Source organism: Micromonospora sp. NPDC002717 (assembly GCF_040295705.1).
GTDB lineage: Bacteria > Actinomycetota > Actinomycetes > Mycobacteriales > Micromonosporaceae > Micromonospora.
Genome location: NZ_JBEOVW010000007.1, coordinates 169,907 through 285,249, shown reverse-complemented (window position 1 = coordinate 285,249; position 115,343 = coordinate 169,907). Strand labels below are relative to the sequence as shown.

Genomic DNA, 115,343 nt, shown 5'->3' with positions numbered 1-115,343 from the left:
CGCCTCGCTCTCGCGAGTGGATCGGGTCTACGTCTTCGAGCAGGGCGAGATCGTCGAACACGGACACCACGACCAGCTGATGCGAGCGAACGAGCGGTACGCGGACATGTATCGCATGCAGGCGGCACAGTTCGCCCGCCGTCCCGACCGGGACCGTTCCTTCGCCGGCACCAGCCGCGGCTAGCGGAGCTCCCGACCGACTGCTGACGAGGCCCGGCCCCAGACGCGTGATGTCGTGCACGACGTCCGGGGTCGGGCCCCGCTGACCACGCGCTACCGCGGCACGCTACGACGTGGCAGGTTGTTGGGCAGACTGGCCCAGTCCATCGACTCGTCCATCAGCCGGACCAGCGCCGCGCCCACGGAGTTGACTTCATAGAGCACATGGCGGCCCACTCGACGCCGGCTCACCAGTCCCGCTTCCGTCAAGGTGGCCAGGTGCTCGGACACCGTGCTGGGAGCGAGGCTGAGTTCGTCCGCGAGCCCCGCCGTCGTGTTCGGAGAATCCACCGCTTTCAGCACCATCGACCGGCCTCGCCCGATGAGTACGCCGAGCTTGCTCGTCGTACTGGCCTCGGCGGGGCGGGCCGCGGTGCCGCCGGTGTCGCCGACCGCCTCGGCGAGGGTCGCCACTCCCCCGGCCCGGTAGACGATCACGACGTTGCCCGCGTCGTCCGTCAACGTAGCGGGATCGTCCGTGTAGAAGATCAGCGGCATGACGTACGTGTGGCCACGCCGGTCAGATCCGGTGTCACCGCGACGACGAAACTGAGCTCCGCGGCGCGCCGACACCTGGGACAGCAGCACAGCGGGTCCCTCGGTCGCCAGCGTCTTCGCCCGGTGCAGCAGCTCGTCGTCGAGCAGGACGCCCATCCGGTTCCAGAGCGGCGCCAGCGCCAGCTCCCAGTACGCGGCGAAACCGTCGGCCAGCCAGTTCACCGCTTCGGTGGGATCGTCACCCGTCCCCGGCAGCGCTTCTCGCGGGACGTGTTTCGCCGCCCATTCGGCGAGCACCGCGTCGGCGCCGGACCGCAAGGCGGCCAGTTCCTTGCGCAACCCGAGCCCGGTGGGGACCGCCAACGGCCGCACGAATTCCGGCCAGGGAGCCGGTTGCTGTTCCTGCCACCACCGCACGGATGTGAGCTTCGGACTGTGCTGGAGATGCCGGTAGGCCCATTCCGACCAGCGCGTGTAGGGCCAGGGAGCCCGGTCGCCGTAGCGTCGAAGAATCGACAGGCTGGAAAGCGTATCCCACAGTTGGCTGGTGGTTATCCGCACTTCCGCACTGTCGACCCGAAATGACTCATCGGACATGTGCGGTGCCCGGCAAAGGCGCGGCACATGCATTTCGGTGAAGGGTGCCGCATTTGCCCGCTGACGGACCGCGATGCCGACAAATCGCATGGGACGAGGTCAGGGGAACGCCGCGGATGAAATCCCGACCGCCGGCCGAAACCCGTTCGCCGGCCGAATGGACCACCGTTCCCAGTGTTCGCCGGGAGCCAGTCATGACTCTGCTGCCTGCCACAGGAAACCCCCGTATCGCGTGGCGTTAGCTCAACTTTCCCACAAAGCCCAGACATCGGCGGCGGTCGCCGGCTGCCTCCAGCCCGTAGATAGAGTGCCGTGCATGTGCTTCGAGCGACCGTAGCATGGCGGCTACAGAACCGTGAACCCGCGATAATCCGCCCCGCCGACCCTCAGCCACATCGGCGCTGGTCACGGCGAATGTGCCGGATACGAAAGAACTTCCCGGCAACGCGACGCATCTCGGCTACGACTTCCGTCGAAATTGCGCGGCAGGGCGACGCCCGCTCCTTACCGAACATATAGACGACGCGCGAGTGCCCGCTTGCCGGCCTCGGCGAACAGGAGGGCCGCCGCCTCGCCGGTCCCCCACGGTCTGCCGTGGTGCGGCGACCTGCCACCAGCCGGCCGGTGGCTCCCGGTCGGCCGGCCAGGTCGAGTACTGCCCCAGGTCGTTCACGACCACCTCGTACCGTGGCATCCCACAGCGCTCCGCGGTGTTCGAGCGGACCGTGACGCACGCGTGCGCCCGCAGGGCGGGCGCACGACGAGCCGCCGCCATCGAGCAGCGGACCTTCGACTAGTGCGGTGTCCACTAACGTTCACCGGGTTCCGGTGGGGGTGTTGTGGATCCTCGCCGAATTGGCGAGCGACTCCCCACTGGTTGGTGGGGCGGGCCACAGCCGGCCAATTTGACCCTCGCGCCGCCCGGGTGGGCGGCGGGGGTCACGTCGGGACCGGCCGGTGCCGGGGAGGTGCCGGCCGGCTCGACGGTGCGTGACCACCCCGGGCAGCACAGGCAGGGCTGTGGGGGTGGTGGGTCCGCCGCCCGGGGTGCGGGTGGCGATGCTGGCCGCCGCGACGAGATCACGGTGGCCTGAGAACTGGCAGTGCGGGCAGGTCAGGGTCCGGCCCCGCGGCTTCGGCACGCGTCGCCGGCATGTCGGGCAGGTGGACGAGGTCCCGCGTTCGTTGACGAGGTGGACGGTGATGCCGGCGAGGGTGGCCTTGTCGGTCAGGATGTGCAGGAGTCGGCCGATCTGCCACTGCCGTAGCCGCAGGTTGTGCCGCCGCCCCGCCGACAGGTCCAGGACGCCGCGGGGGTCGCCGACGTGCAACACCCCCACCCGCTGGCCGACGGCCCAGTCGACGACGGTGCGGGCGGCTTCGTGTTGGGCCTGCCGCACCCGCCGCCGATGACGGCCCTCCACCTGGCGGGCGCGGGCCCGGTACTGGCGCCACCGGCGTGACCCTCGCTGGCCGGGTTTTGGCGCGCGGCGGGCGACGGCACGTTGGCGGGCTTTGGTGTCGGCCAGGTGCATGCGGTGCTCGGCGCGGATCGCCCGCCCCGACACCAACAGCCCCTCCCCGCCGGGGCCGGCGACGGCGTAGGGGTGGATGATTCCCACGTCCACGCCCGCCACCCGGCCGGGGTCCGGCCCCTCACCCGCCGGGTAGACCGTGATCGGGACTTCGGCGGTGACGTCGAGGAACAGCCGGCCACCCTCACACAGCAGGGTGATCGAGCGAACCTGCTCGACCGGATACGGCACCTGGCGCGCCAGGCGCACCCACAACGGCGCGGTGCCCCTCGCCGTGGGGATGCGCACCCGGCGGCCGTCGAGGGTGAACGTGCCGTGATACCAACGCACCGGCACCAACCCCCGCCGCCGCCTGGGGAACCGTGCCGACAGGTCACCGGCTGTGCGGCGTTTCGCCGCCGCGAACCACGCATCGGAAAACCGCCGCAACACCGACCGTGCACCCACCGAGTTCAGCTCGGCGAAGGTGCCCGGACCCGAGGCCGACAACTCCCGGCACAACTCCTGGTAGCCCGCCAGTGGTGGGTCATGGCGGCGACGCCGCCACGCGTTGACCTCCAGCACGCACGCCCACACATCGCCGGCCGAGCGCAATAGACCGAAACACCGCCGCCGCTGCCCGGGCGTCGCCCGCACCGCGACACGAGCGGTGCGATGCACCACCGGTGGCGCGGCGGGATCCCGACGACGAGGCACGAACCGAAGCCAACCCCACGGGTACGACAATTTCACGGTCGACGAACCCGGCAAAGGTTTGTGGACACCGCACTAGCCCCCGGCTGTCGCACGCTCCGTCAACCGACCCGTCTGCCGCCGCGCCAGCTCGGCGTACCGGCCGCCCAATGTCATCAGTTCCTCGTGGGTACCGCGCTCGACGATCTCGCCCTGATGCAGCACGACGATCTGGTCGGCGTCGCTGACCGTGCTGATCCGGTGTGCGATCACGATCCGGGTGCAGCCGAGCGCCGACAGTTCGGCGGCGATCGCCGCCTCGGTCAGGGTGTCCAGGTGGCTGGTCGCCTCGTCGAGCAGGAGCACGTTCGTCCTGGCCAGCAACGCCCGGGCGATCGCCAGCCGCTGCCGCTGGCCACCGGAGAGCGCGCCGCCGCCCTCACCGACGCCGGTGCTCAGGCCCATCGGCATGCGCTCCAGATCCGGCAGGAACTGCACCTTGCGCAACGCCTCGCGCAGCTCGTCGTCGGTGACGTCGAGCCGGCCGAGAGTCAGGTTGTCGCGGATGGAACCGCCGAAGATGTACGGGAACTGGGTGACCACGCCGAAGCGCTGGCGTAGCGGCTCCAGGTCGTACTCGTCGAGGGGCCGCCCGTCCACCAGGACGCTCCCGGCGCTCGCCCGCAGCAGCCCGGTGAGCAGCCGTACCAGGGTGGTCTTGCCGGAGCCGGTCGACCCGACCACCGCCACCTTCGACCCGGCCGCGACCCGCAGGTCGATGTTCTTGAGCACCAGCGGTGTGCCGAGGTCGTACCGGAAGTCGACCCCGCGCAGCTCGATCTCCCCGCGCAGCTCGACCGGCTGGTGGGCCTGGGGGCGCGCCGGCTCCGGTTCCTCGTCCAGCACGTCGTAGATGCGCTCCAGGTGGGACCCGATCGTCTGGAGGTAACGCAGCGCACCCATCACCTGCCCGACGGGCGCCAGCAGCAGCCCGGCGACGACGTTCAGGCCGAGCATCGTGCCGAGCGACATCCGGCCGGCCACCACCTGGACGACGCCGAACAGGAGGAGCACCAGCGGCGCGGCGACCTGGAACATCCCCATCGCCGACTCGTTGACGAGGTCCAGCCGCCGCCGCTCGAACCCGGCCCGCACCGACACGGTGAACCGGTCGGCCCACCGGCGCAACGCCCAGTTGGACAGCCCGGAACTCTTCAGGAACTCCGCCCCGGCCAGCGCGTCGATCGCGCTGCTCTGCGCCTTCGCGTCGGCGGCCAACTCGCGCTGGGCACGCTCGTGGACCAGCCGGATGGTGCTCAGCACGATGCCGAACTGGGCGACCGCCAGGACTGCGACCACCGCGGCGTACGCCGGGCTCAGCGCCACCAGCAGGGCGGTGTAGATGAAGACGAAGACGGTGTCGAGCAGGAGCGTGGCAAGCTGCGAGGTCAGCATGTCCCGCACCGCCATGTTGCTGCTCAACCGGCCCATCAGGTCGCCGGCGCCGCGGGTCTGGAAGTACGCGTACGGCAGCCGCATCAGGTGGCTCATGAAACGCTCACCCAGGGTGCCGTCGAGCCGACGTTGGAGCACCAGCAGCGCCAGCCCCCGGGAGAGGGTGGCGAGGGTGTGCGTCACGATGTACGCGCCCACGCCGAGGGCGAAGAGGGACAGGGTGTCCGCCCGCTGCCCGATGAGGACGTCCACGCCGTACTTCGTCGCCCATGCGGAGGCGAGCCCGAGCACCTGCACCACGGCCGAGAGCGCCACGGCCAACACCATGAGCAGCGGCGCCAGCCGGACCAGGTCGCGGAGGAACCGCAGGGCGAGGTGGTCGCGGATCGGGCGGCGCCGGCGCCGCATCGACTCTTCCGGCGTGAACTCCAGCACGGTGCCCGAGAACTCCGCGAAGAACTCCTCGTGCGTCAGCCGCCGCCGGCCGTGTCCGGGATCCACCATCCGGATCCGGCGCGGCCCGACCTTCTCCAGCACCGTGAAGTGGTCCTCGCCCCAGTGTGCGATGGCAGGCAGGCGGACGCTGGCCAGCCCGGCCTGGTTCACCCGCAGTCCCCGTGCGGCCAGCCCGTACTCGCGGGCCACCTCGAGGATGCGGCGGGCGCTGGTGCCGTCGCGTCCCACCCCGAAGTGGGCGCGCAGCTCCCGGACCTCGGTGGCGCGTCCCAGCCCGCCGAGCACCATGGCCAGGCAGCTCGGCCCGCACTCGGTGCTGCTCATCTGCACGATCACCGGTACGCGGGTCACGCTTCCTCCTCGGCGACGGCACGGGCGGCGGCGGTGGCCGGGCCAGGTGGTTGGCGGTCGCGGGGTGCCGCGCCGACCGGCGGAGCCAGCAGCAGGACGTTCGGCGTGAGGTCGGGCCGAGCGGCCCGCAGCAGTCCGTAGCCGATGCCGGCGGTGCCCATCAGCAGTCCCGGCACGTGCATCCCCTGCGGTACGCCGCAGAGCTCCTCGCCGGCGAGCACCGTCTCGGCGACCGCGCGCGTCGCCCTGCGCGCCGTCGCGACGAGCGTTCCGTCGCCGGTGGCCAGGCCGGCGGTGAGCAGGGCTTCCGCCAGGCCGAGGTCGCCGTGGCACAGGCAGTCGTTGCCGGTGCCGGTGAGCAGCTCACCCGAGGTGAGGCTGCGCCGCACCGAGGCGACCGCCGCGTCGAGGTCGGCGCGCACCTCGGGGATGCGCACGGTGCCGAGCAGGGCCGCGCGGGCCAGCGCGACGCCGGCCGCACCGTGACACCACGCGTTCATGAACGTGCCCGGCGGGGTGACGTCGCGGTGGTCGGGCCAGTTGGCTGCGGCGGCGTCGTACTGGAGGTGCTCGTACTGCACGGCACGCTCGGCCGCGTCGAGGTAGCGCTGCTCGCCCGTCACCCGGGCGATCTCGGCGAGTGCGTAGGCGATGCCGGACACCCCGTGCGAGAAGCCGAGCAGCGGCGATCGCGCGGGGATCGCGGACGGCCACGCCAACCCGGGGTCGTGGGCGGAGGCGGTGGCGAGCAGGTGGTCGCCCGCCGCCCGCAGCGCCACCGATGTCCGCTCGTCCGGCTCGACCGAGTGCAGGGCGCGCAGCGCGAGCGCCGCGCCGGCGGTGCCCGCGACCACGTCGAGGTCGCGGTCGCCGTCGAACCGCCGGAGCAGTTCCGGGACGAGCCGTCGTGCCTGGTCCAGCAGCGGTCGCGCTCGCCACAGCGCGCCGAGCTGGGTCAGCGCGTGGACGTAGCCGCCCAGTTCGCTGAAGCCCCCGATGCCGAGCAGGTCACGGTCGGTCTCCGGCCAGTCGAGCAGGGCGTCGACGTGTCCGCTGAGCATCGCGGCGATCGCCTCGGCCGCGGACCGGAACCGCGCCAGACCGGTCTGCTCGCCGAGTTGGCCGAGGAACACCGCGATCCCGGACAGCCCGCTGTAGCTCTCGAACGCCGTGGGTACGACGCTCCAGTGCCGGTCGGTGACGAGCGCGAGGGTCAGCCACACCGGCCGGGCCGGGTCGCCGAGCGCGGTCTCGAGGAGTCGGTCGCCGAGGCGGACGGCGGCACGCTCGGCGAGCGCCTGGTCGATCTCCTCGGCCGGCGCCACGCGCGTGCGGGGTGCGACGGCCTCCTGGCCGTCGCCGAGTTGCAGCGCGGCCAGCGACGCCGACACGGCCCAGCTCTGTTGGCGCAGGTCGGCGGCGGACAGCCCGGCGATCCGGTCCCGGACGAGGTCCAGTCCGCGGTGGGGGAAGAAGTCGCGTACGACGAGGCCGCGGTCGTCGTACAGGTCCCGGGAGTCGGGTCGGGTCCGGAAGAACGGGATGTCCCGCCGGGCGAGCTGCCGGATCTCACTGGCGGCGACGGCTCGGTCAGCCACCAGCTCGGGATGGCGGGTGGCGAGGACCTCGAACAGGCACTCCCGGTCCAGGGCGTCGCCCAGCACCACCGGGTGCCAGGACTCGCCGAGGATACGGCCGTACACCATGGTGGGCAGCACGATGAACCGGATCTCGTCCGCGGCGAACGCGGCAACCGGCCCGTCGGGTGCGGCCAGCTCGTCACGGTGCGCGAGCAGCAGCCGGTAGCAGGCTTCGAAACCGGAGACCAGGTCGGCCCTGTACCGGGCGGGGTCCACCGCGGTGCCGGCGACCGTCGGCAGGTTGTGCCCGCCGGGCATCTCCATGCGGGCCCGGGTCCGCCGCATCCGGTCGGTGCCGGTGTCCTGCCACCGCGGCACCTTCATCGGGCTCAGTTCCCCCCGCCCGCCGGCCATCCCGGACAGCTCGGTGGTCACCACCGCGTCGCCGTCCTGCTGGATCAGGCGCTGCGGCAGCAGGCCGATCGACAGCACGGACTCCTCGATGCGGTGCATCGCCTCGGCGGGCAGCACCAGCGGCCGGGTGTCGGTGGTCGGCCGAGCCTGCTGGAAGATCGCTTCCAGGTCGACGATCACCGGGTGCTCGCCGGCGGCGATGACGTTCTCCAGGTGGATGTCCGAGGCGCGCAGCAGGTACAGCAGGCTCAGGTAGGCGCCCTGGCGCCAGTAGAAGCGGCGCAGCCCCTCCTCGTCGGCGCAGCTCTCGGGGTGGACGAACTCGACCCAGCCGTACCCCGCCCGCTCCACGATGGTCAGCCGACGCAGTGGGCAGGCCATTCCCTTGGCGTTGAGCCAGTCGACCAGGGCGTAGAAGTGCGACTCGACGGCGAGCGGGCGCGGCTTGTAGACCACCTTGCCGCCGCCGGCGAAGGTGAGGATCGCGACGCTCCGCCCGCCGCGGTGCGTGTCGCCGGCACCGGTCTGCACCTCCACCAGATCGTCGAGCGAGGTAGCGGTCAGTCCGAACTCCGCGCGCAGCGCCGGCAGGTCGGCCAGCACGCGTCGGGCCAGCTCGCTCCGTACCGCCAGCCACGTCTCCATCTCGTCGACGAGCTCCCGGGTGAGCGTCGGATACTCGGCGAGGATCCGCAGGGCGTACGCGGGCTGGCGAAGCTGCCGGACGAAGTCGCCGAAGCGTGCTGCCGGCGTGTCACCGGAGAGTGTCCCTGCGCTGCGCGCGCGTTGCAGGTGGACCGCGAGCACCGGACTGATCATCGCCAGGTGGACCTCGTGGTTCGGCCGCAGCAACGGGTGGTGCGGCGGAATCCCGCCCCGGTGGCCGAGGTCGCGGGCGAGTCGGCGCACCTCCTCGTGCAACCGCTGCTGATAGCGGAGCGACAACGGGTGCACCAGCGCGAGCAGGTCGGCGGTCGGTCCCAGGTCGGCCGTCGGGCCGGCGTCGAACGCGGGCAGGTCGGCGGGATCGGTGGACCACGCCTGGGCCACGCTCGTCAGCCAGGACGGTGGCTGCGGCACCCGGTCGCGCAGGCTGTCGGAGGACTCCCCGAGGAGCAGCCCCAACTCCTCCTCGCTGAGGCCCGCCTCGTGCCACCGGGCGAGGTTCGGCTCCAGTCCGCCGGTGGCGGCCCGGACGGTCCGCCAGGCGTCGAGCCGGCGCGCGCCCCGGCTGCGGGCGGCCTCGGTGTCGGGCACCGGCACACGCCGCCGTTCCTCCAGGGACAGGGCAGCCCACCAGGCTGGTCGGTCGAACACGTCGCTGCCGAGGTCGGCGCGATCGCTCGTTGCGGTGTTGCGTGGGGCCATCACGTCTCTCCGTTGCGGCTCGTCACGATGGAACGGGTTCCGGGTGGGCGGGGACGGCGGACGCCTCCGCCCACCCGGTGACGCGACCGGAGTGCCGATCGCCATCGCGGGATCAGCAGCAGCCGACGCTGAAGATGCCGCAGGTGCCACAGATGCTGTGCTTGAAGGTGGAGATCGTGACCGTGATGGTGAAGCACACCGCGCTGCTACCACCGTTGATCTCCTGGTCGAGGTCGGTCAGGTCCAGCTGACCGATCGGGTCCTCGACGAGTTCCGGTCGTTCCGTCATTTCTGTCACCTCCCCTCGTCGGATCGCGAACCGTCGCTGTTCTGGCCGAGCGGGACGAGCGTTTCAGACGCTGGTTGTTTTCCGGTCGACGCTCGGTTCGCTGCCGATTCAGTCGCGGTAGAACCGGTGCCCGTCGGTCTTGACCGGTGAGCCGGCGGCGTCCAGTGTGGTTTCTGCCGTCATCGGGCGGCACCGGTTCCTGGCCGAGCCGAGTTTCCGATTCCGTCGCCTGTTCTGACCGCGGGCTCATCGCCGCCCGCCGCAATTGCCGCCCCCGTCGTCCGGGGTGGATCGGCAGGCGTGGCGACACTTCTTCTATCGATCGGAGAAATCATGGAAACTGCTGCGAGGGCGTGGAAGGACCCGGTCTTCCGGGCCACTCTCGACGACAGCGAACTCGCCATGCTGCCGGCCCACCCGGTCGGCCGGGTCGAGTTGGGTGAGATGGTCACGGACGGGACCCGGGGCGCCGGCACCGAGTCCACCGCGACGATGGGCTGCTGCAACGGGGAGCCCTACACCTTCCGCACCTGCCTCACCTGCTACCCGCTGTGGACCTGCCGCACCTGCTGGGGATGCTGATGAACAACACGGTTGTGCGCGCATGGAAGGACCCCGCCTTCCGCACCACGCTCGACGACGCCGACATCGCCCTCCTGCCGGAGAGCCCGGTCGGCGCCGTCGGTGGCCTGGACTCGGATCTGGCGGACATCTTCGGCGGTGACCGGGCGTTCACCTTCTACACCTGCTTCACCTGCCAGTGGGGCAGCCTCGGCTGCACCAACACCTGCTGGATCATGACGGCCGGATGCACGTCGGGAAGCTGCTGACGGCGGTCGGCGAACCGCATTCCGGTACCGACGACTGACCGATTTCCACGCAGGCCGGGGTGGGCATCGTGGTGACGGTGTCCACCCCGGGCCGGAGGGCCGGGCCACGACAGCCGCGGCCGCCCCGGACGCGGATAAATGAGGGCGGAGAAATGTTCGACGAGATTCTTCAGGCGCCGAACTGGTGGCGTGGCCTGACCCGGTCCGAACGGGTCGGAGGCACGCCGTCAATCACGGAGGAGCAACACGACTACGGCCGCCGCCGGCGGGACGCCTGGCGTGGCGGCCACATCCTGCGCGGCACCGACATTTCGCTCGACCGGTGGGAACGACTCGGGCTGGCCGAGGACGGGATCGTCGAGCTGCTGGCCGAACCGGCCGAGTCGCTCGCCGCCAGGATCCCCGACCGGCCGGCCTGGCTGGGCGTGATCGCCGAGGCGTGGCGGCGGTTCGGGTCGACGCGCCTCGACGACCTCGCCGGCGGCGGCCCGGCGACCGGATGCGATCACGACGACCACGACCACGGGCACGACCAAGCCGGGAACGTGGTGTTCCTGAACCTGATCGCGCCGTTGCTGGCGTGGGGCCAGGAGGAGTTGGGCAACCGGGTGGCCCGGCTGGCGGCCCGGCACGGCCACGACGGCCGCCTGCCGGCGGACCACTCGCTGCTGCAACCGCCGCTCGATCGACTCCTGCAAATGATCATCTCCGTCATGATCCTCGAGGTGAACGTGGCCCGGGTGGAGGGCCGGCTGGCCGGGGTGACACCGGCCGAGCGGATGTCGTCGTTCATCGCGCAGATCCGTACGCCCGAGACGGCGCTCGGCATCCTGGCCGAGTACCCGGTGCTCGCCCGGGAACTGGTCACCTGCCTGCGCACCACCGTCGACGTCCGGGCCCGGTTCGCCGAACGGCTCCTCGCCGACCTGCCCGAGCTGCGGCAGACCTTCGGTGGGGACTGGCACGGACTGGCCGACCTGGCCCGGGTGAGCTTCGGCGCCGGTGACACCCACCGCGGCGGCCAGACCGTCGCGATCCTCACCTTCACCGACGGCCGCAAGCTGGTGTACAAGCCACGCAGCCTCAGCGTGGAGGTCCACTTCAACCAGGTCCTCGACTGGCTCAACGGCCACGGGCTCCGCCACCCGCTGCGGCCGCTGCTCGTCCTCGACCGGGGCGGGTACGGCTGGGTGGAGCACGTCGACGTCGCGTCGTGCGAGCACGAGGAGCAGGTGGACCGCTTCTTCTGGCGGCAGGGCGCGTTCCTGGCGCTGTTCCACGCCCTCTGCGGCTCGGACCTGCACCTGGAGAACGTCATCGCGGCCGGGGAGCACCCCGTCCCCGTGGATCTGGAGGCGATCTTCCAGGTGCTGCCCCGGGTCACCGGGGCGCAGCTGGCGCCGCTCACCTTCGGCGAGGCGCCCCGCGTGGTGCGGGACTCGGTGCTCCGGGTCGGCCTCCTGCCCGAGCGCATCATCACCGCCGACGACGAGGGCATCTACGACGCGGAGGTGAGCGGCCTGGCCGGCTCCGGCGGCCAACTCTCACCCGCCCGCCTGCCCACCTTCGTCGCCGGCGGCACCGACGAGATGCGGGTCGTGCGGGACCGCCGGGAGATGCCGGAGACGCAGAACCGCGTACGGCTGGACGGCCGGCCCGTCAACGCGCTGGCCCACACCGACGCCCTCGCCGCCGGCTTCACCGACTGCTACCGGATCATCGCCGCCCACCGCGACGACCTGCTCGCCGCCGGCGGACCGATCGCCCGGTTCCGCGACGACGAGGTGCGGTTCATCCCCCGCCCCACGATGACGTACGGCCGGGTCCAGTCGGAGTCCTGGCACCCGGACCTGCTGCGCGACTCGCTCGACCGGGAGATCTTCCACGAGGTGCTCTCCTCCGCGTTCGTCGACCTGCCGGACCGCGACGTGCTGTTCGGCAGCGAACATCGACAGCTCGCCGACCAGGACATCCCGGCGTTCCACACCACTCCCGGCTCGACGGACCTCTACGACGCGCAGGGGGTGGTGGCCCACGACTTCCTGGAAACCAGCGGACTGGCGGCCGTGCGGGCGCGGATCGGCGCGATGTCCGAGGAGGACCTGCGGCGACAGCTCTGGTGCATCCGCGCCTCCATGTCCGGGCTCACGGTGGGTACGCCCCGCGCCGAGCGGGTCGAGTCCAGGCCGCTGCCGGAGGCGCCGATCGACGCCGATCTCGCCGTGCGGGCCGCCCGGTCGATCGCGGACCTGCTGCTCGACGCCGCGCTGGCCGCCGACGGCGAGGCGCCGTCGTGGCTGTCGGTGAACTTCATCGGCGACCGGTACTGGAAGGTCGGTCACGCCGGCATCGACCTGTACAGCGGGGTCGCCGGAGTCGCCCTGTTCCTCGGCCAGCTCGGCGCGGTCACCGGCGACGCCCGGTTCCGCCGGCCCGCCGAACAGCTCGCCGCCCAGCTCGCCGAGGTGACCCGCCAACTCGCCGCCAGCCCGGACCGGGGGGCCGGGCTGCCGATCGGCGGCTTCAGCGAGCTGGGCGGCCTCGTCTACGTGCTGGGCCAGCTCGCCGAGGTGTTGCGGGCGCCCGCGCTCGTCGACGCGGCCCGGCAGGCCGCGGTGCTGTGCCAGGAACGGTTCGCCGAGGACAAGGTGCTCGACGTGATCAGCGGCACCGCCGGGGCGGCGCTGGCGATCCTCGCCCTGCACGACGCCCATCCCGACGAGCAGACCCTCGACGCCCTCAAGGCGGCCGGCAGGACGATCGCCGACCGCGCGATCGACGTGCCCGGCGGGACAGGATGGCAGGTCGAGTACGAGAACGCGCCGGCGCTGCTCGGGTTCTCCCACGGCGCCAGCGGCATCGGGTACGCACTGGCCCGGATCGCCCAGCTCACCGGCGACGACCAGCTCGCCGAGGTGTGCGGGCGGGCGTTGCGCTTCGAGCGGCACCACCTGTCGCCGGAACGCCGGAACTGGCCCGACCTGCGGGTGATCAGTGGTCCGGGCGCCTTCATGAACGCCTGGTGCCACGGCGCCGCCGGGATCGGACTGGCACGCGCGGCGATGCTGCGACTGCCCGTGCTGGCTCCCTGGCACGACCTGATCCGCGAGGACCTGCACATCGCGACCGGCAAGGTCCGCGGCGACCTGGTCGCCGACGGGCGGTACACGGGCATCGGCAACGACTCCATCTGCCACGGCGACCTCGGGTTGGTCGAGACCCTGCTGGCGGCCAGTTCGGCACTCGGCGAGCCGGACGGCGCGGCGCTGGGTCTGCGGTGCGCGCGGGCGATCGCCGAGCAGGTCCTCGCCGGCGCGCCCCGGGCCGGGGTCCCGGAGCAGGTCAGCACGCCCGGGCTGCTGATGGGGCTCGCCGGCATCGGCTACGGCCTGCTCCGGGTGGCGATGCCGCACCGGGTGGCGAACGTCCTGCTGCTGGACGCCCCGGGGCACGGCGGCGATCCGGGCCGGCCGGCCGAGCGAGGGCACCAGGTGGTGGCCGCCTGAGCGTCGCGCCCCCGTCGGGACGGGGCGATCCGGGTGTCGGGAGGCGGCACCCGGATCGCCCCGTCGTGATCTGCCGGTCAGGAATCGGTGGGCACGGCGAGCGGGCGCAGCAGCGACAGGTCCACGTCCTCCCCGAGCAGGATCGTCCGTTCCAGCCGCTGGATCTGGGCCCCCGGGTCGATGCCCAGCTCCTCCCTGAGCAGGCAGCGCAGGTGCCGGGCGACGCTGAGGGCGTCCGCCCGCCGGCCGGTCTCGTAGAGCGCGGTCATCAGCAGCTCCCGGAAGCGTTCCCGCAGCGGGTGCGCGACGACCAGGCATTCCAGCTCCGGTATCAGGACGTCGTGCCGGCCGCAGGCCAGACCCGCGCGCAACCACAGCTCGGTCGCGGCGAGCCGGCGCTCGGTCATCCGGATCCGCTCGGCCGCGACCACGGGGGCGTTCCCGACGTCCGCCATGGCCGTTCCGCGCCACAGCGCCATCGCCTGGCCGAAGTGCGCCATCGCCTCCTCGTACGCCGCCGTCGCGAGCGCCCGTCGGCCGTCCGCGCAGAGCGCGTCGAACCGGTCCACGTCCAGCTCGCCCGGGGACACCCGCAACTCGTACCCGGCGGGCCGCGTCCGCAGGACTTCGCCGTCAGGGTCGTCCAGGCTCCGGCGGAGTCGGTGGACGTACTGTTGCACCAGCTTGCGTTGGCTGCCCGGCGCCTCCTCCGGCCACAGCTGCCGCACCAACTCGCCGCAGGGCACGACGTGGTTCGACCGGACCAGCAGGACCGCGAGCAGCGTGCGCCACTTGTCCTGCCGAAAGTCCTGCCAGGTGCCGTCGGCCGACTTCGTCTGTACGGGACCGAGTATCCGGTATCGGATCGATTCGGGCAGGGCCACGCTTCCGCCTCCCACATCAGTGCGACATCCGTCTCGTTCACCGGGTCACCGCCTCCCGCCGTGCCTGAGCGGCGACGGACGCACGAGCCGTACCCGGACCGGCCGGACCGGGAGCGGTCTGCCGGGTCCTCCGCCGCCGCGCGCTCCTGCCGCGACGGCGAGGCCCCTTCAGCCTCGGGAGGACCGGTGTGTCCGGCAAGGACAGACGCCTGTCCCGGTCACGGCCGCCATGTCCGGCCTGGTCAGCGCGGTACCTCGGACCTGTCCGGACAGCTCACCGCCCGAACCCGGCCCCCGCCGATCGAGTTGTGGCGATAGCCTGTGGGCCATGTCGGCCGGAGCCACGGGGGACGAACGACCGGATGAGGCTGCCACCGTCGCTGAACTCGTCGCGCTCATGGCACGGCTCAAGCAGCGGTCCGGGTGTACGTACCGGCAGCTCGAACAACGGGCCGTCGCGGGCGGCGAAGCGCTGCCGCGCAGCACCATCGCCGACGTCCTGCGCCGGCCGGCGCTACCGCGCGCCGAGCTCCTCGCCGCGTTCGTCCGCGCCTGCGGGGGCGACCAGGAGGACGTGGAGGTCTGGCTGCGGGCACGGGATCGACTGGGCGCCGCGACCGAGCCCGCGGCACCGCCCCCGGACGCACCCGATCCGGGTGACGCCCCACCGGTCCGACGCAGGTGGCCGATGCTGCGCCCTGCCGTCGCCCTGCTGGCTGCCGCCGGCCTGGCGATCCCGCTTGCGGTGTGGGCGACGGACCAGCGAGAGCATCGTGACCAGCCAGACCGTCAGCCGGAGCGGCCCGTCGTCTCCGGCAGCCTGGACCTGCCAGAAGAGGGGGCGTGGGCGCAGATCCATCCGGTCGGCTCACCCGCCTTGTGCCTTTCGGAAGGGCGCGAGCACACCGGCCGGTACCAGGGCTCGGTCGCGACCCTGCAGTCATGCGACAAACCCGACCTGCCCCGCACCCGCCTCGAACCCGTCCGCGACAACCTCGTCCACATCCAGTGGGATCATCCTCAGTTCGGCCTCGGCTGCCTCACCGTCCTGAAGTCACCACCGGCCCAGGACATGCTCGAACCCTGGACGGACTGCAGCGCCAGCAGGAGGGAACAACTTTTCGCCGCCGAGAAGGTCGACATCCCGGTCCCGGGCGGCTACCGGCTGCGGCCGGCGGCCAGCGGGCTGTGCATCGGCATCCGGGACGACGCCCGCACGCCCATCGGCGCGGAGGCGATGCAGGGGCCGTGCACCGGCGAGGCCCACCAGGAGTTCCTCATCGAGCTGACCCCGGCGTCCTGACGAGGGTCGGGCGTCGCACGTCCAGCGGTCCTTGGCCCGCCTCCTTGGTCCGGAGGCCACGACCCGGAGCGATGGCCGCCACCCCGCGGAAGGCCGCACGGGTCCGGATCGCAGCCGACGGGAAACGGGCCTGATTCCTGTCGGTGGGGTCCTCTACTGTCCGCGGACGTGAACGCAGTGCAGACGTACCGGTATCTGGGGTCCTCCGCGTTGGGACAGGATGGACTCGCCCTGCAGACGAGTGGCGGGCCCGCGCCGAACCCGCGGTTCTTCACCGGCTTCCTCACCACCCCGCACGCGGCGGCCGTCGGCCTGCTGGCGGTCGCGGAGGTGGCCCGGACCCGGTACCACCGGCCGGTCAGCCCGGCGAGCCTCGACCCCGTGGTGACCGGCAGTCGGGACCGGCTCCGGTTCGAGTCCTTCTCCGGCTGCTGCGGGGTCTACGCCCGCCTCGACGCCCTGCCCGACGGCCTGGACGGCGACGTGGTGGAGCACGGCACCACCAACGTCGACGTCAACAACCCGCTGCGGGAGGCCCTGGCCCGGGTCGGCGGCCTCGACCCGCTGCACCTGTCGGTCGGCCCGGAGGACCTGACCGTCTCCACCATGGACGGCGCTGTGGTGGAGAAGAAGGTCCCGCTGCCGGTGCGTTGGCTGCGCGGCTTCGCCGAGGTGCAGGTGCTGGCCGCGAGGTTCGAGCCCCGGGCGGAGGTCCCGGCGGCCGAGGCGGCGGCGTTCCTGCGCCGGCTGCCCACGACCGCCGACCGGTCGGTGCTCTGGGTGGTGCCGGCCGGGCGGTCGCTGCGGCTGACCTCCCGGCCCGTGCCCGGCGCGGTCTGCCTGGCCGGGGCGAGCCGGCTGGCCGCCCTGCGCCCGATGCTGCGGTTCGCCCGGACCCTGCGGGTATACGGGCCGACCGTCGCGGCCGGGTCGGCACCCGTACCGAGCACCTGGGAGCTGGACACGGGTGCGCTGCGCCTCTCCCTGACCCTCTCCCCCGAGCCGTACCGCGGGTTCTCCGGCGAAGGCGCGGCGCTCACCGCGCTGGCCGGGGACGAGGTCGTCGACGACGCCGACCTGGTCGCCGCCCTGCTCTCCTGGGACCCGGCCATCGACGTGGACCGGCTGGCGGCGGAGGCCGGGATCGACGCGGCACGGGTCCGGGGCGCGCTGGCGCAGCTCGGCACCGCCGGGCGGGTCGGATACGACGTCTCCGAGGCCGCGTACTTCCACCGGGTGATGCCGTACGACGCGGGCCGGGCGGAGCGGGACAATCCGCGTCTGGTCGGCGCGCGGGCGCTGCTCGACGCCGGGGCGGTCGAGTGGGACGGGACGTCCGCCACGATCCGCAGCGGCGACCAGGTGTACCGGGTCCGCCGCCTGCCGGACGGCGGGTTCACCTGCACCTGCCCGTGGTGGGCGAAGCACCGGGGGCAGCGGGGACCGTGCCGGCACGCGCTGGCCACCCGGATGCTGACCACCGGCCAGGTCGAGGAGCGGGTGTGAGCCGGGCCCAGCAGAGGCTGCTGATGAAGAGCACCGTACGGCGGCGTCGGGAGCTGGCCGCCGGCGGGACCAGCGATCTGTTCGACCTGGTCCAGAACGGCTCCGCCACGCTGGTCGCGGACGCCCTGGCCGGCCTGCCCGAGCAGCGCCGCAGGGAGATCGGCGTCGAGCTGACCGCCTGGTTCAAGGAGCGGAACCGGTCGACCTGGTGGACGGTCGGGTCGGCCACCGCACTGGCGGTCGCCGTGGTGGGCTGCCTGCCCAGCGCAGCACAGGCGGCGGCGATCCTCGCCCGCAACTCGGTCAACCCGAACGGCGAGCGGGCCGCCGCCCTGCTGTCCGGCGTCGCCGAGGAGCGCGGCATCACCTGGCTGGGCGACCTGGCGCACCGGCTGGCCGGGAAGGCCAACCAGCAGACGTGGGTCGAGCGGTGGCGGTTCGTCGCCGCGCTCCTGCGTGCGGAGGGGGTCGCCCCGCCGACCGACGACCGGTTCGTGGAGCTGTGGCTGGGCGCGGTGGAGCTGCCGGACCGGCGCCGTTCCGGGCCGCCGGCCCCCGTGGTGGACCGGTTGCGCAGCGACCCGTTCCTGGCCGCCATGCTGCCCCGCCTGTTCGAGGTGGACGGTCTCGGTTCGCGGATGATGTTCGACGAGGTCGCCACGACCTGGGAGGAACGGGAGCGGCACGTCCTGCCGACCGCGCTGGCGCGGCTCGCCGCCGAGGGGGTCGTCGACCGGACGATGCTCATCGACGGCTCACTCGGCCGGCTGCTGCGCGGCGACCGGGCGGCGGCGCTGCGCGCCTTCACCACCCTGCTCCACGAGCTGGCCCCGACCACCGCCGAGGTCGCCGCCCGCGCCACCGACTACCTCCGCCTGCTCACCGACGCGCCGGCTCCGGTCGCCACGATGGCGCAGAAGGCGTTGCGGGATCTGCCCGACCTGGAGGTCGAGGCGGTGCTCGACGCCTCGCGTGAGGTGCTGCTGCGGCCGGACAAGACGCTCGTACGGGCGCAACTGGCCTGGCTGGACCGGTTGGCCCGCCAACACCGGGACCGGGCGGTGGAGGTCGCCGAGGTGATCGGGGTGGCGCTCGGGCATCCCGCCGTCGAGCTACGCGACCGGGCGAGCACGCTGGCCGCCCGGCACGGCCACGACCCGGCGACGGTCGGGACCGGCCCGGCGGTCACCCGGCCGCGCGGGGACGACCTTCCCCCGCCCGCGCCGCCCGCGCCGGTGCCCGACCCGATCACCGACGTGGACGAACTGGCCGAGGAGGTCGCCGCCCTACTCGGCACACCGTCGCACGGCGCACCGCTGGACCGGATCCTCGACGGGCTGGTCCGGCTCACCACGGCCGAGGGCCCACGGGTGCACGCCGCCCTCGCCCCCGTCGTCGACCGCCGTCACTGGTCGTGGGGCAACGAGCACCGCTACGACCCGCTCTGCCTCTGCGAGGTGCTGGTCGACCTGTTCCACACCGCCGGCTCCACCGAGCAGCAGCCCCGGCGCCGCAGCCGGTGGGCGGCGCTGCTGGCCGCCGTACGCCGGACCGACCGGACGCCGTCGGCGCCGGAGCTGGCCACCACCGATCCCCGGGTGCCCCCGCCGCACCGGCTGCTGCGGGCCCGGCTCGCCGAGATCGGCGCGCACGTCGACGAGCCGGGGCAGCCCGGTCTGCTGGCCGCCCCCACCTCCGCCAACGGCCTGCTCGACCCGCTGGCGCTGGTGGAGCGGCTCGCGGCGTGGGGCGACCGGACGCCCTGGTACTGGGACCTGACCCAGGCTCTGCTGCGCCTGCCCGCCGACGCCGACGACGCGGTGGCGAACAAGGCGGCGGCGCTGGGCACGCCGGCCGGGGAGCGGCTCGCCGCCTGGCTGCGCGGCGGCGGGCTGCCGCAGCCGGTCATGCGGGCCACCACCGTCACCCGGCGGCCCCGCAAGGCCGGCTACGACTGGGAGTTCGACCAGCTTGTGCCGGAGCGGATCCTGGTCGAGCTGCGCCCGCCCGACGGGTACGACGACCGGTACGGCCTGCTGACCGCCGACCCGGCGCCGATCGGGGTCGGGTACTCCGGCTGGGTGAGAATGTGGCCGTCGATCCTGCCGGGGCACCGGGGGGTGGTCGCCGCGTACACCCTCCCGTTGGTCGCCGGCGCGGCGGACATGGACGAGCGCGACGGCGCCGTGGTGCTGCCGCTACTCGCCGAGAGTAGCGGCGTCGGCGGGGTGGCTCTCGACCTCGCCCTGGCCTACGGTCTCGGGGCCCGGCACGGCGCGGACCGGGTCGCCGCCCTGGACGCCCTGCTCGGGCTCGCCGGGGCGGGGCAGTTCGACGCCGCCGGGGCGGGTGAGCAGCTCGGCCGGCTGGTCGCCAGGCAGTTGGTGAAGCTGACCCGGGTGGTGGAGCCGCTGCGGGACGCCGCCCTGGCCGGGGCGCCGCTGACCGTGTGGCGGCTGGTCGCCGCCGCGTTGCCGGCGGTACTCGCCGCGCCCAGGCCGCCGCGCGGCCTGCCCGACCTGCTGACCCTGGCGACGGAGACGGCCACCGCGACCGGTGTCCGGATCGAGGTGCCCGGCCTGGGCGAGGTCGCCGGCCAGGGCGGCTCGTCCCGTCTGGTCACCGAGGCCCGGCGCCTGCACAAGGCGCTCACCACGGCCTGAGACCTGTGGATGCTCCGGCGGGTCTCCCGATCCGCCGGAGCATCCCCGGCGTCGCCCCGGGGCGACGGGCCGCCGATCCGACGCGCCCCCGCCCCGCCCGGCGGTGTCCCGCCGAGGGCCGCTCGGCCCGGTTGATCCGGTCTGGCGAACTACCGCAGGGAGAGATACGTCGCGTCGCCCGCGATACGGTAGCGTCCGGTTACTACTACGACTTGTCGTGACCGCCGTGGGGTGTCCGCCTCCCGGTGGGCTGACGGGAGGTGCCGGATGGCCGACGACGCGGAGATCACCGCGTGGGCGCTGGCCGCCGGCCGCGGTGACCGGGACGCCGCCGCCCGGTTCGTCCGGGCGACGCAGCAGCAGGTCCGACGCTTTCTCGCCGCGCTGGTCTCCCCCGCGGAGGCGGACGACCTCGCGCAGGAGACCTTCCTGCGAGCCGTGCGGTCGTTGCGATCGTTCGCCGGCCGGTCGTCGGCGCGGACGTGGCTGCTCGCGATCGCCCGCAGGGTCGCCGTCGACCACATCCGGACCGCCACGTCCCGTCCGCGGACCGTGCCACTGACCGACGGGCATGACACCGCTGACGCGTCGCGGAGCGCGTTCGACCGGCAGGTGGTGCTGGAGCAGCTGATCACGGCGCTGCCGGCGGACCGGCGCGAGGCGTTCGTGGCCACCCAGGTGCTCGGCCTGTCCTACGCCGAGGCGGCGGAGGTCTGCGGTTGCCCCGTCGGCACGATCCGCTCCCGGGTGGCCCGGGCCCGAGAGGACCTCGTGGCCGCCGTGGGCGGCGGCGGCCGGGCGGCGGCCTCGCGGCCGGGCGAGAACGCGGCCGGCTGAGCGGGCCGCACCCCGGTTGAGCAGGGCCGCAGCGGCGGCCGGCGAAAATCGTCGGGAACCGGCGGCGGCATCGGAGCGACTACCTGTGCATGGGGTGTGAGCAGTGGCGTGAGGTGCTGTCGGCGCAGCTGGACGGGGAGGAGTCCCCTGCCGAGCGGACGGCGGCTGAGGCGCACCTGGCCGGGTGCGGCGGCTGCCGGACGTGGTTCGACCAGGCCGCGGCGGTGACCCGGCGGGCGCGGCTGTCGGTCATGGTCGCCGGTGACGACTTCACGGACGTCGTCCTCGACACGCTGCCCGAGGTGCCACCGCGCCGGCGGCGGGGGCGGGCCGTGCTCAGTTTGCGGGGGCGGGCCGTGGTCAGCCTGCGGGCGGTGCTGGGGCTGATCGGGGCGCTGCAGCTGGTTTTGGGCCTGGCGCAGATCGGGCGGGGCGTCGCCGGCCCACACGTGCATCTGGCAGCCGACGGGCTGGCGGCGGGGCATCTGTGGCACGAGTCGGCGGCCTGGAACGTCGCGGTCGGTGCCGGGTTCCTCTTCGTCGCGGCCCGGCGCACTCCCCCGACGGGGCTGGTGCCGATGTTGAGCGCGTTCGTCGGCACGCTGGTGCTGCTTTCGGTCAACGACCTGGCGACGGGGCGGGTGGACACCACCCGGCTGGTCAGCCACGGTTTCCTGCTCGTGGGTTACGCGCTCGTCGTCGTGCTGTCCCGTCCTGGTCTGCGCCCCGACGGTCCGGTGCGGCGCAACCGCACCGACGAGCCTCGTTGGCACCTGCCCGTCGAGGAGCAGCCCGAATCGCCGGGGCTACGGCTGCTGCCGCCCCACCCCGGTTCCGCGCGTATCCCCGACCGGCGGGCCGCCTGATCAATTTCGGACACAGATCGGTTTTGGGCCGGAACTTTCCCGGCCACCCGACCGACCAACCGGACGTCGCGTCACCGATCGAAGGGACCTGCCCGATGCCCCGCACCATGCTCGCCGGCTCGCGTCGCCGCCCGGCCGCACTCCTCGCCTGCGTCGCCCTCCTGCTCGGCGGGACGGTCGGCTGCGGCTCGTCCGACGGCTCGTCGGCCGCCGCGCCCAGCCCGTCACCGTCGGCCACGGCGAGCGCGGCGGGTGTGCTCGGCGTCCGCGACCCGTGGGTCAAGGCAGCCGACACGGGAATGACCGCGGCGTTCGGCAGCCTGGTCAACGACGGCGACACCGACGTCACGATCACCGGCGCCGCCACCGACGTGTCGCCGATGGAACTGCACGAGATGGCCATGCGGGACGGCCAGATGGTCATGCGGGCCAAGCAGGGCGGCATCGTGGTCAAGGCCGGGACCACGCACGTGCTGGAGCCCGGTGGCGACCACCTGATGCTGATGGACCTCAAACGGCCGGTGCGGGCCGGCGACCAGGTGAGCTTCACGCTGACCTTCGCCGACGGCCGGACCCAGACGTTCACCGCCGTGGCCAAGCCGTTCACCGGTGCGCAGGAGAGCTATGCCCCCGGCCACGGCGAACCCGCGCCGGGCACGAGCGGCAAGCCCGCGACGACCGCCGGCCCGGCGTCGTGACCGGAGTGCCCACCGCCCGCCCGGTGAGCAGGCGCGGCCTGCTCACCGGCGGCGCCCTGGCCGCCGGGGGCACCCTGGCCGGCGCCGCCGCCGTCGCCGCCACCCGTTCCGACCCGGCGAAACGGCCCGTCGAGGCGCTGCCCGTGGCCGAGGTCGGTGCGGCGGTCGAGCCGTTCCACGGGCCCCGGCAGGCCGGGGTAGCCACCGAGCCGCAGGCACACGCGTCGTTCGTGGCGTTCACCCTGAGGCCCGGCACCGACCGGGCAGCGCTGGGCCGGATGCTGCGGCTGCTCACCGACGACGCGGCCCGCCTCACCCAGGGGCGGCCCGCGCTGGCCGACACCGAGCCGGAACTCGGGCTGCTGCCCGCCCGGCTGACCGTCACCTTCGGCTTCGGCCCCGGCCTCTACGCCGCCGCCGGCCTGGCGGACCGGCGGCCGGCGTCGGTGGCCGCCCTGCCCTCGTTCCGCGTCGACCGGCTCCAGCCCCGCTGGTCGGGCGGGGACCTGCTGCTGCAGATCTGCGCCGACGACCCGGTCACCGTCGCCCACGCCCAACGGGTCCTGGTCAAGGACAGCCGGCCGTTCGCCGCCGTCCGATGGGTGCAGCAGGGCTTCCGACGCGGCGCCGGCGTCGAACCCGGCGGGCGTACCCAGCGCAACCTCTTCGGCCAACTCGACGGCACCGCCAACCCGGGGCCGGGTGGGCCGCTGGAGACCGCAGTGTGGGTGCCCGACGGGCCGGCGTGGCTACGCGACAGCAGCACCCTGGTCGTCCGCCGGATCAGCATGAACCTGGAGACCTGGGACCTGCTCGGCCGCGCCGACCGGGAACTCGCCGTCGGCCGCCGCCTCGACACCGGCGCCCCGTTGACCGGCGCCGCCGAACACGACGTGCCCGACTTCGCCGCCACCGGCCCCGACGGGCTCGCCGTCATCCCCGACTTCTCCCACCTGACCCGCGCCCACGTCGGCGAGGACCGGCTGAAGATCCTCCGTCGCCCCTACAACTACGACGGGGTACCCGCCGCCGACGGCACCGCCGACAGCGGATTGATCTTCGCCTCCTACCAGGCCGACATCGCCCGCCAGTTCCTCCCCATCCAACGGCGCCTCGCCGAACGGGACCTGCTCAACGAGTGGACCACCCCGATCGGCTCCGCCGTCTTCGCCGTCCCGCCCGGCTGCCCCGACGGCGGCTGGATCGGCCAACAACTGCTCGGCTGACCACCACCCCACCAGGAGAAGCACCAGATGCCCACCCGATTCCGCCGCCCGACCGCAGCCGGTCTCGTCACCGCCGCGCTGGCCGCCGCCGCGCTGCTGCTCGTGCCGGCCGCCCCCGCCGCCGCGCACAACACGCTGCAGTCCGCCAGCCCCGCCAAGGAGGCCCGGCTGACCACGGCGCCGACCCAGGTCAGGCTGACGTTCATGCAGAAGCTCGATCCGGCCTTCACCACCATCGCGCTGACCGACGCCGCCCAGGCGAAGGTCGCCACCGGCGAGCCCGTCGTCAGCGGAACGACGGGGACGGTGACGATCGACCGACCGCTGGCCAACGGCACCTACACCGTCGCCTACCGGGTCGTCTCCGCCGACGGGCACCCCGTGCAGGGCTCGTACCGGTTCACCGTCGCGGACCCCTCCGCGACCGCCAGCCCGCAGGCGACCGCAGCGAGCAGCGCCCCGCCGGCCGCCGGCCCGTCCACCCCGTCGGCCGGCCCCGCCGCCTCCGCGAGCGACTCCGGCGAGGGGCCGGGCACCGCGATGCTGGTGGTGGCCGCCGGGGTCCTGGCCGCCGTCATCGGCGGCGCCGCCATGGTGTGGCGTCGTCGCCGCGCCGGCGCCTGACGCACGCCCAGCCGACCGGAAGGTCGACGCCCATCGGCGGCCCCACCGGGCAGCCCCACCGGGCGACCACCGCCCTCACCACCAGCAAGGGAACCGACGTGTCAGACACCATCTCCCACCCGGCCCACCCGGCCCCCGTCCCGGACGCCGGGCGCGCGGCGGCGGCTGCCGGCCCCACCCCGGGGGCGACCGCCCGCGGGGTACGGCCGGCGGCCAGCGGTCGCGGCGGGTGGCTCGTGCCGGTGGCGGCCGTGGCGTCGGCGGTGGCCGTACTCCTGCTCGGCCTGCGTGCCGGCGGTGCGCTCACCGCCGCGATCCCCGGTCTGCCCGATCCCGGGCCGGTCACGGCGTGGGCGCTGCCCGTGGTCCGGCTGCTCGCCGACGGCCTCGCCACCCTGACGGTGGGGATGGTGGTGACGGCCGCGTTCCTGCTGCCCGGCGACGGTCCGAGCGTGTCCCCGCACGGCTGGCTGCTGCTGCGCCGCGCCGGCGCGGCGGCCGCGGGCTGGGCCGTGGCCGCGTGCACACTGATCGTGCTGACGGTCTCGGACCTGCTCGGCGTCCCCGTGGACGGGCTCAGCCTCGCCACCGTGGTCAGCTTCGCCTCCTCGATCTCCCAGGGCCAGGCGTTGCTGCTGCAGGCGGGGCTCGCCCTGACGGCGGCGGTGCTGGCCCGGGCGGGGGTGTCGCGCGGGCTCGCCGCCGCGGTGGCGCTGGTCGCCCTGGTCGCGGTGCTGCCGCCGGCGTTCACCGGACACGCCGCCGGGGCGGGCAACCACCAGGTCGCGGTGACCAGCCTCGCACTGCACGTGCTGGCCGCCGCGCTGTGGGTCGGCGGGCTGGCGGCGCTGCTGATGATCCGTCGCAGCCGGCAGCTCGCCGACACCGCCGGCCGGTACAGCCGCCTCGCCCTGGGCTGCTTCGCGGCCGTCGCGGTGAGCGGGGTGGCCAACGCCGCCGTGCGCCTCGGCTCCGTGGCGGAGCTGTGGCAGTCCCGCTACGGCTGGTTGGTCCTCGGCAAGCTCGCCGCGCTGGCGATCCTGGGTGTGCTCGGCGCCCTGCACCGGTCACGGGCCCTGCCGGCCCTGCGCGCGGGCCGCCCGGGCGCGTTCGGTCGGCTGGCCGCCGGCGAACTGGTCGTGTTCGCTGCCACCGTCGGGCTGTCGGTGGCGTTGTCCCGCAGCCCCGCACCGGTGTCCGGGGACCCGCTCGACGCCGATCCGATCACCGAACTGCTCGGCTTTCCGATGCCCGCCGCGCCGACCCCGGCACTCCTGGTGGGCCAGCCGCTGCCGGACATGTTCTTCCTGACCCTCACCGTCGCCGGGGTCGGCGGCTACCTGGCCGGCGTGTGGCGGCTGCACCGGGCCGGGCACCGCTGGCCGGTCACCCGCACCGTGAGCTGGTTGGCCGGCATGCTGCTGCTGGCCGCGATCACCGACCTGGGCGTGGCCCGCTACGCGTACGTGCTGTTCAGCGCCCACATGGTGCAGCACATGGTGCTGTCGATGCTGGTGCCGATCCTGCTCGTCGGCGGCGCCCCGGTCACCCTCGCCCTCCGCGCCCTGCGCCGGCCCACGGACCCGCAGGTCCGCGGCGCCCGGGAGTGGCTGCTGATGGCGCTGCACAGCCGGCCGGCGAAGCTGCTCACCCATCCCGTGGTCGCGTTGGGCATCTACGCCGGCAGCCTCTTCGGCCTGTACTTCAGCGACCTGCTGGGCATGCTGATGCGGTCCCACGTCGGCCACCTGGCCATGCTCATCCACTACGTGGCCGCCGGGTACCTGCTGTTCTGGGTGCTCATCGGGATCGACCCCGGCCGGCCGAGGCTCGCCCCTCCCCTGCTGGTGATCCTCCACCTGGCCGCGATGATGGCCCACGGCTTCTTCGGCCTCGTTCTGATGCAGAGCACCACCCTCATCGCTCCGGACTGGTACTCCGCCGTCCACCCCGCGTGGGCGTCCTCCCTGCTCGACGACCAGAAGCTGGGCGCGGGGATCGCCTGGGCCTTCGGGGAGATACCGGCCGCGTTCGTCATGATCGTGCTGGTGCGTCAGTGGATCCGCGCCGACCGGCGCGAGCAGGGCCGCCTCGACCGGGCGGCCGACCGGGCCGAGGCCACCGGCGAGGAGGACGACCTCGCCCGGTACAACGCCTTCCTCGCCGCCGCCCGGCACGCCGACGCCGGCCCGCAGGACGGCCGCGACCCCGCGCGGCCATAGCCGGGCAGGCGGCCGGGAGGCGCGGCGGCTGACCCCGGCGGCACCGCCACCCGCCTGGCGGGGCGGCCCGGAGGCCCGTTCGAGCCCTGGCACGGCCGTCCTGCCCGCCCACGCATGCCAGGCGGGGCAGTGTCATTGCGATACCGGAATTGTCCGTCAAGCAATTCAGGACACCGCCAATGTGCGGGCGACGCGACACGGGCCTGCGCCGAAATACCGTCGGCCCGTGACCGTAATTGGCACACGTGTGTTTCAGCAGGGTGTCGGCTGAGGCGGACAACGACCACGCCGCATACGGGAGGTCGGCTGCCGCGACGCCCGAGCCGTCCGCGCGCGTCCCGCAACGACCGGTGGGCTCGCCACGGCAGCCCGTACGCAGGTGTCGCGGGCGCCCTCACCCGGTCGCCGGCCGGAGCGCCCATGTCCGAAAGATCGGTCAACGCACCACGAAAGGTCTCGCTGCTTCCGTTCGCGCCGTGAAATCACCCATTTATTGATGCCAAAACGTAACCACCTTTGACCGAAGCGGGATGACACCCTGCCAGGGTCACTAACCGATTGATTGGCGTCGTATAGTAAATGTCCCGGAACGGGTGGGGAGCCGGAAGGGGTGGGGCATGAGGGGGATCCCGGCCGTGTCCTTGGTCATCGGAATCGCTTCCTCGCCGGCCGAACGCCGGCAGCTCGCGCGACTGCTCGGTGGGACGGAGGCGTTTCTGATCGTCTCGAGCGTCGACCAGGCACGGGAGTTCCTCGACGTGGTGGAGACCCCGCCGTCCGGGGCAGGGTTCCCAGCCGTCCGGACCGTGGTCACCGCGACCACCGGCGGCACCACTGCGCCACCACCCGACCTCAGCGTCGATTCCGACCGACGGGTGCTGCGCTGGCGGGACCGCGAGATCGAGCTGACCCGCCTGGAGCACGATCTCCTGCTGTGCCTGGTGGGCGCGCCCGGGCAGGTCTGGACGTACGAGCGGCTGCACCTCGAGGTCTGGGGCAACGAGCACCTCGGCCGCGGCTCCGACATGCATTCGGTCGTGCGGAGGGTGCGGCGCAAGCTGGCCGGGCTGAACGCCTCGGCGACGATCCACGCCGTCCGCGGGGTCGGCTTCCGCCTCGCCCCGGCCTGACCACGATCCGCCGCCGCCGAGCGAGCCCAAGGCGCTGCCGGGCGGCGCCACACATCGGTCGCAGGCCTCGGACGCGCGCTCCTGGGTCTTCGGACGCGCACCGCTCGCCGCCCTCGAAACTGATCCGGCCCGCCTGGTCGATGACCAGGCGGGCCGGACTGTCAGCTAGCGGTCAGCTGTCAACAACGGGTGGGGGACAGTGCGAAGTCCTCCACCGTCGGGGTGACGGCGTTGATCGTCGTCTGACGGGTCTGGGGCTTCCAGCCGTCCTTGGCGACGATCAACGTCAGCGGGTTGTTCCGACGGTCCATCCAGTAGGCGTACTTGCCCTGGGCGTCGGTGGCGAAGGTCCACGACTGCGCCCACGAGTCGACCTGGACGACGGCACCGGCAAGCGGCGAGCTGGCACCCTGGCAGCTCGTCCCGGTGACCGTACCCATCAGCTTGCCCCAGGTCTTCGGCTGCTGCGCGTTCATGGTCACCGCCACCGGGTCGACCGTGTACGGGGTGTTCTCCTTGATGGCGACCGAACCCGAGTAGGTGCCCGGCTGGTCGACGTTCGCCGTCATCCCGACGGTGACCGTGACCTGCTCGCCCGGCGCCAGCGTGACCGCCGTCTTGTCGATCGTCATCCAGCTGACGTCGGCGCCGCCCTCGGCGCACTCCTCGAAGCCGGGCAGCGCCTCGCTGTCGGGCGTGGCGTTGAAGCTGCCGGAGGAGCCGCCAACCTTGTAGAAGCCGCATGCCGCGGCACCGCGGTACCGCGGCGTGTTGGCGTTCGGCAGGGTGGACCACGAGTCGGTGGCCGGGTCGTAGGCGAAGCCGGCGTTCGTGATCGCCCCGCCCTGCACACCGCCGACGACCAGGAGCTTGCCGCTGGCGACAGCGAACGAGCTGGCCCAGCTGTCGACCGGCGCGTCGGCGATCGCGGTCCAGGTGTTGGCCCCCGGATCGAAGGCGTAGCTGGACTTCAGCACGGCGGAGCCGTCGTTTCCACCGGTGCAGTAGACGACGCCGTCGATCCCGCCGCAGGAGGCGAAGGCCACCGACTTCGGGTAGTCGGGCAGCGTCTCCCAGCTGTCGCTGCCCGGGTCGTACCGGACCACGTCGTTCGACATCGGGGTGCAGGCCGAGCTGGTGCAGCCACCGACGGCGTACAGCTTGCCGCCGACGACCGCCTGCCCGGCTGCGGAGCGTGGCGCGGGGTTGTCGGCCTTCTCCGTCCAGGTGTTGGCCGCCGGGTCGTACGACCAGGTGGTGCCGTCCGGGCCGGACGCCGCCCAACCGCCGGTCGCGATGATCTTCCCGTCCACGACGCCCACGGTCATGGCGTTACGGGCGCCGGGAAGGTCGGCGATCGGCGTCCAGGTCTGCGCGATCGGGTCGTAGACGAAGTTCTTCGTCGTGGACGCCGACCCGTTGGTGCCGGCAATCGAGTACACCTTGCCGTCCAGGTTCACCACCCGGTTGTCCATCACGTTCGCCGGGTAGTCGGCGATGTCGGTCCAGGGCGCGGCCTGCGGGCCGACCGCGGCGGACGCCGCCGTCGCCGACTTGCCGGTCGCCGCCGCGGCGAACGACGTCGGGGTGGTGAGCCGCTGCTCCGGCGCGCCGGTGGAGCCGAGCACCTGCTGCTTGCTCACCCGGGAGCCGTCGGCGCGCAGGAGGGTGAACCCGCCGTCACGCTCGCTGAACTCCACGTCGACCGGGGCCCCGCCGGTGTTGGTCACCGTGAACGGCTTGCTGACCTTGCCGGTGGGCATTCGGATCGTTCCGCTCACCGCAGCCGGCTGGACCGACAGGCGGCCGGCCGCCAGCTGGAAGTCCGCCGCAGTCGCCGCGTCCGCCTGGACGTCGACCTGCTTGCTCTGGCTGACGTAGTTGCCGGCCTTCGCGGTGAACTTGTGGTTGCCCGTCAGCGAGGAGAACAGCCAGTAGAAGCCGTCGGCCAGCCCGGCGTCGTCCGGGGTCGCCACGGTGGTGGCCTTCTCCGCCGGCCGGTCGTCGCTGGTGACGGTGGCACCGTTGACGTAGCCGTCGGTGTTCTTGTCACGGACGTGGCCGAGCACCAGGCCACCGTTGGTCGGCTGGCAGACGACCTGGCTGCCGATCAGGACGTTGTCGACCTCCCACCACCACTCGTACGAGGCGTCGTAGTAGTGGAACCGGACCCGGGTCTGCGCCTGGCCGGCGGCCTGCGGGATCGGGATCTCGGTCACCCGCGGCCCACGGACGTCCGCCGCCTGCCGGAGCACGTTCGTCCACGTGGTGCCACCGTCGATGCTGAGGTCGACGTCGGCGCGGTCGCTGCCCAGCCAGTTGTAGTCCTGGTTGAACCGGATCACCGGGGCCGCGACGTCGGTCAGATTGACGACCGGGCTGACGAGGGACGTGTCCTGCCGCCCACCGGAGCCGTACTCGTCGCTGTCGACGATCGCGAAGTTGCCGGTGCCGCCGGTCAGGTTGCGACGGCCGCCCTCGTCGGTGAACTTCCAGACCTGACCGGTGTTCGCGTGGTCCACCACGGACCAGCCGGCCGGCACGCCGGTGCCGTCGAACGTCTCGTACACGCCGTCGGAGCCGAACCGGTAGCCGGGCGCCGTGGTGCAGGTGTTGGTGTTCACCGGAACCGCGATGTTGGCGGTGACGTTGCCGCCGCCGACCACGACCTCCTTGGTGACGGTCTGGTAGCCCGGGTACTGCGCCTCGACCTTCAGCCGGTAGGTGGCCGAGGCCGGAAGCTGGATGCTGTAGTGGCCGTTGACGGGCGTGGTGTAGTCGGACACACCCGACGGACCCTCGACGGTCACCTTGGCGTAGAGCGGCCAGCCGTGCCCGGAGCCGTCGGTGACCGAGCCGCTGACGGTGACGCTGGGAACCGCCGTCAACGCGACGTTGATCGTCGTGGTCGCGTCCTTGTTGACCGTCGCCGGCGTCGTCTTGCCCTCGTAGCCGAACGCCGTCACGGCGACCTGGTAGTCACCGGCCGGGAGCAGCGACGAGTACGTCCCGTTGGCAGCGGTGGTCAGCTCGCGGTCCGCCGCGCCCGTCAGGGTCACCGTGGCGCCCGCGATCGGGGCGCCGGTGGTCGCGTCCGTGACCGTGCCGGCCAGGGTGCCGGTGTCGCCGATCGGGGCCGCGTTGAGCAGCGCGAGCGCGTCCAGCCGGCCCTCGCCGTACACGTTGTTGTCGTCGGTGGTGCCACCGCACTGGGTGTCGGCCTTGTCGACCGCCGCGTTGTCCAGCAGCGCGCGGGTCGGGTTGACCTCGCCGACCAACGCCGGTGCCGCGGACCACAACAGCGCGATCGCGCCCGCGAGGTGCGGGGCGGCCATCGAGGTGCCGTTGAAGCTGGCGTAGCTGCTGCCCGGAACGCTCGACCGGACGTTCACGCCGGGCGCCGCGATGTTGGGCTTGATCTCGCCGTTCTGGCCGACGCCACGCGACGAGAAACCGGCGATGTTGTTGTTGATGTCGTAGGCGCCGGCCGAGTAGTTGCTGACCAGGCTGCCCGGGGAGCCGCTGGTCTGGCACGCCGAGCCGTTGTTGCCGTTGGACCAGACACCGAAGATGCCCGACGCGGTCCAGGCCAGCGTCACGTCCTCCATGAACGGTTCGTTGGAGGGGCTCGTGGTCCCCCACGAGTTGTTGATGATGTTCGGCCGCTTGCTGACGTCCGGGTTCTGGCCGTTGAGGTCGGTCGGCTCGAGCATCCACTGGCCGGAGTTGACCAGCGCGGCGTCGCTGGGGCAGCAGCCGTTCGCGGCGATCCACTTGACCTCGGGTGCCACACCGATCTGGTTCGCGCCCGCGGAGCCGGCCATCGTGCCCATGGTGTGGGTCCCGTGGCCGTTGCTGTCGCAGGGCGCCGCGGCGCAGGTCCCGGCGGCGTTGTACCAGTTGTAGTTGTGGTTGAACGTGCCGTCGCCGTTGTTGCCGCGGTAGGAGTTCACCAGCGCCGGGTGGTCGAACTGGACCCCCGTGTCGATGTTCGCCACCGTGATGCCGGCGCCCTTGACGCCGTACTGGGACCAGACGTCGTCGGCGTTGATGTTGGCGATGCCCCACTCGAGGGCGTTGACGGTCTTCTCGTCGGTGCCCTTGGTGACCTCGGGCACCTGGTAGGCGACCGGGGCGTACAGGCCCTCGACCTCCGCGTGGGAGGCGATGCTCTGCGCCATCGCCAGCGAGCCGCCGCTGACCTTGATCGCGTTGGTCGCCCAGAAGGTCTCGTACTTCGCGCCCGCGCCGTCGAGCTCGGCACGGATCTTGGTCTGGCTCTCGGCGGCGGTCTTCTTCAACGCCGCCACGACCGCGGCGCCGCGCTTGTCCCAGTCCTTGATCGCTGCGGCCTGGTTCAGGTCCGCCCTGTCCTTGAAGCGGATCCAGAAATCCCCTTCGGTCTTGCCCTGGAGCTGCTTGCTGAGCTCCGGCCGGATCTTGCCGTCTGCGGAGGCTGCTCCTGTCCCGGTCAGCGCGGCCTGTGCGCCTGAACCGAATGCGGCCAGGCCTGTCGCGGCGAGGACCAAGGCCGCGCCGGCACTCACCAGGGATCTGGCTGTGCGTCTCGTGGATGGACGTCTGAACATAGGTGGCGCCTCCTCCAGAACGACCCAGAGTGGAACGAGCCACGGTGGAGGGTGCAGGGCACGCGTCTCCCCGAGTGGACGAAGCGGAACGCACCCTTCCATGGCCCCCAGGCAACCGCGCGGGTCACGCCGGCTGCCCGTCTGGACACTATGATCGACATGAAAGGACGATCAAGAACTTGCCGTAAGCAATCTGTCACTAACAGTTGGGCCAACCGTCGGGAAGTTTGCCAATTTTTGTCACGATCATGACGAAGCTGGGCAGAAACTTGCCCATCGTTTCGGGGTGGGTGCTGTGGGGGCACACGACGAAAGCACGGTGCCGGACGGGCGCGATCCGGCCGAGGAACAATTTCCGCTGGTGATCGCGGTGACACCGTCGCCGGCCGAGCGGATCCGACTCGCGGAGCGCCTCGAGGGCGTCGCGCCGCTGCTGCTGGTCTCCGATCTCGACGAGCTGCGCAGGCTGATCGCGGCCCCGCAGCGGCTCCCCCCGACGTCGTCCGGGCCGGCCCCTGCCGCCACGCCCGAGGCCGCCGACGGCACACTGCTGATCGACTCGGCCCGGTCCACCGCTCGCTGCCGGGATCGCGAGGTCGGCCTGACGCGACTTGAGCACGACCTGCTGATCAGCCTGACCACCGAGCCGATCCGGGTGTGGAGCTACGCCGAGTTGCACCGGACGGTCTGGCGTGACGAGGGGCTGCAGCGCAGGGCCGACGTACAGTCGCTGGTCAAGCGGCTGCGACGCAAGCTCGCCGGGCTCGGCACCGGCGTGACCATCGACGCGGTACGCGGCGTCGGGTTCCGGCTGACCGACCACCAGCAGCCTCGGGTCAGCGGTTCCTGATGCCTGCCTGACTTGGGCAGCCCGCATCGTGGTCCATCACCTGCCGCCCGGCGCGAGGTGAGGTAAGGCCGGGAAGGGCCCCCGGCCCCGCCCTAGCGGTCCGGACTGTCGGCGGCGGCCATGACGCGCAGCGCGTTGGGGTCCAGGCCGATCCGGATCGGGGTCTCGCCGTACGGCTCCCCGTCCACCTCCACGGGCGCCGGCCGGTCGGTCTCCAGCCAGAGTTCGCGTACGGCGAGGAACGGCTCGTCGACGAGGGTGCGGCGATGGCCGGTGGCCGCGTTGCGCGCCGTGTCCCGCAGCAGTCCGCGGCGGGTCGGGCCACCCACCGGGTACGCGACCAACAGCCGGTCGTCGGCGTCCGCGTCCGCGGTGATGGGCCGCCCCGCGTGGAAGCCGCCGTTCGCGACGTACAGCTGGTGGGTGAGGAACTCGTGCCGCCGCCCCTCGGCGCGCACGGCGGCGCGCAACGGCCGGTGCCGGGTCAGCAGCGCCAGGGCGGTCATCGGGTACGCGATCCGGCCGATGACCCGCTTGAGCCGGGGCGGCGTCCTGAGCATCACGTCGGCGGAGAGGCCGATGCCGATGTGGTTGGTGAACCGCATGCTGCCCACGAGTCCGAGGTCGACGTCGATCACCTTGCCGTCGGTGAGGACCGCGACCGCCGCGTCGAGGTCGAGCGGGATGCCCACCGTACGCGCGAAGTTGTTGGTGGTGCCCAGCGGCAGCAGGCCGAGCGCGATGTCGCGGTGGGCGAGCAGCCGCGCCGCGGTGCCGATCGTGCCGTCGCCACCGCCGGCGACCAGGAGGTCCGGCCCGAGGTCGGCGGCGGCGGCGAGGCTCTGCTCGAGCTCGGCGGGCCGGTCGACCGGGTACGTGCCGAGCAGGGTGAAGCCGGCCGCGACCAGCCGCGACCGGGTCTCCTCGTAGAGCTGGCGGCCCCGCCGGGAGTGGGCGTTGACGACGAGCGCCGCCCGCCGCTCCCGCCGGATGGCCTCGCTCAGCTCCTGCTTCGTCCGCATAGGGCCCGACCCTAGCGCCGGACGGACGGCGCACGACGCACGCCCGCCGGGTGTTCGGGTCGGCGGTGCCGTTGGCCACCCGGTTGATGGTGTGCGCCACCGACGGAGATTCGGGCCGGTGATCAGCGAGACGGGCACAGGGTGACCGGTGGGCCGAACCGGACCGGCACGCCGGGGGAATACAGAGCGCTGGCCGGCGGTCCGGTCGGCGCCGGCAGCCCGGCGGCGGTGACCAGTTCGTCGTCCAGGTGCAGCAGCTCGGCGCGGTGCAGCGGCCAGCGGGGATGCCAGTTCGGCAGGTGCCGCGTGCGACCGTACGCCCGGGTGTGCAACCCCCATCGGGCGGTGACGAAGTGCTCCAGCGGGGTCGGCTCGGCGATCGCCCCGCCCACCCGGACCACCATCCGGCTCGCCGCGCCGCGCGGGCCGGGCCAGCGACGCCGGCACCGGTAGGTGCGGCGGTCGCCTTCCCGGTCCAGCCGCATCGCCGACCACATGTACGGCAGCCGCAGGGTCGCCCGGGCAGCCAGCACCATGAGCAGCCGGGACGCGTCGAGCGAGCGGAACACCACCGCCCGCCGGCCGGTGCCGTCGACCGAGTAGAGCCGGACGTTGGTCTCCCAGAAGCTGCCGAGGTACGGCACCCCCGGCCCGCAGCCGAGGCCCAGCCCCACCATGCGGAAGCCGATCAGGCCGACATAGCTGAGCCCGTCGAGGGTGTCCGGACGCGTCCCGGTGGGCAGCAGCGGCGCGACGAGTTCCGGAGCCACGGCCCAGTGCAGGAAGGTGAGGTCCTCCCAGCGCTGCCGCAGGATCGCACGCGGGAACGCCTGCTCGGGCGCGCACTCGACCGGCTCGATGTCCACGTGCCCATCCTGCCCGGTGTCACCGGGTGACGCTCCCCTGCCGGGCGTAACGCCTCCGCTCCCGGCCGTCGCTGGGGCCCGGCACCACGTCGCGGCGACGGCGTTGCAACCGCTGCCGGGAGACCACGCGTGTACCCCACTGTGGAAGATCTTGCGAAGCTGTCCGGGCCGCCGCCGTGGGCGGGTGGCCGCCGGTGCCGCCGTGGATGTCAGCGTGGTCCGGGCCATCTGATGTGCGGGTCGTGCCAGGCCGGCCGCGGGGAGTCCGAGGGTCGGCTCGGGCCCGCGCGTCCCGCTAACGGAGCGTCGATGATCCGTGCCGTGCCATCGCGACCGACCGTCACCCGCCGCGCCCTGTTGGGCATGGTGGCGCTCTCGCCACTGGCCGGATGCGCGGACGGAGAGCCGCCCGCTGCCTCCTCCTCCGCTGCCGCGCCCTCCGGCCCCTCGTCCGCCACGCCCGCCGCCCCCACCGCCGCGGCGGAGGTCCGTCACGAACGCCTGGTCGAGCTGGAACGGAAGTTCGACGTACGCCTGGGGGTGTATGCCCTGGCCACCGGCACCGGCGTCACCGTCGCCCACCGGGCGGACGAACGGTTCGCGTTCTGCTCGACGTTCAAGGGACTGGCGGCAGCAGCGGTGTTGGCGCACAACCCGCTGTCGCATCTCGACACGGTCGTCAGGTACACCGAAGGCGACCTCATGAAGAGCGCCGTCATCACCAGGAAGCACGTCGCCACCGGGATGACGATCCGGCAACTCTGTGACGCCGCCGTCCGCTACAGCGACGGCACGGCCGGCAACCTCCTGCTCCGCGACCTCGGCGGGCCGGCTCGACTGACGGCGTACGCGCGTGGCCTCGGCGACACGGTCACGCGGATGGACCGGTTCGAGCCCAAGATCGTGTCGGCCGTCCCGGGAGACCCGCGCGACACCACGTCTCCCCGGGCGATCGGCACCGACTACCAGCGGATCGTCCTGGGTGACGCGCTGGCGGCCGACAAGCGCGCCTTTCTCCGGGACCTGCTGGAACGCAACGCCACCGGCGCCGGCGCCCGACGCGTCCGGGCTGGCGTACCGAAGGGTTGGACCGTGGCCGACAAGACCGGGACCGGCGACTACGGCACGGTCAACGACATCGCCGTCGTGTGGCCCCCGGGCGCCGCGCCACTGGTCGTTTCGATCATGTCCAGCAAGGCCACCCGGGACGCCGGGTACGACCAGGCCGTCATCGCCGAGGCGGCCGCGTACGCGGTGGCCACCCTCACCTGAGCGGTGCGTCGCCGCCGGCTGACGCCGATCGTGACCACCACGGTGGCACCAACGTCAGCGCCGCGCGCCCGCGCCCGCCGCCACCTTGTGACCAAGGTTTGAATGATGGTTCAATTCTTGCGTGGTCTACCGGAGCACCGACCGTGTGAAAGCTCGGCTGAGCGCGTCCCGGGACCGGATCATCGTCGCCGCCCTGGAGATCATGGCCGGGCACGGGTACGCCGGCTGTTCGGTCGCCGCCGTCGCCGAGCGGGCCGGCATGGCGACCGGCAGCGTCTACCGCCACTTCCCCACCAAGGCCGACCTCTTCGCCGAGGTGTTCCGCACCGCCTCCCAGCGGGAGGTGGACGCGGTCGCGCGCGCGGCAGCACTGGAGTCCACGGTCGCCGCGCAGGTCTCCGCCGTCATCGAGACGTTCTCCGGCCGCGCGCTGCAGTCCCCGCGGCTGGCGTACGCCCTGCTCGTCGAGCCGGTCGACCCGGCGGTCGACGCCGAACGGCTCGTCTTCCGCCGGGCGTACGCCGAACTGATCGCCGGCTACGTCGCGGCCGGCGTGGCCAGCGGTGAGCTGCCCCCGCAGGACCCGGAGCTGACCGCGACCGCGCTCGTCGGCGCCCTGGCCGAAGCGATGGTCGGCCCGCTGGCCGCCGGGGTCGCCGGCCCGAGCACCATCCCCAGCCTGATCACGTTCATCCACCGTGCGATTGGAGTATCGCCGTGACGACGCACGAGGTCCTCAACCAGGTCCCCCCGCTGGCCGGCTACGACGCGGCGGACGACCCGGCGCTGCTCGACGGGCTCGCCCGGGAGGGTGCCGGGTGGGCCACCGCGGAGCTGCACGATCTCGGCCGGATCGGCGGCGCCGAGCAGGCGATCGAGTACGGGCGGCTGGCGAACGAACACCCACCGGTCCTGCGCACCCACGACCGCTACGGCCACCGGATCGACGAGGTGGAGTTCCACCCGGCCTGGCACGAGCTGATGCGCACCGCGGTCACGCACGGGCTGCACGCCGCGCCGTGGGCGGACGACCGGCCCGGCGCACACGTGGCCCGGGCCGCCAAGTTCTACACCTGGCGCCCCGACGCCGGGCACGGCTGCCCCGTCTCCATGACGTACGCGGCGGTGCCGGCGTTGCGGCACGACCCGGAGCTGGCCGCACGGTACGAGCCGCTGCTCACCGCCACGACGTACGACTTCGGGCTGCGCGCGCCGCTGGGCAAGCGGGGGCTGCTGGCCGGCATGTCGATGACGGAGAAGCAGGGCGGCTCGGACGTACGCGCCAACGCCACCACCGCCCGCCCGGAGCCGGACGGCACCTACCGGCTCCTCGGGCACAAGTGGTTCACCTCGGCGCCGATGTGCGACGTCTTCCTCACCCTCGCCCAGGCGCCGGGCGGGCTCACCTGCTTCCTCGTGCCGCGCGTCCTCCCGGACGGCACGCGCAACCCGATGCGGCTGATGCGCCTGAAGGACAAGCTCGGCAACCGGTCCAACGCCTCGGCGGAGGTCGAGTACGAGCACGCGGTGGCCTGGCGCGTCGGTGACGAGGGCCGCGGCGTGCGCACCATCATCGACATGGTCAACCTGACCCGCCTCGACTGCGTCATCGGCGCGGCGGCCGGGATGCGCCAGGGCGTGCTCACCGCCGTCCACCACGCCACCCACCGGCAGGCCTTCGGCCGGTACCTCGTCGACCAGCCGCTGATGCGCAACGTCCTCGCCGACCTCGCGGTCGAGTCCGAGGCCGCCACCGTCCTGATGATGCGGCTCGCCGGGGCGACCGACCGTTCCGCGCGCGGTGACGCCGACGAGACCGCGTTCAAGCGGCTCGCCCTCGCCGTCGGCAAGTACTGGGTCTGCAAACGCTGGCCGGCGCACGTCGCCGAGGCCCTGGAATGCCTGGGCGGCAACGGCTACGTCGAGGAGTCCGGCATGCCGCGGCTGTTCCGCGAGTCGCCCCTGAACTCGATCTGGGAGGGCTCCGGCAACGTCGCCGCGCTGGACGTCCTGCGCGCCCTCGCCAAGGCACCACAGGTCATGGAGGTGTTCCAGGCCGAGGTGACCGCCGCCGCCGGCGCCGACCCGCGGCTCGACGCCGCCGTACGACAGGTGCGGGCCGACCTGGCCGACCACGGCGACCTCGAACTGCGGGCCCGCCGCGTCGTCGAACGGCTGGCACTGGTCCTACAGGGCTCGCTGTTGGTGCGGCACGGCCACCCCGCCGTCGCCGACGCCTTCTGCGCCTCGCGCCTCGGCGGGGACCACGGCCACGCGTTCGGCACCCTGCCGCCCGGGGTCGACTTCGCCACGATCATCTCCCGCGCCGTGCCGAAGGTGGGCTGAGGCCGTCGCGGCACTTCCCACGATCCGGATCCGGCGCGTCACAGCGATTCGACGACCTCCGACTCCTGAGGAATGCCCCGGTCGACCACGACCGGCGGCCCGCCGGGTCGGCGCCACGCCCGATAGTCCCGGAAGGACATGGGGATGCCACGCGCGGCGAACGGATCCGCGGAGTCCATGACCTGGATGTGCAGGTGCGGCTGCGTGGAGTTGCCCGAGTTGCCGCAGTCGGCCAACTCCCGGCCGGCCGCGACGGGCTCGCCCTCGCCCACCCGAATCGAACCGGCGCGCAGGTGGGCGAGCACGACGTACGCACGACGGCCCTCCAGCTCGAGGATCACGTGGTTGCCGGCGAGCGCGCCGGCGCCGCCCCGCGCCCGGGACGCCTGGGTCAGGGCGTAGGGCACCCGCGCGAGCGGTGACCGGCGCGCCACGTGGTCCGCCTCGCCGTCGTGGACCGACACCACCCTGCCGGCGGCGGGCGCGAGGATGGGCTGACCGAACGCGAAGAACCGCTCCACCGGCTCCGTGGCCAACAGCGAGCGCCAGTCCCGCGTGGTCGCCGTGCGCCGGCCCCGCACCGCGACGAAGTCCATGGCGTACGTCGTGGCGAACAGGTGGGTGCCGTGGCTCGGCACGCGCCGGGCCGGGCTGTTGCGCGCGAGCCACGTGCCGCGGATCGGTAGCGTGAGCACGACCTGGTCGAGAGTGGCAATCGCGAACCTCCCGTGTCACCAGCTCGTCCCCGCCACGAACTCTACCGATGGGCCGCCGTCAACGACGTGAGCCGGGCGTGCCGGCCCCGTCTCCCAGGCGGGGCAGGTCGGTCAACCAGCGGTCCAGGGCTGCCGGCGAGCGGAACAGCAGCACCGGCGGCCCGGTCGGGTCGGTGTGCCAGGCCCGCATCCGCCGCCGGGCCCGGCCGAACGCGGTGAGGTGCCACACCAGGATCGAGTCCCGGGACAGCACGCTGCCCAGCGACTCGCGGTTGCCGTTGCAGATCGCCTCCCCCGTCCGCAACCGGCGAACGGTGCGACGCAGCAGGCGCCCGAAGGAGCACCAGCGCGGGTAGTCCAGGCCGACGACCAGGTCGGCGCGGGCCAGCACCACGTCCCGCCACCCGTGGTACGCGCCGTCGAGGATCCATCGGTCACGTCGGCAGATCGCCTCGATCCGGCTGCGCTGCTGCGCGACCGGCACCTCGACCCAGCCGGGCTCCCAGAGCAGGTCGTCGACGGGGTACCACGGCAGCCCCAGGTGCCGGGCCAGCCGCGCCGCCAGGGTGGACTTGCCGGCGCCGTACACGGCGTAGATGAGGATGCGCGACGGAGCGCTCATCGCGGCAGCGTACGCCGGTGGCGCCACACCGCCCGGTCCACCGTGTCCCACCCCGCCGTCAGGCTCGCCAGCCTGACCGGGGTGGCGGGACTATCCTCGCCGGATATGAGCCAACGCGTCGGTCCGGCCCAGCCTCCCTTGTGGCGTGACCGCAACTTCGGCGCGTACTGGGCGGCGCAGTCGCTCTCCGCCGCCGGTGACTCGTTCGCCTACATCGCGGTGCCGCTGCTCGTGCTGCACGCGACCGGGTCGGTTGCCCAGATGGGCCTGCTCACGGCCGTGGCCGGCGCCGCCTCCGTCGGCGCGGGGGTCTTCGGCGGCGTCCTGGTCGACCGGTACGACCGGCGCACACTCATGATCGCCGCAGACCTGGCCCGCCTGGTGCTCTACGCCCTCGTTCCCCTGGCCTGGCTCGCCGGCCCACAGATCTGGCTGCTCTTCGTCGTCCTGCCGATCTGCGAGGCGGCCGGCATGGTGTTCCAGGTCACCGCGGTGACCGCGGTGCGCAACCTCGTCGACCGACACCGGATCACCGAAGCCAACGGGCGGCTGCAGGCGACCTACGCGACGGCGGCCGTGGGCGGGCCACTGCTCGCGGGTGTGGTGTCCGCCCGCTTCGGTCCCACGGCGGCCATCGCCATCAACGCGGCCAGTTTCGCCCTGTCAGCCGCCGGCCTCTGGCTGGTCCGGCTCCGGCAGCCCGCCGAGGGGGAAGGGACCGACGGCGGGGTGGGGCGGGAGAGGCGGCTGGCCGAGTTCCTGGCCGGCGTGCGGTTCCTCTGGCGTCAGCCCGTGCTCCGCTCGCTGACCATCCTGCTGTCGGTCTTCATCTTCCTGACGTACGGCTTCACCGACGTGCTCATCTACCACGTCAAGAACGACCTCGGCGGCTCCGACGGCACCGTCGGCACGGTGCTCGGGCTGGCGGCGCTGGGCACGATCGCCGGAGCGCTGCTGGCGGCGCCGTTACGCCGCAGGCGTGGCTTCGGCGTCACCTGGATCGGCGCGGTGGCGATGTCCGGTCTCGCCATCGCCGGCATCGGCGTCGTCGGGGACGTGCACGGCGTCACCGTGCTGACCGCGGTATACCTGTGCGGCGTCAGCGTGGGTGGGATCTGCTCGATGTCGCTGCGCCAGGAGATCACGCCCGATCACCTGCTCGGGCGGGTCACGTCGGCTTTCTGGAGCACGCACTACTCGCTCGGCCCGGCCGGTGCCGCGGTGCTGACCTGGGCCGCCGGCCGGTACGGCGTCACCGCGGTGACTCTCGTCGCCGGAACAGGGTGTCTCCTGGTCGCGGTCGGCGGAGTGTTCACGCCCATCCGCCGAGCCGGTTCGGAGCCGGTCGCCCACGAGCCGGAGCTTCAGCGGTCCGCAACCTGATCCGGCGCGCCGGTGTCCCTCGGGGCGCCGCCGACCACTCTTCCGTTCGGCCCGCACGCGGACTACGGTCGCTTTCACGTCACCAGGCTTCACCTCGTCGGCCTCAGGTTGTTCACTTCGGTCGCAGCGCCGCAACAACGAAAGGGGTCGCCGTCATGTCGATCAGCCACACCAGCGTCGGTGACTCCGACGCGAGCCCGGTCACCGTCGGGCACGGGCCACGCAGGGTGCTGGCGCTGCACGGCTGGTTCGGGTCGGCGCGGGGCTGGGGCTGGCTGCCGGAACTGATCGACGCGGAGAGCTTCACCTGGGCTTTCCTGGACTACCGGGGCTACGGCGCGCGTACCGGGGTCGCGGGCGACCACAGCATCGCCGAGATCTCCCGTGACGCCCTGGCCCTCGCCGATTCCCTCGGCTGGGACACGTTCTCGGTGGTCGGGCACTCCATGGGCGGCAGCGCCGCCCAGCGGGTGCTCGCCGACGCGCCGGGGCGGGTGGAACGGCTCGTCGGCATCAGCCCGGTCCCGGCCGGTGGTGTTCCCTTCGACCTGCAGGGCTGGGCCCTGTTCGACGGCGCCGCCGCCAACCCGGGCAACCGGCGCGCCATCATCGACCTCACCACCGGCAACCGGCTGTCCGGCCGCTGGCTGGACGAGATGGTGCGGTTCTCCCTCGACCACTCCACCCGGGAGGCGTTCGGCGCCTACCTCACCGCCTGGGCGCGTACCGATTTCACGGACGACGTGAAGGGCAACCAGGTGCCGGCGCTCGCCGTCGTCGGCGAGCACGACCCGGCGCTGGGCGCCGCCACGATGCGCGAGACCTGGATGCGTCACTACCCGAACGCCCGGCTGGAGGTCCTCGCCAACGCGGGGCACTACGCGATGTACGAGACCCCGGTGCGGTTGGTCACGGTGATCGAGGAGTTCCTCGGGCGGTGAGCCTCGATGCGGCGTCCCTGGTCGATCCCCGCACCTACGTCGACGGCGTTCCGTATGACCTGCTCGCCACGCTGCGCGCGACCAGCCCGGTGGTGTGGGTCGAGGAGCCGCCGCTGCTCGGGCTGCCCGGCGGTCCGGGCTTCTGGCTGGTGCTCCGGCACGCCGACGTGACGGCCGTGCTCAGGCAGCCGGGGCTCTTCTCGTCGGCACTCGGCGCCACCCAGATCCGCGACCCGGCGACCCCGGAGGACCTGGGTTACGTCCGGCGGATGATGCTCAACATGGATCCGCCGGAGCACGGCCGGCTGCGCCGGCCGGTCGCCCGCTCGTTCACCCCGCGCGCGGTCGCCGCCCTGGAGGCGTCGATCCGCGCGAACGCGGCGGCGCTCGTCGAACGCGCGCTCGGCGACGCGGACGAGGGCACCTGCGACTTCGTCCGCGACCTCGCCGCCGACCTGCCACTGCTCACTCTCGCGGACGTGCTCGGGGTGCCGGAGCGCGACCGCTGGCTGCTGTACGACTGGTCGAACCGGGTGATCGGCTTCCAGGATCCGGACTACGCCGTGTCCGCCGCCTTCGACCCGCAGGCCGGCACCGCTGCGGCCCGTGAGGCACTGCGGCACCGGCCGGTGTCGGACGCCGACGGCCGGATGCCGGATCCGCGCACCCGGGCCGGCATGGCCGACCTCTACGCGTACGCGCACCTGCTGGCGGAGTCGAAGCGCCGCAACCCGGGACAGGACGTCATGTCCATCCTGCTGGCGCACCGCGGCGACGAGCGGCTCTCGGTGGACGAGTTCGAGAACATGTTCTGGCTGTTCGCCGTGGCCGGCAACGAGACCGTCCGCAACGGCCTGCCCGGCGCGATGATCGCCCTGCTGGAGCATCCGGCGGAGATGGCGCGGCTACGCCGGGACCCGGCGCTGTTCGACACCGCCGTCGACGAGCTGCTGCGCTGGTGGACGCCGGTGATGGTGTTCCGGCGTACCGCCACGGTGGACACCGCCGTCGCCGGGGTGCCGGTGCGGGCCGGGGACAAGGTGGTGGTGTCGTTCGCGTCGGCCAACCGCGACGAACGGGTCTTCGCCGAGCCCGACCGGCTCGACCTCGCCCGTCACCCCAACCCGCACCTCGTCTTCGGTCACGGGCCGCACTTCTGCCTCGGCGCGCACCTGGCCCGGTGCCAACTCCGGGCGCTGCTCCAGGAGTTGCTTGCCCGCACGGCCAGCGTCACGTACGCGGGCACACCCGACTACCTGCGCTCGAACTTCCAGCGCGGCGTCAAGCGCCTGCCGATCCGCTGGCGGCGCCGCTGATCACGCCCCGGCCCCGCCGACCGGCGTGCAGTGCGGCCCAGGCGGGCGGAACCGGCCGGTTCAGGTGATGACGGGGCTGCGGCGCTCCAGCAGGACCACGTCGCGCCAGCGGCCGTGGTGGCGGCCGACCCGCTCGCGGATGCCAACGACCCGGAAGCCCGCCCGCTCGTGCAGGGCGAGGCTGGCGGTGTTCTCGGCAAACACCCCGGACTGGATGGTCCAGATTCCGGCCGCCTCGGTCGAGGCGACGAGCGCGTCGAGCAGCATCCGCGCCGCGCCACGTCCCCTGGCGGTCGGATCGACGTACACGGAGTGCTCGACCACCCCGGCGTAGACCGCCCGGGTCGACGTCGGTGACACGGCGACCCAGCCGACCACGGTGTCGCCGTCGACGGCCACGAAGCGGTGGTCGTCCAGCTTTCCCGCGTCGAATGCCGCCCAGGTCGGGGCGACGGTTTCGAAGCTGGCGTCGCCCTCGTCGAGGCCGGCCTGGTAGATCGCCAGTATCCGCTCGGCGTCCTGTGGCGTCAGGGGTCGGACGGTGATGCCGGCCATCAGCGGGCTCCGTTCGGGCTCGGGGCCGGACGGCCCGTCACGACGTCGGCGGCCGACGGGAACGCCGACAGGCGATGAGCCTAGCGGCCGGGCGCTGCTGCCGCCGACGGCCGCGTGAACGGCGGCGCACTCGACGCGGCGCTCCGTTCGCTGGTCGCCGGTGGTGACCTCGGCACAGGGGTCGCGGCCTACCGGGGTGTTGCCGGTTCGCAGGGGAAGGCGACCTCGACGCACGGTTCAGCGTCGGCCGCGGTGGCCCAGTTCTGGTAGTAGATCTCCCGCGCGGACGCACTCAGCCGCTGGTCGTGATCCCGGAGCCACGAATCCAGCGCGTCGTAGGCCCGCAGGATCGCCGGGTAGGCCGCCTCCGCCTTCGTCAGCGACACGTACGCCTGCCGGTGGGCTCGCTCGATCCGGACCCCCACCGACCCCTCGGGCTCCACCGGATCGCCCGTCGGGGCGCACACCTCGACGGGCCCGTCGGAGTCCTCGGTGACCAGGCCGTGATAGGCGACGAACACGGGCCCGGAGAGCGTGCCGCCGGCGGCGGTCAGGTGGTCGAACAGCAGGCGCGTCGCTTCGGGCAGGACGAACGGAAGGCGATCGGCGGTCACGTGCCGCTGGATGAAGATCACCTTCTGGGTGGGCACGTCGCGACACCGGACCCCGGACGCGACCCCCGGGGCCGCTCGATCGTCGAGGAGACCCAGCAGGTGGCGCACCAGCGGCCGGCGGGCGTGGTGCGCGGCCTCGACGTCCCGCCAGTACGCCTCCACCCTGTCGACCGCCTGCGGGCCGGGAAGTCCGAGCACCTCGGCAACGTCCGCCACGGGCATGCCGATCGCGCGCAGCAGGGTGATGCGGCGAGCCCGGTCGAGTTCCGCGTCGCCGTAGTACCGGTAGCCGGTCCGGGCGTCGACGTGCGCCGGGCGCAGCAGTTGCCGCTCCTCGTAGAGGCGCAACGCCTTCGCGCTCAGTCGTGACCGATTCAGGAACTCACCGCTCGTCAACCACCGTGGCATGGTCGGGAGTCTGCCCTCCGCCCCAGGGGCAGGGTCAAACAGTCAGGTGTCGATCATCGGCCGGCATGACGCACCGGTCGCGCCAGCCATCGCCCGCCGTCACCTACCGCAACGGCGGCTCCGGTCACTCTTCCCGCCCAGGCACCACCGGCACGATCGTGAGGAGGCTTCGCCTCAGTCACCGTCGCCGTCGCCGCCGCCACACCCCCCGGTGTCACCCAAGGTCGCCAGCCACAACAGGCCGGCCGGGGTCGCGGCCTGGGTGGTCACGACCTGGTCGAGGCGTACGCGTGCCGGCAACCGCCGGTACTTCTCCGCGCCGCCGGGATCCTGCGTCCTGCGCGGCGTGTCAGGCTCCGACATGAGGGGATCTCCTCTCGCACAAACTCGATGGGTCGCCGGCCATCTGATGGCCCGTGTCACGTCATCCCGGCACGTCGGCGGGGTCCATGGAGAGTTCCCGGGTGGCCCGCTGCGCCAGCATCGCCAGCGGCGCGCACACCACCAGCAGGACCGCTGCCTCGGCAGCGCACACCGCTGTCACGGCAGCAGATGCGCCGCCCTGCAGGACGTAGTCGGCGACGGACACGCCGCGCAGCGCGAGGGCGGCAAGCCCCAGGAACAGGAGGGTCAGCGGCCAGTGGGCTGCCCGGGCCACTGCCGACGCGCGCAGGACGAGGTAGCCGACACCCGCCGCGGACACCGACAACGCACACAGGCCCGGCCAGTCGAGTGCGGCGAATCGCAGTTCCTGCTCCACGGGAAGTGTCCACATCCCGATGACGTACAGGGGGCTCAGGAGGACACCGGCGACGAAGGCACGGATCCAGGTCCGGGTGCGCACGGGCGGAGCCTCCCGATGGAACGCCACCAACGCCAGCACCAGGCCGGTGTTGACGAGCACGATGAGCCAGGTGGTGGGGGGCGTGCCGCCAGGCAGGAACATCGCCTCGTAGGTCCTGGCGACCCAGTCCGCGACGAGGGGCACCGCCGCCAGCCAGCGGGCCGGCCTGGGCTGATTCACCGCGAGCGCGACGAACGCGGCGATCGCGAACAGAGCAAGGGGATTGAACGCCAGGCGCCACGGTGCACCGGGCAGGTCGAACACCGGCTCGGTGGGCGGCGTCGGCAGCGGCGGAAAGTCGCCGTCGAGCCAGGGCATGACGCCGATCTCCACCGCCGCCGTGACGGCATGGAAGAGCAGGCCGAGCAGCGCCACCGCGCGGATCGCATCGCCCCGGAGCCGCGACCTCGGCTCGGCGCCGACGCCGCCGAGCCGAAGCCGCGTAGCAAGCGCCAGGACGCTGAGGACTTCGCCTCTGTCCGGCCGGCCGTGGTCCCGGAGGTACGCGGCGTCCTCGGTGTCTTCCTCAGCGCCGACGCACTCCAGGAAGGTGCGGACCATGTCGTCCTCCCACCTCCGGCGATAGGAGGCTGGCAGAAGCGTCAGCAGCCGGCGGTACCGCTGCTCCAGAATGCTCGTCATGCCGCACCGCCGGCGGCCGGCCGCCACACACCGAGTCTTTCAGCGGCCGCACGGGCATTGGCGGCTTGGCGGTCAGCTTCCTCCGCCAACGCCCGCCCGCCGGAGTTGGTCAGCCGGTAGTACCGCCGGAGCCGACCCTGCTGCACCTCCTCGCGGTCCAGTTCCACCAGACCGTCGGTGACGAGCCGGTCGAGCACGCCGTAGAGCGTGCCCACCCTCAGGTGCACCCGCCCCCGCGACAACTCCTTCACCTCGTTGACGACGCCGTAGCCGTGGCAGGGCCCACCGGCCAGCGCTGTCAGGACGAAGAACGCCGCCTCGGTCATCGGTCGAGTCACCATGGACACAATATATCGGGAGACAGGATATGCGTCCAGGCGGACGTATCTGGAGGAGCGCTGACGCGGCCGGCGAACGCCGGGTGAGGTCCGGGGGCCGCCGCCTCGACCGACCGGGCCAGGACGGTTAGCGCGACCTGGCCCGCCGGGAACGGGCCATCACGACCCCCGCCACGACGACCAGACCCAGCCCGAGTGCTCCGGCCGCCACGATGAACGTGGCCACGTCGTCGGGGTGTTCCGCCCTGTCGTCGTCCGTGGCGCGCGCGGTCGGCGCGCGGGTGGCAACCGGCGCTGTCGACGGGTCGGCCGCGGCCAGGGCGTAGCGGAGGAGGTCCGCCCTTGTTCCCGGCGGCCGGCCCGCGGTTTCGGACACGGTGAGCAGATACCGCCCGTCGCGGCTGTAGGTGATCGACTCGCCCTGCGGCTCGTCGGGCAGCGGGATGACCCGTGGGGTCCCGCTGGTCAGCGCGGTGACCACGTCGCCGTCGGCGACGTCGAACTCGTACGCGTCGGCATAGGTGCGCAGCACTACCCTGCGCCCGTCCGCCGCGGTGGCGGCGCCGGTGACCGCTGTCCGGCCGAGCACCGAGAACGGGTTGCTCGTCGTGGAGGCCGGCAACCGGACCTGTCCCACCTTCGCCAGTGGCACGGCCGTGCCCGGCCGCAGTGGACCGCTCGGGGCGTACAGGTTGGCCGAGTACTTGGTCACGATCACCGGCCGGCCGTCGCCGGTCACGAGCACGGCCTCGGCGTCGTGCGGGCCGTCCGGATACGCCATGCGGTGCAGCACCGGACGGTCGGCGCCCGGCGGCAGCTTCCACACCGCGACCGTCTGCCGAGAACGGTCGTTGTCGCCGATGTCCGCCACCCAGACCGTGCCGTCCGCGCCGACGGCGAGATCCTCGGTGTCGCGGGGCCGCGACGGATACGGCACCGTCCGCTTGACGGCGCACTCATGATCGAGGAAGAAGATCCGCCGGCGGGCCTCGTTCTCCGCGCCGTCGTTGACCACGACGTACCCGTCATCCGTGGCGGCCAGGCCGGAGATCTCGGTCAGCCGGTCGTCACGCACCTCGCACAGCGGCGTCCCCCGGAGCGGAGCGGGCGACGGGTTCGCCACCGCGGCGCCCGGCACCAGCAGGACGGCGAGAATGACAGCCGCTCCCGCCACGCGCGGCAACCTCCGCGCGGTTCCCTTACTGCGTCGCATCACCGGCAATCCTCTCATCGCGGCACGCCGGTCCGTGTCGGACTACCAGCGGTTGCGTGCTTCCTCCGCCCAGCCGACGAGGCCGTCGAGGTCCGTGCGCTCGCCGTCGTCGGTCTGCGCCCAGCCGGTGAAGTGCCCGAAGCACTGGTGGGTCTCGTTGGCCACCACGCCGAGGTTGGTGCGGGCGACCCGCTCGTGGAACGGGTGGAACTCCACGTTCACCCGGTCACCGGTGATCCGCCAGGGCCGTAGCCAGTCGGTGCGGTCGTAGCGCCAGGTCAGGTCGGCGCCGATCTTGTGCAGCCGCCCGTCGACGAAGAGGGCGTTCTCGGTGGAGCCGGTGCCGTCGGTCCATCTGCCGCCCAGCTGGATGGATCGGCCGGGACCGCTGCCCGCCGCCCAGTTCCACCGGATGGCGTACGGCCATCTGCCGCGGCCGTGGTCGAGCACGCCGAACGAGTCCTTCGCGCTGATCGGGTACGCCGTGTCACCCACCCACAGGGTGCCGCGCACGGGCCGGCCGAGGTCCTTGACGGTGTACTGGAACCGGCGGGTGTCCCACGGCACCACGACGCCGAGCGATTCGTGTTCCGCGGGCAGCGGCGCCTCCAGGTCGACCTGGACGCCGGGCGTGGTGGCGCGGATCGTGCTGCCGTCCGGGCGCTGGTCGATGTCGATCGACAGGCCGCCGCCGGCGGCGCGTACCCGGCCCGCGCCGCTGGCCGTCGGGAAGAGCGCGCGGCGGGCGAACGGGACCACCGCCTCCTTGTTGGTCTCGACGCCGGTGCGGCGGTCGAGGACGTAGACGCTGTGCACGCCCGCGTAGTCCAGCGACGACGCGACGAGGCCGACGATGTGCGTGGGGGTGACGATTCCCCAGTACTCCCACCGCTTGGTCCGTCCCCAGCCGCGCAGGTTGGCCCGGTGCAGCGGTCTGCGGCTCCAGCCGACCGCCGCCGGGTTGAGCCGCCCGTCGGGCAGGCACAGGTCGACCGGTTCGGTGATCTCCCGCTCGCGCGTCACCGGGGCAGGGTACCGGTCGGCCGGCGGCCCGGTCGGCAGTCGGGCGGGACGTCCATCGAAGCACCGCCCGCGCCGCCGAAAGTCGCTTGCCGCCCACGCCGCGCTCCGGGATGGTGGGACCCATGACGTTCTGACGGACAGCACCCCCGTTGCTCCCAGGCCCCACGGCGCCGACCGGTGCCGTCGTGCCGTCCGCCCGTCCCCTTTTCAGCGAGAAGCGAGCGTCTTTGTCTCCACACCATTCGCGGCGGGAGTCCCTGCCGCAGCCCAACCCTGCCCCTGCCACCGTCACCGTGTTCGCCTCCCCCACGAGCTGGATCGAGTCCGACGCCCTGGCGCAGTGCCAGCAGGTGGCCGCCCTCGACGGCATGATCCACGTCGCCGCCATGCCGGACCTGCATCCGGGCAAGGGCGCCCCGATCGGCGCCGCCATGGCGTCGACCGTGCTGTACCCGTTCCTGGTGGGCTCCGACATCGGCTGCGGCATCGCCGTGTTTCCCATCCGGCTCAAGCGCCCCGTACCCGAGAGGCTCGCCGCCCGGTTCCCCGACCTCGACCGCCCGCTGGACCCCGAGCGGGACGCCGACGACCCGGCCTGGGCCGTCGTGGAGGAGGACGTTCCCGCCGGTCATGTCGAGGGCCTCGGCACGGTCGGCCGGGGTAACCACTTCGTCGAGCTGTCGCGGATCGACACCGTCCTCGAGCCGGGCCACGCGAGCCGTCTCGGGCTCACCGCCGGCGACCTCGTGCTCATCGTCCACAGCGGTTCCCGTGGGCTGGGCGAGCGGATCCTGCGGGCGCACACCGAGGTCCACGGCGCGGGGCCCGCCCCTGACGCCGCCGCCTACCTGGCCATGCACGACGACGCCGTACGCTGGGGATCGCTCAACCGGCGACTGCTGGCGGCCCGGGTCGCCCACGCGCTGGGGGCCGAGCCCACCGAGCCGATCGTCGACCAGTGCCACAACCTGGTCGAGGTCCGCGACGGGATCTACCTGCACCGCAAGGGCGCGGCGCCGGGCGACGGCCGCGACGTGCTCGTCGCCGGCACGCGGGGCACCCCCTCCTATCTCGTCGCCGGCCACGCCGGCCCGGAGGCCAACCATTCCGTGGCGCACGGCGCGGGCCGCAAGATGTCCCGCGCCGACGCGCTGCGCCGGGGCCGGGCCAAGCACACCGTCGAGGAACTGCGCCGCACCCCGGTCGGGTCGCTGGTGGTGTGCGGCGACCGCCAGTTGCTCTTCGAGGAGGCGCCCACGGCCTACAAGCGCATCGAGCAGGTCGTCAGCGACCTCGTCGACCACGACCTGGCCACCCCCGTGGCCACCACGGTCCCGCTGGTCACCTACAAGACGCCCGACGTCGGGCCGGCCTCCCGACCGGACCGGCGGGACAACCGCCGCAAGCGAGGCCGGCCGTGAGCGTCCATCTGCTCGTCTCCGCCGGGCGCGGCCCGCAGGAGTGCGCCTGGGCGCTGGCCCGGCTGCTGCGTCGCCTGGAGGCCGACGCCACCCGGCACGGTCTGACGACCCAGCGGGTGCAGATCGTGCCCGGTGACCGGCCCGGCACCTACCGGTCGGCGCTGATCCGGATCTCCGGCGCCGGCGCCGAGGCGTTCGCCGCCTCGTGGACCGGGACCCTGTGCTGGCAGGCGCCCAGCCCCTACCGGGCGAGCGCCGGCCGGAAGAACTGGTACGTCACCGCCCGACCGTGCCAGGTCGACACCCCGACCACGACGTTCACGGAGGCGGACGTCGACATCGTCGCCTGCCGTACCGGCGGCCCCGGCGGTCAGCACCGGAACAAGGCGAGCACGGCGGTACGGGCGACCCACCGCCCCACGGGCCTCGTCGTCGTGGTCGACACCGAGCGGCAGTTCAGCCTCAACCGCCGCATCGCCGTCCAACTGCTGCGGCAACGCGTCGAGCACGGCGACGAGACAGCGCGTAACGCCGCCACCACCGCCCGCTGGCGCATCCACGACGAACTCGTCCGCGGCAACCCCACCCGCGTCGAACGCCCGAGCCCGTCGGGACAGGAGACGGCCCCACCGCAGCGGGCGCACCAGCGACGGGGACGGTCCACCGGGCCACGCTCGCCCCGCTAGCGCCGCCGCCGCTGTTCTTCCCGCCGGACCGCCCTTGTCATGGCCCAGTGGTCGGGAGTCTCACCCTCGAGCGCTGGTTCCAGGATCCGCTTCGTGAGCTGCTGCGGCAGCCGCCATCGCCGGTCAGCTGCACGCCGGCCACCCGGGCCTGCTCCATCAGCTGGGCGCCCAGGTCTGCGTCGAAAGTGTGCGGGTTGAGCCGAGCAAAACTAGATTCATTCCAAAAGAATGGACTATGTTCATCACATGACGTCCGACTTCGAGACTCAGCTTCGGGCGGTCTCGTTGCGCGTGACGCGGCCCCGGTTGGCGGTGCTCGCAGCGCTGCGCGACCATCCGCACGTCGACACCGACACGGTGATCGCCCTGGTACGGGCGGATCAGCCCACGGTCTCCCACCAGGCGGTGTACGACGTGCTGCGCGCGCTCACCGACGCCGGTCTGGTGCGACGCATCCAGCCTGCCGGTGCGACCGCCCGGTACGAGTCCCGGGTGGGGGACAACCACCACCATGTCGTGTGCCGCTCCTGCGGCGCGATCGCCGACGTCGACTGCGCTGTCGGCCATGCTCCCTGTCTCACCGCCTCCGACGACCACGGCTTCACAGTCGACGAGGCGGAGGTCGTCTACTGGGGCACCTGCCCCGACTGTGCGGCCGAACGCACCTCCCAGTGATTCGCCTGTTCGGAAGGAAGCAGATGAGCGACAACCAGGACAACGGCCCCTCCAGCGCGCAGGGCGTGGACAAGAAGGCGGCGGCCGGCTGCCCGGTCGCGCACGACTCCGTGACCGCGCACGGCAGTGAGAGCGAGAACCCGGCGATCGACTCGCCGGCTCCGAAGACCGGAGGTCGTCCGCGCACCAACCGGGACTGGTGGCCCAACCAGCTCGACCTCTCGGTGCTGCGTGCCCACTCGTCCAAGGGCAACCCGTTGGGCGAGAGCTTCAGCTACGCCAAGGAGTTCGCCAAGCTCGACGTCGAGGCCCTCAAGCAGGACATCATCAAGGTCCTCACCACCCCGCAGGACTGGTGGCCGGCCGACTTCGGCCACTACGGCGGCCTGATGATCCGGATGAGTTGGCACGCCGCGGGCACCTACCGCATCCACGACGGTCGCGGTGGCGCCGGCGACGGTGGTCAGCGGTTCGCTCCGCTCAACAGCTGGCCGGACAATGCCAACCTCGACAAGGCCCGCCGACTGCTGTGGCCGGTCAAGCAGAAGTACGGCCAGAAGATCTCGTGGGCCGACCTGCTCGTGCTCGCCGGCAACGTCGCCCTGGAGTCGATGGGCTTCAAGACCTTCGGATTCGGCTTCGGTCGGGAGGACGTCTGGGAGCCCGAGGAGATCTTCTGGGGCCCGGAGGACGCCTGGCTCGGCGACGAGCGCTACGTCTCCGAGAAGGAGATGGCGGCCGGCCTCGGGGCGACCGAGATGGGGCTCATCTACGTCAACCCGGAGGGCCCCCGCGGCAACGCGGACCCGGCTGCGGCGGCGCATTTCATCCGGGAGACCTTCGCCCGGATGGCGATGAACGACGAGGAAACCGTCGCCCTCATCGCCGGTGGCCACACCTTCGGCAAGACCCACGGCGCCGGCGTCGCCGACGACCACGTGGGTCCCGAGCCCGAGGCCGCCCCGCTGGAGGCGCAGGGCCTGGGCTGGCTGAGCACCTACGGCAGCGGCAAGGGCGCGGACACGATCACCAGCGGTCTCGAGGTGACGTGGACCGACCGGCCGACGCAGTGGAGCAACCGCTTCTTCGAGATCCTTTTCGGCTACGAGTGGGAACTCACCACGAGCCCCGGCGGCGCGAAGCAGTGGGTCGCCAAGGACGCCGAGGCGATCATCCCGGACGCCCACGACCCGTCGAAGAAGCACAAGCCGACGATGCTCACCACCGACCTGTCGCTGCGCGTCGACCCGACGTACGAGAAGATCTCGCGCCGCTTCCTGGAGAACCCCGACGAGTTCGCGCTGGCGTTCGCCAAGGCCTGGTACAAGCTGCTGCACCGCGACATGGGTCCGGTCAGCCGCTTCCTCGGGCCGTGGGTCCCCGAGGCGCAGCTGTGGCAGGATCCGGTGCCGGCCGTCGACCACGAGCTCGTGGGTGACGCCGACGTCGCCGCCCTCAAGGCGAAGGTCCTGGAGTCCGGCCTCACGACCGCCCAGCTGGTCTCGACCGCCTGGGCCTCAGCCGCCAGCTTCCGGTCCACCGACAAGCGCGGCGGCGCCAACGGCGCACGGATCCGTCTCGAGCCGCAGCGCAGCTGGGCGGTCAACCAGCCCGAGCAGCTCGCGACGGTCCTCGAGACCCTCGAGGGCATCCAGCGCGGGTTCAACGAGGCCGGCGGCGCGAAGATCTCGCTCGCGGACCTCATCGTGCTGGCCGGCTCGGCCGCCGTCGAGAAGGCGGCGCGCGACGCCGGCGTCGAGGTGACCGTGCCGTTCCACCCGGGCCGCACCGACGCCACTGCCGAGCAGACCGACGTCGAGTCCTTCCGGGTCCTCGAGCCGCGCGCCGACGGGTTCCGCAACTACCTGCGCCCCGGCGAGAAGACCCAGCCGGAGGTACTGCTCCTCGACCGTGCCTACATGCTCAACCTGACCGCGCCCGAGATGACCGTCCTCGTCGGCGGCCTGCGCTCCCTCGGGGCCAACGTCGGCGGCACGCAGCATGGCGTCCTCACCGACCAGCCCGGCGTGCTCACCAACGACTTCTTCACCAACCTGCTCTCCCCGGGCACCCGGTGGAAGGCGTCGGAGTCCGACGAGCACGTGTACGAGATCCGGGACCTGGCCACCGATGAGGTGAAGTGGACCGCCACCGCGGTTGACCTCATCTTTGGCTCCAACTCCCAGCTGCGGGCACTCGCGGAGGTCTACGCCAGCCAGGACGCGCGCGACAAGTTCGTGGCCGACTTCGTCGCGGCGTGGGTCAAGGTCATGAACCTGGACCGGTACGACCTCGCCTGATGAGCAGCGGGCCCGGGTCACCGAGGACGTGACCCGGGCCCGCTGCGTCCCGCAAGGTGGCCGGCCGTGGCCCGCGTCATCGATGCGCCCGCGCCGGATCAGCCGACCCCTCGACCGCGTCGAGCCGCGATGGCGAGGAGGTCCCGGGCCGGTCCGGTGGGTCGCTGACCGGCCGGCCAGACCGCACGGAGGGGCCGGCTGAGATCCACGCCGGTCACCGGGACCCGGACGAGACGTCCGGCGGCCACCTCGTCGTCGATGGCCAGGTTGCTCAGGACGGCGGGGCCGGCGCCGGCGGCGACCGCCGCGCGCATCGCGCTCGTGGTGGACAGCTCCAGCAGTGGCGGAGCGAGCGGCGCGTGGCTGCGCAGGGCAGTTTCCAGGGCGTGCCGGGTGCCGGAGGTGGGCTCCCGCTGCACCAGTCGGGTCGCGGCGAGTTCGGCGGCGTCGATCGGCCGGCGCCGCCGCGCCCACGGGTGTCGCGGATGCGTCACGACGGTGAGTTCGTCGCGGGCGACGATGCGCGAGTCCAGCCCGGTGGGCACGCGCGGCCCCTCCACGAAGCCGAGGTCCGCCGTGCCGTCGCCGACCGCCCGTGCGACGTCCGTGGAGTTCATCGCGTGCAGGCTGACGGCGGTCTGCGGCCGCTGCGCGGCGAGCCGGACGAGCCACGTCGGCAACAGGTGCTCCGCCACGGTGAGACTCGCCGCGACCCGCAGCCGTACGTCCCGCTCCGCGCGCAACGAGCGGATGCCGGCGTCGAGTGTCGCAGCCGCCTGCAGCACGTCGCGTGCCCAGTCGGCCACCAGCCGCCCCTCGGGCGTGAGCGTGGATCCACGAGGACCCCGCTCGACCAGGGGGAAACCGACGAGCCGCTCCATGGTGCGGACCCGAGCCGTGACGGCCGGCTGCCCGATCCCCCGTGCCTGCGCCGCCCGGCCGAGGCTTCCGGTGGCATCCACCAGCAGCAACAGCTCGAGCGCGTCCAGATCCGGCACCCGCGACAACTCCACGCCCAGACACTACGCCGACCCATCAGCCGCCCTGATGAGCCCATCACACTGAGCCACCTACCGGCCCGGCCAGCGCTGCTGCACTGTCAAGGGGATCTCACTTTCCGGGAGGTACGGTGGTCGACGAAGACCCGAGCAGAACCACCCTCACGGCACGCGGCGCCGGCCGCCGGTGCGAAAACGGTCGAACGCATCCACCCGGGTCGGAACCGCGCCGGCTGCCGAGCGCCGTCCCCGGACTGCTCCTGGTCGCCGCGGCCACCGCGGTGGCGTTCGCCGTCACGCGCATGCTGCCGGCCGTGCCCGCGTCGACGGTCGCCGTGGTGCTCGGGATGGTCGTGGTCAATCTCGGCGTGCACCGCCCGGTGCTGCATGCCGGCACCCGGGTGGCCGCCGGACCCCTGCTCCGGCTCGCGGTGGTGCTCCTCGGCCTGCAACTGAGCCTCGGCGACCTGGCGCAGATCGGCGTCCCCGGCCTCGCCGTGGTGGTGGGCACCGTCGCGGTCACCTTCGCCGGCACCCGGCTGCTCGGCCGACTGCTCGGCGTGTCCCCCGCCCGCTCGCTGCTGGTCGCCACCGGCTTCAGCATCTGCGGCGCCTCCGCCATCGCGGCGATGGAGAAGGTGACGGAGACCGAGGACGACGACGTCCCCGCCGCAGTGGCGCTGGTCACACTGTGCGGCACCCTCGCGATCGCCCTGCTGCCGCTGCTGCGCGGCCCGCTGGCCCTGGACCCGGTCGCGTTCGGCGAATGGGTCGGCGCCAGCGTCCACGACGTCGGGCAGACGGTAGCCACCGCCAGCCAGGTGCCCGGTGCGCTCACCACCGCCGTCACGGTGAAGCTGGCGCGGGTCGCGCTCCTCGCGCCTCTCGTGGCCGCGGTGGCCGTCACCGCGCACCGCGCCGCGAAAGGGGCACCGGGCGGGTCGGGCCGCCGGCCACCCGCGGTGCCGCTGTTCGTCGTCGGGTTCCTGGTCGCGGTCGGCCTCGCCAGCACCACACTGGTCCCGGACCCGCTGGCGGACGCCGCGCGTCACGTGCAGCACGTGCTCCTCGTCGCCGCGCTGTTCGGGCTCGGCACCGGCATCCACCTGCCGACCCTCCGGCGCACCGGCGGCCGCACCCTGGCACTGGGACTGGCGAGCTGGATCCTGGTGGCCGCCACCGCCTACGTCGGCGTGCGACTCCTCGCCCGCTGACGGCCGACAGCGCCCATGCCGCTGCCCGGGGCGGCCGACAGCGGGTCGGGGAACGAGGGCGGACGGCCCGACGTCGGGCACGAGCCGAAGGCCGAGCCGGCGGGTGTGCGCGGAGCCGGGTCACACGGCCGGATACCGTACGCGGGCGCGGGCCTGCCCCGCGCGGGCCGTCGAGCGGTGGGAGGATCCGATGCGCCTGTACGTGGGGTGCGCGATGTGGACGCACAAGTCCTGGCAGGGACGCTTCCTGGCGCATCCGCTGCCGGCCCACGAGCGGCTGCGCGCGTACGCCGGCTGGTGCACCGCGGTCGAGGGGAACACCACCTTCTACGCGACCCCGGCCCGGGAGACGGTGGAGTCCTGGGCGCGGCAGACCGACCCCGACTTCCGGTTCGTGCTCAAGCTGCCCAGGACGGTCACGCACGATCGCCGGCTCACCGGCGCCGACGAGGAACTCCAGGGCTTCCTGAACGCGATCGAACCCCTCGGCCCACGGGCCCACGCCCTGTGGATCCAGTTGCCCGGCTCGTTCGGTCCCGCCGACGTGCCGGCGCTCGCCCGCTTCCTGCGGGGTCTGCCCACCACCCACCGGTACGCCGTGGAGGTCCGCCACCCCGCGTTCTTCGACGACCCGCGGGCGGCGCGGACCCTGGAGGACACGCTCGTCACGATCGACGCGGAGTGGATCCCCTTCGACACCACCGCGTTCTTCCGCACCCCGCCGACCAGCGACGCGGAACGGGAGGCATGGACCAGGAAGCCACGTACGCCGCTCCGCACCCGCGCGCTGACCGACCGGCCGATCGTCCGGTATCTCGGCCGGGACGACCCCGCCCGGACGGTCGAGGGCTGGCAACCGTGGCTCGACGTCGTGACCGGCTGGCTGCGCGAGGGCCGCTCCCCGACCATGTTCGTGCACACCCCGGACAACGCCGACGCGCCCGACCTCGCCCGCAGGTTCCACGACGAGATCCGGGCGCGCCTACCCGAGGTCGAACCGCTGCCCGAGCCGACCCCGGTCGGACCGTCGACGCTGTTCTGAGCCGAGGTGGGCTGGTCGGGCGACAGCGGGACCACGACAACGGCGCGTGCCCGGTCGCCCGAGCCGGGCATGGCGACGACCCGACAGCGCCGAGTGGCGCGAAGGGCCCCGACTACATGTGGTCCAGGCGGGTGAACACGCGATCCTGGACCTCCCAGGTGGCGCGCACGTCCGGGTGAAGCTCGTCGTACGTGTCGCCCCGCATGATGCCCTGGCCGAAGGTCGTGAAGGCACCGTCCTCCAGGTGAGCACGGCTGGTGTAGATGCCTCGCGTACCGTTGTCCCACGGGATGGTCATCGAGAGCTGCTCGCCCACGACGGTGCCTGTGACGTTGTCGCACCGGACGTTTCCCGAGTGGTTGGCGGTGCCCCACACCTGCTGCCCGTCCTGATGCAGCGTGACGTGGGCGATGTAGCCGTTGTCCTGCACGATCTTGAGGTACCCGTCGACCCTGATCGCCGTGGGGCCGGGCGCATCGGCCGGCGCGATGTCGCCCCCACCGTCGTCCGGCCGCACCACCAGGTCGGGCTGGCTGAGCATCTCGCCCTGCCTCACCATGCCTTCGACGCGCATCCGCTGCTCCGCGCGCGAGAACGGCTCGCTCATGGTCATCCATCCCCTCGTGGGGCGACAGCCGCATCGGGTGTCCGGCGCCAGGTAACCGCCGCCCAATACGACGGACGGTAGTGAACCGGCATTGCCGGGCCCAGCGTTCTGTCGCATCCCCGGCTCCGGCCGAAGCGGACGTACGCCGAGGCGATCGAGTTCGGTGCGGCACTGCTACGGTCGCCGGCGTGATCCAGGATCTGACACGGGCCTACCTGGCGAAGGTCGATCATGACCTGCCGGGCTATGTGCGGGGCCTCTACGTCGTCGGCTCCGCCGCGCTCGGCGCCTGGCAGCCGGGCGCCAGTGACGTGGACACGGTGATCCTGACGTCGCGGCCGGCCACCGGTGACGATCTGACCCAGCTCGCGAGGATCCACAGCGAGATGCCGGGATCGCCACGCCTGGACGGCGTCTATCTCGAGCCGGCCTTGGCGCAGGTCTGGCCGATCGACAACCGGATCGTGCCGTTCGTGGTGGACGGCCAGTTCACGCCCGACCGGCCGTGCGGCGAGCTCACTCCGGTGCTGTGGTTGACGTTGCAGCGGTACGGCATCCCGGTGCGTGGACCGGCCGTCGCGGACCTGAGGATACGGGTCGACCAGGAGCAACTACGCCGGTACAACCTCGACAACCTGCGGGAGTACTGGAAGGCGACAGCGGCGACGATCCCGGCCGCGTTGGCCGACGTGCCACCCGATCAGGTCATGGACGCCGACACCGTCAGCTGGTTCGTGCTCGGCCCCGCACGGCTGCACTACACGCTGGCCCACCAGGACGTCATCTCGAAGACGGCCGCCGCCGAGTACCTCGCGGAACTGTTCCCCGCGTACGCCGATCTCGCGCGACGAGCGGTTCGCCGGCGTGCGGGTGAGCCGGAACAGTTCACCGCAGCGGACCTGGCCTCGGCGGGCCGCAGCGTCGACGCGGTGGCCGACGACGCGTGGCGCCGCTTCGGCTGATGACCGGGGTGTCCGCGACGGTGGGCGCTGAGCAGCCGTGGAGCCGGCCGACCGGAGGCGCGTGCGCCGCGCGCCCGCACGGCGGCCAGCCGCCCGACGCCCAGCCGCTGCCGCGCAGGATCTGGTCCCGTAACCCGTTCGGAGAGAACCGCAGCCGCTGGTAGGTTCGCTCGGCGTGACGGCGACCAGAAGCGAACGACTCGGCGGGCGCTTCGCCCGGCTCCTGGCGGCCAGCACCACGTCGGCGCTGGGCAGCGGGATGGCGACGGTGGCGGCTCCGCTGTACGTGGCGTCGCAGACCGACGACCCGTTGACCGTGTCGGCCGGCGCCGCGGTGGCGTGGCTGCCGTGGTTGCTGTTCTCGCTGCCCGGCGGTGTCCTCGCGGACCGGGTCGACCGGCGCCGGCTGATGATCGCCGTCGACTGGGTACGGGTCGCCGCCCTGGCGGCGCTGGCCGCCGCGATCGTCACCGACCGGGCAGGGGTGGCGCTGCTGTACGCGGTGCTGTTCGTGGTGAACGCCGGTGAGGTGGTGTTCCGCACGGCCGCCCAGGCGGTGTTGCCGGCGGTGGTGCCGCGGTCACGGCTGGAACGGGCCAACGGCTGGCTGGGCGCGGGCACGACAGTCATGCACAACATGGTCGCCGGGCCGCTCGGCGGGTTCCTCTTCGTGGTGGCGGCCGCCATCCCGTTCGGCGTCAACGCCGGCACGTACGCCCTCAGCGCCCTCCTCGTGGGCCTGATGGCCGGGTCGTACCGCGGAACGTCGGAGACGGGCGGACGCCGCTCGGTGCGCGCGGAGGTCGCCGAGGGGTTCCGCTGGTTGCTCTCGCACCGGCTGCTGCGCACCATGACCCTGCTGATCGGGCTGCTCAACCTCACCCTCACCGCGGCCCTCGCGGTGCTGGTGCTGCTCGCCACGCAACGGCTGGGCCTCGGTTCGGTCGGGTACGGCGCGCTCTTCACCTGCCTCGCGGTCGGTGGGCTGCTCGGCTCGGTCGTCGGGGACCGCCTCGTCGGCGCCGTCACCGCGACGTGGACCATCCGGATCGGCCTGCTGATCGAGGCGGGGCTGCACCTGGCGCTGGCCGCCTCCCGCAGCGCGGTGGTCGTCGGGATGGCGCTGTTCGCGTTCGGGGTGCACGGCGCGTTGTGGAACATGGTGGCCAACTCGCTGCGCCAGCGGTTGACCCCGTCCGCCCTGCAGGGTCGGGTGGGCAGCACGACGCTGTTCATCGCCGCCGGCGGCAACTGCCTCGGCGCGCTGCTCGGCGGGGTGGTCGCCGCCCGGTTCGGGCTGACCGCGCCGTACTGGGTGGGGCTCGTGGTGGCCCTGGCGGTCATCGCGGTGACCTGGCGCGTCTTCGACCGGGCCACGGTCGCCGCCGCGTACGCCGATCCCGCCCCGGCGGCCCCGGCGGCCCCCGCCACGATCGCCTGAGGAGGCCCGATGCCGTCGCTGTCCGTACCGCCGCTGTTCGCCGCGCTGGAGCCCGCCCGCACCGTGCTGATCGCCGGCGCGGGTGGCGGCTTCGACGTGTACGCCGCGATCCCGCTGGCCGTCGCGTTACGCGACACCGGCCGGACCGTGCACCTGGCCAACCTCTCCTTCGCCCAGCTCGAACTGCTCGACCTGGACGCCTGGCAGGCGGAGAACGTCGCCGCCGTCACCCCGGACACCGCCGGCCCGGACGACTACTTCCCGGAACGCGCGCTGGCCCGCTGGCTCGCCGCCAGCGGCCAGCCGTGCACCGTGTACGCCTTCCCGAGGGTGGGCGTGCAGCCGCTGCGCGCCGCCTACCGACACCTGGTCGACACGCTCGGCGTGGACGCGGTGGTGCTGGTCGACGGCGGCACCGACATCCTGATGCGCGGCGACGAAGCCGGCCTCGGCACCCCTGTCGAGGACATGACCAGTCTCGCCGCGGTCGCCGGGCTCGACGTGCCGGTGAAGCTGGTGGTCTGCCTCGGGTTCGGAATCGACGCCTATCACGGGGTGAACCACACCCAGGTGTTGGAGAACATCGCCGCCCTCGACCGCGACGGCGCGTACCTGGGCGCGCTGTCCATCCCCGGCGCCAGCCGGGAGGCGGAGCTGTACCGGGACGCGGTGGCGTACGGGCAGGCGGCCACGCCGCTGCGGCCCAGCATCGTGCACGGGCAGATCGCCGCCGCCACCCGTGGCGCTGACGGGGACGTGCACGTGACCCGCCGCACCCGGGGCAGCACGCTGTTCGTCAACCCGCTGATGGCGATCTATTTCAGCTTCGACCTCGACGGTCTGGCCCGCCGTTCGCTCTACCTGGACCGCCTGGAGCACACCGTGGGCATGCGGCAGGTGGCGTCTCGGATCGAGGAGTTCCGCGACGAGATCGAGCGGCGCACGCCCCGGGCCTTCCCGCACTGACCCGACGCAGGCCATGCGGCGGCCGGCGTGAGCGCCGCCGATGTTCAACACCTTGCCCTCACGGAGCTCGCGCGGCCCGGCGACTACAAGGTAACGATCAGCAGACATACGGGATCGCCCCTCGGCGACAGCCCCGGTCTTCCACCCGACCTGCACCCAAGAGGCATGCACCAGGAGAAAAGGCGGCGCCGCGCGGCGCTCGTCGCCGGTCGGGCCACATGAGACGCCGCGGATCGCCGAGCATGCCTCTGTGCCCGGATTGGTTCGCCCGATACCGGCGGCGACGGCGTTGAGCGAACGATTTCCATCTTTCGATGATGTTGGTACTGTGCTGCGGTGTCTCCCCCTCGCACCGTCAGCACGCCACCGGGCGACCGCTCCCTGACCGTCGAATCCACCCGTTCCACCTCCCGAAGACTGCAGCTCGCGCGCTTCGGCGAACCCGGTCTCGCGTGGCTGATGCTGCTGCCTTCAGTGGTGATCTTCGCCCTGTTCGTGTTCTGGCCGCTCGGGCGGACCCTCTATCTGTCCGTGCACGGAAACGACATCTTCGGCGCCCCGTCCGAGTACGTCGGCGGGGAGCACTACCGGGAGATGCTGTCCGGGGAGTTCGGCAAGGTGCTGGCCACGACGGCGCTGTTCACGCTGTTCTCCGTGGTGCCGGCCGTCCTGGGCGCGCTCTTCGTGGTGCTGCTGCTGGAGGCGCGCATACGCGGCGTACGGGTGCTGCGCACCGCGTTCGCGCTGCCGTTCGCGTTCTCGGTGGCGACCGCATCGGTTGTCTTCGCCGTCATCTACAACCCGGCGATCGGAGTGGCGAACGGCCTGCTCGGATACCTCGGGATCGACCGGGTCAACTGGCTCACCGACCCGTCGATCGCGCTGCCCGCCGTCTGCGTCGCCACGGTGTGGATGAACTTCGGCTACAACGTCCTCGTGCTCTCCGCCGGAGTATCGGCCATCTCACCCGAGGTGGTCGAGGCGGCGCGGCTGGACGGCGCGACCGGCTGGCGGCTGGCGTCGCGGATAACCGTGCCGCTGCTCTCCCCGCAACTGTTCTTCCTCGTCGTGGTGTCCACGATCCACGCGTTGCAGAGCTTCGGGCAGATCCACATCCTGACCAAGGGCGGACCGGACCAGGCCACGACGACGTTGGTCTACTCGATCTACGAGAAGGCGTTCGCCTTCGGTTCCTCCGACTTCGGCGCGGCCAGCGCGCAGGCCGTCGTGCTGCTGGTCATCATGCTCGGCTGCACGGCCGTCCAATTCGGCGTCCTCGAACGGCGGGTCCACTACCGATGAAGAAGATCAGCCTCGGGCAGGCCGCCGTCTACGTCGTACTCGGCCTGGCGGCGATCCCCGTTCTGTTCCCGGTCTACTACGGCTTCGTCGGCGCCGTCATGGGCCCCGGCGACCTGGCGACCTACCCGCCCGCGCTGGTGCCGCAGGAACTGCACTGGCAGAACATCAGGGACGTGTTCCGCTCGGTGCCGCTCGGCCGCTTCTACGTGAACTCCGCCGTCCAGGCCGGGATCATCACGGTGGCACAGGTCGTCACCAGCATCTTCGCCGCGTACGCCTTCGCGTTTCTTCGCCTGCCCGCGAAGGCGGCGACCTTCGGCCTGTTCCTCGCCACCCTCATGGTGCCGTGGGAAGCGATCATCATTCCCAACTACCTGGCCATCTCCGGCTGGGGCCTGACGCGGGGTGGGCTGACGTACCTCGGCCTGGTGCTGCCCTTCCTCGCCTCGGCGTTCGGCACGTTCCTGCTGCGTCAGGCGTTCCTGCAGTTCCCGAGCGAGTTGCGGGACGCCGCAGTGATCGACGGGTGCGGTCACTGGCGCCTGTTGTGGCGGGTCATCGTGCCCCTGTCCAAGCCCTCGATCGCGGCGGTCGGGGTCTACGTCTTCCTCTCGGCGTGGAACCAGTACTTCTGGCCGCTGATCCTGATCCGCGACACCGAATTCCAGACGCTTCAGATCGGCATCTCCCAGCTCAACGATGCCGAGGCGGCGCAGCCGGGTCTCGTCCTCGCCGGCGTCGCGCTCTCCCTGCTCCCCACGCTGGCCGTCGTGATTCTCGGTCAGCGCCACATCGTCCGCGGGCTGACCGCCGGCGCGCTGCGTTGAACCTTCGAGAAGGAGAGAACCGATGAGAAGACCTCGGCTCCGCCGGACCACGGCGGCGCTCGTCACCCTCGTGGCCGCCGCCGCGCTCACTGCCTGCGGCGACTCCGGATCCGGCACCGACAGCGGCGGTGACGCGCTCGACGCCCCCGGTGCCGAGGTGCTGGAGAAGGCCACGGACAAGACCACGATCGAGTTCTGGCATGCGATGAAGGGGGCCAACGCCACCGCCGTCGACCAACTCGTCGCCGACTTCAACGCGCAGAGTGGTGGCAAGGTCGAGGTCAAAGCGGTCTTCCAGGGAAGCTACGACGAGACGATCGCGAAGTACAAGGCCTCGGTCCAGCAGAAGAGCACGCCGGCCCTGGTCCAGATCTACGACATCGGCAGCCGCTTCATGGTCGACTCCAAGCAGGTCGTGCCGATGCACAAGTTCATCGAGAAGGACGGCTTCAACGCGGGCGACATCGAGCCGAACATCGCCAGCTACTACTCCGTCGACGGCAAGATGTGGTCGATGCCGTTCAACTCCTCGACGCCCCTGCTCTACCTCAACAAGGAGGCGTTCGAGCGGGTCGGTCTCGACCCGACGAAGCCACCGAGCAACCTCACCGAGATCGGCGACCTGGCGAAGAAGCTGACGGTCAAGGACGCCAGCGGCAAGACGGTCCAGTACGGCTTCGGCGCCGCAATCTACGGGTGGCTGCTGGAGCAGTTGCTCGCCACCGACGGCAAGGAGTACTGCGACAACGGCAACGGGCGTACGGGCCTGGCCTCGAAGGTGCAGTTCGACCAGGAGACGGCCGTGCGTGTCGCGCAGTGGTGGACGGAGCTGGTGAAGGGCGGCTACGCGACGAACACCGGCCGCAAGACCGACGACGCCCAGGCGGCGTTCAAGGCGGGCACGGTCGCCATGCACCTGGAGTCCACCAGCGTGTTGCGCGGCTACGTCGACGCCGCGAAGGGCAAGTTCACCGTCCTGACGGCCCCGTACCCGAAGGTGAGCAGCTCGTCCACGGGCGGGCCGATCATCGGTGGCGCCTCCCTGTGGATCAACGGCGTCGGTCACGGCGCGAAGGAGAAGCGTGCCGCGTGGGAGTTCGTGAAGTTCGCCTCCACCCCGGTCCAGCAGGCCAAGTGGCACACCAGCACCGGGTACGTGCCGATCAACGCCAAGGCGCTCGACGAGCAGATCGACAAGGACTGGATGGCGAAGTTCCCGCAGTTCCGCACCGCGGTCGACCAGCTGCACGCGCTGCCGCCGTCGGTCGCGTCGGCCGGGTGCCTGCTGGGCGTGATGCCGCAGGCCCGCAAGGCGTCCGAGGACGGCCTGGAGGCGGCGATCGTCGGTAGCAAGCCGGCCGACCAGGCCATGAAGGACGCCGCGACGAGCGTGCAGGGCGCCATCGACAGTTACAACAAGTCGGTCAGCTGATCCTCGCGTCACCGCCGGGCCGTCTGGTCACGGAGAAGGGCCAGCTCCGAGGGAGCTGGCCCTTCTCAGTGCCGGTCGCCTACGCGGCGGGGGCGCTGGTGCCTCGCCGCGTCCGGGTCACGCCGGGTGCCGGCACCCGGCTGCGTTACTGCCCACGGCGCTCGGACGCACGGGGAGTCGCCTCGACCAGACGCCGCGTGATCCACAGTGGTGAGGTGACGGCGTTGCCCATGACGACGGCGTGGGCCCCGGCCTCGAATGCCTGCCGGACCTGCTGCGCCGTGCGGTAGCGACCCTCCGCTATCACCGGCACCTCCAGCCGCTCGGCGAGCTGGGCGACGAGTCGGAGGTCGGGGCCCTCCGTCGGCGGGCTGGTCGGCGTGTAGCCGGAGAGCGTCGTGGCCACCGCGTCGGCACCGGCGTCGACCGCGGCCAGGCCCTCGGCCAGGGTGGAGATGTCGGCCAGCACGAGGGCGGCGGTGCGCGAGTGCACCGCGCGTACCGTGTCGGCGAAGCTGCCCGCGTCCGGGCGGGGCCGGTCGGTGGCGTCGACGGCCACGACGTGCGCCCCGGCCGTGGCGGCCCGCACCGCGTGTGCCGGGGTCGGGGTGATCATCACTCCGGTGGTGCCGTGTTTGACCAGGCCGATCACGGGCACGTCGACGGCGGCGCGGATCGCCGCGATGTCGTCCGGCCCGTTGGCGCGGATCGCCGCCGCACCGCCCGCCGCAGCCGAGGCGGCCACCCGGGCCTGCACGTAGGCGTCCCGCATCGGGTCGTCGGGCTCGTCGGGCAGCGGCTGGCAGGACACCACCAGACCACCCCGCATGACGTCGAAGACCGTCACCTGTCCTCCATCGCCATTCGGGCTGCCCCGATCGCCACGGCGTTGTCACCGAGCGCCGACGGCAGCAGCGGTACGTGGGACCAGGCCGGTAGCAGTTCCGCCTGGTAGGCGCGGGTCGCCGCGGACAGCACCGCCGGCGCCGCGCCGCCGGCCAGGACGACCGCCGCCGGGTCGAGCAACGCGACGAGTCCGGCCAGGGCCGCGCCCAGCGTCCCGCCGGCGTGATCCAGCACCCGCTGGGCGGCGGCTTCGCCGGCTGCGGCCCGGGCGGCGACCTCCCGCCCGCTCACCTGCTCACCGGCGGCCAGGGCGTAGGCGGCGGCGATCCCGCTGCCGGACGCCACGGCCTCCAGGTGCCCCCGGCGCCCGCAGCCGCAGCGCAGCTGCTCCGCGCCGGGTACCGGCAGGTGGGCGACCTCGCCTCCCGCCCCCTGGGCGCCGCGTTCGAGGCTGCCGCGCCGGATCAGAGCCCCGCCGAGGCCGGTCCCGACGGCGAGCAGGAGCAGGTGCTCCCGGCCGCGCCCCGCGCCCGTCCACGCTTCCGCGAGCGCGGCGGCGTTCACGTCGTTGTCGACGTGCACCCGGCGGCCCATTCGGGCGCCCAACTCGTCGGCGATCCTGGTGCCGGCCCAGCCGGGCAGGCTGTCCGTGGCGTACCGGACGGTGCCGGTGGCCGGATCCAGTGTGCCGGCGGCACCCACCCCGACGCCCGCGACCCGGCCGCCGTCCAGGAGCCGGCCGGCCAGTTCGGCGGCCGTGTCGAGCACCATCGCCGGCCCGTGCCGGGCGGGTGTGGGGGCCTGGACCCGGGCGGCCACCTGCCCGTCGGGGGTGAGTAGCAGGGCGATCGTCTTCGTGCCCCCGATGTCGATGCCGAGATACGCGACGTCCGCGTTTCCCGTGGCGAAGCTGTCGATCATGGTTCCGTTTCTCGGGGTGACCGGTGTTTGTCGTGTCGATCCTGGTTGAGCTCTCGCAAACCCTGGTTTCGGCCTGGACCGCAAGCTACGCTACGGCGAATTTGAAGCGTGTACCGGGATCGGATGCTCGCCGCCCGCCCGCTGCGATCCGTCCGCGTCCGGCGGGGCCTCGCGGCACCGCCCCCGCTGGTCGAGGTGCTCGGTCCGGGGCGGCTCCGGACAAGTTACGGCCCCGGCCGCAACGTTTCCCGCCGCACTCATCGATCAGTGAAGGAGACCGATGATACGGACAGGACTGCGGTCCGCCGCCCTGCTCACCGCCGGCGGGCTGCTCGCCGGCTTGCTCGTCGTCACCACGGGCGGCGCGGTGAACGCCGCCCCGCCGCCGGCTCCCGCCCCGATCGTCGGCGCGGAACAGGACCTGGGCCACGCCATCAACTCGCGGGTGCTCTCGCAGTACCAGGCGCAGGGCGTCGACCAGCAGGGGCGCCCACAGGCCTACTGGGTGACCGCCGGCAACAGCGAGGTCACGGCGATGTTCCAGGTCACGGACATCCGGTCGGGGAAGGTGGTCTTCGGCCAGCGCCTGCCCTCCGGCACCGGCAGCTGGGCGGTCACCTTCGCCAGGCCGCAAGGCGCCGTCTACTTCGGCATGACCAACGGCGCCGTCTACACCTGGTCCCCCGGAGACACCTCGGTCACGTCCCTGGGCGTGCCGTACCCGGACGAGCAGATCTGGCGGATGGCCGCGGCGCCGGACGGTGTCGTCTACGGCGGGACGTACCCCAGCGGGAAGCTCTTCTCCTACGACCCCGCCACCAAGCGGTTCACCGATCACGGTCAGATCGTCCCCGGGGAGACCTACGGCCAGGCGCTCGCGATCGACGACCGGTACGTCTACTTCGGCACCAAGCCGAACGCGAAGCTGGCCCGCTTCGACCGCGCCACCGGCGAGGTGCGGCCGATCACGCTGCCCGCGCAGTACGCGGACGAGGAGGCCGTCTACGACCTCACCCTCACCGGGGGATACCTGTTCATCCGGCTCGACCATTCCAGCGACCTGCTCGTCTACCGCCTCAGCGACGGGGTCGTCGTGAAGATCGTCCCCGCGATCTCCGGTCGGATGGTCTCCGAGACCGACCCCACGGGCCGGTACGTCTACTTCCGCATGGTGGCCGACGGCATCGTCCGGTACGACCTCCAGACCCACACCTACACGCCGGTCGGATGGAAGCCGAACGCGCTGCCGGGCAGTTGGGAATGGGTCGACCTGGCCGACCCGGCGTGGCCCGGACCGACCCTGTCGATGACGTACTACTACGGCCGCGTCTACCTCTGGAACCCGCAGACCCGGCTGACCCGGTACATCGGCGAGCAGGACCTGGAAGGCGCCCCCAACCCGATCCAGGCGATGGGGGCCGGGCCGGACGGATCGATCTACATCGGTGGGTTCCTGTCCCCACCCGGGATGGCGCGCTTCGACCCGGCCGACGACTCCATGACCCTGCTGTCCGGCGCCGGGCAGGTGGAGGGTTTCGGAATCCGCGGCGACGACCTGCTCTACGGTCGCTACCCGGACGGCAACCTGCTCTCCTACGACACCACCATGCCATGGGCGTACGGATCCAACCCGGCTCCCAGGGCAGTCCTCGGCGACGAGCAGCAGCGGGCGCAGGCCTTCGTCGACCTGGGTGAGACGGTCGCCGTCGGCAGCATCCCCCGTGCGGGTCGTCTCGGCGGCGCCCTGAGCTTCTGGACGCCGTCGACCGGCGCCGTGCAGACCTACCGGGACGTCGTGCCGCAGCAGAGCGTGGTCAGCCTGGTCGAGCACGACGGACTGCTCTACGGGGGCACCTCCGTCAACGGCGGGTACGGCATCGAGCCGACCGCCACCGAGGCCGAACTGTTCGTGTTCGATCCGCAGACCCGGCAGGTGGTCGAGCGCGTGGTTCCCGCGCCCGGCGGCTCGGCCGTGAACGCGCTGGTCGTCGATCCGGCCGGCACCATCTGGGGCCTGTCCGACGGCACGTTGTTCACCTTCGATCCGACGACCCGCACGGTCACCAGGTCGGAACGGCTCTTCCCGAACGAGACGACGATGTACGGCCACGAGCGGGGTCTCGTCCTCGCCGACGACGGCTTCTTCTACGCGTCGGTGTCCGACAGCCTCTGGCGGATCGACCCGGCGACGTGGAACGCCGTCGAGCTGGCCGCCGGCCGGGTGGCCTTCCTCGCCAAGGGCGGCGACGGCAACCTCTACTACGGCCGGGTGTCCCGCCTGTACCGGTGGAACTTCGCGCTCCCCGCGGTGTGCAGCCGCGTCGTCAGTGGCAGGTACGCGGGGCCGCTCGACGTCACCACGGGGACCACCTGCCTGCGGGACGCCACGGTGTCCGGGCAGGTTTCGGTGGGCAACGGGGCGACGCTGGTGGTCCGGGACAGCACCGTCGAGGGACCGGTCGTGGCCCAGCGGGCGGCCGGCGTGACCGTACGGGACAGTTCGGTGGTCGGGCCGCTCTCCGCCACTGGCACCACCGGTGACTTCAGGCTGGTCGACTCGTCGGTGGCGGGGCCGGTGACCGTGGTCGACGGACGCGGGCCTTCGGTTCTGGCGGGCAACGTCATCGAGGGTCCCCTGCGGTGCACCGGCAACGATCCGGCGCCGCAGGACGACGGTCAGCCGAACGAGGTGACCGGCCCCGTGCAGGGGCAGTGCGCCCAGCTCTGACCTCGCGTGGTCCCGCGGCCGGCGCTCCGGATGCCATCCGGGGCGCCGGCCGCGGCGCGCCGGGCCAGGTGCGGAAGTCGGGGCTCGTCCTGCTCAACGCAGCGGAGCACCAGGGGTGTGTCCCGACGGATCGAACCCGATCAGAGTCCGCAAGGGTGCGGGCGGAGGGGAGCGACTCACACAGAAACCGGTTACAGTGCTCGGACCGGACCACACGACGACAGGAGGTGCCCCGGTGACGAGCATCAGCGACCACCAGCCGGCAGACGCCCGATCCGACTGGGAGTCACGGATCGCGTTGCGCAGCGACGAGGCGGGCACGACTGACGGCACGCCCGTCCTCGCCCCGCCGGAAGGTCTGGCGGCGGTCGCCGGAGTCCACCACGTTCGTCTCTCGTGGACCCCGGTGCCCGGCGCGGTGGGTTACCTGGTGCACCGAGCGCCGGTGCGCGACGGTGCCGTCGACGGCGAGCTGACCCCGATCGACCACCTCGGCGGTGACGTCCTCGCCATCCCCGACACCTGGTACGTCGACACCACCGGCGAGCCCGGCCAGCCGCACGCCTACGCGGTCGCCGCCGTCCCCGAGGTCACCGTCACCGGCCCGCTCGGGGCGCGGGTGACCTGCGCGTCGCTGCCCGCCACCGGCGTCGCCCCGACCGTCGTCCTCCAGGTCGACGCGGCCGCGGACGGCGCCGCGCTGGCCCGACCGTGGCAGCCCATGATCGGTAGCGAGCGGCTGTCCCAGCTCCTCTCCACGGACACCTCCGGCGGCCGGGAGATCGGCGGCGAGCTGCTCGCCGCGCTGCGCCGCATCCGCGACGAGATCGGCGTCGAGACGGTTCGTGCGCACTCGATCCTCCACGACGACCTCGGCGTCTACCGGGAGGTCGACGGCGAGCCGGTGATCGACTTCTCCGGCGTCGACCGGGTCTACGACCTGCTCCTGTCCGTCGGGCTGCGACCGGTCGTCGAGATCGGCTTCATGCCTCGCGACCTGGCCAGCGACCCGGAGCGGACGGTCTTCGAGTACCGGGGGGTCATCTCCCCGCCGAAGGACTGGGACCGCTGGGGCGAGCTGGTCCGCGCCCTCGTCGCGCACCTGCTCGACCGGTACGGCGAGGAGGTGCTGGGCTGGGACTTCGAGGTGTGGAACGAGGCCAACCTGGAGGTGTTCTGGTCGGGCACCCGTGAGGAGTGGATGCGGCTCTACGACGTGACCGCCAAGGCGGTCAAGGACGTCGACCCCCGGATCCCCGTCGGTGGGCCGTCGTCCGCCGCCGCCGGCTGGGTCGACGCGCTGTTGGAGCACGTACGGCGCTCCGGCGCTCCGGTCGACTTCGTCTCCACGCACACCTACGGCAGCCCGCCGCTGGACCTGCGCCCCACCCTCGAGCGGCTCGGCTTCGGGCACGCCCGCATCCTGTGGACCGAATGGGGCGTGACGCCCACCCACTTCCACCCGGTCAACGACGGCACGTCCGCGGCGACGTTCCTGCTCACCGGCATGCGCTCGGCAGCGGGCCGGGTGGACGCCCTGTCCTACTGGGTAGCCAGCGACCACTTCGAGGAGCTGGGCCGACCGCCGCGGCTGTTGCACGGCGGCTTCGGCCTGATCACCGTCGGCGGGATCGCCAAGCCCCGCTACCACGCGCTGCGGATGCTCAGCCGGCTCGGCGAGACCGAGCTGCCGGTGCGCGCCGACGGGGACGGCGCCGGCGGCCTCGTCCAGACCTGGGCCAGCCGGCGCGCGGACGGCAGCCTGGCCGTCCTGGTGTGGTCGTCCACGCTGGACCAGTCCAAGCGCGACGGCGACCCGGCGCTCGCCCGCCAGATCCGCCTGGTCGTCGACGGCGCGGCCGGCCGGACCGTGACCGCCACCCGGCTCGACCGCGAGCACGGCGACATCACCACCCTGGCCGAGCAGCTCGGCATCACCGAGTGGCCGGTCGGGGAGCAGTGGGACGCGCTGCGCGCCGTCGACGCGCTACCGCTCGAGAAGGTCGCCACCGCCGTCGAGGGCACGGCGGCGGTGGTGGAGCTGCACCTGCCGCAGCCGGGCGCGGTGCTCGTCGAGGTGGCCGGAGGCTGACCGTGCGGCCGAATCCTCCGCCGCCCGACGCCACGGCGTCCGGCGCGGGCACGCCCGCGGCCGGCGGCTCCACGTCCGCGGCCCTTCAGGCGGGCCGCGAGCCCCCGGGCCTGCCGGGGCGGCGACACGGTCACGGCATCCGGGTACGGGCAGGTCGCGGGCAGGTCGACGTCGACTGGGATCCGGTGCCCGGCGCCGCCGGCTACCTGGTGCACCGGGCCGACGGCGACGGCCCGTACCGGGTGGTCGACCATCGCGGCGGTGACCTGCTCGCGGTGCCCGGCCCGCCGTACGCCGACACGACCGTCGAGCCCGGGCGGCGCGTGCGGTACGCGGTGCGCCCGGTGCTCGACCCGGACCGGCCCGACGACGGCCCGCTGGGGCCGGGATCGGCGCCGGTCACGACCCGCGACGGCGGTGACGCGGTGGTCGAGGTGACCGTCGACGCCGCCCGACCGGTCGGGCCGGTGCCCCGCCCGTGGCGGGACATGGTCGGCTCGGAGCACCTGAGCCTGCTGCTCTGCACCGACCGGGTGGGCGGCGAGGAGATGGGGGCCGGGCTGGCCGCCGCGCTCGGCCGGGTGCGCCGCGAGCTGGGCGTCGAACGGGTCCGCGCGCACGGCATCCTCGGCGACGACCTGGGCGTCTACCAGGAGGTCGACGGCCGCGCGGTGCACGACTTCACCGGCGTCGACGCCGTGCTCGAGGCACTCGCCCCGACCGGCCTGCGGCCGGTGCTGGAGCTGTCGTTCGTGCCGCGGGCGCTGGCCCGCGACCCGTCCCGCGAGGTCACCGCCGCGGGCGTGTCCAGCCCGCCCCGCGACTGGGACCGGTGGGCGGCGTTGGTCGGCGGCCTCATCCGGCACCTGCGGGCCCGAGTCGGCGACGCGGAGCTGCGGCGGTGGGCGGTCGAGGTGTGGAACGAACCGGACCTGGACTGCTTCTGGACCGGCACCCGCGAGGACTACCTGCGGATGTACGACGTGACGGCCAGGGCGGTGCGCGAGGCCTGCCCCGGCCTGCCGGTCGGCGGGCCGGCGACCGCCGCGACGAGATGGATAGAGCCGTTCCTCGACCACGTCGACGCCTCGGGCGCGCCGCTGGATTTCCTCTCCACCCATGTCTACGGCAGCCCGCCGCTGGACCTGCGACCGGCCCTCGAGCGGCACGGTCGGGCCGGCACCCCGCTGCTCTGGACGGAGTGGGGCCCCTCCCCCACCCACTTCGCGCCGGTCAACGACTCGGTGCTCTCGGCCGCCTTCGTGGCCACCGGGATGCAGGAGGCGGCCGGTCGGGTCGCGGCGCTGGCCTGCTGGGTGGCGAGCGACCACTTCGAGGAACTGGGCCGTCCGCCCGCGCTGCTGCACGGCGGGTTCGGACTGCTGTCGGTAGGCAACCTGGCCAAGCCCCGGTTCTGGGCACTGTGGATGCTGGAGCAGCTCGCGCCCGTGCAGCTCGCCGCCCGGCTCGACGGGGACGGCGCGGGAACGCTGGTGCGGGCCTGGCCGTCCGTCGACCCGGACAGCGGGCGGGTCGCCGTGGTGCTCTGGAACGGCACGCTGGACCAGGGTGTGCTGGGCCGGCCCGACCAACGCCGCCGGCTGAGCCGTACGGTGCGCCTGCGCATCGACGGGCTGCCCGCCGCCGGGTACGAACTCCGGCACCGCCGGCTGGACGAGCGGACGTCGAACCTCGCCGCGACCGCGCGCCGGCTCGGCGTCGACGGCTGGCCCACCGAGGAGCAGTGGGCCGGGCTGCGGGCCGCCGACACCCTCGCCGGTGCCGGGCCGCCGGTCACCGTCGCGCCGGACGGCGGCTGCCTGCGGCTGCCGCTGACCCTGCCCCTGCCGTCCCTCGCACTGGTGGAGCTGACCCCGCGATGACCCACAGCGGACCATGGTGGCGGGAGGCCGTCACCTACGAGGTGTACCTGCGTTCCTTCGCCGACGCCGACGGCGACGGTCTCGGGGACCTGCCCGGACTGCGTTCCCGGCTGCCCTACCTGGCCGCGCTCGGCGTGGACGCCGTCTGGGTCACCCCGTTCTATCCCAGTCCCGACCACGACGCCGGGTACGACGTCGCCGACCACCGCGATGTCGACCCCCGGCTCGGCACCCTCGCGGACGTGGACCGCCTCGTCGCCGACGCGCACCGGCTCGGCCTGCGGGTGCTGGTCGACCTGGTGCTCAACCACGTCTCCTCGGCCCATCCGTGGTTCGTCACCGCCCGCGCCGCCGGCCCCGGCTCGCCGGAGCGGGCCCGGTTCCACGTCCGGCCCGGCCGCGGCCCGGCCGGTGCGGAGCCGCCGAACAACTGGCGGTCCATCTTCGGCGGCTCGGCGTGGGCGCCGTTCGGCGACGGCGAGTGGTACCTGCACCTGTTCGACACCGAGCAGCCCGATCTGCGCCACGAGCACCCGGAGGTGGCCGCCGACGCGCTGGCCACGCTGCGGTTCTGGCTGGACCGCGGGGTCGACGGCGTCCGCTTCGACGCGGCCGGCTCGCTGTGGAAGGACCCCGACTACCCGGAGCTGCCGCCCGGCTGGCAGCCCGGTGACCCGGCGCCGTACAGCGACCGGGACGAGGTGCACGAGATCTACCGCCGGTGGGCGCGGGAGCTGGCGTCGTACCCGGGTGACCGGCTCGGCGTGGCGGAGACCTGGGGCGGGCCGGAAGTGCTCTCGCCCTACCTGCGCCCCGACGAGCTGGGGCAGGCGTTCGCGATGAACCCGCTGTACTGGCCGTTGCGCCCGCAGCCGTGGCGCGAGGGCGTCGAGGCGCTCCTGGCCGCCACCACCCGGCACGGGCGGCTGCCCACGTGGGTGCACGGCAGTCACGACGTACGGCGAGCGGCCGACCGGTGGGGACCGGACGGTGCGCGGGCGGTGCTGCTGATGATGCTGGCGCTGCCCGGCGCGGTCTACCTGTACGCCGGGGACGAACTCGGCCTGCCCGACGTCGCGCTGCCCGACGACGCGATCCGCGACCCGGTCTTCCGCCGCTCCGGGGGCGTGGACCGGGGGCGCGACGGTGCCCGGGTGCCGCTGCCGTGGACCGCAGGCCCGGCGCCGTACGGTTTCGGCCCGGCCGGGTCCACGCCGTGGCTGCCCCAGCCGTCGGGCTGGGGAGCGCGCTCGGTGGCCCGCCAACGCCACGACCGGACGTCGGCGCTGGCCCTGGCCCGGGCGGCGCTGCCGCTGCGCGGTACCTGCTGGCGGGGTCGACCGGCACGGCTGTCCTGGCGCGAGGCGCCGGCCGGCTGTCTCGCCTTCCGGCGCGGCGCCGGCGGGCCGACCTGCCTGGTGAACCTCGGTGACGGGCCGGTCGACTGGCGGCCCTACGGGGACCGGGTCCTACTCGCCAGCGGCGCGGCGGGAGCCGACAAGCTGCCGGCCCGCTCGACCGCCTGGCTGGCCTGACCGGCCGGCCTCCCCTCCCCCGTCACCGTGGGGAGGCCGGCCGGGGCCCGGTGGCCGTCGGGCAGTGGCGGGCGCCCTGATGTCAGGCCGACGGCGTGCTCTCCCTGCCGGTGGCTTCCGCGAACGGGTTGGGGATCGAGTCGAGCAGCAACCTGGTGTAGTCGTCCCGGGGGGCGCCGATCACCTCGCGGGTCGGGCCGCGCTCCACCAGGATCCCCTGGTGGAGCACCAGCACCTCGTCGGCGAGCAGCCGGGCGCTGAGCAGGTCGTGGGTGATGTAGAGCATCGCCAGCCGCCGCTCCCGGACCAGCTCGCCGAGCAGCTCCAGGATCTCGGCGCGGATCGACACGTCCAGCATGGAGATCGGCTCGTCGGCGATCAGCACCTGCGGGTCGGGGGCGAGGGCCCGGGCGGTCACCACCCGCTGCCGCTGCCCGCCGGAGAGCTGGTGCGGCAGCTTGTCGAGGAACTGCCCGGCCGGGGCGAGCCCGACCCGCTCCAGCAGCTGGGCCGCGCGCTCGCGGACGGCGTCGCCGCGCAGCCCGGCGAAGTTGACCAGCGGCCGGGACAGGGCGTACGCCACCGTGCGGGTCGGGTTCAGCGCGCTGAACGGGTCCTGGAAGACCATCTGCACGTGCCGCCGGTAGTCGCGCAGGGCCCGGCCGCGCAGCCGGTCCACCCGGATCTCGGTTCCGGAGCCGCCGGTGAACCGCACCTCGCCGGCGCTGGGGCGTTCCACCCCGGTGATGATCCGGGCGATCGTCGACTTGCCGCTGCCGCTCTGCCCGACCAGGGCGGTCACCGCGCCGGGGCGCAGCGCGAAGGACACCTCGCGGACGGCCTCGACGGTGCTGGTGCGCAACCCGCGCCGGCTCGTGTAACGCTTGCTCACGTTCTCCACGGACAGCACCGCGTCGCCCTCGCTCGCGGAAGTGTCGGCCTGCCGGGTCAGGGCGCCGGCGGCCGGGAAGTGGCTGTCGAGGGTGGCGGCGGCGCCGAGGGTGACGAACGGCAGCCGGTCCTCCTGGGCGACCAGGCAGCGGACCAGCCCGCCGTGGTCGGGGAGCAGCTGCGGGTGCGTCGTGCGGCAGGCGTCCTCGGCGTGCGGACAGCGCGGGGTGAAGAGGCAGCCGGTGTGCGGCCGGGACAGGTCCGGTGGCCGACCGGGGATGTAGGTGACCCGCACGTCCGGCAGCCGGGGGTCGGCGTACGAGCCGAGCAGGCCGCGCGTGTAGGGGTGCCGTGGCTCGTGGAGCATGCCGGCGGCCCGCCGGTCCTCCACGATCTCGCCGCCGTACATCACCATCACCCGGTCGGCCATGTCGAGGACGGTGCCCAGGTCGTGGCTGATGAACAGCACCGCGAAGCCGAGCTCGCGGCGCAGCTCGGCCAGCCGGGTGAGGATCTCGCGCTGCACCACCACGTCCAGCCCGGTGGTGGGCTCGTCGAGCAGCACCAGCTTGGGGCGCAACGCGAGCGCGAGGGCCAGCGCCACGCGCTGTTTCATGCCGCCGGAGAGCTCGTGCGGGTACGCCCGGAGCACCCGCCGGTCCAGGGCCACCAGCTCGAGCAGCTCGATGGCCCGTTCGGTGACGTCGCCGGGCACCTTGTGCGCGGCGAAGGTGTCGGCGAACTGCGCCTGAACCCGGATCACCGGGTTGAGCGAGTTCATGCTGCTCTGGAAGACGGTGGACAGGTCCGCCCAGCGCAGCTCCCGCAACTGTTCCTCTCCGGCGGTGGTCAGGTCGACGCCGTCGAAGGTGACCTGGCCACCGGTGATGCGGGCCGGCGGGGAGAGCAGCCGCAGCACGGCGTTGCCGAGCGTCGACTTGCCGCAGCCGGACTCGCCGAGCAGGCCGACGAACTCGCCCTCGGCGATGGTGAACGAGACGTCGTGCACGGCCCGGTTCGCCGGGAGGTCGCGGGGGGTGTACGTGACGGTGAGGTGGTCCACCTCGAGCAGGGTCATGTCAGTCCTCCCGCAGGTGGGGGTTGCTCAGCGCGTCGATGCCGAAGTTGATCAGCGTGAAGGAGGTGATCAGCAGGGACAGGGCCAGGCCGGGGGCGACCAGCCAGGCCCACTGGCCGGTGAGCAGGGCGCCGCCGAGGCTCGCCTGGTTGAGCATGGTGCCCCAGCTGACCGTCTGCGGGTCGCCGAGCCCGAGGAAGGCCAGGCCCGCCTCGCCGCCGATCGCGCCGAGCGCCGCGCCCATGAAGCCGACCACGATCAGCGAGGTCATGTTCGGCACGATCTCCCGGGCGATGATGCGCGCGGTGCCGTCGCCGGCGAACCGGGCCGCGGTGATGTAGTCGCGGGTGCGCAGCGTGATGATCTGGGACCGCTTGATCCGGGCGCCGTACGCCCAGCCGGTCACGCTGATCACGAAGATGATCAGCCACAGCCCGCGGACCGGGGCGTACGCGGCGAGCGTCACCATCAGCGGCAGCGCGGGCACGACCAGCCCAAGGTTGATCAGGAAGGACAGCACCTCGTCGACCCAGCCCCGCAGGTAGCCGGCGGTCAATCCGATGACCAGCCCGATCAGGGTGGACAGGGCACCGGCCGCGAGGCCGACGACGAGCGAGGTGCGGGCGCCGACGACCAGTTGGGACAGGACGTCCTCGCCCTGGGCGGTGGTGCCGAGCCAGTGGCCGCCGGTCGGGCCGAGCGACGTGGGGAAGCCGTCGTCACGCGGGTCGTACGGCGCGATGAGCGGCGCGAGGACCGCGACCGCGATGAACGCGGTCAGCATCAGCAGCCCGACGCGGCACTTGCGGTTGCGCCAGAGGATGACGAACCAGCCGGGCAGCCGGCTGTGGCGGGCGAGTTCGGTGGCGGCGGCCTGGACGCCTTCGGTGTCCGTGCCCCGGGCGGGTACGGCGGGGGCCGGCGTGCTCATGCGACCTCACCCCGCTCGTCGCGGGCGATTCTCATGCCGACTCCACCTTTCGCACCCGTGGGTCGAGGAAGCCGTACAGCAGGTCGGCCAGGAAGTTCGCCACCAGCACACCGATCGTGGTGAACAGGAAGATCGCCTGCATCAGCGGGTAGTCCCGGCTGGACACCGACTCGAGGAGCAGCCGGCCCATGCCGGGATAGTTGAAGACCGTCTCGACCAGCACGGTGCCGCCGAGTACGCTGCCCAGCGCGATGGCGAAGCCGGTGACGTTGGGCAGGATCGCGATGCGCGCACCGTAGGTGATGGCGATGCGTCGCCGGGGCAGGCCACGGGCGACGGCGAGGCGGGTGTGGTCCTCACCCAGGCTCTGCACCATGTTGTTGCGCATGCCGATGATCCAGCCGATCGGGCCGGTGATGAGCAGCGCCACGGCGGGCAGCACGCTGTGCTGGAAGGCGTCGGAGATGAAGATCCAGCTCCAACCGGGTGAGCTGCCGCCGCCGTACCCGCCGCGCTCGGGGAACCAGCGCAGGGTGATCGCGAACACGTAGATGAGCAGCAGGGCGAGCCAGAAGAACGGCAGCGTCCCGAGGAACGTCGAACCGAGGGTGATGACCGAGTCGACGCGGCTGTTGCGGCGGTACGCGGCCCAGGTGCCCAGCAGTGTGCCGACGACGAACGAGATGATCTGGGTGACCCCGACGAGGATCACGGTCCACGGCAGCGCCTGCCCGATCATGTGGGTCACGCTGTAGGGGAAGTAGGTGTACGACACCCCGAAGTCGCCCTGCACCACCGCGCCGAGGTACTGCAGGTACTGCTCGAAGAGATTGCCGTCGGGGGTGCCCAACATGATCCGGATGGCCTGCAGTTGGGCCGGATCGATGCTTTCGCTCTGCCCGGCCAGCCGGGACACGATGGCCTCGGCCGGGTCTCCGGGCTGCAGCCGGGGGATCAGGAAGTTGAGGGTGACGGCGGCCCACAGGGTGCCGAGGAAGAAAGCGAAGCGTCTGGCGAAGTAGGCCACGGGAGCCGTCCCTTCTCCTCCGACGGGCCGGCCGACGCGCGGGGCGCCGGCCGGCCGTCGGCTACTTGGCGCCGGTCGCGGCGGGCTGCAGGTTGGTGATGATCAGCAGGTTGTCGCTGGGCGCGGCGTACGGGTTCTGTTCGTTGGGCCAGCCGGTCGCCTTCGCGGTGCGGTACTGGAACCACTTGGCGCCGTACCAGAGCGGAATCATCGGCACCTGCTCGGTCATCACCTTGGTCAGGTCGGCGACCGCGGCCTTCTGCGCCGCCTCGTCGGTGGCGGTGCGCAGCCTGTCGATGAGTTCGTCGGTGCGCGGGTCGTTCCAACGGACGAAGTTGCTGACCGCCTTCTTGCCCACCGGCGCGGACTGGTCGCTGGCCAGCGGCTCCTGGAAGTTGCGGAACATGTTGCAGCTGCCGCCGTGCACGCCGAGCAGCATGTCGTAGTTGCCGATCGCGCGGTCGTTCTCGTACGCCTCGGGGGTGGGGGTCTCGGCCCGGACGGCGAAGCCGAGCGCGGTCAGGTTCGCCACGATGATCCGCTGCGCCTGCACCCAGTCGGTCCAGGAGCCGGGCACCCGGAAGCTGAAGGAGATCGGCTTGCCGTCCTTGCCGACGCGCTTGCCGTCGCCGTTGCGGGGATAGCCGGCGGCGGTCAGGTCGGCGTCGGCCCTGGCCGCGTCGTAGCCGACCACGCCCTGGTTGGGGATGTCCTTGGGCAGCCAGTCGGCCTGGCCGGGCACCACGAGACCGGTCTGGCTCGCCGGCTTGACGTAGCCGAGCTGCGCCTTGTCGACGATCTCCTGCCGGTTGAACGCGGGCACCAGGGCCTTGCGGAAGGCGGTGTCGTTGAACGGCGCCCTGGTGAGGTTCATGTAGACGCTGATCGAGCCGCCGGAGGGGTACCAGTACCTGTTGTGCTCCGGGTCCCGGTCGACGTACGCCTTCTGGACGTCCGGCACGAACATGGCGTTGGTGTCGTACTCGCCTCGGCTGAGCTTGAGCTGGTCGATCTGCCCGCCACCGTCGGCCTTGTGGAACCGCAGCTCGTCGACCTTGACCTTGTCGGCCTGCCAGTAGTCGGCGTTGCGGCCGAGCGTCAGCTGCTGGGGGTTGAACGCCTTGACGGTGAACGGTCCGGTGCCGACCGGCCTCTCGGCGTTGGTGAAGGTCACCGGGTCGCCGACGGTGGACCAGACGTGCTTCGGTACGACCTTGATCTCGCTGAACAGCGTGAACGCCGCCGCACCGGGCTGGGTGAACCGCATGGTGACGGTGTGCGGGTCGGTCGCCTCGACCGCGCTGAGGTACCGCCAGATGCCCTTGACGTCCAGCGCCTTGTGCGCCTTGAGCATGTCGTAGGTGAAGGTGACGTCGTCGGCGGAGAACGGTTTGCCGTCGTTCCACTTCACCCCGTCGCGCAGCTTCCAGACGAGCGTCTGCGGGTCGGTCCACTTCCATTCGGTGGCGAGCCAGGGCTTGGCCTGGCACCCGTAGTTGTCGTAGGTGATCAGCTGCTCGAAGACGTACTCGGTGGCGCCGAGCCGGCTGGCCTCCAGGTACGGGTTGTAGTTGGCCTGCGGGTTGCTGCCGCCGCCGAAGTCACCGTAGTCGAGGAACGCGACCCGCCCGTCGGTGCCGGGGCCGGACTTCTGTTCGGTGCCGGTGCAGCCGCTGGCCGCGAGGGCGACGGCGGCCGCGATCGCGGCGATCCGGGCGAGCTTCGATCTCTTCATTGACCGATACCTCCAAGGGGAGCGCCCGTCGGGCAGCCGCAGCTGTGGCGCACGACGAGCTCGGTGGGGAGGACGATGCTGTCGGGAGCCGCCGTGCCAGGGGCCTCGACGGCGTTCAGGATCAGCCGGGCGGCCTCCGCGGCCAGGTCTCGCACCGGCTGCCGGACGGTGGTGAGCGGGGGCGAGACGAGCGCGGCCATGGGTGCGTCGTCGAACCCGGTGATCACGAGGTCCTCGGGCACCCGCAGGCCCCGGCCGAGGGCGCCGACGAGGACGCCGAGAGCGATCTCGTCGTTGGCGCAGACGACCGCCTGCGGCGCGGCCCCGCCACGCAGCAGCTGCTCGGCGGCGAGGACGCCGTCGGGCTGCTGCATGGCGACCCGGACCGGCTCGGCGGGCGGGGTGAGCGCCAGCTCCCGGTGGGCGGCGAGGAAACCGGCCCACCGCTCGCTGATGTCGGGCGACCCGTCCGGGTTGCCGACGAAGGCCAGGTCGCGCAGGCCGTGGTCGACGAGCAGGTGCCGGGTCAGCCGGGTCATGGCGGGCGCGTTGTCGACGCTGACCGAGGGAACCGTCCCCGTCCCCCGGCCGGCCAGCACGACGACCTGGACCATCTCGGCGAGCCGGAGCAGAACCGGTTCGGAAATGGTGCCGCCGATGACCGCGATCCCGTCGACCCGGCGGGCCATCTCCAGCACCTGCGCGTCGGAGTCCTCACGCATGTGCGTGCAGAGGATGTGCACGCTGGCCCGGGCCGGCACCGCCTCCGACTCGAAGCCCTGGATCAGCTCGGTGAAGTAGGGGCCGGACAGACCGGGGAAGACCAGGCCGAGCGCGCCGTGCCGGCGGGCGGCCAACGCTTGCCCGAGGTGGTCCGGCCGGTATCCGTGCTCCTCGATGGCTTCGAGGACGCGCCGGCGCATCTCCTCCGACACCTGGCCGGTGCCGTTCCAGACCCGGGACACCGTGGCGACGGAGACGCCGGCGAGCCGGGCGATCTCCCGAACCGTGACCCGACTGTTGCCCATGGCCCCCTCGATCCGTAACGTGCGGTTGACAGAAACCGGTTTCAGGCACCATAAGCAGGTGCGAGCCAGATCACAAGTGGACGCCTGGGAAGTCCGGCGAGAGGAAGAGGGAAACCGCATGTCGCGAGTTCTTCTCCACGACCGCAGGATCGTCGTCGACGGTCGACCCCGACTGCTGCTCGCCGGGGAGGTGCACTACTTCCGGCTACCCCGGGCCCAGTGGGCAGACCGGCTCGACCGGCTCCGCGAGTGCGGCGGCGACACCGTGGCGACCTACGTGCCGTGGCTCTGGCACGAACTACCGGACGGCACGGTGGACCTCACCGGCCGTACCCACGAACAGCGCGACCTCGGCGGCTTCCTGGACCTGGCCGACGCGCGGGGTCTACAGGCGATCGTCCGGCCCGGCCCGTTCATCATGGCCGAGGTCAAGAACGAGGGCATCCCCTACCGGCTGTACGACGAACACCCGCACCTGCTGCCGACCACCTGGGACGGCGCGCCGATCGACACCCGCACCATCGACTACCTGGCGCCGGAGTTCCTCGCCGCCGCCGACGGCTGGTACGCCGAGGTGATGCCGGTGATCGCCGAGCGGCTCGCCGACCGGGGCGGACCGGTGATCGCGGTCCAGTTGGACAACGAGATCGGGATGCTCTCCTGGGTGACCAACTCCCCCGACCTGACCGACGGGGTCTGCGAGGACCTGCGCCGGTGGGCGGTCGACCGGTACGGCAAGGACGGCGCCGCCGAGCGGACCGGCGCCGACCCGGGCGACCCGGTTGCCTGGTCGGCGGCGTTGCGGACGCCGGCCGAGCCGCGGTCCCTGGCGGTGCACGACGCCCTGGGCCGCTACATGCGCGACCGCTACCGACGCTACGTCGCGGCGCTGCGCGCCTCCGCCGAGCGGCACGGAGTGACCGGGGTGCCCTTCCTGGTCAACGTCCACGGCACCGGCGGCGGGCGCGGGCGCACCTTCCCGATCGGAATCAGCCAGCTCTTCGAGGCCTACCGGGGCCAGCCGCAGCTCACCTCCGGCTCCGACTACTACCTGGGCGACCTGACCGTCACCAACGTCGCCGACCTGTACGTCGGCAACGCCTTCCTGGCCGCCGTGCACGACGCCGACCAGCCACTGACCTCGCTGGAGTTCGAGGCCGGCAACGGCGACTACGGGCAGGACCTGTCCACCCTCTACCCGCCCGAGGCGGTCGAGCTGAAGGCCCGGCTCTGCGTGGCGCAGGGCAATCGGCTGCTCAACCTCTACCTCTTCGCCGGCGGCTACAACCCGCCGCTGGCCGAGCCGGTGGGCGACGGAAACGACCGGATCGCGTTCACCGGAGAGCGACACGGGTTCGCCGCGCCGGTCGACCCCGACGGGCGACTCAACCCGACCTTCGACGCGGCCCGACGCGCGCTGCGCGCCATCGGCGGGATCGCCGACCTGCTGGCCGACTCCGACGAGGAGCACGACGGGCTGGCGCTCGGCTTCGTGCCCGACCACTACCTGACCGAGTACCACCACCCGGCCTCGGCGTCCCGCGCCGAGCAGGTCGCCGACCTGGAACGGTTCCGCGGCATGGGCCCGCGCGACGTGCTGGCCCGGGCGTTGCTGCTCGCCGGCTTCTCGTTCCCCGCCGTCGACCTCCAGTCGGCCGACCCGGCGACCACTCCACCGCTGATCGCCCTGGCCAGCGCCGCCACCCTCGGCCGAGACGTCCAGCAGCGGCTGGTCGCGCACCTGCGCCGCGGCGGCCGGCTGCTGCTGCACGGGGTGCTGCCCGAACGGGACCACGACGGCACCCCGTGCACCCTGCTGGCCGACGCGCTCGGACTCACCGTCACCGGGCGGGCCGACGGCGGACCGCACTACTTCCCCTCGGTCGTCGGGGTCGGCTGGACGGCCGAGGTCCGGGTCGGCTACGCCCAGCGGCTCGCCGGCGCGACCGCCGAGCCGCTGCTGACCGAGGTGGGCTCCGGCGAGCCGTGCGCGGTGGAGGTCAGCGTCGGCGCCGGCCGGGCCCTGGTGGTCGCCGCCGACGTCCCGTGCGACCTGGGCTTCTGGCGTACCGCCCTGGACCGGCTCGGGGTGCGTCCCCGACTCGCCCCCGACCCGGACGGCCCCGGGCTGGTGCTCACCTCGACCGTGGACCGCGCCGGGCAGCGGCTGTTGCACCTGGTCAACGTGGCCCCGTCGGCGGTGACCGTCGCGCTGGGCTGGCACGGCGAGCCGGTGCTGGCCGGCCGACGGCTGCGGGTGCCCGCGCGGACCGGGCTGGTCCTGCCGTACGGAATCAGGGTCGGCGCCGCGACGCTGGTGGAAACGACCTGCGACCTGGTCGCCCAGCACGGCGACGAGGTGCTGCTGCGCCCGACGCAGGGCGACGACGAGGTGGTGCTGGTCACCGACCGGCCGGTCCACGCGAGCCGGGGCATCGTGACGGCGGCGGACGGACGGGTGGTCGTCCGGCTGCCCGGCGGACCCGACGGCGAGCCGGTCCGCATCGGCGTGGGCTGACGGCGGCGCTCGACGGCAGCCGCCACGACGTCACCGAACGGGCTGCCGGGACGGGCTGGAGGTTCGGGAGGCGCGTCTCCTCCCCAGGGAGGAGACGCGCTCCGACCGTCGGCCGTAACCCGGGCTCGAGGTCGGGCGAAGTCAGCCAGGCCGCGCACCAGCATCTGCAGGTATGACAACCACACTTCGTCGGGCCGCACAGTGGAACCGCCCACTGATGACCTTCGTCTGGGCGATGGCCGTCCTCGCCGTCGTCTCCGCGGTCGGCATCGTCGCCGACTCGCGGGTCCTCACCGGCGTGCCGATCTGGCTCAAGCCGTTCAAGTTCTCGGTGTCCTTCGTGCTCTACGGCACCACCCTGGCCTGGATGCTCTCCCTGCTGCCGCGTCGCAGCCGGATCGCGGAGTGGGCGGCCACCACCGTCGTCGCCGTGGGCGTGGTGGAGATGGCGATCATCGTCGGGCAGGTGCTGCGCGGCACGACCAGCCACTTCAACGAGACCAGTCCGCTGAACGCCGCCCTGTGGCAGCTGATGGGTGCGACGATCATGGTGCTGTTCGCCGCCCACGTCGTCATCGGCATCGTGGTGCTCCGGCAGCCGATCGCGAACCGGGCCGGCAGGACCGCGATCGGGTGGGCACTCGGCCTTACGCTGCTCGGCATGCTGGTGGCGATACCGATGGCGATGCCCGACCAGGCCCAGAGCATCGAGGGGGTCGCCGGGGCGCACAGCGTGGGCGTGCCGGACGGCGGGCCGGGGCTGCCGCTGGTCGGGTGGAGCACCACCGGTGGGGACCTGCGGATCGGGCACTTCGTGGGGCTGCACGCGTTACAGGCGCTGCCGATCCTGGCCATCCTGCTGACCCGGTTCGCCGGCGGGCGACTCGACGAGCGCACCCGGGCACGGCTGCTGGTCGTCGCCGGCGGCGCGTACGGCGCACTCACGCTCCTGCTCACCTGGCAGGCGCTGCGCGGGCAGCCGCTGCTGCGGCCGGACGCGCTCACCCTGACCGCCGTGGCGGCCCTGGTGGTGGCCACCGCCGCGGCCAGCGCCGGCGTGGTGGCGGCCCGTCGGCCCCGACCGGAGCTGGTGCTGGCCGCATGACCGGGACGCTGTTCACCCTGACGTTCGCGGTGGCCGCGCCGTTCTGGGCGCTGATGATCCTGCTGCCGCACTGGTCCGTGACCGGCCGGGTCATCAGGTCGCCGCTGATCGTGGCGCCGGTCCTGGCGATCTACGCGATCCTGGTGATCCCGGCGCTCGCCGAGGTGCTGCCGGCCGTCGCGTCCCCGACCCTGACCGGCATACGCGACCTGCTGGGCACCGACGACGGCGCGGCGGCGGCCTGGGCACACATGATCGCGTTCGACCTGTTCGTCGGCCGGTGGGCATGGCTCGACAGCCGGGAACGCGGCGTCCCGTCGCTGGTCATGGCGCCGGTGCTGGTGCTGACGATCCTGCTCGGGCCGCTCGGCCTGGCCGCCTACCTGGGCGTCCGGGCCAGGTGGACGAGCAAGGTTCCCGCCCCGAGCCGCAGCGCCTAGGCTGACGCCGTGAGGTGGGTGGGGCGGCTGTTCGACGCGCGCGACACGCTCGTGCGGATGCTGCTACTCGACCTGAGCGGCGTCGGCTACCTGGTCCTCGGCAACCCGGCCAGCGGCAACACGCCGCCCGCCATGCAGTGGGTCCTGGCCGTGGCCGCGTTCGCCGTCGCGCCGATGCTGCACCGCCGGCCCCTGGCGAACCTGGTGGTGCAGACCGCGCTGCTGGCGGTGGCGATCGGCCTGATCGACGACATCGCGATCAACCAGGTGGGCGCCAGCTGGGCGTTGCTCGAGCTGACCATGCGGGCGCGCCGACCACGGACCATCTGGCTGGCCGCCGGGCTGCTGGCCGTGGTCGACCTGACCGACTCGATCGGCGACCCGTTCCTGCGGGTCCTCTCCGGCGTCTTCGGGCTGCTGGTGGAGGTCGGCGTCCCGCTGCTGCTCGGCCTGGTCATCCGGACCACCCGGGAACTCGCCCGGCAGGCGCAGGAGCGGGCGGCGGAGGAGCAGCGCCGGCGCGAGTCGGAGAGCCGCGCCGCGCGCGCCGACGAACGCAGCGCCATCGCCCGGGAACTGCACGACGTGGTCGCGCACCACGTCGCGTCGATGGTGCTGCGGGTCGGCGTCGCGCGGCACGTGCTGACCGACCTGGACCCACGGGTGCACGAGGTGTTCGACGACGTGCACGGCACGGGGAGCGCGGCCCTGGCCGACCTGCGCAGGCTGGTCGCGGTCCTGCGCGACCCCGAGGGCGTACGCGGCGACGCGGCCCTGACCGCGATCGAGCCGTCGGCGCTTCCGGCCGCCCTCGGCGCATCCGTCGACCGGGCCCGCCAGGCCGGCGTCACCGTGGAGGCCGACATCGACCCGGCGATCGGTTCGCTCGACGCGGTCCGGGGTCTGGCGGTGTTGCGCCTGACCCAGGAGGCGCTGACCAACGTGGCCAAGCACGCCGGCACGTCCGCGCTGGCCCGGCTGTCGGTCGGCGTGGTCGACGGGGCCGTCCACTGGGAGGTGTCGGACGACGGTGGCGGGTGGGTGCCGGCGGCGGTGCCGTCCATCGGGGGCCACGGCATCACCGGCATGCGCGAACGCGTCGAGGTCCTCGGCGGGCAGTTGGAGGCCGGGCCGACGGGCGCGGGTTGGCGGGTGCGTACCGTCCTCCCGGCCGCCGCGCCGGCGCCCGGTCCCCGCTCCCCCGCCGCCACGCCGGCCTCGTCGGTGCCGCACGAACGCGAGGACCCGGTGGGGCCGCGCACGGCGGAGCCGGCATGATCCGCGTCCTGCTGGTCGACGACCAGCACCTCATCCGCGCGGGCCTGCGCATGCTCTGCGACGCCCAGACCGACATCGAGGTCGTCGGCGAGGCCGACAACGGCCGCGACGCGATCCTCCTCGCCGCGCGGCTCATCCCCGACGTCGTCGTCATGGACCTGCGCATGCCCGGCGTCGACGGGATCACCGCGACCAGCCGCATCCTCGCCGACCGCCCCGCCACCCGCGTCGTGGTACTGACCACGTTCGGCGACGACGACCACCTCTACCCGGCCCTGACCGCTGGCGCCTGCGGATTCCTGCTCAAGGACGCGCCCCCCGCCGACCTGCTGGACGGCGTCCGCCGGGCCGCCGCCGGTGACAGCCCGTTCAGCCAGGAGGTGCTGCGACGCCTCGTGCAACGCGCGGTGCACGCCCGCGCCGAGACACGTCGGCCGGTCGAAGGGCTGACCGCCCGGGAGCAGGACGTGCTGAACCTGGTCGCCGAAGGCTTCTCCAACACGGAGATCGCCGAACGGCTCCACATCGGCGTCACCACGGTCAAGACCCACATCACCAGCCTGATGACCAAGACCGGCAGCCCCAACCGGGTACGCCTGGCCCTGTTCGCCCGCGACGCCTGAGTCCGGGCCGGCCCGCCTGAGCGACATGCGACGCCGTGCGGTCCGAGGGCCCACCACGGCGTGGACGACCTCATTCCCTGGTCACGACCTGAAGCGACCTCACCAGCCAGTGCGTCAGATGGTGACGACCACTTTCGCCCGCGCGCGTTCACCTTCGAGGTACCGGATGGCCTGGGGCACCTCGTGGAGCGGGTAGGTCCGGTCGATGACCGGGGTGAGGCGGCCGGTCTCGGCGTGGGCGCGGAGCGTGTCGAGGTGTTGCCGGCTGGGTGCCGTGGTGAGTGTGACGATGCGGTGTCGAACGAAGGGTGCCAGTAGCCGCCCGCGCGCGAGGAGCCAGATCGGTCCGATGAGGCTGCCGCCCCGGTACACGCCGCCGCCGGAGAGCACCAGCGTCCCGGTCGGGGTCAGCGCCCGCCGGAGCGCGGTGAGTGAGCGGTTGCCGACCAGGTCGAACACGACGTCGTGGCGGCGGGCGTCGCGGGTGAAGTCGTCGCAGGTGTAGTCGACGACGTGTTCGGCACCGAGGGAGCGGACCAGGTCGATGTTGCGGGTGCTGCACACTGCGGTCACGGTCGCGCCGAGCGCCCTGGCCAGTTGGACGGCCAGGGTGCCGACACCGCCGGAGGCGCCGTTGATGAGGACGCGGTGGCCGGGCTCGACCCGCCCGACGTCGCACAGTCCCATGAGCGCGGTGGTACCGGCCAGCGGCAGGGCGGCTGCCTGCTGCGGCGTCAGGTTCGCCGGCTTCGGCGCGACCAGGGTCTCGGGCACGGATACGTACTCGGCGAACGCGCCGTTGGCGTCGCCGAGGTCGCCGAAGACGGCGTCACCCGGGCGCACCTGCCGAACGTCGGTGCCAACGGCCTCGACCCGGCCGGCGAAGTCGCGGCCACGGATGCGCGCCCGGGGCCTCGACCGGCCCATGGCCAACCGCGCCATCCGTGGGTCGCCACGCATGGCGTGCCAGTCGTACGCGTTGAGCGCGGCGGCCTCGACGCGCACGAGCACCTCGTCGGCGGCGGGCACCGGCGCGTCGACGTCCGCGAGCGTGAGCGTCTCCGGCGGGCCGTATCGGTCCTGGACGATCGCCTTCATCTTCCCTCCCCTCAAGGTGTACGGCGTACACCTGATGGAAGCAGCGTAGGTGTACGCCGTACACCCGTCAAGGCGGTTATGGTTTCCACCGTCGCCGGAAAGACGAGGACCGAGATGGCTGAGCAGGCTGACACGCTGCGCCGGACGCCGCTGAGCAGGACCCGGGTCCTGCGCGCCGCCGTCGCGCTCGCCGACGAGGCCGGGATCGAGTCCCTCAGCATGCGCAACCTCGCCCAGGATCTGGGCGTCGTGCCGATGGCCCTCTACAAGCACGTGGCCAACAAGGACGAACTGCTCGACGGCATGATCGACATGGTCGTCGGCGAGATCGATCCGCCGGTGCCCGACGCCGACTGGAAGCACGTCGTCCGCGGGCGCATCCTCTCGGCGCGGCAGGTGCTGCGGCGCCACCCCTGGGCGCCGCTCGCGATCGAGTCGCGGAACATGGCGACGCCGGCCATCCTCGCCTACCTCGACTCGGTGGTCGGGACGTTGCGGGCCGGCGGGTTCACCGCCGACCTCGCCCACCACGTGATGCACGCGATGGGCAGCCGGATCCTGGGCTTCAGCCAGGAGCTGTTCGACGCCTCCCGGCGCGCCGGCCGGTCCGGCATCGCCGACCCGGACCCGCCGGCGGCCCTACCACCGGAGGTCGCGGCCCGATTCCCGCACCTGGCCGAAATCGCCGGGGCGGCATCCCACGACGACGCGTCGGTCGTGGGGCAGGGCTGCGACGACCAGTTCGAGTTCGAGTTCGCGCTGGACCTGCTGCTGGACGGTATCGAACGGCTGCATCAGCAGGGCTGGACGTCGTCGCGCCGACCCCGGTGAGACGGTCAGCGGTTCCGGCTCGGCTGGCAGGGCCAGCAATTCACGCATGGTTCCCGACTTGTTGGGCGTGGGCGTGACCCGCCATCGATAGCGTGCTCGCGACCTGACGTGAGAGGGAGATGGCATCCATGACAGAGCACATCGATCCGGGCCTGGCCCGTCGCGGCCTTCTCAAGCGTAGCCTCGTGACGGCAGCCGCACTCGCCGCGCTCGGCCCCCTGGAAGCTCTCGGTGCGCGTACCGCCGGCGCGGCACCGATGAGCAAGCGCCCGTCCAGCCCCGACTACGGTCCGCTCCACCCGACCAGGGACCACACCACGGGGCTGGAACTGCTGGCCCTGCCCAAGGGCTTCGAGTACATCAGCTACGGCTGGACCGGCGACCTGATGTCGGACGGCGTGGCAACCCCGGGTGCGCACGACGGGATGGCCGCGTTCCGCCGCCCGGACGGCAAGATCGCGCTGGTCCGCAACCACGAGCGTGGCAGCTACACCGGTGCGTTCACCACACCGGCGTACAACCCGGCCGCTGGTGGCGGCACGTCCAACCTGGTGTTCGACCCGGACAGGGGCCAGTTCCTCGAGTCCTGGGGCAGCCTGTCCGGCACGATCCGCAACTGCGCTGGCGGGCCGACACCCTGGGGCACCTGGCTGACCTGCGAGGAGACCACCGAGATCGCCCCGGACGGCACTCGCCACGGGTACGTCTTCGAGGTCCCCTACGACCGCAAGGGTGACCCCCGTCCCCTCAAGGCGATGGGGCGGTTCAGCCACGAGGCGGTCGCGGTCGACCCGAGGACCGGGATCGTCTACCTGACCGAGGACGCCACCCCGTCCGGCTTCTACCGCTACCTGCCCAACAAGGCGGGCGAGTTGTCCGCCGGCGGCGAGCTGCAGATGCTCGTCGTGCAGACCCCGGACGGATCGTCGTACTCGACCTACGCCGACGGCACCGGCGTGGAGTACCGGACCTCCTGGGTCACGGTGCCCAACCCCGACTACGCCCCGGGCGAGACCCGCCCCGCGGTGCAGGGCGCCGCACTCGGCGCCGCCGTGTTCAAGCGGCTCGAGGGCGCCTGGTACGGCAACGACCGCGTCTACATCGTGTCCACCAGCGGCGGGCCGAAGGGCCAGGGCCAGGTCTTCGAGTACGACCCGCAGGCCGAGACGATGCGAGTGCTCTTCGCGTCGCCGGATGCCAGCGTGCTGAACAACCCCGACAACATCTGCGTCAGCCCGCGCGGTGGCATCGTGCTCTGCGAGGACGGCAGCGAGGGCGAATACCTGCACGGCCTGACCACCGACGGCGAGATCTTCCCGTTCGCGCTGAACCAGGTCGTGATCCCGGCTGGCGGGATCCCCGGCAAGTCGGTCGCCCCCGGCGACTACGCCGGTTCCGAGTGGGCCGGGTCGACCTTCGATCCGAAGAACGGCAACTGGATGTTCGTCAACGCGCAGAGCCCCGGCATCACGTTCGCCATCACGGGCCCCTGGCGCAACGGTTCGCTCTGACGCGCTGACCGCGCCGCAAAGGCGGGTAGCCGCACGGGGGTTGTCCGGGAATCCCGGACAACCCCCGTCCCTTCCCCGCTACCCGAGCGGCTGCGCACCACGGGCATCGCGCTCATCCAGGCCGGCCGGGCCCCTGACAGTCACGGATCGCCCGAGCCCGGAACCGCGGCCACCACCTTCCGGTGATCGATGTTCGGCAGCGGGCGGCGTCACTTTTTGTGACCCTGAACGGCGTGGGCACAGCACCCGGACATGAGACCGTTGAGCTGCGCGTGCACGGGGTGTCCGGCGCGTCGGCGGAGAAGATTCTCGACCACCCGATCGTGGTGCGCGTCGCCGGGGATCGGCACGCAGGGTTCTATCGGCCCCGGCCGGGAGTCGGCGCGGCCGGGGGCGCCACCGCCGGAGTTGCCGTCGAGGCGTACCGCTGGGGCGCGCTGACGGCCGGCGCCGCGGTGCGCACGGCGTCCATGCTGCTGCTGTTGCCGTTCATGCTGGGCAACCTCGCGATCTGGCTGCGCCCGACGCCAACCGACCGGTTCGGTCTGCTCGGCGCGCTGTGCCGCCTGCTCGCCGGCACCCTCACCGCCGCCTTCACGCTCTCGATCATCGGCGTCACGCTGAACCTCGTCGGCTGGCAGTGCGTGCCATACGTCGAGTGCCGGACCGGCCGGCCCTACCTGTCCTGGCTCGCCACGCTGCCGATGGGCCCGCGCCTGGCCGTGCTGTCGCTCATCCCACTGCTCGCACTCCGCCTGGTCTGGGCGATCGGCGCGCGCTCCGCCCGGGCGTTCGAGGGCTTCGGCCCGACCTCGGCCGAGCCACAGGCCTCGGAGATGACCGAGAGCCTCACCACCCGCGGGTTCTGGGACGACGAACGCGTCACCGCCTGGCTTCGTCAGATCCACGTCGGGATCAGCGCCGGCACGCTCGACGCCAGCCTGCTCGCCGCCCTGTCCGACGGCGGACGAAGTCGGCTGGGCATGCTGCTGTTCGCCGCCGCCGCAGCCCTGGTGGCGTTCTGCGCGGTGCTGCTCTGCCTGCCCGTGCCGGCCAGCCCCGCGCAGGCCCGTCGCTTCCTGCGCCCGCTGTGGGCAGCCACCGCCGGCGTGACCGTCCTGAGCCTCGGCTACGCCGCCCTCACCCGCGCGGCCCAGCCCGTGATCAGGCAGTTGCCGGGCTACGAGGGCAGCACCGGCGGCCTGGTCGCGGCACAGGGCATCCTGCTCGTGGCGATCGCCGTCGTCACGTTCGCACGCCAGTGGAAGCAGCCGACCGGGACCCGTCCGTTCCTGCGCGGACTCGGCACGCCCGTCGTGGCGGCGTTGTCGGTCAGCGTCGCCGCGGCCTTCACCGCCACCCTGGTCTTCCGGGTCGCCGACTACCTCGACCGCGGCTACATTCCCAATCCGATCCGGCCGAACCCACCCGTCCTCGGCCCCCTGGAGCCGCCCGTCGCGTACTGGTGGGCCGCCCTCGCCGGACTCACCGCGCTGCTGATCATCACCGGGGTCACCACAGCCACGCTCGTGCTCAGTCGCCGCCGGCGGTGGACCCTGGCCGAGCGCGTCGTCGAACAGGACTACCCGCAGGTGCCCCTCGACGCGGTGCCCCGGCTACGCCTCGTGCGGGAGACCGTCGCCAAGTCGCACGTGACCGAGGAACTCGCCCCGATCCTGGTCACGTTCTTCGTGATCTCCTCGCTGGGCCTGGCCACCATCGCGCTGGACCTGATCGGGATCGGTCCCACTCAGCTAGCGGCAGAGCTCAGCGGCCAACGCGACGGAACGGGCCTGCTCGTCGCTCACGTCACCGACGTGGCGATCTGGGTCATCAGCCTGCTCGTGATCGGCCTCATGATCCTCGGCTTCCGCTCGTACCGGTCGGCCGAGACCCGACGCCTCGTGGCGGTCCTATGGGATCTGGGCACCTTCTGGCCCCGCACCGTCCACCCCTTCGCGCCCCCCTGCTACGCCGCCCGGGCAGTACCCGAACTGACCAAGCGGGTCTCCGCGCTCGCCGCGCAGGGCCCCGTGGTCATCTCCGGACACAGCCACGGTTCGGTCCTGGCCGCAGCCACCGTCCTGCAACTGCCGCCGACCGCCCTGCCCAGGGTCTCCCTGCTGACCCACGGCTCCCCGCTGCGCCGCATCTACGCCCGCCTCTACCCGGCCTACCTCGGCCAGCAGACGCTGTGCGACCTGGGCGGGCGACTCGACTGGCGGTGGCGCAACCTCTGGCGGGACACCGACCCGATCGGTGGACCCATCTTCGAGCGCCGGGGCACAGTGCCACCGTGCGACACCCCGGCAGCCGAATCGGTGGACATGCGGCTCCGCGATCCCCACGCCGTGACCGTCGACCCGGCTGACACCGTGCCACCGCCCGTCGAGCGCCACTGGCCGTACCACACGCAACCGCAATACCAGGCGGCCGTTCGCGACCTCGCCGATCGAGCGGCCAGCAGCAACCCCTCGCTACGGTCACCCCCTTGAACTGGCCCGGGTTCAGTCCGGCGCCAGCGAACGCCAGATCCGGTCGGGCAGCACGCGGGCAGCCTGCCCGAGGTCGATGCCCGGCACGCCGGCGAGCCACCGGCGCGCGGTCTCCGCCACCGGGCCGATCAGCAGCATCTCGATCAGGGACTCCGGCAGGGTGGCGATCTCACCGGCCGCCATCCGTGGCCGCAGCCAGCCAGCGACGGCCGCCATGCGCGGCGCCTTGGCCGCCGTCACCTGTTCGGCGTGCGCGGCCAGGTAGCCGGCGTAGGCCGAGGCGTGGATGAAGCGCGCTGCGGCCGGGTTGTCCTCGGTAAAGCGCAGGTAGGCCGCCACGATGGCGCGGACGCCGGTGCGGGCGGTCCGGGCCCGGCTCAGCGCCGTGATCAACTCGTCGAACAGCGCCGCCATGCACCGGCTGTACAGCGCCGCGGCCAGCCCGTCGAAGCTGCCGAAATGGTGGTAGAGACTGCCGAGGCTGACCCCGCTGGCGGCAGTCACGGCGTTGACCGTGAAGCCGGGCTGGCCGGCCGAATCGAACACGTGCAGCGCCGCGGCCAGCAGCCGCTCCGCAGTCGCCTCACCCCGCTGTTGCTTAGGCGACATGAGCCATCCCCTGATCCCACAGCCGTCGAGCCAGGACCGGATCGTCCGCCACGGGCGCGAGCGGTACCGGACGGTCACCGTCGAAGTAGCGGCCGGATCTCTCACCGGGCGCGAACGCCAGGCGCGTCACCGGTGCCGCGCCGGCCTCCGGAGCGTCCCACCGGCGCTTGATCGCCTTGAGCAGCAGGCCTTTCACGCCGCCGGGGTCCCCCAATCCGGTCCTGACCACGCCGGGATGCACTGCGTCGATGGTCACCCCGGCATTCTCCCAGTGCTTCGCGAACAACGGCACGGTGAGCAGGTTCGCAAGCTTCGTGTCGCAATAGGTACGCATCCAGTGGAAGTCCTCGCCCCCGGGCGTCCGATCCGGGTCCACCCTGCCCTTGACGTAGAGGCCGGCGCTGACCTGGACCACCCTCACCAGCCGCTCCTCCAGCAGGTGGTTGAGCAGGAACGGCGCCAAGTGGTTCACCGCGAACGACTGCTCGTACCCGTCCTCGGTGCGCACCAGCCGGGTCGGCCAGACACCGGCGTTGTGCACCAGCACGTCGATTCGATCGCAGCGACTGTCGAGTTCGACCGCGACCGCCCGAATGGACGACAACACCGAAAGGTCGCCCACCACCAGTTCCGCCGAGCCACCCGCGCCGCCCGGCGACGCCCCCAGCGCCGCCACCGCCTGCTCGCCCCGCGCCCGGCTCCTGGCCACCAGCACCACCCGGCAGCCCCGCCGCACCAAATCGGTGGCCACCGCGAACCCGATGCCGCGATTGGCTCCGGTCACGACCGCCGTCACCGTCTCCGCCATAGCCGCCAGACTAGCGCCAAACTAGAGCGATCTTCTAGAACCAGTTTCGATAATGGAGCTTTACGAGCATAGAGGGACAGCCATATGCTCTCGAGGCGGCGGGTGATCGGGACAGGGAACCCGACTGCCGCCGGGGGTGCCGTCATCACCGGCCCGATCCCGACCGCCACCCCTGTCCGCTGCACGCCGACGAGGCCGAGCGGATCGACCCGCTTGGGCGGACAGCGGGCGGCAACCACCGCCCAGACGACCGATCCGCCTCAGAAGGGAGCCGACATGGGGCTGATTCATGCGTGGCGTATGCAAAAGCTCGTCTCGGACGCCAGAACCGCCTTCAACCAGGGCGATGTCACGTTCAGCGCCGGTTTCGACATCGATACCCGCCGCAGAGTGTCGATGAAGCACATCCGCAAGGAGATCGACCTGATCATCAACGCCGTGGAGCCGATCGGCTGGCAGTGCGTCAGCGTTGAGCCGTTCTTTGCATCGGTCGAGATTGACTTCGTCCGTCAGCCGTGACCGAGAGTTGACGGAGTTTCGGATGCATCGTGGAACACCCTCCTTTCAGAGCCAGTAGGTGTCGTGGCGGAGGAAGAACTCGGCCTGTTCCTCCTCGCTCAGCGCCGCCAGCCCGGGCAGCCCCTCGAAGTAGCCCTCCCTGGGGGCGCCCGGCGCGAAGTGCAGCAACATCGACGCGGGCAAGCCGGACTCGTTGCGGAACGCGTGCACCCCGCCCTCCGGCACGTGGACGAAATCGCCCGGCTCGGTGTCGATCCAGCGGCTGCCGTCGTAGATCCGTACCGAGCCGGCGAGGATGTAGAACGACTCGGAGATGGAGCGGTGGAAGTGCGGGGCCGGGCCGCTCGGTGTCGGGCCCATGTCCCAGCGGTAGAGGCCGAACTGACCGTTCGTCGTGGCGCCGGTAGCCAGGTAGTGCGCCGAACCGCCGTTGGTGTAGCGGAGCTCTGGTGCGGCGTCGGCCATGCGGTACGTCGCGCTGGCCTCACCAGCAGCGCCGAGGTACCGCGGTGGAGGGTACGTCATGTGCTCTCCTTCAACCGGTGGGATCGGACGGGCGCTACCGCTTCTCCGCCGGCTGGTAGCGCAGAATCACGACGCCCGAGCTGAGCTCGGTCTGTCCGACGAGTCTCAGGTTCGCCGCACCGCCGTCGCGGAACAGCAGGTCTCCGTTCTCCACCCGCCCGTCACCCACGAAGACCGGGTGCAGCCAGAACCGCAGCTCGTCGAGCAGGTCGTTGTCGAGCAGGGTGCGGGCGAGCCGGCCGCACCCGTACATCAGGATGTCCTTGCCGGGCTGCCGCTTGAGCTCCGCGACCTCCTTGGCGACGTCACCGGCGATGACGGTGGAGTTGTGCCAGCCGAGGCGTTGCAGGGTCGTCGAGACGACATACTTCGGCAGGCTGTTCATCCGGTCGGCGAAGCCGGCCTCGTCGCGCGGCATGCTCGGCCAGGCCTGGGCGAACCCCTCGTACGTGGCGCGCCCCAGCAGCAGGGCGTCACTGCCGAACAGCTGCTCCAGGGCGTACCGCTGCCCCTCCTCGGTCATGTACGAAAGCATCCACAGGTGCGGGTTCGCGATGACCCCGTCGAGGGAGAGGTACGTCGAGGCGATCACCTTCCTCGTGGGCGCGGCGCTCGTGTCAGCCATTGTTTCGGTCCTTTCGCTCGTTCCGGCCGGGCCTCGGCACCGGCTCGCTGTTTCCGAGGACCAGCGTGCGCCCGGGCCGGGCCGTCGGACATCCGTGGCGGCCACGGATTCGGGTACCGAAAGCCGGCACGGACGCCCCCCAGGGCCCGGGTGTGCGGGACAATGGCGCGTGTCCTCGACAGCAATCGACCGACCGTCCAAGCGCGAGGCGGAGGTACTCGCCCTGCTGAGGCTCCGCCTGTCGAACGCCGAGATCGCCGAGAGGCTGTTCATCTCGGTGCGCACGGTGGAGAGCCACGTGTCGTCGTTGCTGCGCAAGTACGGCGTCGCCGACCGGTTCGACCTCGCGGCACTCGCCGAGCCGCCGGCGGGCGGCGCCGCGCCGCCCGGCCCGCTGGCCGGGCTGCCCGACCCGCGTACGGCGTTCGTCGGGCGCGGTCCCGAGCGGGACGCGATCCTCGCCGCCCTCCAACACAACCGGCTGGTGACCCTGGTGGGTCCGGGCGGGGTCGGCAAGACCCGGCTGGCGTGCGTGGTGGCCGCCGCGGCGGCGGCGCGGTCGTTCCCGCTCGGCACGGCGTTCGTCGATCTCGTACCGGTCCGGGACGACTTCGTGGCCCAGGCCGTGGCGACCGCGCTCGGGGTCACCGAACGGGCGCAGCAGCCGCTGCTGTCCGCGATCGCGGACCGCCTCGGCCAAGGCCGCACCCTGCTCGTGCTGGACAACTGCGAGCACCTGCTCGACCCGGTGGCCGGCTTCGTCGAGCGGATCCTCTCGGCCTGCCCGGACACGACCGTCCTGGCCACCAGTCGGGAGCGGCTCGCCGTACCCGGCGAACAGGTCGTCCCGGTGGCCCCACTGCCGCCGACGACCGACGCGGTGGCCCTCTTCCACGACCGAGCCCGGGCGGTCGACCCGGACTTCAGCGCGGACCCAGCGCTCGTCGCCGAACTCTGCGCCCGGCTCGACGGAATGCCGTTGGCGATCGAGTTGGCCGCCGCCCGCAGCGCGTCGCTGGGCACGGCGGGCCTGCTGGCCGCCCTCGACGACGTGCTGCGCCTGCTGGCCGGTGGGCGCGGGGCCGACGGACGGCACCGCTCGCTGCGCGCGGTGATCGGCTGGAGCCACGACCTGCTGGACGACGAGGAACGTGCCCTGTTCCGGCGCCTGGCGGTGTTCGTCGGGAGCTTCGACCTGGCCGCCACGGTGGCGGTCAGCCAGACCGCCGAGCCCAGTGCGGTCGCCGACCTGCTCGGCCGCCTGGTGGAGAAAAGCCTCGTCATCCACCAGCGGGGGGTGGTGAGCAGGTGGCGACTGCTGGAGATCGTCCGGGCTTTCGCCGCCGAGCGGCTCGCCGGGGCCGGCGAGGAGCCGGCGCTGCGCGAGCGGCACCTACGTTGGGCCGCGGCGACGGCGGCGGGCCTGGAGCGGCGGCTGGCCGACCGGCCGCGCGGGCACCCGCGAACGGGCGACCGGCCGGAGGCCCCGTCGGCGGGCCGGCCGGTCGGCGACTGGCGCGACGACTTCCACGCCGTCGCCGACGACCTCCGGGCCGCCCTGGCGAACTGCCCGCCGGGACCGAGCCCACTCGCCCACCAACTGGCCCGCGCACTCGGCCACCTCACGTACGCGCACCGGTTTCTGCTGGAAGCCGCCCGTCATTTCGAGCGCGCGGCCGCCCACGCTCCCTCCCCGGGCGCCGCCGCCCGAGACCTGCGCAGCGCGGCCGACTGCGTCGTGATCGTCACCAACTCCAGCCCACGGGCCTTCCGACAACTGCTGGCCGCGGCCGAACAGGCTGGCGCGGCCGGCGACGGCGACGCCCGGGCCGTCGCGCTGGCCCGGGCGGTGGAGCTGGCCAACCGGTTCAGCTCGGAGCCAGCCGCCGAGATACCCCAGCAGCGGCTACGCGACCTGCTCAACGAGGCGTCCGCCAATGGGGCGCCGCACCGGCCAGCGACGGCGGCCTGCCTCGCGCTGGCGACGGCATGGGCCGCCGGCGGGCAGTGGCGCGACCCGGATCCGGACCTCGCCGCGACGGCGGTCGCGGCCGCCCGGGCCGCCGGCGACCCTGTGCTGGTCAGCGCCGGCCTGGAGGCGGTGAGCGCAGCCGCCACCAAGGCCGGACGGCTACGCGAGGCACATCGGGTGGCCGGCGAACGGATCGCCCTGCTGCCCACGCTGCCGCGCGACGACCCGTACGCCGGTCCGGAGATCGTCGACGCGCTACACATGGCGGCGACCTACGCCATCGCGGCCGGAGACCTGCGGGCCGCGCTGGCCGCGGCCCACCGCGTGCAGCAGGACGACCTGGTGAGCAACCACCCGTACGCCTCGCCGAGCAAGCTGATCCCGGCCCTCGCCCTCACCGGGCAGTTCGCGGCGGCGGTGCGACACGCCGGCGCGATGTGGGCCGGTTGGGAACGGGCAGGCAGCCCGCCCGCACCCTGGCTGGCGCCGGTCATCCTGGCCGCCGCGCTCGCGCACGGTCTGCTCGGCGACGGCGAGCGCTTCAGCCGGTGGCGGGGCCGCGCGCTCCAGGTCACCGGCCTCGCCGACGCCGAGCACCTGCCCAGCCTGGTCCCGTTCCTCGCCTTCGTGGACGCGCGCATCGCCGTGCACACCGGTCGGCTGGGCGACGCGGCGGCGCTGACCGAACGCGCCTTCGGCGACTACCCGCAGAGCAGGTACGAGCCGTACGCCCAGGCCGCCGCGGCCGAACTCGCCGTCGTCGCCGGACTGCCGGACGCGGCCGAACGCCTCGCCACGGCAGCGGCGGTGTGCGCGGAGAACGACTGGGCGGTGGCCTGCCTCACCCGCGCCGCCGGGCGGCTGCACCACGACGAGGACGTGCTGGCCGCCTCGGTCGAGGCCTGGGAGCGCAACGACGCCCGGTTCGAACGCGCCTGCACTCTGCTGTTGCTGCCCGCCCGGGAGGCCGAGGGACGTGCGGAACTGGCCGAGCTGACCCGCCGGTGAGCACGGCGACGGCGCTGGCGATTCGCCGCCGACGAGGTCGGCCCGGCGGTGGCGGGACGGACAGGCCGACCAGCTCGGGCGACGGATTCCACCCGTACCGCTTCGCCACCAGTCCGGGTGAGACGGATCTCGGACGGCGAGACGGCTGCGAGACCGGTACGCCGCCCGCCCGCACGGTGACCATGACGCTCCCTGACGGCACGCTCGCCGCCCCGCCCCCGGCTTGCCTCGCAACCCGGTCTCGCGACCGCCATCGGGGTACTGATCGCGGTTCCACCGGCCTATCGACGGTGTTGGTGGAACGATGGAAGGCGTGGGAACTGCGAAAACTGCCATGCCTGCTGTCTCGCCGCTCACTGGCGAGCCGATCAAGCGTGCCGATGCCGAACGGCTCGCGGGAGTGCTGAAGGCATTCGCCGACCCGGCCCGGCTGCGACTGCTCAGTCTGATCCAGTCCGCTCCGGAGGGCGAGGCGTCCGTCAGTGACCTCACCGCCCCGCTGGGTCTCTCCCAGCCGACCGTGAGTCATCACCTTCGGATCCTCACCGAGGCCGGCCTGCTGGAGCGCGAGAAACGCGGCGTCTGGGCGTACTACCGCCTGGTGCCGTCCGCGATCGCGGCGATAGCCGACCTGTTGACGCCGCCCCGCAAGCGGGCGACGAAGAAGGCCCGCTGACCGGCACTGTCGACTGCGAAAAGGAGGTCCCGAAGGAGTCCGAGAGCCATCTCAGCGTCATCACCCGCAGCGCCGACCCAAGGCACCGGACCACCCCGGCGGGCGGGGCGCCGACTGAGGCCGTTTGCGCACGGCCCGCCCGGGAAGACGACGAGCGGAGTGGCGCGCGGAGCCGCCCGCGCCACCGCACCACGGGGAGGCCGACATGGGTGACCGGGAACGGCTGCACGAACTCCGCCAGCAGGCGCACAACGCGGGCATCGAGGGTAACTCCAAGATGACCGAGGAGCAGCTGCGCGAGGCACTGCGAAGAGTCGGCAAGGGCGAACAGCCGCAGATGGCCAAACAGCAGGCCAAGCGGTGACAGACGCGAGCGGTGTCGGCACCCGCTGAAAGGCGGGCCGGCACCGCTCGCGGTTCTCGACTGATCGTTTCTCCGGTTTCCTGCCGCCCCATCCGAAACTCCTGACACACACCTCACCGGCCACCCTCGGCATGGTGCGGGCACGAGCGGGTACCGCCCCCGTACGCGTTCGAAGAGACAGGACCTGCCCGGCGGGGCCATGACCCAGCACCCACCCACCCCGGCCGCGCCCATCCGTCGCAGCAGGAACGTGAAGACGCGCCCGAGTGCTGCCAGTCTCCAGCCGACGGCCTCTCCGGACGACCTACGACCGGCCCAGTCCCCCGATGAGTGCAGGCCGGCGCGGCCTCCCACTGACGTACGCTTCTGGACGCAGCCAGACCGCCCGACCAGTAGACGGTCGTGGAAGCCGGACGGGGCACTGCGGAAGGCCCGAGTACGGCCGGAGGCCGCCCGCGGGGCAGGCCGCAAGCGCCGGAGGAGTGGTTCCCGGAGCCGGACGGCCCTCATGCCCGACGTCCGGTACGGTCCCGCCGTGGACCTTCGATCTCGGCGAGCTGCCACCACCCGAGTGGTGGGCACCACCGCACTGCTGTCGGGCTTGCTGATCTCCGTGCTCACGATCTCCAGCGACGCAGGGCTGGCCGAGCCGCACTTCCTCGCCGGGCTCCTTGTCCTCACAGGCATCGGACTGCGCATAGAGGCCGCGATCATGGCTTCCAGCGCGTAGCGCGAGCCCGGTTGGCCGCGAGCGGCCGATGCCCGCCGGAGGCCGCCAGCGGGGCCGAGTGTGGCCAGCTCGCGCCGCGCTTGCACCGCGCGTTGATCCCGAAAGACCGTTTCGGCGATGGTGGGCGTGGACCTCCTGTCGGTGTCCGGGACGCCGGGGAAGCTTCGTTGCATGAGCGACGCCGCGCTCCCGCGCGCGGTCCTGCGGCAGCTCCAAGGCACCCAGATCATGACCACCCTGTTGAGCTGCAACCGCGACCCGATGATCGCGTCTGCGGGCGACTTTCACTTCCTCCATCCAAAAGTTCGGATAGATCGATGGAAAGTGATAACGTCACCCATCGATCTTTTGTCTCACGGGAGCGTATGACCGGTCCGGGGGAGAAAAGTTGCACGGCTCTTCCCGCCTGGGAGCCGCACCCACCAGGAGGAACCATGACCGCACCGAAACAACGGCGGCGTCGAGCCGCGCTCGCGGCCGCAGCTGCCGCTGCGGCGACCCTGCTCGCCGCGACCCCCGTCACTCCGGCCACAGCCGCACCCGCCACCGCCGATGTCCCGCCACAGGAACCAGGCGTCACCCTGCGCTCGTACGACATGGGTGTCCCGCTGTCGGCGCTGTGCACCCTGAAGCCCGCGCAGACGCCGAACGTCGACAAGCTCATGCCGCAGATCAACTGGACCGCTACGGACGAGTTCGGCCTGTCCGACCGGTTCATCAGCCACGTGACCGCCAACCTCGCCGTGCCCACCGACGGTGACTACACGTTCCGGCTCACCAGCGACGACGGGTCACGCCTGACGATCGGCGACCAGCTCGTCGTCGACCACGACGGCCTGCACGGCGAGACCTCCCGGGAGGGATCGGTCACCTTGAGCGGCGGCCTGCACCCGTTGTTCGTCGAGTTCTTCGACAACGGCGGCGGCCAGGTGTTGCGGCTCGAATGGCGGCGCCCCGGCGCCGACGGCTTCGAACTCGTGCCGACCTCCGCGCTGAGCACCGACGCAGGCGTCGTGCGCGTCACCGCCCCTGGCTGGAAGTACTGCGAGGGGGCAACCGACTCGGCCGGCGACGGCCTGCCCCTCGACCGGGTACACCCGGGGTACACCCTCACCGACCTGCGTCCCGAGGGCTTCCGGCCGCAGGTCACCGGCATGGACTTCATGCCCGACGGGGACCTGGTCATCTCCACCTGGGGTGGCACCGACAACATGACCGGCGAGGTCTACGTGGTCGAGGGCGTCACCGGGAAGAGCGGCCCCGCGCAGGTGACCTACCGCAAGTTCGCGGAGGGGCTGCGCGAACCCCAGGGGGTGGCGGTGGTCGACGGGACCGTCTACGTCAGCCAGAAGCACGAGCTGACGGCCCTGCGCGACACCGACGGCGACGGCGACGCGGATGACCGCCGGACGGTCGCGACCTGGCCGTGGGGCCGGAACTTCCACGAGTTCGCGTTCGGTCTGCTCCACCGGGACGGGTACTTCTATCTCAACCTGTCGGTTGCCATCAACTACGGTGGCGCCACCACGGTGCCCCAGCCCGCGCCGGACCGCGGCACCTCGATCAAGGTGAACGCCGCGACGGGCGAGATCACGTATCTCGCCGGCGGGCTGCGCACTCCGAACGGGATCGGTTGGGGTCCACGCGGCGAGGTCTTCGTCACGGACAACCAGGGGGGCTGGCTGCCGGCGTCCAAGCTGGTCGAGATCCAGCAAGGAGCGTTCTACAACCACTACACGACGCCCGCGGGCCGGTTCGACGACAAACCGGTGACGCGTCCCGTCGTCTGGCTTCCGCAGAACGAGATCGGAAACTCGCCGTCCACCCCCGTACTGCTGAAGCAGGGTGCGTATGCGGGGCAGCTGGTCGTCGGCGACGTGACCTACGGCGGCCTGCAGCGAGTGTTCCTCGAGAAGGTCGAGGGGCAGTACCAGGGTGCGGTGTTCCGGCACACGCAGGGACTGGAGTCCGGCATCAACGAGGTGACCCTCGGCCCCGACGGCGCGCTCTACGTGGGAGGCCTGGGGGCCGGCGGCAACTGGGGTCAGGAGGGCAAGCTGACGTACGGCCTGCAGAAGCTCACGCCCAACGGCACCTCGGTCTTCGAGGTCAAGCAGATGCGCGCGTCGCATGTCGGGTTCGAGCTGGAGTACACCGAGCCGCTGTCGGCCGAGACCGCGCAGAAGCTCGCCGACGCGTACCAGGTGACGCAGTGGCGCTACGGTGCGACGAGCCAGTACGGCGGGCCCAAGCTCGATCTGGAGACGCTCAAGGTGACCAAGGCCGAACTGTCGGCGGACGGCCGCACCGTCAAGCTGCGGATCGCGGGCCTGAAGGAGAACCGCGTGGTGCACGTGCGCTCCCCGCGTCCGTTCTCCTCCGCTGACGGCGAGGAGCTGTGGAACACTGAGGCCTGGTACACGCTCAACGAGATCCCGGGACGCGTGGTGCAGCCGCAGACCTTCTTCGAGGCCGAGGAGGGCCGCACGGTCGGTGTGGGCATGGCGACCGACCACGCCGCCTACTCCGGCGCCGGCTTCGCTGCCGGGTTCGCCCAGAACGGCTCGTCGACCAGCATCTCCGTCGACGTGCGGGAGAGCGGGACATACGACCTGGCGATGCGCTACAGCAACGGCCCGAACCCCTACTCGGGCGAGAAGCAGCTGAGCCTGTACGTCAACGGTGAACGGGTGGGGCAGGCGGTCTTTCCCTCCACGGTGACCTGGAAGGAGTGGGGCACTGTCACCACCACCGTGCGCCTGGACCAGGGTCGCAATCTGGTCGAGTACCGCAAGGAGGCCGCGGACTCCGGGCACGTGAACCTCGACGTGCTCGCCGTCCGGCCGCACGGCGAGCGCATCACGCTGTTCGACGGTGGAGAGCTCACCGAGTGGCAGCACAGCGACGGGCGCGAACCCGGATGGACGGTTGCCGACGGCGCCATGACGGTGCGCAACGGGGACCTGCGCACGGTGCAGGCCTTCGGCGACTTCCGCCTGCACGTCGAGTTCAACCTGCCGCTGTACCCGCCGGACGTAACCGGGCAGGCACGCGCCAACAGCGGCGTGTACCTACAGGACCGCTACGAGATCCAGGTGCTGGACTCGTTCGGCATCGACCCGCCGCAGATCAACGACGCCGCGGCCATCTACAACCAGAAGGCCCCCGACGTGAACGCGGCGCTGCCGCCCCAGACCTGGCAGACGTACGACATCGTCTACCGGCAGGCCCGCTACGACGCGGCCGGCAACAAGATCCAGAACGCGCGCGTCACCGTCGTGTGGAACGGCGTCACGGTGCACGACGACGTCGAGATCCTCGGCCCGACAGGTGGCAACCGGCCGGAGGGCCCGGCGACGGGCGCGATCCGGTTGCAGGACCACGGCAACCCCGTCCAGTACCGCAACATCTGGATCGAGCCGCTCGACCTGTAGTTCCAGCGGCCAGAACGCGGACGGCCGGGACCGGTTCGCCGGCCCGGCCGCCCGCCTGGCGGCCGCAGCGGCCACCCCGACGGCTCGGGTCGCCGTTCGTGGTGAAGCCCAGCGGCGGGCCGGTCCGACGACCCGGAGCCGTCGGACCGGCCCGCCACGCTCGGATCACACCGTCACGCGGACACGTGCGCCACCCCGGGCCGTCCGCTCTGCACGTGGACGCTCGCCCGCGTCGCCACCGGCGCGCCCGGCGCGTTGACGAACGGCACCACCCGGTAGTCGGTGCGCATCTCGTCACGGCCCAGGTGACACACCTGGTACCCGCGCTGGGAGTTGTGGAACTTCATGTGCGGGTTCTCGGCCAGCCAGGTCACGCCGAGGCTGTCGTGGTCGGTCCCGTTGCCGCCCGAGCTGATCGACGTGCCGAGGAACTCGGTGCCGATCGTCCGCGACCCGGGGTCGGAGAAGTCCAGCTTGAGATCGGCGGCCACGCTGCGGTGGGCGTCACCGGTGACGACGAGGAAGTTCTCGACGTTCCGCTCCGCCACGCCGGCGAAGAGCCGCTGGCGCGCGGCGGCGTACCCGTCCCAGGTGTCCACGCCGTACCGCTCGTCCGGGCCTGCGGTGTGGTCGGCCTCCATGGCGAAGATCTGGTTGCCGAGCACGTTCCACCGTGCGGTGGACGCGGCGAGCCCGGCCAGCAGCCACGCCTCCTGCTCGGCGCCGAGCATCTGTCGCTTCGGGTCCCAGCGCAGCGACGCGTCGGTGAGCTGCCGGTCACGGAACCGCCGGGTGTCGAGCACGTCGAGCTGCAGCAGGTCGCCGAACTGCAGGCGCCGGTAGACCTGCATCTCCGGGCCCTGCGGCATCGACGACGCCCGCAGGGGCAGGTTCTCGTAGTACGCCTGGTACGCGGCGGCCCGGCGGAGCCGGAACACGGCTGGGTCCTGGTCCGGCTCGGTGTCCGGCTGGGAGTGGTCACCGGCCCAGTTGTTCTCCACGTCGTGGTCGTCCGGCGCCACCACCCAGGGCGCGGCGGCGTGCGCGGCCTGCAACGACGGATCGAGCTTGTACTGAGCGTACCGGATCCGGTAGTCGGTCAGGGAGAACGTCTCGACGGCCGGGTAGTGGGCGCGGCCGATCGAGCCGGCGCCGCCGCCCTCATAGATGTAGTCGCCGAGGTGGACGACGAGGTCCAGGTTCTCGCGGGCCATGTGCTCGAACGCGGTGAAGTAGCCGTCGGTGTAGGCCTGGCAGCTCGCGAACGCGAAGCTCAGCGAGTGGAGCGCAGTCCCGGGGCGCGGCGCCGTGCGGGTACGGCCCACCGGGCTGACCTGGTCGGCGATCTGGAACCGGTACCAGTACACGCGGTCCGGCCGCAGGCCGTGCACCTCGGCGTGCACCGAGTAGCCCCAGTGCGCGGTGGCGCGTTCGACGCCGCGACGCACCACCCGGCGGAAGTTCTCGTCCTCCGCCATCTCCCACCGCACCAGGACAGGGCGATCGGGCATGCCGCCGAGCCCGTCGAGGGCGAGCGGGTCCGGTGCCAGGCGGGTCCAGAGCACGACACCGTCGGGCGTCGGGTCGCCGGACGCCACACCGAGCGTGAACACGTAGCCCGGCAGGGTGACCCGGCTGTCCGAGGCAGTGGACATCGCCGAAGCGGGCTCGGCGGCGAGGACCGCCGCACCCGCGGCGACACCGCCGAGAGCGAGAAAGCGACGTCGGGGCAGCATGGACGGGGACCGTGACATGAGGCGTTGCCTTCCGGACAGGTCGGGCATCTGTTCCTCGACATCCCAACGGCCCGGCCTGACGCGCCCGGGAACGGGTGGTGAACGGAACGCATTCTGATGTGGGGATTTCTGGCCACACCGCTCCGCAGGCGGTGACAACCGACAACGGTCGCGCAACGTTCTCGTGTCGGTGGCCGGTCGCCGCTGGAGGATCGAAGGGTCGCTCCAAGCCGCGACGACCTGCCTCGGACGGGAAGTCGGGTCCGCCGTTCGGCTCGCGGGGCGCGCCGATAGGGCCAGCAAACCTCGGCCGATTTCTGTATGGTGCCCGCCATGATCCGCACGCCCACATTTACCGCCGCCGCTGCCATCCTGCTCGCCCTGACCGGATGCGGCGAAGACGGAGACAGCAGCACCGCCCCTGCGTCGGCACCGACCACGCCCGCCCTGCTTGCATGCGGCGACCTCTTCAAGCCAGGTCAGAAGATCGAGCAAGCGGAGGCCGAACGCGGATGTCTCGACCGTTCCGGCGGCGTCCAGGTCGTCGGGGGGTTCCGCTGCGACGACGGCCGCGACCTGTGGGTGATGGACTCCTCGACGGGCGCGCCGGCCGGGTGGGGGTTCGGTGACGGCGAGTTCGTTGCGGTGCAGGACGCGGCGAGCGAATCCGGCTTCCAGAAGGCATACCAGATCTGCAAGCCGTAGCACCGCAAGCAGCACCATGCATCCGCCGACCGAGGGCGTCACCGTCATGGTGACGCCCTCGGCACCCTGGTGGTGGTACCTGCTGCTGTTCATCGACCAACAACTGGGACCCGGTCGGGCCGGGCGGGCGGACCGGACGGAGCTGAAGCGTGGTGCCTTCGCGGTTACCGTGAGGCCTGTCACCAAAAGCAGGAGGTACGGACGACATGACGGAGCGGCATCCCGCGCTCGCGCGACTCGACGCGCTCGTCGGCCGGTGGACGGTGCAGCCGAAGGTCCAGGGCCTCGGTGCCGGGTGGACAGACTTCTCCTGGGTCGAGGACGGCAGGTTCCTGCGGCAGTTCTCCGACGCCGAGCCGCCGCCGGCCAGCGCACCGCAGGCCTGGCGAGAGAACAACCCGTTGCCCACGACGTCGCTGATCGGGCTCGACGACGCCGGCGAGGAGTTCACCATGCTGTACACCGACGCGCGCGGCGTGCATCGGGTCTACCGGATGACCTTCGCCGACGGCGTCTGGCGGCTGACGCGGGACGCCCCCGGCTTCAACCAACGCTTTACCGGCACGCTCAGCCCGGATGGCGACACGATCGACGGGCAATGGGAGACGTCCGAGAACGGTGTCGACTGGCGGCTCGACTTCGAGCTGACGTATCGCCGCTGACCAAGCCAGCCGAGCCCCCGCCCCTGGCTCGGTTCGCCTCGACCTCGACCGACCGGGTGCGACGCATCCGCCGACGCTCAAAGCCGTCCGGCGGAATCCACCGCCTCGGCTACTCGCGTGGCTACTCGGCTACGCGGTCGGCGCTTCGGACAGGTTGCGGTCGCGACGAGGTCTTCGCCGGCACCCTCAACGGCACGGGTGCGCTCCGCGTCCGCGTAACCCGTCCGGCCAGCGACACGGTCATCGCCCGGATCGTCGCCATGGTCGCCGAGGCCAGCGCGACGAAAGCCCGCGTGCAGCTGTTCATCGAGAAGATCGAACAGCGCTACTCCGTGGGCATGGTCGCCGCCACGATCGCCCTGTTCGTGATCCCGTTGGCGCTGGGTGCCGAGCTCCAACCGACGCTGCTGCGCGCAATGACCTTCATGATCGTCGCCTCCCCGTGCGCGGTGGTGCTGGCCACCATGCCGCCGCTGCTGTCCGCGATCGCCAACGCCGGCCGGCACGGCGTGCTGGTCAAGTCCGCCGTGGTGATGGAACAACTCGCCACCGCCACGCGGATCGCTTTCGACAAGACCGGCACCCTCACCGAAGGCACCCCGCACCTGACCGACATCCGGCTCCTGCCCCACGCCAGCCTCACCGAAGACCAACTACTCGCGCCGCGCCCTTGCCGCCGCTGCCGAAAGCTCATCGGATTTGCGGCGTGGAAACCCGGCCGTTCAGGGCCGGGAGGAAACGCCGCTCCCTCCCCTCGCTGATCGTCTTACATGGACGGATAAGGTATGAGGTGTGGGGGAGGTGGTGAAACGGGCATACAAGTACCGCTTCTACCCATCCCCTGAGCAGGCCGGGCAGTTGAACCGCACCTTCGGGTGTGTGCGTCTGGTGTACAACCGGGCGTTGGAGGCCCGGACCCGGGCGTGGGCGGTTGACCGCCGGCGTACCACGTATGTGCAGTCGTCGGGGTGGCTGACCGGGTGGAAGCGCACCGATGACCTGGCGTTCCTGAACGAGGTGTCGTCGGTGCCGTTGCAGCAGACGTTGCGGCATCTGCAGGCCGGGTTCGTGGCGTTCTGGGACAAGCGGGCCCGGTATCCGCGGTTCAAGTCCAAGCGCAAGTCGCGGGCGTCGGCCGAGTACACGCGCTCGGCGTTCCGGTGGCGTGACGGCCGGCTCACTCTGGCCAAGATGAACAGCCCGCTGGACATCGTGTGGTCCCGGCCCCTGCCCGCCGGGGCGGAACCGTCGACGGTCACGGTGTCCCGGGACGCTGCCGGCCGCTGGTTCGTGTCCATTCTGGTGGAGGACCCGACCGTGGCGCCGTTGCCGCCTGTCGCGGCGGAGGTTGGTGTGGATGCGGGCATCACCAGTCTGCTGACCCTGTCGCGTTCGATGCCGGGGGTGAGTGACGAGCAGGGCAAGGTGGCCAACCCGCGGTACGGGCAGGCCGACCGGCGCAAGCTTGCCAAGGCGCAGCGGAACCTGGCCCGCAAACAGAAGGGTTCCGCGAACCGGGCGAAGGCCCGACTGAAGGTGGCCCGGATCCATGCTCGTATCGCCGACCGGCGGCGGGACCATCTGCACAAGCTGACCACTCGGCTCGTCCGTGAGACCCAAACGGTCGCGATCGAAGACCTCAGCGTGCGTAACATGCTCCGCAACCGGCGCCTGGCCCGCGTCATCTCCGACGCGGCCTGGTCCCAGTTCCGCAGCATGCTGGAGTACAAAGCCCAGTGGTACGGCCGTGAGGTGATCCCCGTCGACCGGTGGTACCCGTCGTCCAAAACCTGTTCGACGTGCGGGCGGATCAACACCACCCTCGCCCTCAACACCCGCGTCTGGACGTGCCCCGGCTGTGCAACTGAGCACGACCGGGACATCAACGCCGCGACAAACATCCTCGCCGCCGGGCTGGCGGAGAGGTAAAACGCCTGCGGAGCTGATGTAAGACCTCAAGGGAAATCCTCCCGGCAAGGCAATCGGCGATGAAACAGGAAACCTCACGGGCGACCGTGAGAATCCCGGCCTTCAGGGCCGGGAGGATGTCAACTGAGCATCCTCTCGCCCACGCTGTGGTCGCAGCCGCCCGCGATGCGCAGCTCCCGCTACCCCCGTCGGACGCCTTCACCTCGACTCCCGGACGCGGCGTCACCGCCCACGTCGATGGCTACCAGGTCGACGTCGGCAGCCCCGTCGGACTCCTCAAGAGCCATGACGACTCACTGCGCGCCATCGTCGACGAACTGGAGCAGGCGGGCCGAACAGCGGTCGTGGTCCAGGTCGACGGCGAGCCCGTCGGCGTGTTGGGCCTCGCCGACAAGCTCCGCGCGGACGCCGCCGCAACGGTCGCGCAACTCACCGCTGTGACCGGAGCGCGCCCGCTGCTTTTGACCGGCGACAACGAACGCGCCGCCCGACGGCTCGCCGCCGAGGTCGGCATCACCGACGTCCGCGCCGGCCTGCTCCCCCAGGACAAGGTCACCGCGGTGCGCGAACTGGAAAACCACGGGGACCGCGTGGTCCTGGTGGGCGACGGCGTCAACGACGCCCCCGCCCTGGCCGCCGCTCACGCCGGCGTCGCCATGGGACGCGCCGGCGCCGACCTCGCGCTCGATACCGCCGACACCGTCATCACCCGCGATGAACTCGCCACCCTGCCCGCCGTCATCCAGCTGGCCCGCCGCGCCCGCCGGCTCGTCATCGCGAACCTCGCCATCGCCGGAACCTTCATCGCCGTCCTGGTCATCTGGGACCTCATCGGCACCCTGCCCCTGCCGCTCGGCGTGGCCGGCCATGAAGGCTCCACCATCATCGTCGGCCTCAACGGGCTCCGCCTGCTTCGCCGCGCCGCCTGGGAGCGGGCAGCAAGCCCAGCAGCAGCACCACGAAGAGAGGCATGACCTCCGAGAGCTTGGCGACTCGATCGTGGCTGGGAGGGCCTCCGCACCGTCAGCGGTCATGTGCCGGTGCGGCGATACCCTCCTCGATGGCCAGCCGGGTCAGCTCCGGCCGCCGACGACGCCCCGTCTTCTCCCGGATCCGGTCGAGGTGCGATCGGACGGTACGGACGCTGATCGCCAACGCCTCCGCGATGTCCTGGTCCCGTTCGCCGGCTGCCAGCAGCGACAGCACCTGACGTTCCCGGTCGGACAACGGCACCCGGTACAGCGGCTGCCGTCCCCGGGACGAGTCCAGCAGGATCGAGGCCAGGGTCGGCGACACGTAGGTGTTGCCGGCGGCGATCTCCCGTACCGCCCGGAGGATCTCGTCGGCATCGGCGTCCTTGGTCAGGTAGCCACGGGCCCCGGCGGCGATCGCCCCGAGCACGTCGGACTGGTCACCGTGCGCGGACACCACCAGCACCCGGTGGCCCATCCCGGTGACCGCGACCACCGCCGCCGCGTCGCGTACCCCCGGCAGCCGCAGATCGAGGATCGCCACTCCCCCGCCGGGCTGCCGGTACGCCGCGAACTCCTCCACCGACTTGGCGGTCACCCTGACCTGGACATCCGGTGCGTCCCCGAGCGCCCGGACCAGCGCGGCCCGGTAGAGGGGGTGGTCCTCCACCACCGACACCTCGATCGTCGGCACGCCGGTCACCGGGGCTCCCCCGCGCCGGTGGCCGGGGTGGTGACGCCCAGCGTGGCTGGCCGTCGGGCGGCGGCCGGGTCCAGGACCGGGCCGACGGGGAACAGCGCCAGCACCGTCGGCGGCACCGGCGTGGGCCTAACCGTCCCGTACCCGAGCGCCTTGAGCGCGTCGCCGTCCGGAACCGGATACCGTACGCCCTGGTCGGTGAGGAGGAAGACGGTGCCGAGGGCGGCCTGCGGCGTCGGCCGCTCGCGCACCACCGCAGCCCGGCCGGCCGGTACGAACACCCTGTCGGCTCGCGTGCCACCGCCGGCTGCCAACGGCTGCGCCCCGGCCGGCACACCGGTGGCGGCGCCCAGCCTGACCACCGCCCGATCGCCGTCCACCGTCGCGCACACCGCGGCCCCTTCCTGGGGCGCCTCGGCCGGCGGGGCGAGTCGGGCCGGATAGTCGGCGGCCTTACCGGCCACCGGCCGCAACTGCGCCACGTCGGCCGGCGTCACCGGAATCTCGCGCGCCGCGCCACCCGGGTACGCCGCGCGGTTGGCCGGATTGCCGAGCACCAGCGCCGCCTCGGTCTGTCCGATCGGCAGCAGCCCGTCGGCGTGGACCAGGTAGTAGCGGGGTTCGGTGCCGACGGTCGTGGCGGCGAGCACCTGGCCAACCCGGGTGCTCTTGTCACCGATCCGCGGCCCCGCGGCGCCCACCCCCGCCACCGTGATCAGTCGCAGGTCCGGGCCAGCGATCACCGCGCTCAGCCAGGCCGCGCTGACCGGCAGCGGGCGTACCGCGTCGTAGCCGAGGGCCACCGCCGTGGCCGAGTCGGTGATCCGGTGCCGGCGACCGGCCACCAACGCGTGCTCGGTGCCGTCCGGGCCGGCGACCAGCAACGCGGTCGCCGCGTCCACCTCGATGCCCACCGGCGGAACCCCGGCCAGCGCCGTGGTGACCGGCGCGGTGCCCGCCGGCCGACCGTCGGCGGTCTGCGCACAGACGGTGAACGGCCCGGTCGTCAGCCGATCCCGGCCCGGCAACGACGGCGGCGCGCCGGGTATCCCGAGCGGGACGCCGCGCGGCGCACGCGCCAGCGACTTGCTCGACACCCGGCTGGTGGCGGTGCCGTCACCGCCCGCGAGCAGCCGCGCGGAGGCGTAGTTGAGCATCGGGTGCAGCAGCCCGTCGGTGCCCATCACGTACGCCGCTCCGGTGTCCTTGTCGAGCACCACCTGGCCGGGCTTGCGCCAGTCGGTGTTCGCCCCGGGCCGCAGAAAGCCGTACACACCGAAGCCGGCGGTCACCAGCAAAGCGACCGCCGCGCCGAGCGCACACCCGATGACCAGACGGCGACTCGGCGACACCGGGTGGTTGGCGTCACCGACCTGCAACGCTGAGACGAGCCGGCGGCGAAGGAACTGGTACGCCTGGAGTTGGTCCCGCTGTGTCCACATCAGTTCGTCCCCGCCATGGTGCGGTGCACGCCCGGTGCACTAGAACTACGGATATAAGGTACGGATCGCCGACGAGATCGAGCCCAAGGAGCCGAGCCATGCCGCCAGCCGCACCGGCCACCGCACCGCCCCTCGATTCCACCCGGCAGCGCAGTGCGCCGCCGATGCCCGTACCACCGGTGGGACCGCGCACACTGCGCGGGCTCGGCGTCGGCCGGCTGATGCTCTGGCAGACCACGGTGCTGGGTGCGGTCGCGGCCGGCGGGCCGTCCGGTGCGGTCGGCGGCACGCTCACCGGGTTGGCGGCGGGCGTGGTGCTCGCTACCGGGGTGCGCTGGCGCGGCCGGTGGCTGTCCGACTGGGTGGTGGTCCGGCACCGCTTCCGGCGCCGCGCCGGAAATGCCCGGCCCGCCCTGCCCGGCCTGCGGACCCGGACCGACGCGGACCGGGCGGGTAACCGGATCGGGTTGGCCGGTGACGGCACTTCGTGGAGCGCGCTGCTGCGCGTCGAACCCGACGGTGACCTCGACGACGTGCTGCGCCGGCTGCTGTCCCGCTACGACGACCCCGATCTGCCGCTGGCCGGCGCGCAACTGGTCGACTGGACCTCGCCGGGCACCGGCAACGCGGCGCGCTGGATCGCCATCCGGCTCGACCCCGAGACGGCCGCCCGGGCGGTACGGGCCCGCGGCGGCGGCCGGATCGGTGCGGTACGTGCCGCGGGCACCGCCGCGCTGCGGCTCGCCGCCGAGCTGCGCGCCGGCGGGCACCAGGTCACCGCGCTCGACGGCGGTCAACTGCGCGACGCGTGGGCCGCCGTGCTCGGTGTCGATCCGCGGCGCGCGGACGATCCGGGCACCGAGACCTGGCACTACTGGTCGCTGGGCATGCTGCACCAGGTCTGCTTCCGGCCACGCCGAGCCGCCCGGAGCCTGAGCGAGGTGGCCACGCTGCTTCGCCGGCACGCCGTCGCACCGGCGCTGGTCAGCGCCGTGTCGGTACGGTGGGACCGGCAACGCGGCGGCGGTACCCGCAGCACGGCGCTGATCCGGCTCGGGGTGCCCGCCGGACCAGCCCGGGAGGCGGTCGCCGAGGCGGTCGGGAAGGCCACCGCCGGCTTCGACCGGGACCTGGTCCCACTGGACGGGGCGCATGCCGAGGCGGCCTGGGCCACGCTGCCGCTGGCTGGCCTGCCAGTGGGTTAGCCGCCCCATGCGCGTGCCGCGCCGTAGATGTCGAGCACCGCGCCCGCCACCGGCACCAGACTGAGCAGCGCCAGGAACTCGACCACGTCGAGCAGCCGGCCCCAGTACGGCGACGGTGTCTTGGCGGCGGCCCGGAACGCGTACGTCCCGCAGACCACTCCGGTCACCAGGAGCAGCCCGGCGAGGAGCAACCGCGTTCCGGGCCCGCCGGCCAGGCTGGCCCGAGCCGTCAGGCCGAGCACCGACGCGGCACCGGCCAGCAACAGGGCGGCCCGCTGGCCGACGCCGACGTAGGCCCGGGCGCGGAGCAACAGCGCTACGCCGGCCAGACCGGCCAGCGCCCACGCCCAGCGACCGCCGCTCCACAGGAGTATTCCGGCGCAACCGGCCACGATGACCGCCAGGCCGCAGAGCAGACCGGTCAGGATCCGTTCGGCGGCCTCGGTGTCCGCGACCACCTCGGGTCCGAGCGTGGGCCGCTCGTCCCCGCGGAACGCCTCCATGTCGGTCGGTACCCCGGGCAGCGGCAGCCGGCCGAGCCGAAGCGCGAGCATCGGCAGCGCCGGACTGGCCACCACGGCCACGCAACAGGTGACCGCCGCGACCGAAGCGGGCGAGGAGGCGGTGAGCAGGTCGGCCAGCGCGCCGAGACTAGCCACCGCGGCAGCCACCGCGGCGGCGGCGAACCGCTGCTCCGCCACCACCACGGCGGCCACCGCCGTGTAGAGAGTGGCCGCCGCGCCGGCCAGCGCCAGTCGACTCGCGGTCAGCTCCATCGCCGTGCCCAGGCCACCGATCGCCGCCAGCCCGCCGATCATCGCGGCCGGTACGCCACCGGCGGCCACCGCCGCGCCTATACCTCGCTCGCCGAACGCCCGCGACAACGCTCCGCTGGCGAGCAGCAGTATCAGGGCCAGGATGCCGGAGAGCAGCGCGACGGTCGACGCGGCGAGCCCGCTGAAGCCGA

General features: G+C 72.5%; 94 protein-coding genes (2 of these 94 running past the window's edge). 57 read left to right on the top strand and 37 right to left on the bottom strand.

The window, feature by feature from the left end; all coding sequences use genetic code 11:
- Positions 1-184: the final stretch of an ABC transporter ATP-binding protein gene (locus ABT006_RS13710; protein ID WP_350706135.1), read on the top strand. Its footprint begins 1,718 nt before the window's first position; only the last 184 of its 1,902 coding nucleotides appear in the window; the start codon falls outside the window, past its left edge; the stop codon is at positions 182-184.
- 89 nt (positions 185-273) lie between these two features.
- Here ABT006_RS13710 and ABT006_RS13705 read toward each other — a convergent pair whose 3' ends face one another.
- The 6 genes from ABT006_RS13705 to ABT006_RS13680 all read right to left on the bottom strand — a co-directional run bounded on the left by ABT006_RS13705 (position 274) and on the right by ABT006_RS13680 (position 9,434).
- On the bottom strand, positions 274-1,404 hold the full coding sequence (locus ABT006_RS13705; RefSeq protein ID WP_350706133.1) for an ArsR/SmtB family transcription factor: 1,131 nt from the start codon (positions 1,402-1,404) through the stop codon (positions 274-276).
- A gap of 370 nt (positions 1,405-1,774) precedes the next feature.
- Positions 1,775-2,008, bottom strand: a complete 234-nt coding sequence (locus ABT006_RS13700) for an MbtH family NRPS accessory protein (protein WP_350706131.1) — start codon at positions 2,006-2,008, stop codon at positions 1,775-1,777.
- Positions 2,009-2,129: 121 nt separating this feature from the next.
- On the bottom strand, positions 2,130-3,485 hold the full coding sequence (locus ABT006_RS13695) for an RNA-guided endonuclease InsQ/TnpB family protein (protein ID WP_350706129.1): 1,356 nt from the start codon (positions 3,483-3,485) through the stop codon (positions 2,130-2,132).
- A 132-nt stretch (positions 3,486-3,617) separates the two neighbouring features.
- A complete protein-coding gene (locus tag ABT006_RS13690) occupies positions 3,618-5,783 on the bottom strand; it encodes a peptidase domain-containing ABC transporter (protein WP_350706127.1) in 2,166 nt (721 codons plus the stop codon).
- Positions 5,780-9,145, bottom strand: coding sequence for a type 2 lanthipeptide synthetase LanM family protein (locus tag ABT006_RS13685; protein WP_350706125.1), 3,366 nt, complete (start codon positions 9,143-9,145; stop codon positions 5,780-5,782). Before ABT006_RS13685 ends, ABT006_RS13690 begins: the two co-directional genes overlap by 4 nt.
- A 112-nt stretch (positions 9,146-9,257) precedes the next feature.
- Entirely contained in the window at positions 9,258-9,434 is a 177-nt protein-coding gene (locus ABT006_RS13680) for a hypothetical protein (RefSeq protein WP_176737180.1), read from the bottom strand.
- Between the two features lie 333 nt (positions 9,435-9,767).
- On the opposite strand from ABT006_RS13680, the gene ABT006_RS13675 reads away from it, so the two are divergent.
- The 3 genes from ABT006_RS13675 to ABT006_RS13665 all read left to right on the top strand — a co-directional run bounded on the left by ABT006_RS13675 (position 9,768) and on the right by ABT006_RS13665 (position 13,770).
- Entirely contained in the window at positions 9,768-10,016 is a 249-nt protein-coding gene (locus tag ABT006_RS13675; RefSeq protein WP_350706123.1) for a mersacidin/lichenicidin family type 2 lantibiotic, read from the top strand.
- Positions 10,016-10,264, top strand: a complete 249-nt coding sequence (locus ABT006_RS13670) for a mersacidin/lichenicidin family type 2 lantibiotic (protein ID WP_350706121.1) — start codon at positions 10,016-10,018, stop codon at positions 10,262-10,264. The genes ABT006_RS13675 and ABT006_RS13670 overlap by 1 nt, the downstream gene beginning before the upstream one ends.
- Positions 10,265-10,416: 152 nt before the next feature.
- Positions 10,417-13,770, top strand: coding sequence for a type 2 lanthipeptide synthetase LanM family protein (locus tag ABT006_RS13665; protein WP_350706119.1), 3,354 nt, complete (start codon positions 10,417-10,419; stop codon positions 13,768-13,770).
- A gap of 77 nt (positions 13,771-13,847) precedes the next feature.
- On the opposite strand, the gene ABT006_RS13660 is transcribed toward ABT006_RS13665, so the two are convergent.
- Entirely contained in the window at positions 13,848-14,654 is an 807-nt protein-coding gene (locus ABT006_RS13660) for an AfsR/SARP family transcriptional regulator (protein WP_350706117.1), read from the bottom strand.
- A gap of 328 nt (positions 14,655-14,982) precedes the next feature.
- Between ABT006_RS13660 and ABT006_RS13655 the strand changes: the two genes are divergently transcribed.
- From ABT006_RS13655 to ABT006_RS13610, 10 genes are all read left to right on the top strand, one after another.
- Positions 14,983-15,957 carry an RICIN domain-containing protein gene (locus ABT006_RS13655; RefSeq protein ID WP_350706115.1) on the top strand — a complete coding sequence of 325 codons (975 nt, stop codon included), beginning with the start codon at positions 14,983-14,985 and terminating at the stop codon, positions 15,955-15,957.
- Between the two features lie 168 nt (positions 15,958-16,125).
- Positions 16,126-17,463, top strand: a complete 1,338-nt coding sequence (locus ABT006_RS13650) for an SWIM zinc finger family protein (RefSeq protein ID WP_350706113.1) — start codon at positions 16,126-16,128, stop codon at positions 17,461-17,463.
- Positions 17,460-20,126: a DUF6493 family protein gene (locus ABT006_RS13645; RefSeq protein WP_350706111.1), complete on the top strand. Its 2,667-nt coding sequence runs from the start codon at positions 17,460-17,462 to the stop codon at positions 20,124-20,126. The genes ABT006_RS13650 and ABT006_RS13645 overlap by 4 nt, the downstream gene beginning before the upstream one ends.
- Positions 20,127-20,393: 267 nt before the next feature.
- A complete protein-coding gene (locus ABT006_RS13640) occupies positions 20,394-20,963 on the top strand; it encodes a sigma-70 family RNA polymerase sigma factor (protein ID WP_350706109.1) in 570 nt (189 codons plus the stop codon).
- A gap of 89 nt (positions 20,964-21,052) precedes the next feature.
- A complete protein-coding gene (locus ABT006_RS13635) occupies positions 21,053-21,829 on the top strand; it encodes a zf-HC2 domain-containing protein (protein ID WP_350706107.1) in 777 nt (258 codons plus the stop codon).
- A 95-nt stretch (positions 21,830-21,924) separates the two neighbouring features.
- Positions 21,925-22,527, top strand: coding sequence for a copper chaperone PCu(A)C (locus ABT006_RS13630; protein WP_350706105.1), 603 nt, complete (start codon positions 21,925-21,927; stop codon positions 22,525-22,527).
- A 23-nt stretch (positions 22,528-22,550) separates the two neighbouring features.
- Complete coding sequence (locus ABT006_RS13625) at positions 22,551-23,753, top strand: Dyp-type peroxidase (RefSeq protein WP_466022920.1); 1,203 nt, start codon at positions 22,551-22,553, stop codon at positions 23,751-23,753.
- Between the two features lie 27 nt (positions 23,754-23,780).
- Entirely contained in the window at positions 23,781-24,377 is a 597-nt protein-coding gene (locus tag ABT006_RS13620; protein WP_350706101.1) for a copper resistance CopC family protein, read from the top strand.
- Between the two features lie 236 nt (positions 24,378-24,613).
- Complete coding sequence (locus ABT006_RS13615; RefSeq protein ID WP_350706193.1) at positions 24,614-26,599, top strand: bifunctional copper resistance protein CopD/cytochrome c oxidase assembly protein; 1,986 nt, start codon at positions 24,614-24,616, stop codon at positions 26,597-26,599.
- 635 nt (positions 26,600-27,234) lie between these two features.
- Entirely contained in the window at positions 27,235-27,729 is a 495-nt protein-coding gene (locus tag ABT006_RS13610) for a winged helix-turn-helix domain-containing protein (protein ID WP_350706099.1), read from the top strand.
- Between the two features lie 179 nt (positions 27,730-27,908).
- On the opposite strand, the gene ABT006_RS13605 is transcribed toward ABT006_RS13610, so the two are convergent.
- Positions 27,909-32,276 (bottom strand): S8 family serine peptidase, encoded by a 4,368-nt coding sequence (locus ABT006_RS13605; protein ID WP_350706097.1) that lies wholly within the window; start codon positions 32,274-32,276, stop codon positions 27,909-27,911.
- 328 nt (positions 32,277-32,604) lie between these two features.
- Between ABT006_RS13605 and ABT006_RS13600 the strand changes: the two genes are divergently transcribed.
- Positions 32,605-33,168, top strand: a complete 564-nt coding sequence (locus tag ABT006_RS13600; protein ID WP_350706095.1) for a winged helix-turn-helix domain-containing protein — start codon at positions 32,605-32,607, stop codon at positions 33,166-33,168.
- A 92-nt stretch (positions 33,169-33,260) separates the two neighbouring features.
- Here the strand turns inward: ABT006_RS13600 and ABT006_RS13595 are convergent, their stop codons facing one another.
- Positions 33,261-34,190, bottom strand: a complete 930-nt coding sequence (locus tag ABT006_RS13595) for a diacylglycerol/lipid kinase family protein (protein ID WP_350706093.1) — start codon at positions 34,188-34,190, stop codon at positions 33,261-33,263.
- Between the two features lie 122 nt (positions 34,191-34,312).
- A complete protein-coding gene (locus ABT006_RS13590; RefSeq protein WP_350706092.1) occupies positions 34,313-35,056 on the bottom strand; it encodes a YqjF family protein in 744 nt (247 codons plus the stop codon).
- 363 nt (positions 35,057-35,419) lie between these two features.
- On the opposite strand from ABT006_RS13590, the gene bla reads away from it, so the two are divergent.
- From bla to ABT006_RS13575, 3 genes are all read left to right on the top strand, one after another.
- Entirely contained in the window at positions 35,420-36,328 is a 909-nt protein-coding gene (gene bla, locus ABT006_RS13585; protein ID WP_502890944.1) for a class A beta-lactamase, read from the top strand.
- A gap of 145 nt (positions 36,329-36,473) precedes the next feature.
- Positions 36,474-37,049 carry a TetR/AcrR family transcriptional regulator gene (locus ABT006_RS13580; protein ID WP_350706088.1) on the top strand — a complete coding sequence of 192 codons (576 nt, stop codon included), beginning with the start codon at positions 36,474-36,476 and terminating at the stop codon, positions 37,047-37,049.
- Entirely contained in the window at positions 37,046-38,674 is a 1,629-nt protein-coding gene (locus ABT006_RS13575) for an isovaleryl-CoA dehydrogenase (RefSeq protein WP_350706086.1), read from the top strand. Before ABT006_RS13580 ends, ABT006_RS13575 begins: the two co-directional genes overlap by 4 nt.
- A 38-nt stretch (positions 38,675-38,712) precedes the next feature.
- On the opposite strand, the gene ABT006_RS13570 is transcribed toward ABT006_RS13575, so the two are convergent.
- On the bottom strand, positions 38,713-39,369 hold the full coding sequence (locus ABT006_RS13570) for a M23 family metallopeptidase (protein WP_350706085.1): 657 nt from the start codon (positions 39,367-39,369) through the stop codon (positions 38,713-38,715).
- A gap of 79 nt (positions 39,370-39,448) precedes the next feature.
- Entirely contained in the window at positions 39,449-40,012 is a 564-nt protein-coding gene (locus ABT006_RS13565; protein WP_350706083.1) for a P-loop NTPase family protein, read from the bottom strand.
- A 105-nt stretch (positions 40,013-40,117) separates the two neighbouring features.
- Between ABT006_RS13565 and ABT006_RS13560 the strand changes: the two genes are divergently transcribed.
- The 3 genes from ABT006_RS13560 to ABT006_RS13550 all read left to right on the top strand — a co-directional run bounded on the left by ABT006_RS13560 (position 40,118) and on the right by ABT006_RS13550 (position 43,652).
- On the top strand, positions 40,118-41,395 hold the full coding sequence (locus ABT006_RS13560; RefSeq protein ID WP_350706081.1) for an MFS transporter: 1,278 nt from the start codon (positions 40,118-40,120) through the stop codon (positions 41,393-41,395).
- A gap of 155 nt (positions 41,396-41,550) precedes the next feature.
- Positions 41,551-42,336, top strand: a complete 786-nt coding sequence (locus ABT006_RS13555; protein ID WP_350706079.1) for an alpha/beta fold hydrolase — start codon at positions 41,551-41,553, stop codon at positions 42,334-42,336.
- The gene (locus ABT006_RS13550) at positions 42,333-43,652 is read left to right on the top strand and encodes a cytochrome P450 (protein ID WP_350706077.1); all 1,320 of its coding nucleotides are present in this window, start codon (positions 42,333-42,335) and stop codon (positions 43,650-43,652) included. The genes ABT006_RS13555 and ABT006_RS13550 overlap by 4 nt, the downstream gene beginning before the upstream one ends.
- A 60-nt stretch (positions 43,653-43,712) precedes the next feature.
- Here ABT006_RS13550 and ABT006_RS13545 read toward each other — a convergent pair whose 3' ends face one another.
- From ABT006_RS13545 to ABT006_RS13515, 7 genes are all read right to left on the bottom strand, one after another.
- Positions 43,713-44,207, bottom strand: coding sequence for a GNAT family N-acetyltransferase (locus ABT006_RS13545; protein WP_350706076.1), 495 nt, complete (start codon positions 44,205-44,207; stop codon positions 43,713-43,715).
- A gap of 188 nt (positions 44,208-44,395) precedes the next feature.
- Positions 44,396-45,229, bottom strand: coding sequence for a MerR family transcriptional regulator (locus ABT006_RS13540; RefSeq protein WP_350706074.1), 834 nt, complete (start codon positions 45,227-45,229; stop codon positions 44,396-44,398).
- Between the two features lie 174 nt (positions 45,230-45,403).
- Positions 45,404-45,592, bottom strand: coding sequence for a hypothetical protein (locus tag ABT006_RS13535; protein WP_350706072.1), 189 nt, complete (start codon positions 45,590-45,592; stop codon positions 45,404-45,406).
- 61 nt (positions 45,593-45,653) lie between these two features.
- Entirely contained in the window at positions 45,654-46,634 is a 981-nt protein-coding gene (locus tag ABT006_RS13530; RefSeq protein ID WP_350706070.1) for a hypothetical protein, read from the bottom strand.
- A gap of 77 nt (positions 46,635-46,711) precedes the next feature.
- The gene (locus ABT006_RS13525; RefSeq protein WP_350706191.1) at positions 46,712-47,041 is read right to left on the bottom strand and encodes a PadR family transcriptional regulator; all 330 of its coding nucleotides are present in this window, start codon (positions 47,039-47,041) and stop codon (positions 46,712-46,714) included.
- A 139-nt stretch (positions 47,042-47,180) separates the two neighbouring features.
- Positions 47,181-48,227 carry an NHL repeat-containing protein gene (locus ABT006_RS13520; protein ID WP_350706068.1) on the bottom strand — a complete coding sequence of 349 codons (1,047 nt, stop codon included), beginning with the start codon at positions 48,225-48,227 and terminating at the stop codon, positions 47,181-47,183.
- Positions 48,228-48,308: 81 nt separating this feature from the next.
- A complete protein-coding gene (locus tag ABT006_RS13515; protein ID WP_350706067.1) occupies positions 48,309-49,289 on the bottom strand; it encodes a DUF2804 domain-containing protein in 981 nt (326 codons plus the stop codon).
- A 227-nt stretch (positions 49,290-49,516) separates the two neighbouring features.
- Here ABT006_RS13515 and ABT006_RS13510 point away from each other — a divergent pair, with 227 nt between their 5' ends.
- The 4 genes from ABT006_RS13510 (at position 49,517) to katG (ending at position 54,371) form a co-directional block, all read left to right on the top strand.
- Positions 49,517-50,710: an RNA ligase RtcB family protein gene (locus tag ABT006_RS13510; protein ID WP_350706065.1), complete on the top strand. Its 1,194-nt coding sequence runs from the start codon at positions 49,517-49,519 to the stop codon at positions 50,708-50,710.
- Positions 50,707-51,396 carry a peptide chain release factor H gene (gene prfH / locus ABT006_RS13505; protein ID WP_350706063.1) on the top strand — a complete coding sequence of 230 codons (690 nt, stop codon included), beginning with the start codon at positions 50,707-50,709 and terminating at the stop codon, positions 51,394-51,396. Before ABT006_RS13510 ends, prfH begins: the two co-directional genes overlap by 4 nt.
- A gap of 246 nt (positions 51,397-51,642) precedes the next feature.
- Positions 51,643-52,071 (top strand): Fur family transcriptional regulator, encoded by a 429-nt coding sequence (locus ABT006_RS13500; RefSeq protein ID WP_350706061.1) that lies wholly within the window; start codon positions 51,643-51,645, stop codon positions 52,069-52,071.
- Positions 52,072-52,094: 23 nt separating this feature from the next.
- Positions 52,095-54,371, top strand: a complete 2,277-nt coding sequence (gene katG, locus ABT006_RS13495; protein WP_350706059.1) for a catalase/peroxidase HPI — start codon at positions 52,095-52,097, stop codon at positions 54,369-54,371.
- A 98-nt stretch (positions 54,372-54,469) separates the two neighbouring features.
- On the opposite strand, the gene ABT006_RS13490 is transcribed toward katG, so the two are convergent.
- The gene (locus ABT006_RS13490; RefSeq protein ID WP_350706057.1) at positions 54,470-55,384 is read right to left on the bottom strand and encodes a LysR family transcriptional regulator; all 915 of its coding nucleotides are present in this window, start codon (positions 55,382-55,384) and stop codon (positions 54,470-54,472) included.
- Between the two features lie 116 nt (positions 55,385-55,500).
- Here ABT006_RS13490 and ABT006_RS13485 point away from each other — a divergent pair, with 116 nt between their 5' ends.
- A complete protein-coding gene (locus ABT006_RS13485; protein WP_350706056.1) occupies positions 55,501-56,583 on the top strand; it encodes a YeiH family protein in 1,083 nt (360 codons plus the stop codon).
- 190 nt (positions 56,584-56,773) lie between these two features.
- Complete coding sequence (locus ABT006_RS13480) at positions 56,774-57,625, top strand: DUF72 domain-containing protein (protein ID WP_502890937.1); 852 nt, start codon at positions 56,774-56,776, stop codon at positions 57,623-57,625.
- Positions 57,626-57,737: 112 nt separating this feature from the next.
- Here ABT006_RS13480 and ABT006_RS13475 read toward each other — a convergent pair whose 3' ends face one another.
- Entirely contained in the window at positions 57,738-58,232 is a 495-nt protein-coding gene (locus tag ABT006_RS13475) for a hypothetical protein (protein ID WP_350706054.1), read from the bottom strand.
- Positions 58,233-58,420: 188 nt separating this feature from the next.
- Here ABT006_RS13475 and ABT006_RS13470 point away from each other — a divergent pair, with 188 nt between their 5' ends.
- From ABT006_RS13470 to ABT006_RS13445, 6 genes are all read left to right on the top strand, one after another.
- A complete protein-coding gene (locus ABT006_RS13470; protein ID WP_350706052.1) occupies positions 58,421-59,194 on the top strand; it encodes an aminoglycoside adenylyltransferase domain-containing protein in 774 nt (257 codons plus the stop codon).
- Positions 59,195-59,369: 175 nt separating this feature from the next.
- Positions 59,370-60,635, top strand: a complete 1,266-nt coding sequence (locus ABT006_RS13465; protein ID WP_350706050.1) for an MFS transporter — start codon at positions 59,370-59,372, stop codon at positions 60,633-60,635.
- 9 nt (positions 60,636-60,644) lie between these two features.
- The gene (locus ABT006_RS13460) at positions 60,645-61,601 is read left to right on the top strand and encodes a DUF1152 domain-containing protein (protein ID WP_350706048.1); all 957 of its coding nucleotides are present in this window, start codon (positions 60,645-60,647) and stop codon (positions 61,599-61,601) included.
- A gap of 459 nt (positions 61,602-62,060) precedes the next feature.
- Positions 62,061-62,903: a carbohydrate ABC transporter permease gene (locus ABT006_RS13455; protein WP_350706046.1), complete on the top strand. Its 843-nt coding sequence runs from the start codon at positions 62,061-62,063 to the stop codon at positions 62,901-62,903.
- On the top strand, positions 62,900-63,730 hold the full coding sequence (locus ABT006_RS13450; RefSeq protein ID WP_350706044.1) for a carbohydrate ABC transporter permease: 831 nt from the start codon (positions 62,900-62,902) through the stop codon (positions 63,728-63,730). Before ABT006_RS13455 ends, ABT006_RS13450 begins: the two co-directional genes overlap by 4 nt.
- 22 nt (positions 63,731-63,752) lie before the next feature.
- A complete protein-coding gene (locus ABT006_RS13445) occupies positions 63,753-65,162 on the top strand; it encodes an ABC transporter substrate-binding protein (RefSeq protein WP_350706042.1) in 1,410 nt (469 codons plus the stop codon).
- 145 nt (positions 65,163-65,307) lie between these two features.
- On the opposite strand, the gene ABT006_RS13440 is transcribed toward ABT006_RS13445, so the two are convergent.
- Entirely contained in the window at positions 65,308-66,009 is a 702-nt protein-coding gene (locus tag ABT006_RS13440) for an N-acetylmannosamine-6-phosphate 2-epimerase (RefSeq protein ID WP_350706040.1), read from the bottom strand.
- A complete protein-coding gene (locus tag ABT006_RS13435) occupies positions 66,006-66,929 on the bottom strand; it encodes an ROK family protein (protein ID WP_350706038.1) in 924 nt (307 codons plus the stop codon). Before ABT006_RS13435 ends, ABT006_RS13440 begins: the two co-directional genes overlap by 4 nt.
- Before the next feature lie 280 nt (positions 66,930-67,209).
- Here ABT006_RS13435 and ABT006_RS13430 point away from each other — a divergent pair, with 280 nt between their 5' ends.
- From ABT006_RS13430 to ABT006_RS13415, 4 genes are all read left to right on the top strand, one after another.
- Positions 67,210-69,657: a ligand-binding sensor domain-containing protein gene (locus tag ABT006_RS13430; RefSeq protein ID WP_350706036.1), complete on the top strand. Its 2,448-nt coding sequence runs from the start codon at positions 67,210-67,212 to the stop codon at positions 69,655-69,657.
- A 235-nt stretch (positions 69,658-69,892) separates the two neighbouring features.
- A complete protein-coding gene (locus ABT006_RS13425) occupies positions 69,893-71,749 on the top strand; it encodes a GH39 family glycosyl hydrolase (RefSeq protein ID WP_350706034.1) in 1,857 nt (618 codons plus the stop codon).
- Between the two features lie 2 nt (positions 71,750-71,751).
- Complete coding sequence (locus tag ABT006_RS13420; RefSeq protein WP_350706032.1) at positions 71,752-73,632, top strand: GH39 family glycosyl hydrolase; 1,881 nt, start codon at positions 71,752-71,754, stop codon at positions 73,630-73,632.
- Complete coding sequence (locus tag ABT006_RS13415; RefSeq protein ID WP_350706030.1) at positions 73,629-75,167, top strand: alpha-amylase family glycosyl hydrolase; 1,539 nt, start codon at positions 73,629-73,631, stop codon at positions 75,165-75,167. Before ABT006_RS13420 ends, ABT006_RS13415 begins: the two co-directional genes overlap by 4 nt.
- Before the next feature lie 82 nt (positions 75,168-75,249).
- On the opposite strand, the gene ABT006_RS13410 is transcribed toward ABT006_RS13415, so the two are convergent.
- From ABT006_RS13410 to ABT006_RS13390, 5 genes are all read right to left on the bottom strand, one after another.
- A complete protein-coding gene (locus ABT006_RS13410; RefSeq protein WP_350706029.1) occupies positions 75,250-77,136 on the bottom strand; it encodes an ABC transporter ATP-binding protein in 1,887 nt (628 codons plus the stop codon).
- A 1-nt stretch (position 77,137) separates the two neighbouring features.
- Positions 77,138-78,067, bottom strand: a complete 930-nt coding sequence (locus ABT006_RS13405) for an ABC transporter permease (protein ID WP_350706027.1) — start codon at positions 78,065-78,067, stop codon at positions 77,138-77,140.
- A gap of 31 nt (positions 78,068-78,098) precedes the next feature.
- Positions 78,099-79,094, bottom strand: a complete 996-nt coding sequence (locus ABT006_RS13400) for an ABC transporter permease (RefSeq protein ID WP_350706025.1) — start codon at positions 79,092-79,094, stop codon at positions 78,099-78,101.
- Between the two features lie 61 nt (positions 79,095-79,155).
- Complete coding sequence (locus ABT006_RS13395) at positions 79,156-80,829, bottom strand: ABC transporter substrate-binding protein (protein ID WP_350706023.1); 1,674 nt, start codon at positions 80,827-80,829, stop codon at positions 79,156-79,158.
- A complete protein-coding gene (locus tag ABT006_RS13390) occupies positions 80,826-81,857 on the bottom strand; it encodes a LacI family DNA-binding transcriptional regulator (RefSeq protein ID WP_350706021.1) in 1,032 nt (343 codons plus the stop codon). Before ABT006_RS13390 ends, ABT006_RS13395 begins: the two co-directional genes overlap by 4 nt.
- Positions 81,858-81,975: 118 nt before the next feature.
- On the opposite strand from ABT006_RS13390, the gene ABT006_RS13385 reads away from it, so the two are divergent.
- The 5 genes from ABT006_RS13385 (at position 81,976) to ABT006_RS13365 (ending at position 87,821) form a co-directional block, all read left to right on the top strand.
- The gene (locus ABT006_RS13385) at positions 81,976-84,375 is read left to right on the top strand and encodes a beta-galactosidase (RefSeq protein WP_350706019.1); all 2,400 of its coding nucleotides are present in this window, start codon (positions 81,976-81,978) and stop codon (positions 84,373-84,375) included.
- Between the two features lie 172 nt (positions 84,376-84,547).
- Positions 84,548-85,480, top strand: coding sequence for a hypothetical protein (locus ABT006_RS13380; RefSeq protein ID WP_350706017.1), 933 nt, complete (start codon positions 84,548-84,550; stop codon positions 85,478-85,480).
- Positions 85,477-85,920, top strand: a complete 444-nt coding sequence (locus ABT006_RS13375; protein ID WP_350706016.1) for an ABA4-like family protein — start codon at positions 85,477-85,479, stop codon at positions 85,918-85,920. Before ABT006_RS13380 ends, ABT006_RS13375 begins: the two co-directional genes overlap by 4 nt.
- A 9-nt stretch (positions 85,921-85,929) precedes the next feature.
- Complete coding sequence (locus ABT006_RS13370; protein WP_350706014.1) at positions 85,930-87,198, top strand: sensor histidine kinase; 1,269 nt, start codon at positions 85,930-85,932, stop codon at positions 87,196-87,198.
- Positions 87,195-87,821, top strand: a complete 627-nt coding sequence (locus tag ABT006_RS13365; RefSeq protein WP_350706012.1) for a response regulator — start codon at positions 87,195-87,197, stop codon at positions 87,819-87,821. Before ABT006_RS13370 ends, ABT006_RS13365 begins: the two co-directional genes overlap by 4 nt.
- A 114-nt stretch (positions 87,822-87,935) precedes the next feature.
- Here the strand turns inward: ABT006_RS13365 and ABT006_RS13360 are convergent, their stop codons facing one another.
- The gene (locus ABT006_RS13360) at positions 87,936-88,919 is read right to left on the bottom strand and encodes an NAD(P)-dependent alcohol dehydrogenase (RefSeq protein WP_350706011.1); all 984 of its coding nucleotides are present in this window, start codon (positions 88,917-88,919) and stop codon (positions 87,936-87,938) included.
- 114 nt (positions 88,920-89,033) lie between these two features.
- On the opposite strand from ABT006_RS13360, the gene ABT006_RS13355 reads away from it, so the two are divergent.
- From ABT006_RS13355 to ABT006_RS13345, 3 genes are all read left to right on the top strand, one after another.
- Positions 89,034-89,750: a TetR/AcrR family transcriptional regulator gene (locus tag ABT006_RS13355; protein ID WP_350706009.1), complete on the top strand. Its 717-nt coding sequence runs from the start codon at positions 89,034-89,036 to the stop codon at positions 89,748-89,750.
- A gap of 128 nt (positions 89,751-89,878) precedes the next feature.
- Positions 89,879-91,261, top strand: coding sequence for an alkaline phosphatase PhoX (locus ABT006_RS13350; RefSeq protein WP_350706007.1), 1,383 nt, complete (start codon positions 89,879-89,881; stop codon positions 91,259-91,261).
- 233 nt (positions 91,262-91,494) lie between these two features.
- Positions 91,495-93,756, top strand: coding sequence for a hypothetical protein (locus ABT006_RS13345; protein ID WP_350706005.1), 2,262 nt, complete (start codon positions 91,495-91,497; stop codon positions 93,754-93,756).
- Positions 93,757-93,768: 12 nt separating this feature from the next.
- On the opposite strand, the gene ABT006_RS13340 is transcribed toward ABT006_RS13345, so the two are convergent.
- Together ABT006_RS13340 and ABT006_RS13335 are read right to left on the bottom strand one after the other, a co-directional pair.
- Entirely contained in the window at positions 93,769-94,365 is a 597-nt protein-coding gene (locus ABT006_RS13340) for a TetR/AcrR family transcriptional regulator (RefSeq protein ID WP_350706003.1), read from the bottom strand.
- Positions 94,355-95,173, bottom strand: coding sequence for an SDR family NAD(P)-dependent oxidoreductase (locus ABT006_RS13335; RefSeq protein WP_350706001.1), 819 nt, complete (start codon positions 95,171-95,173; stop codon positions 94,355-94,357). The genes ABT006_RS13340 and ABT006_RS13335 overlap by 11 nt, the downstream gene beginning before the upstream one ends.
- Before the next feature lie 102 nt (positions 95,174-95,275).
- Between ABT006_RS13335 and ABT006_RS13330 the strand changes: the two genes are divergently transcribed.
- Positions 95,276-95,692, top strand: coding sequence for a hypothetical protein (locus ABT006_RS13330; protein WP_350705999.1), 417 nt, complete (start codon positions 95,276-95,278; stop codon positions 95,690-95,692).
- 45 nt (positions 95,693-95,737) lie between these two features.
- Here the strand turns inward: ABT006_RS13330 and ABT006_RS13325 are convergent, their stop codons facing one another.
- Both ABT006_RS13325 and ABT006_RS13320 read right to left on the bottom strand, forming a co-directional pair.
- On the bottom strand, positions 95,738-96,217 hold the full coding sequence (locus ABT006_RS13325) for a cupin domain-containing protein (RefSeq protein WP_350705997.1): 480 nt from the start codon (positions 96,215-96,217) through the stop codon (positions 95,738-95,740).
- A 34-nt stretch (positions 96,218-96,251) separates the two neighbouring features.
- The gene (locus ABT006_RS13320; RefSeq protein WP_350705995.1) at positions 96,252-96,842 is read right to left on the bottom strand and encodes a dihydrofolate reductase family protein; all 591 of its coding nucleotides are present in this window, start codon (positions 96,840-96,842) and stop codon (positions 96,252-96,254) included.
- Positions 96,843-97,011: 169 nt separating this feature from the next.
- Here ABT006_RS13320 and ABT006_RS13315 point away from each other — a divergent pair, with 169 nt between their 5' ends.
- The 5 genes from ABT006_RS13315 (at position 97,012) to ABT006_RS13295 (ending at position 105,026) form a co-directional block, all read left to right on the top strand.
- Positions 97,012-99,822, top strand: a complete 2,811-nt coding sequence (locus tag ABT006_RS13315; RefSeq protein ID WP_350705993.1) for an ATP-binding protein — start codon at positions 97,012-97,014, stop codon at positions 99,820-99,822.
- Positions 99,823-100,126: 304 nt separating this feature from the next.
- Positions 100,127-100,498, top strand: a complete 372-nt coding sequence (locus ABT006_RS13310; RefSeq protein WP_350705991.1) for an ArsR/SmtB family transcription factor — start codon at positions 100,127-100,129, stop codon at positions 100,496-100,498.
- 205 nt (positions 100,499-100,703) lie between these two features.
- Positions 100,704-100,862 (top strand): hypothetical protein, encoded by a 159-nt coding sequence (locus ABT006_RS13305; protein ID WP_350705990.1) that lies wholly within the window; start codon positions 100,704-100,706, stop codon positions 100,860-100,862.
- Positions 100,863-101,436: 574 nt separating this feature from the next.
- On the top strand, positions 101,437-101,592 hold the full coding sequence (locus ABT006_RS13300; protein ID WP_350705988.1) for a hypothetical protein: 156 nt from the start codon (positions 101,437-101,439) through the stop codon (positions 101,590-101,592).
- A 434-nt stretch (positions 101,593-102,026) separates the two neighbouring features.
- On the top strand, positions 102,027-105,026 hold the full coding sequence (locus ABT006_RS13295; protein WP_350705986.1) for a 3-keto-alpha-glucoside-1,2-lyase-like domain-containing protein: 3,000 nt from the start codon (positions 102,027-102,029) through the stop codon (positions 105,024-105,026).
- 173 nt (positions 105,027-105,199) lie between these two features.
- Here the strand turns inward: ABT006_RS13295 and ABT006_RS13290 are convergent, their stop codons facing one another.
- Positions 105,200-106,762, bottom strand: coding sequence for an alkaline phosphatase D family protein (locus tag ABT006_RS13290; RefSeq protein ID WP_350705984.1), 1,563 nt, complete (start codon positions 106,760-106,762; stop codon positions 105,200-105,202).
- A gap of 333 nt (positions 106,763-107,095) precedes the next feature.
- Here ABT006_RS13290 and ABT006_RS13285 point away from each other — a divergent pair, with 333 nt between their 5' ends.
- The 5 genes from ABT006_RS13285 to ABT006_RS13265 all read left to right on the top strand — a co-directional run bounded on the left by ABT006_RS13285 (position 107,096) and on the right by ABT006_RS13265 (position 111,032).
- Positions 107,096-107,467 carry a hypothetical protein gene (locus tag ABT006_RS13285; RefSeq protein WP_350705982.1) on the top strand — a complete coding sequence of 124 codons (372 nt, stop codon included), beginning with the start codon at positions 107,096-107,098 and terminating at the stop codon, positions 107,465-107,467.
- Between the two features lie 206 nt (positions 107,468-107,673).
- Positions 107,674-108,129, top strand: a complete 456-nt coding sequence (locus tag ABT006_RS13280; protein WP_350705980.1) for a hypothetical protein — start codon at positions 107,674-107,676, stop codon at positions 108,127-108,129.
- Between the two features lie 56 nt (positions 108,130-108,185).
- Entirely contained in the window at positions 108,186-108,890 is a 705-nt protein-coding gene (locus ABT006_RS13275; protein WP_502890934.1) for a hypothetical protein, read from the top strand.
- 40 nt (positions 108,891-108,930) lie between these two features.
- On the top strand, positions 108,931-110,058 hold the full coding sequence (locus ABT006_RS13270; RefSeq protein WP_350705978.1) for an RNA-guided endonuclease InsQ/TnpB family protein: 1,128 nt from the start codon (positions 108,931-108,933) through the stop codon (positions 110,056-110,058).
- 59 nt (positions 110,059-110,117) lie between these two features.
- The gene (locus tag ABT006_RS13265; protein ID WP_350705976.1) at positions 110,118-111,032 is read left to right on the top strand and encodes an HAD-IC family P-type ATPase; all 915 of its coding nucleotides are present in this window, start codon (positions 110,118-110,120) and stop codon (positions 111,030-111,032) included.
- A gap of 49 nt (positions 111,033-111,081) precedes the next feature.
- On the opposite strand, the gene ABT006_RS13260 is transcribed toward ABT006_RS13265, so the two are convergent.
- Positions 111,082-111,732: a LuxR C-terminal-related transcriptional regulator gene (locus ABT006_RS13260; RefSeq protein WP_350705974.1), complete on the bottom strand. Its 651-nt coding sequence runs from the start codon at positions 111,730-111,732 to the stop codon at positions 111,082-111,084.
- On the bottom strand, positions 111,729-113,171 hold the full coding sequence (gene eccB, locus ABT006_RS13255) for a type VII secretion protein EccB (protein WP_350705972.1): 1,443 nt from the start codon (positions 113,169-113,171) through the stop codon (positions 111,729-111,731). Before eccB ends, ABT006_RS13260 begins: the two co-directional genes overlap by 4 nt.
- 98 nt (positions 113,172-113,269) lie before the next feature.
- Here eccB and ABT006_RS13250 point away from each other — a divergent pair, with 98 nt between their 5' ends.
- The gene (locus tag ABT006_RS13250; RefSeq protein ID WP_350705970.1) at positions 113,270-114,376 is read left to right on the top strand and encodes a type VII secretion protein EccE; all 1,107 of its coding nucleotides are present in this window, start codon (positions 113,270-113,272) and stop codon (positions 114,374-114,376) included.
- Here ABT006_RS13250 and eccD read toward each other — a convergent pair.
- Positions 114,373-115,343, bottom strand: the 3' portion of a protein-coding gene (eccD, locus tag ABT006_RS13245) for a type VII secretion integral membrane protein EccD (protein ID WP_350706188.1). It continues 379 nt past the right edge of the window; 971 of the gene's 1,350 nt are visible here — the last part of the coding sequence; its start codon lies off the right edge, out of view; it ends in the stop codon at positions 114,373-114,375. The genes ABT006_RS13250 and eccD overlap by 4 nt on opposite strands.

What these genes read in the sequence shown, in the direction of transcription:
- ABT006_RS13705 (WP_350706133.1), bottom strand. Translation starts at nt 1,404, where the DNA reads ATGCGATTTGTCGGCATCGCGGTCCGTCAGCGGGCAAATGCGGCACCC.
- ABT006_RS13700 (WP_350706131.1), bottom strand. Translation starts at nt 2,008, where the DNA reads ATGCCACGGTACGAGGTGGTCGTGAACGACCTGGGGCAGTACTCGACC.
- ABT006_RS13685 (WP_350706125.1), bottom strand. Translation starts at nt 9,145, where the DNA reads ATGGCCCCACGCAACACCGCAACGAGCGATCGCGCCGACCTCGGCAGC.
- ABT006_RS13680 (WP_176737180.1), bottom strand. Translation starts at nt 9,434, where the DNA reads ATGACGGAACGACCGGAACTCGTCGAGGACCCGATCGGTCAGCTGGAC.
- ABT006_RS13675 (WP_350706123.1), top strand. Translation starts at nt 9,768, where the DNA reads ATGGAAACTGCTGCGAGGGCGTGGAAGGACCCGGTCTTCCGGGCCACT.
- ABT006_RS13670 (WP_350706121.1), top strand. Translation starts at nt 10,016, where the DNA reads ATGAACAACACGGTTGTGCGCGCATGGAAGGACCCCGCCTTCCGCACC.
- ABT006_RS13665 (WP_350706119.1), top strand. Translation starts at nt 10,417, where the DNA reads ATGTTCGACGAGATTCTTCAGGCGCCGAACTGGTGGCGTGGCCTGACC.
- ABT006_RS13655 (WP_350706115.1), top strand. Translation starts at nt 14,983, where the DNA reads ATGTCGGCCGGAGCCACGGGGGACGAACGACCGGATGAGGCTGCCACC.
- ABT006_RS13640 (WP_350706109.1), top strand. Translation starts at nt 20,394, where the DNA reads ATGGCCGACGACGCGGAGATCACCGCGTGGGCGCTGGCCGCCGGCCGC.
- ABT006_RS13635 (WP_350706107.1), top strand. Translation starts at nt 21,053, where the DNA reads ATGGGGTGTGAGCAGTGGCGTGAGGTGCTGTCGGCGCAGCTGGACGGG.
- ABT006_RS13630 (WP_350706105.1), top strand. Translation starts at nt 21,925, where the DNA reads ATGCCCCGCACCATGCTCGCCGGCTCGCGTCGCCGCCCGGCCGCACTC.
- ABT006_RS13620 (WP_350706101.1), top strand. Translation starts at nt 23,781, where the DNA reads ATGCCCACCCGATTCCGCCGCCCGACCGCAGCCGGTCTCGTCACCGCC.
- ABT006_RS13595 (WP_350706093.1), bottom strand. Translation starts at nt 34,190, where the DNA reads ATGCGGACGAAGCAGGAGCTGAGCGAGGCCATCCGGCGGGAGCGGCGG.
- bla (WP_502890944.1), top strand. Translation starts at nt 35,420, where the DNA reads ATGGTGGCGCTCTCGCCACTGGCCGGATGCGCGGACGGAGAGCCGCCC.
- ABT006_RS13565 (WP_350706083.1), bottom strand. Translation starts at nt 40,012, where the DNA reads ATGAGCGCTCCGTCGCGCATCCTCATCTACGCCGTGTACGGCGCCGGC.
- ABT006_RS13560 (WP_350706081.1), top strand. Translation starts at nt 40,118, where the DNA reads ATGAGCCAACGCGTCGGTCCGGCCCAGCCTCCCTTGTGGCGTGACCGC.
- ABT006_RS13555 (WP_350706079.1), top strand. Translation starts at nt 41,551, where the DNA reads ATGTCGATCAGCCACACCAGCGTCGGTGACTCCGACGCGAGCCCGGTC.
- ABT006_RS13545 (WP_350706076.1), bottom strand. Translation starts at nt 44,207, where the DNA reads ATGGCCGGCATCACCGTCCGACCCCTGACGCCACAGGACGCCGAGCGG.
- ABT006_RS13540 (WP_350706074.1), bottom strand. Translation starts at nt 45,229, where the DNA reads ATGCCACGGTGGTTGACGAGCGGTGAGTTCCTGAATCGGTCACGACTG.
- ABT006_RS13535 (WP_350706072.1), bottom strand. Translation starts at nt 45,592, where the DNA reads ATGTCGGAGCCTGACACGCCGCGCAGGACGCAGGATCCCGGCGGCGCG.
- ABT006_RS13530 (WP_350706070.1), bottom strand. Translation starts at nt 46,634, where the DNA reads ATGGTCCGCACCTTCCTGGAGTGCGTCGGCGCTGAGGAAGACACCGAG.
- ABT006_RS13525 (WP_350706191.1), bottom strand. Translation starts at nt 47,041, where the DNA reads ATGACCGAGGCGGCGTTCTTCGTCCTGACAGCGCTGGCCGGTGGGCCC.
- ABT006_RS13500 (WP_350706061.1), top strand. Translation starts at nt 51,643, where the DNA reads ATGACGTCCGACTTCGAGACTCAGCTTCGGGCGGTCTCGTTGCGCGTG.
- katG (WP_350706059.1), top strand. Translation starts at nt 52,095, where the DNA reads ATGAGCGACAACCAGGACAACGGCCCCTCCAGCGCGCAGGGCGTGGAC.
- ABT006_RS13480 (WP_502890937.1), top strand. Translation starts at nt 56,774, where the DNA reads ATGCGCCTGTACGTGGGGTGCGCGATGTGGACGCACAAGTCCTGGCAG.
- ABT006_RS13475 (WP_350706054.1), bottom strand. Translation starts at nt 58,232, where the DNA reads ATGAGCGAGCCGTTCTCGCGCGCGGAGCAGCGGATGCGCGTCGAAGGC.
- ABT006_RS13460 (WP_350706048.1), top strand. Translation starts at nt 60,645, where the DNA reads ATGCCGTCGCTGTCCGTACCGCCGCTGTTCGCCGCGCTGGAGCCCGCC.
- ABT006_RS13455 (WP_350706046.1), top strand. Translation starts at nt 62,061, where the DNA reads ATGCTGCTGCCTTCAGTGGTGATCTTCGCCCTGTTCGTGTTCTGGCCG.
- ABT006_RS13450 (WP_350706044.1), top strand. Translation starts at nt 62,900, where the DNA reads ATGAAGAAGATCAGCCTCGGGCAGGCCGCCGTCTACGTCGTACTCGGC.
- ABT006_RS13445 (WP_350706042.1), top strand. Translation starts at nt 63,753, where the DNA reads ATGAGAAGACCTCGGCTCCGCCGGACCACGGCGGCGCTCGTCACCCTC.
- ABT006_RS13435 (WP_350706038.1), bottom strand. Translation starts at nt 66,929, where the DNA reads ATGATCGACAGCTTCGCCACGGGAAACGCGGACGTCGCGTATCTCGGC.
- ABT006_RS13430 (WP_350706036.1), top strand. Translation starts at nt 67,210, where the DNA reads ATGATACGGACAGGACTGCGGTCCGCCGCCCTGCTCACCGCCGGCGGG.
- ABT006_RS13415 (WP_350706030.1), top strand. Translation starts at nt 73,629, where the DNA reads ATGACCCACAGCGGACCATGGTGGCGGGAGGCCGTCACCTACGAGGTG.
- ABT006_RS13410 (WP_350706029.1), bottom strand. Translation starts at nt 77,136, where the DNA reads ATGACCCTGCTCGAGGTGGACCACCTCACCGTCACGTACACCCCCCGC.
- ABT006_RS13405 (WP_350706027.1), bottom strand. Translation starts at nt 78,067, where the DNA reads ATGAGCACGCCGGCCCCCGCCGTACCCGCCCGGGGCACGGACACCGAA.
- ABT006_RS13395 (WP_350706023.1), bottom strand. Translation starts at nt 80,829, where the DNA reads ATGAAGAGATCGAAGCTCGCCCGGATCGCCGCGATCGCGGCCGCCGTC.
- ABT006_RS13390 (WP_350706021.1), bottom strand. Translation starts at nt 81,857, where the DNA reads ATGGGCAACAGTCGGGTCACGGTTCGGGAGATCGCCCGGCTCGCCGGC.
- ABT006_RS13385 (WP_350706019.1), top strand. Translation starts at nt 81,976, where the DNA reads ATGTCGCGAGTTCTTCTCCACGACCGCAGGATCGTCGTCGACGGTCGA.
- ABT006_RS13380 (WP_350706017.1), top strand. Translation starts at nt 84,548, where the DNA reads ATGACAACCACACTTCGTCGGGCCGCACAGTGGAACCGCCCACTGATG.
- ABT006_RS13375 (WP_350706016.1), top strand. Translation starts at nt 85,477, where the DNA reads ATGACCGGGACGCTGTTCACCCTGACGTTCGCGGTGGCCGCGCCGTTC.
- ABT006_RS13365 (WP_350706012.1), top strand. Translation starts at nt 87,195, where the DNA reads ATGATCCGCGTCCTGCTGGTCGACGACCAGCACCTCATCCGCGCGGGC.
- ABT006_RS13360 (WP_350706011.1), bottom strand. Translation starts at nt 88,919, where the DNA reads ATGAAGGCGATCGTCCAGGACCGATACGGCCCGCCGGAGACGCTCACG.
- ABT006_RS13355 (WP_350706009.1), top strand. Translation starts at nt 89,034, where the DNA reads ATGGCTGAGCAGGCTGACACGCTGCGCCGGACGCCGCTGAGCAGGACC.
- ABT006_RS13350 (WP_350706007.1), top strand. Translation starts at nt 89,879, where the DNA reads ATGACAGAGCACATCGATCCGGGCCTGGCCCGTCGCGGCCTTCTCAAG.
- ABT006_RS13340 (WP_350706003.1), bottom strand. Translation starts at nt 94,365, where the DNA reads ATGTCGCCTAAGCAACAGCGGGGTGAGGCGACTGCGGAGCGGCTGCTG.
- ABT006_RS13335 (WP_350706001.1), bottom strand. Translation starts at nt 95,173, where the DNA reads ATGGCGGAGACGGTGACGGCGGTCGTGACCGGAGCCAATCGCGGCATC.
- ABT006_RS13325 (WP_350705997.1), bottom strand. Translation starts at nt 96,217, where the DNA reads ATGACGTACCCTCCACCGCGGTACCTCGGCGCTGCTGGTGAGGCCAGC.
- ABT006_RS13320 (WP_350705995.1), bottom strand. Translation starts at nt 96,842, where the DNA reads ATGGCTGACACGAGCGCCGCGCCCACGAGGAAGGTGATCGCCTCGACG.
- ABT006_RS13310 (WP_350705991.1), top strand. Translation starts at nt 100,127, where the DNA reads ATGGAAGGCGTGGGAACTGCGAAAACTGCCATGCCTGCTGTCTCGCCG.
- ABT006_RS13305 (WP_350705990.1), top strand. Translation starts at nt 100,704, where the DNA reads ATGGGTGACCGGGAACGGCTGCACGAACTCCGCCAGCAGGCGCACAAC.
- ABT006_RS13295 (WP_350705986.1), top strand. Translation starts at nt 102,027, where the DNA reads ATGACCGCACCGAAACAACGGCGGCGTCGAGCCGCGCTCGCGGCCGCA.
- ABT006_RS13290 (WP_350705984.1), bottom strand. Translation starts at nt 106,762, where the DNA reads ATGCTGCCCCGACGTCGCTTTCTCGCTCTCGGCGGTGTCGCCGCGGGT.
- ABT006_RS13285 (WP_350705982.1), top strand. Translation starts at nt 107,096, where the DNA reads ATGATCCGCACGCCCACATTTACCGCCGCCGCTGCCATCCTGCTCGCC.
- ABT006_RS13280 (WP_350705980.1), top strand. Translation starts at nt 107,674, where the DNA reads ATGACGGAGCGGCATCCCGCGCTCGCGCGACTCGACGCGCTCGTCGGC.
- ABT006_RS13265 (WP_350705976.1), top strand. Translation starts at nt 110,118, where the DNA reads ATGAAACAGGAAACCTCACGGGCGACCGTGAGAATCCCGGCCTTCAGG.
- eccB (WP_350705972.1), bottom strand. Translation starts at nt 113,171, where the DNA reads ATGTGGACACAGCGGGACCAACTCCAGGCGTACCAGTTCCTTCGCCGC.
- ABT006_RS13250 (WP_350705970.1), top strand. Translation starts at nt 113,270, where the DNA reads ATGCCGCCAGCCGCACCGGCCACCGCACCGCCCCTCGATTCCACCCGG.